Here is a 114,947-nt window from a genome sequence, read left to right on the forward strand (position 1 = left end):
TGAACGCCGGTCACCACTGTGGCCGGGGTTCAGCTCTTGCCGCGCACCATTCCCAGGAGACGGTTGAAGATTCCTTCCCCGTCTTCGCCGATACCATCGTGGTGGAAGTCCCCGGTGGTCCAGGCCTGCAGTCCGCGCACAGCGGCTGCGGTTTCCATGGATAGCTCGAAGTCCACATAGATGTCGTTGCGATACACCGCAGCCGCCACGGGTACCGTGTTCGCGGCCAGCCGGGCCACATCGTAGAGAGGTTTCCAGTCCTGTTTACCGGCCAAACGGGCAGCCACGTCCTGCAAGGGCACCAAGGCCGGATCCTGCTCGAAATACCAGGGGTAGACCATCTCGCCCGTCAGGAGCGGCTCCGCGGCCTCGGGCTGGAACTCCGGGAATTCCGCGAGCACGCGCCAAGCGGCCCAGTCCGTGGCTTGCTCTTGGCCGTAGATGGCCTCGTGCAGGACCGCGTACAGGGGATTCGATGCCCGGGATACGAGGCCATGGACTTGCTCCAGGAAGGCGTCAGAGAGCCGCTCGCCATCCGCGGAGGGTACAAAGGCGTCCTCCAGGAGGGTGTGGAGGGCATCCACGCGGGTGTTCCCGCCCAAGAACGATCCCACCATTTGGAAGCGCTCCGAGGTCAGGCGTTCTCCACTAGGCAGCCGCTCTTTCGTGGCGTCCAGGTGCCGCGCGATCCGGGTCACCACCTCGCGGTCCTCCGGATACCAGGCGAAGTACTGCGCGTTCCGTTCCGCGACCCGTTGGAAGGTGGCCCGGTAGACGCGCTCGGCCGGGCCGTCCAACGGCGCAAGCCCTCCTGTGATGAGTACTTCGCGAAGGCCTTCCGGAGCGAAGGAAAGGTATGTCAGTGCGCAGAAACCGCCGAAGCTCTGGCCAAGAACGGTCCACGGTCCCGAGCCCAAGGTTTTCCGGATGAGTTCCGCGTCGGCCACAATCGAGTCGGCCCGGAAGTGCGCCAGGTAGTCTGCCTGAGCCGCGGCATCGCCTCGGAGCGGCAGCGTGTTGCGGTCCGCTGGCGTGGACAAGCCCGTGCCGCGCTGATCGAGCATCAGGATGCGGAAGCTTCTTGCGGCAGCCTTCATCCAGCCGGACAAGGACGTGGTCCGCGTTCCGCGTCCGCCTGGTCCGCCTTGGAGGTAGAGCAACCACGGTAGCCGGGCCGCGTCTTCAGCCGAGTGCTCGGCGGAGACGAACTCCCGGGCGAAGACGGCGATCGTCTCGGCGGCGCCATCGCCGGGAGCTTCGCTCCCGGAAGGCCAGTGGTCGAGCGGCAACTTGAAGAAATGCTCGGTGGTCCGGACGCCGCGGAATTCGTGACGTGCCCGGATGGTGTGTGCCGCTTGCCTAGCCATGCGCTCAGTCACGGGTCAAGACCTTGTCATCGCTGCCAAAGGCGCCCAGGGCTTCTCCGGCAAGCCGGAAGGTGGACCAGCCGTCCATGGGCACAGCGCCCAGGCCGCGATAGAAGTTAATGGACGGTTCGTTCCAGTCCAGGACGCTCCATTCCACCCTTGCGTAACCGCGTTCGACGGCGGTGGCGGCCAGATGCTGCAGGAGCGCCTTGCCGTGGCCCTCGCCGCGCGCATCGGGCGTGACGTAAAGGTCCTCAAGGTAGATGCCGTGGACACCTTCCCACGTGGAGTAGTTCAGGAACCACAAGGCGAAGCCCCGGACGTCCCCGGCTGCGTTTTCCGCCATGTGCGCATACACCCGCGGATTCTCGCCGAACATTGCAGCGGTCAGCATTTCCGGTGTGTTTTTCACGGCGTCGGGCTCTTTTTCGTACACCGCAAGCTCGTGGATCATCTGCAGGATCGCGGGGACATCGGACACGGTGGCAGGGCGGACAACACTCATGTTTCGAGCTTACTAGGAGCCTAGAGGCGGTTGACCGCGGTCACCCTGACCACGGCGGTACCGGTCTCGTCCGAGGCTTCCAGGTCCACTTCGGCGGAAATGCCCCAATCATGGTTGCGTGCGGGGTCGTCGAAGATCTGCCGCACACGCCAGATGCCAGGTTCCTCGGTGATCATGAGGAGGCCCGGGCCGCGGGCGTCGGGGCCGGTCCCGATGTCGTCGTGTTCGTCGAAATAGTCGTCCAGGGCGTCTTCCCAGTGTTCCGCATCCCAGCCGCTGCCGGCGTCGAGCTCGCCCAAAGCGGCGGCATCCTCGTCCGCGAACAGCTCAACGCGCCGGAACATTTCGTTGCGGACCATGACCCGGAAGGCGCGGGTGTTGGACGTGAGCGACGGCGGTGGGGGAGGCGGGGCGTCGTGCGGCGTGGGGGCCGCGCCGGACGTGAGCTCCTCCCATTCGTCCAGCAGGCTGGAGTCGACTTGGCGGACAAGTTCGCCCAGCCACGCGATGAGGTCCTCGAGGTCTTCGCGGAGGGCATCCTGCGGGACTGTTTGGCGCAAGGCCTTGAAGCCGTCTGCCAAATACCGCAACACAATGCCCTCGGAGCGGGCCAGTCCATAGAACTGGACGAACTCACCGAAGTTCATGGCACGCTCGTACATATCGCGTACCACCGACTTGGGCGCGAGCTCAAAGTCGCCCACCCATGGAGCGGCCTTGCGGTAGACCTCGAAAGCTTCGCCCAGGATCTCCGCGAGGGGCTGAGGGTAGCTGACCTCTTCAAGCATCGCTATGCGCTGGTCATAATCGATGCCATCGGCCTTCATGGCGGCGACAGCCTCGCCGCGTGCCTTCTTTTGCTGCGCAGAGAGGATTTGGCGGGGTTTCTCAAGGGTTGCCTCGATCACGGACACAACGTCCAAAGCGTACGACGGCGAGTCCGGGTCCAGGAGCTCCAGCGCGGCAAGCGCAAAAGGCGAAAGCGGTTGGTTCAGTGCGAAGTTGGCTTGCAGGTGGACGGTCAATCGAACGGAACGCCCTTCCTTCTCCTGCTCGGCTTCGGGAATGCGTTCCACCACTCCTGCGGCCAACAGCTCGCGGTAGATACCCAGGGCCTTCTTCATGAGCTGCAGCTGGGCGGACCGTGCCTCGTGGTTTTCGGTGAGGAGGCGGCGCGTGGCGGCGAACGGGTCGCCAGGACGTTCCATCAAGTTGAGCAACATCGCATGCGTCACCGTGAAACTCGAGGTCAACGGGTCCGGGACCGATTCCACCAAACGCGTGAAGGTGGGTTGTCCCCAGGAGACGAATCCCTCGGGCGGCTTCTTTCGCACCACTTGCCGTAGCTTCTTCTGGTCGTCACCGAATTTCGCGGTGGCCTTGGCCATCGCCTTCGCGTTCTCCACCACGTGTTCGGGAGCCTGCACCACAACCGTTCCGGCTGTGTCATAGCCTGCGCGGCCCGCGCGGCCGGCAATCTGATGGAACTCGCGGGAGTTCAGCAAACGGGTGCGGACGCCGTCGTACTTGCTCAGGGCCGTCAAGAGGACGGTGCGGATGGGAACGTTGATTCCCACGCCGAGCGTGTCGGTACCGCAGATGACCTTCAGGAGCCCGGCCTGGGCCAATTGTTCCACGAGCCGCCGGTACTTGGGCAGCATGCCCGCGTGATGGACGCCGATGCCGTGGCGGACCAACCGGTTCAGGGTCTTGCCGAATCCGGCAGCAAACCTGAAGCCGGCAATCAGCTCGGCGATCTTGTCCTTCTCCTCGCGGGTGCACATGTTGACGCTCATGAGGTTTTGGGCGCGTTCGATCGCTTCGACCTGGCTGAAATGCACCACATAAACGGGAACCTGCTTGGTGCTCAGGAGTTCCTCGAGGGTTTCGTGGACGGGAGTTTCCTGGAAGTAATAGTGCAGGGGGATGGGGCGTTCAGCTGAACTGACGGTGGTGGTGGACCGCCCGGTGAGTTCGGTCAGGCCGGTTTCGAAGCGACTGACGTCCCCCAACGTCGCTGACATCAGGAGGAACTGGGCTTGCGGGAGCTCCAGGAGCGGCACCTGCCAGGCCCAACCCCGCTGGGGATCTGAGTAGAAGTGGAACTCGTCCATGATGACCGTGCCGAGTTCGGCTCCCTTGCCTTCGCGCAGGGCGATGTTGGCGAGGATTTCGGCGGTGCAGCAGATGATGGGCGCGTCCTGGTTGACCCCCGAGTCACCAGTGATCATGCCGACGTTCTCCGCTCCGAAGATCTCGCAGAGGGCGAAGAACTTCTCGGAGACCAAGGCCTTGATGGGGGCGGTGTAGTAGCTGCGCATTCCCCGGGACATGGCCTCGAAATGCGCCGCGATGGCTACCAGCGACTTTCCGGAGCCGGTGGGGGTTGCCAGGATGACATTGGAGCCGGATGCGAGTTCCATGATGGCTTCATCCTGCGCAGGGTACAGCTGCAGCCCGCGGCTCTCCGTCCACTCAACGAAGCGTGTGTAGATTTCGTCCGGGTCAACGCGTCCGTTGCCCGATCCGGCGTCGGAGGTTTCGGGAAGCTGCTCAAGAAGTTTCATTGCCTTCCAGCTTAGTGTGGAGAGGAGGAGACCACGGAGACGGACGATGGAGACAGCAGTGAAATGGGATCCAGCCAAGTACGTCGAGTTCGGCAATCACCGCGACCGCCCGTTTTTTGACCTGACCTCGAGAATCCTGGCGGAGGATCCACGGCGCTTGGTGGATCTGGGCTGCGGTCCGGGGAACCTGACGGCGACCCTCGCGGCGCGCTGGCCCGGTGCCGCCGTCGTCGGGCTGGACTCTTCTGCCGAGATGCTGGCGAAAGCCGAACTGCTCACTGCCGCCCGGCCGGGTCTTTCGTTCGAGCGCGCCGACATCGCAAGGTGGACACCGGAAGGGGACACCGACGTCGTGGTCAGCAACGCAGCCCTGCAATGGGTGCCCGGACACCGGGCCATGCTCGCCGCGTGGCTGGACGCGCTGAAGCCCGGTGCGTGGTTTGCCCTGCAGGTCCCGGGAAACTTCGGTGCCCCCTCCCATACACTCATGCGCGAGCTGGCCGGTTCGCCGGAATGGTCCGGAAGATTGTCCGGTGTGCTGCGTCACGACGACGCCGTCGGGGAACCAGCGGACTATCTCCGGATCATGCTCGACGCCGGATGCGACGCCGACGCCTGGGAAACCACCTACCAGCAACTCCTCGCGGGACCCGACCCCGTGCTGCACTGGGTGCGGGGGACGGGTCTCCGTCCTGTGCTTGCCGCCCTTCCCGAGGGCGAAGCGGCCGCTTTCGAAAACCAGTACGCAGCCATGCTGCGAGAGGCCTATCCGACGGACCGGCACGGCACCGTGTTTCCCTTCCGCAGGATTTTCGCCGTGGCCCAAAAACGTGGCTAAGAAAGAGCGATTCTTGGTTCCGGAAGTGCTGGAATTGCACCGAATACCAGTGTGATCTGAACTACAATGACAAGGCCATCGCGGGGCGGCATCGTGTGGAATCCGCCGCTCCGGAGACCAACGATTGGAGGCAAAGTGCTGGCATCCTTGCTGCTGCAGCGCCTAGCCCCCTACAAGACCCAAGTACTGGCCATAGTTTTGCTGCAACTGGTCCAGATCGGAGCCACCCTCCTCCTGCCCACCTTCAATGCCAAGATCGTCGACGACGGCCTTGTTGCCGGGAAAAGCGAAGTGATACTGCGACTGGGCGGTTGGATGCTGCTCCTCGCAGTTGTTCAGGTGCTTGCTGCAGTGCTAACCGGCTACCTTGGCGCCATCGTCGCCATGAAGCTTGGCAGAGGGCTCCGGCAGGACCTTTTCGACAAGATCCATTCCCTGCCGGACCAGGACGTGGCGGCCTTCGGGCCCGCCAGCCTCGTGGTCAGGACCACCAATGACGTCCTGCAGCTGCAGAACATTACGGTGATCGTGTTCAGCATGCTGGTGGCAGCGCCGGTCATGGGCATAGGCGGCGTCATTCTGGCAGTCGAACAGGACGTGGCATTGTCGTGGATCGTTTTTGCGATCATTCCAGTGCTGCTGATCATCATGCTCTTGATCGTCCGCAAGCTCGTGCCGCTGTACCGGGAGGGCCAGGGCTTGGTGGACCGGATCAACAGCGTGCTTCGCGAACAGATCCTGGGTACCGCAGTCATCAGGGCCTTTGTCCGCCAACCATTTGAAATGCGACGGTTCGAGGCCGCCAATGACGCCCTGACAAATAACAATCTCCGTTCTGCCCGGATTGTCGCGGCCATGCTTCCACTCGTCATGATCGTCGTCAACCTGTCCTCAGCCGGGGTGGTCTGGCTCGGCGGCCGCCGCATCATCGACGGCGACATGAAATTGGGTGCACTCACGGCATTCATCGCCTACATCATGCAAATTCTCCTCGCGATCATGATGGCCATGTATGTGCTGAGCATGGCTCCCCGTGCGTCCGTCAGCGCTGAACGAGTTACCGAAGTGCTCAATGCTGAATCCGAATTGGCCGTGCCGGGAAACCTATCTGGCGGGAGCGCGGGAGGTCCTGAGCGGACGGGGGGATTGAGCTTCAACAACGTCTCCTTCGCCTATCCGGGAGCTGAGGCGCCGGTGTTGGAAGACATCTCTTTCGAAGCGGCCCCGGGAACCACGACGGCGGTGATCGGCTCCACCGGAAGCGGCAAGTCAACTATCGTCAGCCTTGTGCCCAGGCTCCTTGAGGCGACAAGCGGAAGCATCTCGCTCGATGGCCAGGACATCGCCACGGTTCCCCTGGGTGCCTTGCGCAGCCGGCTCGCCGTCGTGCCCCAGGAGACATGGCTGTTCCGTGGAACCATCGCGGAAAACCTGCGACTTTCGCTGCCGTCAGCAACGGACTCCCAATTGTGGCAAGCCCTCGAGACGGCCCAGGCAGAAGATTTCGTGGCCGAACTTCCCGAAGGTCTGGAAACCACCTTGTCCCAGAGCGGTGCCGGTCTCTCCGGCGGCCAGCGGCAGCGCTTGTGCATTGCCCGCGCAATCCTGCGCCCCGCCTCGGTCTATTTGTTCGACGACAGTTTCTCAGCCCTGGACGCGGCGACCGAGGCAAGGCTCCGGGCCGCACTCGAACCCGAACTGCGGGAGGCAACCGTCATCATCGTCGCCCAGAGGGTCAATACGGTGGTGTCGGCAGACCAGATACTCCTCATCGACCAGGGCCGTCTGGTGGCAAAGGGAACCCACGAGGAACTCCTTGTGTCCTCGGAGACCTACCAGGAGATCGTGGCGTCCCAGCTCGAAACGGAAGAGGCCGCGTGAGCGGCGACAGCGCGCACCGCGCCCCCACTGAGAAGCCGGCGCGGTCGCTTCTCCGCCTCGCGGGCTTGCTGAAGCCCGCCCGGGGAGTCATGACCGCCGCGATCCTGTGCATCTGCGGTTTTGCCACGCTCAACGTCGCGGCCCCCAAGATACTGGGCGACGCCACCGACGTCATTGCAGCCACCGTCTTCGGCGCACCGTTCAACGCAGGGCGATTCATCATGCTGTTGCTCGTTGCCGCATCCATGTACGCAGTCGCCTCGCTGCTCAGCTGGGCCCAAGGCAGGCTCAACGCCCTCGCTGTCCAGCGGCTCGCGCACGACCTCCGGGAAGCGGTTGAAGCGAAATTGCATCGGCTTCCCGTGGCCTACTACGACGGCCGCTCCCGGGGAGATGTTCTCAGCCGTGCCACCAACGACCTCGACAACGTGGCACAAACCCTTAACCAGCTCCTTGCGCAACTCCTGACCTCAGCGTTGATGGTCATCGGATCCCTGGGGATGATGCTGCTGCTTTCACCCTTGCTGGCCCTCGTGTCCCTGTTGGCTGTGCCGGTATCGGCCCTCGCGTCAGTGGTGGTGACCCGGCGCTCGCAGAAGTACTTTGTCCGGCAGTGGGAAGCTACGGGGGACGTCAACTCCCTAGTGGAGGAGACGGCAACCGGCCACGAAACCATCAAGCTTTTCGGGGCGCAATCTGCGATGGCCGCCCGCTTCGCTGCCCACAACGACGGGCTCTATTCCGCGAGTTCCAAGGCACAGTTCGCATCCGGGCTGCTGATGCCGCTCATGGCTTTCGTCTCGAACGCCAGCTACGTGGGGGTTGCGATTGTGGGGGCGCTCCAGTTCCTTGCCGGCGCGATGAGTATCGGCGGGATCCAGGCGTTCATACAATTCAACCGGCTCTTTAGCCAGCCGTTGGGCCAGATCGGCGGCATGGCCCAGATCCTGCAATCGTGCGCGGTTTCCGCCAGCAGGGTCTTCGAATTGTTGGACGAGCCGGAACTGTCAACGGAAATCGGGACTGGCGTTCGCACCGAGGCCGGGTCGGTGACGGGGTCCGGCGGGCAGCCCGATGCGCAGTTCGATCTCGCTTCGGGAAGGGTTTCCTTTGAACACATTGCTTTCAGCTACCGCGCCGACGCGCCACTGATCGAGGACCTGTCATTCCGCGTGGAGCCGGGACAAACGGTGGCCATTGTGGGACACACCGGCGCGGGGAAGACCACGCTGATCAGCCTCCTCATGCGTTTCCATGAACTCGGCTCCGGGAAGATCACCATTGACGGCGCGGATATTGCGGACATGGGACGTGATGCCCTCCGTCGCAACTTCGGGGTGGTCCTTCAAGATCCTTGGATTTTCACGGGCACCATTCGGGAGAACATCGAATACGGACGTCCAGGTGCCAGCGACGCGGACATAGTGGCCGCTGCCGAGGCAAGCCACGTGGACCACTTTGTCCGCTCGCTGCCGAACGGCTACTCGACCATGCTGAGCAATGGAGGGGAACCGCTTAGCCAGGGGCAGAGGCAATTGCTGAGCATCGCCCGTGCGCGGCTCTCCGGCCGCCCCATCCTGATCCTGGACGAAGCCACAAGCTCGGTGGATACCCGCACGGAAGTCCTCATCCGCCAGGCGATGCACAGATTGCGGAGCAACAAGACGTCGTTCGTCATCGCTCACCGCTTGTCCACCATCCGCGACGCTGATCTAATTCTCGTCATGGACCACGGACGGATCGTTGAACACGGCACCCATCATTCGCTGCTGGAGCTTGGCGGGCACTATGCCCGGTTGCACGACGCCCAATTTGCCGTCGGAGGCGGCGAGTTGGCAGCGACGCCGGCACGGACCGTCAAGCACCGCGCCGTCCAAGGGGAGAGTGAAGCCTCGTGAGCGGCTCGATCGAGTTTCCCGGCTCGTGGCGACCAAACCAGTCGAGCACCGTGGCCTTGTATGAGCAGCTTCGGCTCCGCATTATCGAACTGGCTGACGCTGGCGCCCTCCCTGTCGGGACCAAACTTCCGGCGGTGCGCAGCCTGGCTGGCGAGCTGGATGTCGCGCCCCACACCGTCGCCCGCGCATATAAGGAACTTGAAGCGGCCGGAGTGGTGGCAACCCGCGGCCGGAACGGAACAGTGGTGTGCGCCCGGGACGACCGCTGGAGCGCCTTGGCTGCCGTTGCGGCGAACTACTCGGCCGCGGCCAAGGCGCAGGGCGCCAGTTTCGCCGAGGCAGTACAGCTTCTGGCGGCCGCCTATGACGCGGATTGATACCCGTCAGTAGCCTGCGGGGGCCTACATGGAAATTCGAAGAAGTTTTCGATTAGCATTAGTGGGTGCCTAAAGCCGTAGCTGAAGTCCCCGCCGTCGAATCCCTCGCAAGCGTTCCTGCGCCGCAGCCTGCCACGCCCGTGAGACATGACCTGTCCCGGCTCGTGGTCAAGGGAGCGCGTGAACACAACCTCCGCAACGTGGACCTGGACCTTCCCCGTGATGCCATGATCGTCTTCACCGGCTTGTCGGGTTCAGGCAAGTCGTCCTTGGCCTTCGACACCATCTTCGCGGAGGGCCAGCGCCGGTACGTGGAATCCTTGTCGGCCTACGCCCGCCAGTTCCTGGGCCAGGTGGACAAACCGGATGTTGACTTCATCGAGGGCCTTTCCCCGGCAGTCTCCATCGATCAGAAGTCCACCAGTAAGAACCCGCGTTCCACGGTGGGCACCATCACCGAGATCTACGACTACATGCGCCTTCTCTGGGCCCGTGTCGGCAGGCCGCATTGCCCGGTGTGCCATGAGCCCATCACAAGGCAGACTCCGCAGCAGATCGTCGACCAACTGCTGGAACTCGAGTCCGGCACACGCTTCCAGATCCTGGCTCCCGTGGTCCGCGGACGCAAGGGCGAATTCGTGGAGCTCTTCAAGGAGCTCACCGCCAAGGGCTACTCACGTGCCCGGGTGGACGGCGAACTCGTCCAACTGAGCGATCCGCCCAAGCTCGGCAAACAATTCAAGCACTCCATCGAAGTAGTCGTGGACCGGTTGGTGGTCAAGGAAGGAATCAGCCAACGGTTGACCGACTCGATCGAAACGGCGCTCGGCCTTGCGGAAGGCCGCGTGCTGGTCGAATTCGTCGATCTCGACGCCGAAGACCCGGCGCGGATCCGGGCGTTTTCCGAGAACCTTGCCTGCCCCAACGAGCACCCGTTGGCCATCGACGAGATCGAACCCCGTTCCTTCTCCTTCAACAACCCTTTCGGCGCATGTGCGGCCTGCAGCGGCATCGGCACCAAGCTGGAGGTCGATGAAGACCTCGTGGTCCCCAACCCCGAGCTTTCGTTGGGCCAGGGGGCCATAGCGCCATGGTCGTTGGGTACAGCCACCACGGAGTACTGGAACAGGCTCTTGGAGGGCCTCGCCTTGGAGCTCGATTTCTCCATGGACACCCCTTGGGAGAAGCTGCCGCAGGAAGTTCGGCAGACGGTGCTGCATGGGAAGGACCACAAGGTGGTCGTCCAGTACCGCAACCGGTTCGGCCGGGAGCGCAAGTACAGCACCGGCTTCGAAGGCGCCATCCAGTACGTTCACCGCAAGCACGGCGAAACGGACTCGGACTGGGCACGCGACCGCTACGAAGAGTACATGCGGCAGGTTCCTTGCCCCGCATGCAACGGTGCCCGGCTTAACCCGGCGTCGCTCTCCGTGCTGATCAACGGCAAGTCCATCGCCGAAGTATCGGCCCTTCCGATGCGCGATTGTGCCGACTTCCTCGGCAGCCTCACGCTCACCGACCGCGAGGCCCAGATCGCGCATCAGGTTCTCAAGGAGATCCAGGCACGCCTGACGTTCCTGCTCGACGTGGGGCTCGAATACCTGAATCTCGAACGGCCGTCCGGGACACTGTCCGGCGGTGAGGCCCAGCGCATCCGGCTCGCTACGCAAATCGGCTCTGGCCTGGTCGGAGTCCTCTATGTCCTGGACGAGCCGTCCATCGGGCTGCACCAGAAGGACAACCGGCGCCTCATCGAAACGCTGACGCGGTTGCGCGATCTCGGCAATACGCTGATTGTCGTCGAGCACGACGAAGACACCATCCAGGAAGCCGACTGGGTAGTGGACATCGGACCTGGCGCAGGCGAGCACGGCGGCCAGGTGGTGCACTCCGGTTCCTACAAGGAGCTCCTGGAAAACACGAACTCGCTGACGGGCGACTACCTGTCCGGGCGGCGCAAGATCGACATTCCGCCCAAGCGACGCAAGTACGACAAGAAGCGTGAGCTCAAGGTCATCGGCGCACGCGAAAACAACCTGAACAACGTTGACGCCACCTTCCCGCTGGGTCTTTTCACGGCCGTGACCGGCGTCAGCGGCTCAGGGAAGTCCACCCTGGTGAACGAGATTCTCTACAAGGTGCTTGCGAACAAGCTCAACGGCGCCAAGCAGGTTGCAGGCCGGCATCGCTCGGTAGCGGGCCTGGAGCACCTCGACAAAGTGGTCCACGTTGACCAGAGCCCCATCGGCCGGACACCGCGTTCCAACCCCGCCACCTACACCGGCGTCTTCGACAACATCCGGAAGCTCTTCGCGGAAACCACCGAAGCCAAAGTGCGCGGTTACCAGCCAGGCCGCTTCTCATTCAACGTGAAAGGCGGCCGCTGCGAGGCCTGCTCCGGTGACGGCACCCTGAAGATCGAGATGAACTTCCTGCCGGATGTCTACGTCCCGTGCGAAGTGTGTCACGGTGCCCGCTACAACCGGGAGACCCTCGAAGTTCACTACAAGGGCAAGACCATCGCGGACGTCCTCAACATGCCCATCGAGGAAGGCGCCGAGTTCTTTGCGGCGTTCACGCCCATCGCCCGGCACTTGAACACCCTCGTCGACGTCGGTCTCGGCTACGTCCGGCTTGGGCAGCCGGCTACCACGCTGTCCGGTGGCGAGGCGCAGCGCGTGAAGCTCGCCTCGGAGCTCCAGAAGCGGTCGAACGGACGCAGCGTCTACGTCTTGGACGAACCCACTACGGGTCTGCACTTCGAGGACATCCGTAAGTTGCTCATGGTGCTGCAGGGCTTGGTGGACAAGGGGAATACGGTCATCACCATTGAACACAACCTCGACGTCATCAAGTCCGCCGACTGGATTGTGGACCTTGGCCCCAACGGCGGGTCAGGCGGCGGGCGCATCGTCGCGACAGGCACACCTGAACAGGTAGCCAAGTCCACGGAAAGCCATACCGCTTCCTTCCTTGCGGAGATTCTGGGTTAGTGCGGCGCTCCCACCAGGGAATATTTCGGCGGCTGCCGGAGTATTCCCTGGCCGGCATGTGAGTTTCAGGCACGCCTCAACTCGTGAGAAACTAACCCGGTGACTCAAACAATGGTGCCCGTAATCTTTGATCTGGACGGCACCCTTGTCGATCCTGCAGGTGGCATAACCGGCGGCATCGCCGCGGCCCTGCGCGAAATTGGCCTCCGTGTTCCGGAACAGGCTGTGCTGGACTCCATGGTTGGACCCAAGCTCAGCGATTCCCTGGAGCACATTGCCGGGGTTCCCGCGGGGCGAGTCGATGAAGTCATTGGGCTTTACCGCAGCTACTACCGATCTGTAGGAATTGGTCAAAGCCAGCTCTATCCGGGCATCCGGGAGCTCCTTGAGTTCTTCGCGGAGTCGCGGCGTCAGGTCGCTGTGGCCACGCAGAAACCCCAAGGCCTGGCGCGCGTCGTATTGGAGCACCACGGCATAGCTGATTTCTTTGCGTCCATCTGCGGTGCCTCGGACGATGAATCAATGGCCGCGAACACGGCCCCCGGCAAAGTGGAAATCGTTGGTGCTGCGCTGGTGACGTTGCATTCGCAGCCCGCGGTGATGGTGGGGGATCGCCACCAGGATGTTGCCGGTGCCATGGCCAATGGACTTGACTGCATCGGTGTGAGCTGGGGATTTGCCCCCGACGGCGAGCTTCAGGAAGCAGGAGCCGTCGCCGTCGTGGACTCCGCTGCGCAGTTGCTGAAGAAGATCGAAGAACTTGACGCCGTCCGCGCGGCGGCCCTGAGCGAGGTGCAGAACGATGGAAGCCTTTGATGTCATCCGCTGGACCACCCGCGGACTGATTTCCAGCACCTGCCGTCCCACGGTCATTGGGCTGGAAAACGTGCCCAAGGAAGGGCCATTCATTGTGGCCCCGAACCATCTGTCTTTTCTGGACAGCGTGATTGTCCAAGCACTGATGCCCCGCCCGGTGGGTTTCTTTGCCAAAGCCGAGTACTTCACCACCAAGGGCTTCAAAGGCCGCGCCATGAAAGCGTTCTTCCAGGCAGTTGGATCCATTCCGGTGGAACGCGGAGAGCAGGCGGCCAGTGTGCAAGCGCTCAAGACCCTGCTGGACATCCTGGAGAACGGCAGGGGCATCGGTATCTATCCTGAGGGAACCCGCTCGCGTGACGGCCTGCTCTACCGTGGGCGGACGGGAGTCGGCTGGCTTGCTTTGACTACTGGCGCGCCCGTGGTGCCGGTGGGCCTGATTGGCACGGACAAATTGCAGCCTGTGGACCGCAACACCGTCCGTCCGCAGCACTTCACCATGAAGGTGGGCGAGCCGTTGTACTTCGAGAAAACAGGTCCGGACCATTCCCTGCCTGCCCGCCGCGAAGTGACGGACAAGATCATGGATGCCATAGCGGCATTGAGCGGCCAGGCACGTTCCACGAGTTACAACCAGAGCAAGACGGCGGAGTAGCTCCGCGAAGCCAGCCGGTGCGTACGGGGTAGCGTCTTTCCCTTACTAGACTGGATCTGTGGCAGATCCAGCGAGTTATCGCCCCCAGGCGGGAGAAATCCCCACCACCCCCGGCGTCTACCGGTTCCGGGATCCACACGGCCGCGTCATCTATGTGGGCAAGGCGAAAAACCTCCGGTCCCGGCTGAACTCCTACTTCGCCAACCCGGCAGGGTTGCTGCCGAAGACGTACGCGATGGTGCACGCCGCGAGCAGCGTTGAATGGACCATGGTGGGCAGCGAGCTTGAGTCCCTCCAGCTCGAATACACCTGGATCAAGGAATTCAAGCCGCGCTTCAACGTCGTGTTCCGCGATGACAAGACCTACCCGTACCTTGCCGTGAGCATGGGGGAGAAGCTCCCCAGGGTCCAGGTCATGCGCGGCGAGCGCCGTAAAGGCACGCGCTACTTCGGGCCGTACACGGCCGGTGCCATCCGTGAAACCATGGACACCTTGCTCCGGGTTTTTCCGGTGCGAAGCTGCAGCCCCGGTGTGCTTAAGCGCGCGCAGGCCAGTGGCCGGCCATGCTTGCTGGGTTACATCGACAAATGCTCGGCCCCGTGCGTCGGCCGTGTCACGCCCGAGGAGCACCGCGCCATTGCCGAAGACTTCTGCTCGTTCATGGGCGGCGAGGCGAAACGCTTCATTGCCCGCCTCGAAAAGGACATGGCAGCTGCCGTAGCCGAACTCGACTACGAGCGGGCGGCACGAATCCGCGACGACATCGCGGCGCTGCGTAAGGTGTTCGAGCGCAATGCCGTGGTCCTTTCCGAAGACACGGACGCGGATATCTTCGCCCTGCACGACGACGACCTCGAGGCTTCCGTGCAGGTCTTCCACGTCAGGGGCGGCCGGGTACGCGGCCAGCGGGGATGGGTGGTCGAAAAGGTCGAAGACGCCAGCACACCGGAGCTTATCGAGCACCTCTTGCAGCAGGTGTATGGAGAAGACAGCGACAACCAGGGCCGCATTCCTCGCGAAGTACTGGTCCCGGAGATTCCGTCCAACCATCATGAGTTGCTTGAATGGCTGGGCGGCCTCAGGGGCGCCAAAGTGGATATCCGCGTGCCGCAGCGCGGCGACAAAGCCGCCCTCATGTCCACTGTCCGCGAAAACGCGGAGCAGGCGCTGAAGCTCCACAAAGTCCGGAGGGCAGGCGACATCACCGTCCGCTCCCAGGCGCTCCAGGAGTTGCAAGAGGCGCTTGAGCTTCCCGTGCCTCTCCTTCGGATCGAATGCTACGACATTTCCCATGTGCAGGGCACCAACGTGGTCGCGTCCATGGTGGTTGTGGAAGATGGCCTCCCCAAGAAGGCCGATTACCGGAAATTCTCCATCACCGGTGCGGCTGCAACTGACGACACCGCGGCGATGCATGACGTCCTCACGCGACGCTTCCGGCACTACCTTCAGGACAAGTCCGCCCAGCTTCCCAAGAGCGGGGAAGTCCCCAACCCCGCGGAGCCGGCGCCGTCGGAAGACGCTGCAGGCACCGCGACGAAGGCGAGGTTCGCCTATCCGCCCAACCTCGTCGTCGTCGACGGCGGGCAGCCCCAAGTGAACGCCGCCGCGCGGGCCCTCGCGGAACTGGGGATCGACGACGTCTACGTTGTGGGCCTGGCCAAGCGGCTCGAAGAAGTCTGGTTGCCGGATAGCGACTTCCCGGTGATTCTGCCGCGCACCTCACAAGGGCTCTACCTGCTGCAGCGCATCCGCGACGAAGCCCACCGCTTCGCCATCACTTTCCACCGGCAGAAGCGCGGAAAAGCCATGACCGTGTCCGCGCTCGACGGCGTTCCCGGCCTCGGAGAAGCCAAACGGAAGGCGCTCGTGGCACACTTCGGTTCGCTCAAGAAGATCAAGGCTGCCACTGCAAGCGAGCTCACCGCCGCGAAGGGAATCGGCCCGGCATTGGCAGAAGCCGTGGTCAGCCACCTCGCGGGGGCCGGCGCCTCCGAAGAGTCCGCCCCGGCAGTGAACATGACCACCGGCGAAATCCTTGAATTTTAGCTAGGGTAATAAACGGACCGCTCCTCAAGGCGGTCCGGCTTTTGGACCATCTCAGAAACGGGGACACTTGATGTCAGAGTCAACAGCAGGATCCGACGCGGAGCAGGACGGCCTCATTCCCGTCAAGCCTGTCGAAGCGGAACTGCTGGTGGTGACTGGCATGTCCGGAGCAGGCCGCAGTACCGCCTCGGACGCCTTGGAGGACCACGGCTGGTACGTCGTCGAAAACCTCCCTCCGCAGATGTTGGGGACCCTCGCCGAAATCGTCTCGCACGCACCCCAGTCGATCCCCAAGCTGGCCGTCGTCGTGGACGTCCGCAGCAAAGGACTCTTCACCGATATCAGGACGGCCCTCGGCGCACTCAGCGCCAGCGGAATCACGTTCCGGGTTCTCTTCCTCGATGCCAGCGACAACGTACTGGTCCGGCGCTTTGAACAAGGCCGCCGCCCCCATCCGCTCCAGGGCGGAGGCCGGATCCTGGACGGTATCGCAGCAGAGCGCGACGTGCTGAAGGAACTTCGGGAATCGGCAGATGTGGTCCTGGACACGAGTACCTACAACGTGCACGGCCTGGCGACCGCCATCACCGAGCTCTTCAGCGACACGGGCCCCGTGGCGCTGCGTTTGAACGTCATGAGCTTCGGCTTCAAATATGGCCTGCCGGTGGACGCCAACTTCGTGGCCGATGCGCGCTTCATCCCCAACCCGCACTGGGTCCCGAAGTTGCGCCCGCACACTGGACTCGACGCCGATGTCAGCGAGTATGTGCTGGGGGCCGACGGCGTCAAGGACTTCGTTGACCGCTACGTCCTTGCCTTGGAGCCTGTCCTCGACGGCTACCGGACGGAAAACAAGCATTACGCCACCATTGCTGTCGGCTGCACAGGCGGCAAGCACCGTTCAGTCGCGGTCGCTGTCGAGCTCTCCAAACGGCTGGCCCAATACCCCCGGGTCACCGTGACCACGAGCCACCGTGATCTGGGTCGCGAATAATGGGGGTTCTGACCGGACCGCTGCCGCTTGTCCCGCCCAAGGGGACGCCAGGCAGCCAGCCTTCCAAGGGCCCATCTGTTGTTGCGCTAGGCGGCGGACACGGGCTCTCCGCGTCGCTCTCTGCGTTGAGGCTGTTGACCTCCGAGCTCACTGCGATCGTGACCGTTGCGGACGACGGCGGATCGTCCGGGCGGCTGCGGGAAGAGTACGGTGTCCTTCCGCCCGGCGATCTTCGGATGGCGCTGAGCGCCCTCTGCGATGATACGGATTGGGGGCGGACATGGCGGGACGTCATGCAGCACCGCTTCAAGACCCCGAGCGGTCGGCGGGGTTCCTTGGACAACCACGCCATGGGAAACCTGCTCATTGTTACCCTCTGGGAGCTGCTGGGCGACGCCGTGGCGGGACTGAAATGGGCGGGTGCCCTCCTGGGTGCTCGCGGTCAGGTCCTGCCGATGTCCACCCAGCCACTGAACATCGAGGGCGACGTCCGGGTGCCTTTGCCCGGAGGGGGGTACGAGTTCCAGACCGTCAAAGGCCAGGCCAAATGCGCCGTCGCCGGATCCCTCGAAAACGTCCGGCTTCGCCCGGAGGACGCGCGGGCATGCATCGAGGCGCTCACGGCCATCGAGCTCGCAGACTGGATTATTCTCGGCCCTGGCTCCTGGTACACGTCTGTCCTGCCCCACTTGCTGTTGCCCGAGATGCGCCAAGCCTTGTGTGACACCCCGGCTAAACGATGCCTCACCATGAACCTCGCCATGGACACCAAGGAAACTTCCGGGATGTCCGCCGCGGACCATCTGGACGCCCTGCGCCACTACGCGCCGGAGTTCAGCGTGGACGTAGTCCTCGCCGATCCCTCGTCCATATCGGACCACAAGGAATTCGAGCGCGCTGCCGGAATGATCGGTGCAGAGGTGGTCTTGGGTAAAGTGGGGGCGTCGAGCCGCCGTCCAGTCCACGACCCGCTGCGTCTGGCATCTGCGTATCACGATATCTTCGGGAACAGTTAGGAACATGCAATGGCACTGACCGCATCGGTCAAGGAAGAACTTTCCCGGCTGGACATCAAGAAGTCTTCCGTCCGCAAGGCCGAAGTCTCGGCCATGCTGCGTTTTGCCGGCGGATTGCACATCATTTCGGGCCGCATCGTGATCGAGGCAGAGGTTGACCTCGCCTCCACGGCGCGCCGGCTTCGCGCCGCGATCGCCGAAGTCTACGGGCACCAGAGCGAGATCATCGTCGTCTCCGGTAGCGGCCTCCGGCGCGGTAGCCGCTATGTGGTGCGTGTAGTGCGCGACGGCGAGGCCTTGGCTCGTCAGACGGGCCTCCTGGACGGCCGTGGACGGCCTGTCCGCGGGTTGCCGTCCGCCGTCGTCAATGGTTCGGCGTCCGACGCCGAAGCGGTCTGGCGCGGAGCTTTCCTGGCTCACGGTTCGCTTACCGAACCGGGCAGGTCCTCCTCGCTCGAAGTCACCTGCCCCGGACCGGAGTCCGCCCTTGCCCTGGTCGGAGCCGCCCGTCGCCTCGGAATCCAGGCCAAGGCGAGGGAAGTGCGCGGGGTGGATCGCGTGGTCATTCGCGACGGCGACACCATTGCCGCGTTGCTCACCCGGATGGGCGCCCATGACGCCCTCATGGTGTGGGAGGAACGCCGCATGCGGAAGGAAGTACGGGCGACGGCCAACCGCCTTGCGAACTTCGACGACGCCAACCTTCGCCGCTCGGCCCAGGCGGCCGTCGCCGCCGGCGCCCGGGTGGACAGGGCCCTGGAAATCCTGGGCGACGACGTTCCGGACCACCTCAAGTACGCCGGTGAGCTCCGGGTGGCGCACAAGCAGGCCAGCCTGGATGAACTGGGCCGGCTCGCTGATCCGCCGATGACCAAGGACGCGATCGCGGGGCGGATCCGCCGGCTGTTGGCCATGGCGGACAAACGCGCCGGAGACCTGGGCATCCCCGGTACCGAGGCAAATGTGACCCCCGAAATGATGGACGAATAAAGCGCCCGCCCTAGAATCGTCAGGGTGTAGATTTCCGGCCGGTTTGCCGATCGGATGAACAAAACGAGAGTTACCAACCGGACCCCGGTCCACTACATTGGAGGATTTCGTGACAGAGTACGTACTGCCCGAGCTCGGCTACGACTACGCAGCACTTGAGCCGCACATTTCGGCGAAGATCATGGAGCTGCACCACAGCAAGCACCACGCTGCATATGTAGCCGGCGCCAACAACGCCCTGGCCCAGTTGGCAGAGGCCCGCGACAAGGGCGATTTCGCCAACATCAACCGCCTTTCCAAGGACCTCGCGTTCCACACCGGCGGCCACATCAACCACTCCGTGTTCTGGAACAACATCTCCCCGGACGGCGGCGACAAGCCCGAGGGCGAGCTGGCGGCAGCGATTGACGACGCCTTCGGCTCCTTCGATGCGTTCCGTGCCCAGTTCTCGGCAGCTGCCCTTGGCCTCCAGGGATCCGGCTGGGGCTTCCTCGCCTACGAGCCCATCGGTGGCAACCTCCTCATCGAGCAGCTCTACGACCAGCAGGGCAACGTCGCAGTCGGCACCACGCCTCTGCTCATGCTGGACATGTGGGAGCACGCTTTCTACCTGGACTACGTCAACGTCAAGGCTGACTACGTCAAGGCTTTCTGGAACATCGTCAACTGGGCCGACGTCGCGAAGCGCTTCGAGGCAGCCCGCGCAAACGCCACCGGACTGATCGTTCTCTAGGGAACTCCGTCCCGAATCGGTGAGTGACGCGGAATACACGGGAATGTAACAAACTTCACATTCAGGTGAATTTCGCCCAAATACCGGATTGTCTGCCCCCGCAGTTGCGGGGGCAGACGTAGTTAAACGTAAGATGGGTCACGGAAGGCGGTTAGCCTTCAGCAACGTGGCTGGTCGCCCTCCGATCTGATAATCACTTCTGCCCAATGATGTGCGGGAATTGTTAGTTGGAATCAAGATCCGACTCACTAGGTGTGCTTGCAAGAGCACCAAGGAGACTGAAATAGTGACCACCCGTATTGGTATCAACGGCTTTGGCCGCATCGGCCGCAACTACTTCCGCGCAGCACTCGCCCAGGGTGCAGATCTCGAAATTGTTGCGGTCAACGACCTCACGAGTCCCGAGGCTCTTGCCCACCTGCTGAAGTACGACTCCGTCGGCGGCCGCCTGACCCAGTCCGTTGAAGTCAAGGAGGGCAACCTCATTGTCGACGGCAGCATCATCAAGGTCCTTGCAGAGCGCGATCCCGCGAACCTCCCGTGGGGTGAGCTGGGCGTGGACATCGTCATCGAGTCCACCGGCTTCTTCACCAAGGCTGCCGCCGCACAGAAGCACATCGATGCTGGTGCCAAGAAGGTCCTGATTTCCGCCCCGGCTTCGGACGAAGACATCACCATCGTCATGGGTGTCAACCACGAGCTCTACGACCCCGCAGCACACCACATCATCTCCAACGCATCCTGCACCACCAACTGCCTCGGCCCGCTGGCCAAGGTTGTCAACGACGCCTTCGGCATCGAGCGCGGCCTCATGACCACGGTTCACGCCTACACGGCAGACCAGAACCTGCAGGACGGCCCGCACAGCGACCTTCGCCGCGCCCGCGCCGCAGCCATCAACATGGTCCCCACGTCCACCGGTGCGGCCAAGGCGATCGGCCTCGTCCTTCCGGAACTCAAGGGCAAGCTCGACGGTTACGCCATCCGCGTTCCGGTTCCCACCGGTTCCGCCACTGACCTGACCGTCACGGTTTCCCGTGAAGTCACCGTCGAGGAAGTCAACGCGGCCCTTAAGGCAGCTTCGGAGACCGAGCAGTTCAAGGGCATCCTGAGCTACACGGCGGACCCGATCGTATCTTCGGACATCGTTGGCGACCCCGCTTCCTCGATCTTCGACTCCGGCCTGACCAAGGTCATCGGCAACCAGGTCAAGGTTGTTTCTTGGTATGACAACGAATGGGGCTACTCCAACCGCCTCGTTGACCTCACGGAGCTTGTCGCATCCAAGCTGGGCTAGGGTAGACACATGACATCTCACACCCTCAACGAACTGATCGCTGAAGGTGTCCGCGGGCGGTACATTCTCGTCAGAAGTGACCTGAATGTGCCGCTCGACGGCTCTACAGTGACCGACGACGGCCGCATTAAGGCCTCCCTCCCGGTCATCGAAAAGCTCTCGGACGCCGGTGCCCGCGTGCTCGTCACGGCCCACCTAGGACGCCCCAAGGGTGCTCCCGAGGCCAAGTATTCGCTCAAGCCCGCTGTAGCGCGGCTTTCGGAGCTCGCTCCATTCAAAGTCCGGCTCGCGGAAGACACCGTTGGTGAGTCCGCAAAGGAGTTGGCCCTGGCCCTCGAGGATGGAGACGTCCTGGTTCTCGAGAACGTCCGCTTCGACGCTCGCGAGACCAGCAAGGACGACGCCGAGCGCGGCGCCTTCGCCGATGAACTCGTAGCGCTGACCGGTGACAACGGCGCCTTCGTTGATGACGCCTTTGGTGCCGTTCACCGCAAGCACGCGAGCGTCTACGACGTCGCCACCCGGCTTCCTTCCTACCAAGGGGACCTCGTGCACACCGAGGTCGAGGTACTGCGCAAGCTCACCACCGATACACAGCGCCCGTACGTTGTTGTTCTCGGAGGCTCCAAGGTATCGGACAAGCTCGCCGTGATCGACAACCTCTTGGGTAAGGCGGACACCATCCTGGTTGGTGGCGGGATGCTCTTCACCTTCCTGGCAGCGTCCGGCCACAAGGTCGCGGGCAGCTTGCTTGAAGCTGACCAGATTCCGGTGGTCCAGGATTACCTCAAGCGCGCTTCCGACGCCGGTACCGCTTTCGTCGTACCCACCGACGTCGTGGTCGCGAGCCGCTTTGCCGCGGACGCCGAACACGAAGTGGTCGCCGCCGATGCGATCGAGGACAGCTCATTCGGTGCCGCAGGCATTGGCCTGGACATCGGGCCGGTATCTGCGGCGGCTTTCGCTGAGCAGATCAAGGCCGCCAAGACCGTGTTCTGGAACGGGCCTATGGGCGTCTTTGAATTCGAGGCCTTCTCGGACGGGACCCGCGCTATCGCGCAGGCTTTGACTGAGACGCCTGCATTCACGGTGGTCGGTGGTGGCGACTCCGCCGCAGCTGTCCGGACCCTCGGCTTTGAGGACTCCCAGTTCGGCCACATTTCAACCGGCGGCGGCGCAAGCCTGGAGTACCTTGAAGGCAAGGATCTTCCTGGCCTGAGCGTGCTGGACCGCTAAGGCTACACAGCCGGCGGGGCGCCCTTCTTAGAAGGCTAGCGCTCCGCCGGCTTCCCTATCTCAACGCATTTTTGGAGCACACGTGACAACTTCTGCCAACGGAAACTTCGTCCGCAAGCCTTTCATTGCCGGCAACTGGAAAATGAACATGGACCACGTCCAGGGCATCACCCTGTTGCAGAAGCTGGCATGGACCCTGTCCGACGCCAAGCACGATTACAGCCGGGTCGAGGTGGCGGTCTTCCCGCCGTTCACGGACCTCCGCGGTGTGCAGACCCTCGTCCAGGGCGACGAACTGGACGTTGTCTACGGCGGCCAGGACCTCTCACAGTTCGACTCCGGAGCCTACACCGGCGACATCTCCGGCCAATTCCTCAACAAGCTGGGTTGCGCATACGTTCTGGTGGGTCACAGCGAACGCCGCACCATCCACAACGAGGCTGACCAGGTCCTCAACGCGAAGGTCAAAGCGGCCTTCCGTCACGAGGTAACGCCGGTCCTGTGTGTCGGCGAGGGCCTTGAGATCCGCCAGGCCGGCACCCACGTCGAGCACACGCTTGCCCAGTTGCGTGCCGGCGTCGAAGGGCTCTCAGCGGAGCAAGCCGGCGATCTCGTTGTCGCCTACGAACCGGTCTGGGCCATTGGCACGGGCGAAGTGGCTGGTCCGGAAGACGCACAGGAAATGTGCGTCGCTATCCGTGCCGAGCTTGCTTCGTTGTTCGATGATTCGGTCGCTGCCAAGACCCGCCTCCTCTACGGTGGCTCGGTGAAGGCCAATAACGCAGCAGCTATCATGGCCGGCTCCGACGTAGACGGCCTCCTGGTGGGTGGAGCGAGCCTCGACCCCGCTGAGTTTGCTAACATTGTCAGGTTCGAGAGCCACCTTAGCGCGGCTTAGTCCGTTCAAGGCTCCGCTCCCGTTTTCCGTTCTTCTGAAAGGCCGTCGTGGACGTTCTTCAAGTCATTCTGCAGATCCTGCTGGGCATCACCAGTCTTCTGCTGACGCTGCTCATACTCCTGCACAAGGGACGGGGCGGCGGGTTGTCCGATATGTTTGGCGGTGGAATGAGCTCGGGATTGAGCTCTTCGGGTGTCGCAGAGCGAAACCTCAACCGTTTCACCATCGTCTTGGGCTGCACTTGGGGTGTCGTAATCATCGGCCTTGGCCTCATCATGCGCTTCACCTCCGGCGGAGATTCCTAGCTCTCCCGATTGAGTTCCGGGTGTAGCAAACTGCCCGGAAACCTGCCGTCGTCGGGTTCACCGCATTAGACTAGGCTGCATGGCCTGCACCGCCATGCAGCCGAACTCTCAAGGGGATCGACGATGGTTCATGGTTCTTCAGGATTCCGAGGCACACGGGCCGGTGTAACAGCCGGATCGGCCCCGAGAAACCAACCCGACTCCATAGTTGGCGAAAGCTTGCCGCGTATTCGTGTTCCCTATTGGTGCGCCAAGGGACATGAGACGCGGCTTGTTTTCGTTAAACTTCCGGAAGATCAAATTCCGGTCCGATGGGACTGCCCGAAGTGTGGCCTGGTTGCCGTCCGCGAACAAGGCGAGGCGACGATGGAGCGTGCGGACGAAGAAATCTTCAAGAGCCACCTGGACTACGTTAAAGAACGACGCTCCAGCCAGGAAGCGGAGATTGTCCTGGCTGGAGCGCTGAAACGGCTACGCGCCCGCAGGATCCTTCCGGATGAGCTGCTGGGGGACACGTGAGGCCGCATTTTCGTCGATGAGCCAAAGGGTCCTCGACCTGCCAAGCGGGCCTGAGGCGGGAACCTGGATCGGGTTGGCCCCGGCGAGGGCCAGGCCCACGGCCCCGGCCTTGTCTTCGCCTGCCACTACCATCCAGATCTCCTGGGCGGAATTGATGGCGGGCAGGGTCAGTGAAATCCTCGACGGCGGCGGCTTGGGGGAGTTCTCGACCCCCACCACTGTGCGGTCCTGGACACGGATACCCGCTTGCTCAGGGAAGAGCGAGGCAACGTGCGCATCCGGGCCCACGCCCAGCAGCAGGATGTCGAAACGCGGCAGCTCGCCAGCATGCTCCGGTCGGTTGTCCGAAGTATCTGCGGCGTGCTCTGCCTCCGCAGCGGCCTTGAGCCGGGCTGCATAGTCCGCTGCGGCGTCATCTGCGGTGGCGAACTCGTCCGAGGAACCCGGTTCGTGCACGCGGTCGGGATCCACCGGCAGGCTGGAGAGCAGTGCCTCACGGGCTTGTACTGTGTTGCGGTCTGTGCTGTCCTTGCCAACGAACCGCTCGTCACCCCACCAGAAGTTGACGCGGGACCAGTCGACTGCCGGCGCCGCGGGTGAGTCGGCAACTGCTTTCAGGGTGCCGATGCCCACGGTTCCGCCGGTGAGGACCACCGTGGCTTCGCCGTGTTTGTCCTGCACGTCCACCAGCTTGGTGATAAGCCTTGCTGCGATCGCGGCCATAAGGACGGCGGAGTTGGGATGGATGCTTACTCTAGGGTCAGCGCTCACTGGGACGGTCACTCCTTGCTATTGGTTCGGGGCAGTCCCATAGTAATCACTTCTCCGAAGACATCGTCCGGATCAAGGCGACGCAGTTCTTCGGCGAGGCAATCCCGCAAGCTGCGGCGTGGCAGTGAAATCCGCTGCGCGGGTTGGCCAGGCTGGGTCAGTTCCGCGATGGTGAGGCCGGGACGGACCAGCTGGACGTCGCCGGTGGCTCGGCTCAGCCGCACCCTGCGGATGCCCGTTCCCGCCGGATCCGCGACAATCTGGACCGGGGCGTCGAGGAACAATGTGAGCCAGGCGGCCAGCAAAAGCGTGCTCGGGGAGTCCGAAGCGCCCTCGACGGCGATTGCCGTGACGGGCGATTCGTCCACCTGGTCCAGGGCTGCCGCGAGCTGCAGGCGCCAATTGGTCAGGCGTGTCCAGGCGAGATCGGTGTCGCCTGCCCGGTACGTTTTCCGGACCCGGGCCAGGGCCGCGGCGGGGTCGGGCTCGTTGGCGGAATCTGTGATGCGGCGGTGCGCAATACGTCCGATGGAGGTCTCGCACGCGTTCTCGGGTGCTCCGTGCGGCCACCAGGCCACGATCGGCGCGTCGGGCAGGAGCAGTGCCGCGACGAGGGATTCGCTTTCCTTGGCGAGCTCACCGTAGCCCCGCAGCACGATCACCTCGGATGCTCCGGCGTCGCCGCCCACCCGGATCTGGGCGTCCAGTCGGTTTGGCGCTTCACTGCCTGCGTCGGCAAGCACGATGATGCGGCACGGGTGTTCGCGGCTGGCCTCGTTGGCTGCCTCGATTGCTTCTTCCTCGAGACCCGACTTGGTGACCACCACGAGGGTCAGGACGCGTCCGAGGGCGATCACACCTCCCTGCTCGCGCAGGGAGGTGATCTTCTTGGAGATCTTGGAGGTGGTGGTGTCGGGAAGATCTACGATCATGGCCTTCTCCAGGTTCGTCCGTCGCGGGCAAGCAGCTCGTCGGCCGAGGCCGGCCCCCAGCTGCCGGGAGCATAGGGTTCGGGTTGTTCGTCGAGTCCGGCCCAGTATTCTTCGAAGGGGTCCAGGATCTTCCAGGACTCCTCGACTTCCTGATGCCGGGGGAAGAGCGGCGGCTCGCCCAGCAGCACGTCCAGGATGAGGCGTTCGTAGGCCTCCGGGCTGGACTCGGTGAACGAATGCCCGTATCCGAAGTCCATGGTGACGTCGCGGACTTCCATCTGCGTGCCGGGAACCTTGGAGCCGAAGCGGATGGTGGCGCCTTCATCGGGCTGCACCCGGATGACCACGGCGTTTTGGCCGAAGTCGTCCTCACCGTGGCCGCGGAAGAGCAGGTTAGGTGCCCGTTTGAACACCACGGCGATTTCCGTGACGCGGCGGCCAAGCCGTTTGCCGGCGCGGAGGTAGAACGGCGCCCCGGCCCAGCGCCGGGTGTGGATGTCCAGGCGGATGGCCGCATAGGTTTCCGTCTTGGAATCGGCCGGGATCCCCTCTTCCTCAAGGTAGCCCTGCACCAGCTCACCGCCCTGCCAGCCGCCGGTAAACTGGCCGCGGGCCGAGTGGGTGGACAGGTCGTCGGGCAGCCTGACCGCTGCCAGGACCTTTTCCTTCTCGGCACGCAGGTCATCGGCGTTGAAAGAGATGGGCTCCTCCATGGCCGTCAGCGCGAGCAGCTGCAGGAGGTGGTTCTGGATGACATCGCGGGCTGCTCCGACGCCGTCGTAATATCCCGCGCGACCGCCGGTGCCAATGTCCTCGGCCATGGTGATCTGGACGTGGTCAACGTAGTTGGCGTTCCAGAGGGGCTCGAACAACTGGTTGGCGAAGCGAAGGGCCAGGATGTTCTGGACCGTCTCCTTGCCGAGGTAGTGGTCGATGCGGAAGACCGCGTCCTGCGGGAAGACGGACTCCACGATGTCGTTGAGCTTTCGAGCGGACTCCAGGTCGTGGCCAAAGGGCTTCTCAATGACCACACGGCGCCACTGGCCGTCGCCAGCCTGCGCCAGTCCGTGCTTGGAGAGCTGGCGGCAGACCTGCTCGAAGGCCTTGGGCGGAATAGACAGGTAGAAACCGTGATTGCCGCGCGTGCCGCGGGTCTCGTCCAGTTCATCGAGCGTGGCGCTGAGGCGCTTGAACGCCTGGTCGTCGTCGAACTCTCCCTGGACGAAGCGGATGCCCTCGGACAACTGGTTCCAGACGGCGTCGTCGAACGGGGTGCGGGAGTGCGCCTTGACGTTCTCCTTGACCTCGTCCGCGAAGTCCTCGTTGCTCCAGTCGCGGCGGCCGAAGCCGACGAGCGCGAAGCTCGGCGGCAAAAGCCCGCGGTTGGCGAGGTCGTAGACCGCCGGCATGAGTTTCTTACGGGCGAGGTCGCCGGTGACTCCGAAGAACACCAGCGACGAGGGCCCTGCGATGCGGTTCAGGCGCCGGTCCCGCGGATCCCGAAGGGGATTGCGGTGGCTTGCCTTTCCGGTGGACCGGTAACCGTTTTCAGTTTCTGGCATGTTTGGATTTGTGCCTTAGCTTTCGAGCGCGCTGGCCTGGCCGGCCAGTGCGGCGACGATTTCCTGGAGCTGGGCAACTCCGGCTCCACGATCCGTGAGGTGCAGCCGCAGGACCGGACGGCCGTGGTTCTCCAGAACCTGGGCATCACCGGCCGCCTGAGCTGCAATCAGCTGACCGAAGGTGAAAGGGCGTTCCGGGATGGCGATGTCGCCGGTCGCGGAAGCCGTAATCTGCAGGAACGAACCAATAGCCGGTCCGCCCTTGTGGAATTGTCCGGTGGAGTGGAGGAAGCGCGGCCCCCAGCCGAAAGTGACCGGCCGGCCACCGATGCCAGCCAGTTCGTCGCGAATACCTTCCAGCTGCGCGAATGCGATCCGGTCGAAGTATGCTTGGACGCTCAGGTAGCCATCGGTGCCAAGTTCGGCAAGGAGTGCCTTGACGGCCTCGGCGGCCGTTGCCGCGTCGCCGAGCCATGAACCCCCACGGACCTCGATCGCTCCGTCGACGAAGTTCGCCGGCGTGGGCTCAGGACGTGCGTCAAGGAGGCCACGGGCGGCAATCTTGGCCGCTTCGACGTCGGGCTGGTCAAACGGGTTGATGCCCAACAGGCGCCCTGCGACGGCGGTGGCAAACTCCCAGACGAACATCTGGGTGGCCAGGCCACCAGCGATGGCGGCTTCGTTTTCGCCGAGTTCGACGTCGGAGTCCGCGCCGACGAGGCGGATCACCAGGACGTCCTCAGCGCCGCCGCTGACCTCGGGTGCGGACGGACCCGCCACAACCGGCAAAACGCCGGTGCCGAGCTTCCCCGTGGACTCGGCGATGAGCTGTTCGGCCCAATCGGCGAAGCCGACAATGCCGGAACCGTCTTCGACGATGACGACCTTGTTGCGCAGCGGGGTGGTTCCGGCAAGCGCAACGCCAAGCCGGAGTCCGATGTTTTCAGGTGAGTCATCGTTGAGGATCTCCGCAGCTTCCTCGGCCTCATCCAGGAATGCCTGGATGTCGACTCCGGCAAGGCCGCTGGGGACCAACCCGAAAGCCGTCAGCGCCGAAAAGCGGCCGCCGACGTTCGGGTCGGCGTTGAAGACGGCACGGTAGCCGGCTTCACGGGAGGCCTTGTCCAGCGGGGAACCGGGATCGGTCACGATGATGATGCGGCTCTTGGCATCGATGCCGGCCTCGGTAAAGGACTGCTCGAATACCCGTCGCTGGGAGTCGGTCTCCACAGTGGAACCCGACTTGGAGGAGACCACGATGGCGGTCTCTGCGAGGCGGTCCGCCAGGGCAGCGCCGACCTGTTCGGGGTCTGTGCTGTCCAGCACGGTCAGCTCGACGCCAGCGGTGCCGGCAATGACCTCGGGGGCAAGCGATGAGCCGCCCATGCCACACAGGACAATGCGGGAGACGCCCTCGGCCCGGAGGGCATCCCGGAGTTCCAGGATTCCCTCGACCAGAGGCTGGGAAACGGTTGCCGCCTCCACCCATCCGAGACGGATGGCGGATTCGGACTCTGCGTCGGGACCCCACAAGGTGTGGTCCTTGGCGAAAATCCTGGTGGCAATCCGGTCTTCAACAAGTGCCGGGATGTGCAGTTCGATGGCCTGCTGCGCAGCACCGCTGGCGTCGTAGCTGAGAGTGCTCATGTGGGTTAGGAAGCCTTCCGTGCAGAGGCGAGGGCGCCTTCGACGTCGGCCAGAAGTTCCTTCCAGCTGGCGACGAACTTGTCCAGGCCTTCGGATTCTAGGATTGCGACGACGTCGTTGTAGGAGATGCCCAGGCCCTCCAGAGCGTCGAGGACGCTGTTTGCTTCCTCGTAGGTACCGGAGACGGTGTCACCCGTGACCACGCCGTGGTCGAACGTGGCGTCGAGGGTCTTCTCCGGCATGGTGTTGACCACGCCGGCGGCGACCAGCTCGGTCACGTACAGGGTGTCCGGGTATGCCGGGTCCTTGACGCCGGTGGAGGCCCACAGCGGACGCTGCGGGAGCGCGCCGGCCTCGGCCAGGACTGCCCAGCGTTCGGTGGAGAACAGCTCTTCGTAGACCTGGTAGGCGAGGCGGGCGTTCGCAACGCCTGCCTTGCCCTTGAGGGCCTTGGCTTCATCGGTGCCCAGGGCATTGAGGCGCTTGTCGATCTCGGAGTCCACGCGGGAAACGAAGAAGGACGCCACGGAGTGGATCTTGGAGAGGTCGTGGCCGTTTTCCTTGGCCAGCTCCAGGCCGGACTGGAAGGCGTTGATGACGGCGCGGTAGCGCTCCAGGGAGAAGATCAGGGTCACGTTTACGCTGATGCCCTCGGCCAGGGTCGCCGTGATGGCCGCGAGGCCTTCAAGGGTTGCCGGGATCTTGATGTGGACGTTGTCCTTGTTGACCTTCTTGTAGAGGTGCTTGGCCTCGGCGATGGTGCCTTCGGTGTCCCAGGCAAGGCGGGGGTCCACCTCGATGGAGACGCGGCCGTCCACGCCTTTGCTCGCAGCGGCAACCGGAGCGAAGAGGTCGCACGCGTCGGCGACGTCGCGGGTGGTGATTTCGAAGACGGTCTCTTCGACCGTGGCGCCCTTGGCGGCCTCCTCGGCAATCACTGCGTCGTAGTCGCTGCCGGAAGTGATGGCGGCGTGGAAGATCGACGGGTTGGTGGTCACACCAACCACATTCTTCTCGTCGATGAGCTTCTGCAGGCTGCCGCTGGACAGGCGTTCCCGGGAAAGGTCATCAAGCCAGATGGACACTCCGGCGTCGGAGAGCTGCTGGGTGGGAGTCGTAGTCATTTTCTTTTATCTCCTTGAAAATCTATTCGTTGCAGTCGAATTCGTCTCAGGCGCGTTTCAGCTACCGAGACCCGCGAGGGAGTCCTTGGCGGCGGCGGCGACTGCTTCTGCCGTGATGCCGAACTCCTTGAAGAGGCGCTTGTAGTCTGCCGAGGCGCCGAAGTGCTCGAGGCTGATGGAGCGTCCGGCGTCGCCGACGAATTCCTTCCAGCCCAGGGCCAGGCCGGCCTCGACTGAGACGCGGGCCTTGACGGCGGCCGGAAGTACGGACTCGCGGTACGCGGCGTCCTGCTTGTTGAACCACTCGACGCACGGCATGGAGACAACGCGGGTGGCGATGCCCTCGGCCTGGAGCGCTTGGCGGGCGTTCACGGCGAGCTGGACTTCGGAACCGGTGCCGATCAGGATGACCTCGGCCGGGACCGTTGCGCCGTCCTTCGAAGCCTCCGCCAAAACGTAGCCGCCCTTCGCGACTCCGGCGGTGGAGCCGAAGGTGTCACCCTCGGCAACGCCTTCGCCGCGTGCGTAAGTCGGGATGTTCTGGCGAGTCAGCACGATGCCTGCAGGGTTCTCGTGGTTCTCCAGCATGGTCTTCCATGCTGCGGCAACCTCGTTGGCATCACCCGGACGGACAACGTCCAGGCCCGGGATCGCACGCAGGGTGGACAGCTGCTCCACCGGCTGGTGGGTAGGGCCGTCCTCGCCCAGGCCGATCGAGTCGTGGGTCCACACATACAGTGACGGAACACCCATGAGGGCGCCGAGGCGGATGGCGGGGCGCTGGTAGTCACTGAAGATCAGGAACGTGCCGGAGAATGCCCGGGTCCGGCCGTGCAGCGAAATGCCGTTCACGATCGATGCGGCGGCGTGCTCGCGGATACCGAAGTGCAATACCCGGCCGTATGGGTTTCCCTTCCAGGCGCCGGTGGAGCGCGAGGCCGGAATGAACGACGGAGAACCTTCGATGGTGGTGTTGTTGGACTCGGCGAGGTCGGCGGAACCGCCCCACAGTTCCGGAAGGACCGGGCCGATCGCGTTCAGGACCTTGCCGGAAGCTGCGCGGGTGGAGACTTCCTTGCCTGCTTCGAACACCGGCAGCGCGGCGTCGAGCTCGACCGGAAGCTTTTTGGCCTCGATGCGCTCAAGGAGTGCCGCGTTCTCCGGGTTGGCGGCCTGCCATGCCTCGAAGGATGCCTGCCAGTCGCTGCGGGCGGCTGCGCCGCGTTCGACGACGGCCCGGGCGTGTGCCAGGACGTCCTCGTCAACCTGGAAGGAACGCTCGGGGTCGAAGCCCAGGACTTCCTTCAGGGCTGCGACTTCTTCGGCGCCGAGGGCGGAACCATGGATCTTGCCGGTGTTCTGCTTCTTGGGGGCCGGGTAGCCGATGATGGTGCGCAGCGAGATGATGGACGGCTTTGTGGTCTCGGCCTTGGCGGCGAGGAGGGCGCCGTAGAGCTCCTGGACGTCTTCGACGTATTCGCCGGTCTTGGTCCAGTCCACGCGCTGGGTGTGCCAGCCGTAGGCCTCATAGCGCTTGAGCACGTCTTCGGTGAACGCGACGTCGGTGTCGTCTTCGATGGAGATGTGGTTCTCGTCGTAGATCACTACGAGGTTGCCTAGTTCCTGGTGGCCGGCCAGGGAGGAAGCCTCAGAAGTCACGCCTTCCTGGAGGTCGCCGTCGGACGCAATGACCCAGATGGTGTGGTCGAACGGGCTCTCGCCGGCGGGGGCGTCGGCGTCGAACAGGCCGCGCATCCGGCGCTGCGAGTAGGCGAAGCCCACCGAGGACGCTAGTCCCTGGCCCAGCGGGCCGGTGGTGATCTCGACGCCGGCAGTGTGCTTGTATTCCGGGTGGCCGGGGGTTAGTGATCCCCAGGTGCGCAGGGCCTCGAGGTCCTTCAGTTCCAGGCCGTAGCCGGAAAGGAACAACTGGATGTACAGGGTCAGTGATGTGTGTCCGGGGGACAGGACGAAACGGTCACGGCCGATCCAGTCCGGGTGCTTCGGGTCGTGGCGCATCAGCTTCTGGAACAGCAGGTAGGCGGCCGGTGCAAGGCTCATGGCCGTGCCGGGGTGACCGTTGCCGACCTTCTCGACGGCGTCAGCTGCCAAAACGCGGACGGTGTCCACGGCGCGCTGGTCCAGGCTTGTCCAAGTCAGTTCTTGCTCTTCCAAATGTGGCACGTAAACCGAGCCCCTCTCTGTGCTGACGGCTGGTGACGGCACGTGGCAAGCCTCGGGCACAGGATGGCGCCCGCTGCGAAGTGTCTACCAGCCGTTCACCATTGAAACGTTGATCTATCATCCAGACATGCAAATCTGAGAATACGCTTTCTCGGAAACCTGCGTGAGCTGATCTGCAGACAGCTTAGCCCGGTTCCGGGCCCCAAATGGTGGGAATCTCAAAAAATGGACGCAAATTCCGTTTTATGAATCACCGCGACGTCAAAGTGCCGGTGAACTTTCGGAAACAAAGGAAAGTTCCGGGTGCCGTGGCGTCGGACAGGCCACGGTATGATATCTGGAGGCCACCAGCGGCGAGTGCGCCTTTCATCCAAAGCGGGGTCCAAAGCACGCATTGAATCCAAGCTTCGCCTTGCGCCCCGGTTTTTGAGGTGCCCGGATGGACTGGCGCCGCCGCTGCGAGAACACCAGAGCAAAGAACAGAGTGACTGCCAACGTGAGCACAACAGATACGTCCCTCAACGTTTCCCCGGCTGCGGGGAAACGTGGAATGTCCCGTAAGTTCAAGGCGTATCTGGCACTGACCAAACCCCGCGTGATCGAGTTGCTGCTGGTCAGCACCCTGCCCACCATGATCTTCGCCGAGCGCGGCTTCCCCTCCATCGGGTTGATTCTCGCCACGCTGGTGGGTGGCGCATTCGCGGCCGGCAGTGCCGGGGTCTTCAACTGTTACATCGACCGTGACATCGACAAGCTGATGCACCGCACGGAAAAGCGGCCCCTTGTAACGGGCGAAGTAACTCCCCGCGAAGCGCTTGTCTTCGCTTGGATCCTTGGAGCTGCCTCGATCGCCATCCTGTGGTTCGGGGCCAACCCGCTTTCGGCATGGCTTGGCCTCGGTGCGATTGTTTTCTATGTTGTCATCTACACGATGATCCTCAAGCGCCGGACGGCGCAGAACATCGTGTGGGGCGGAGCTGCAGGGTGCTTCCCGGTGCTTATCGCCTGGGCCGCGGTGACAAACACTGTTGAGTGGCCCGCCGTCGTGCTCTTCATGGTGATCTTCCTCTGGACACCGCCACACTACTGGCCGTTGTCCATGCGCTACGGCGAGGACTACCGGAACGCCAACGTTCCCATGCTGGGGGCCATCGCCGGCGCCAAGGTGGTGTCCGTCCAGGTGGTTCTCTACGCGTGGGCCATGGTTGCTTGCTCGCTGCTCTTGGTGCCGGTTGGCCGCGCAGGCTGGGTGTACACCATCGCCGCAGTCCTCGCGGGCGCCTGGTTCCTGTATGAATCCCATGCCCTTTACAACCGGGCTCAGGGTGGCGACGTCTCGAACAAGGGAGCCATGAAGGTCTTCCACGGCTCCATCAGCTACCTGACTCTGCTCTTCATTGCCCTCGCCGTGGACCCGTTCATCGGTTCCCCGATTATCGGCGGCTGACGCCCCGGCCCCCTGGCCCCCCGATCTCCGGTCGCCGTCGTCGACGGACGCTCGCTCACGTATAGGCGCCCGTTCCCAAACGCCCGCTCACCTTTGAGGGCAAAAGCCGAAACCCTCCTGCAGCTTTTGCGGGCAAACGGAAGACCCTCCTTCACATCAGATGCGAAGGAAGGTCTTCTTTTTGGCTAAGGTGCGAGGCGAGAAACTGCCCGGCGGTTAGAGCTTAGGGCTGAATCGCGCCACATCCGCCGCGTTCGTGGCGGCACTCATGAGCAGGGCGGCACCCAACATGTGCGCGCCAACCAGGAGGGCGGGGATGCCGTTGTAGTACTGGGCAAAGCCAATGACCGCCTGCAAGACCGTCACGGCGAGCAGCAGCAGCGCCGCAGTGCGGAACGGGCCGGTGATTCCCTTGCGCAGGACGAAGTAGACGGCGAAGACGGCTCCGGCCGTGATGAGGTACGCCGGCACTGCGTGGATGTGCGAGAAGAGATCCCAGTCGAGATCGTTCCGCGGCGCGTTGGCGTCCCCGGCGTGGGGTCCTGCGCCAGTCACCACGACGCCGAGGCACACCGCGACTGCCGAGAAGAACGCGACGGCGGTCATGACGGGGCTCATTGCGCCCGGGATGGGCGCCAACGGCCCCTTCATGAAGCGTCCGGTCCGGCCATAGGCGCGGTTGACGAGGAGCGTGGAGAAGACGACCAGGGCCATGGAAACCAAGAAGTGCAGTCCGACAACCCAGGGGTTCAGATTGGAGAGCACGGTGATGCCGCCGATGATGGCCTGTGCCGGAATGCTGGCAAGCAGGCCAACAGCCAGGAGGAAAAGGTCCCGACGCTCCTTGCGGAGGTTCCACAAATACACCAGCATCAGGATGGCGACGGCCGCCAAGGCGAACGTCAGCATGCGGTTGCCGAATTCGATGAAGCCGTGGATGCCCATCTCCGGCGTGTTCACAAGGGAACCGCTGGTGCAGCGTGGCCATGTCGGGCAGCCGAGCCCCGAGGATGTCAGCCGGACAGCGCCGCCGGTGACCACGAGGACAACCTGGCCGATCAGGGACAACATGGCCAGCCTACGGACGGTGCTGTTGACTTCAGTGGGCAGCTTGGCGGTCAACTGCTGGATGGACTTCGGGAGGCGGGAAGCCGTGCTCACAGTTTTCTCAATTCTCGGTACTCAATTCACGCTGACGGTTCGGTTCCACAACGGGACGCTCAGTTCCATTTGAACCAGCGGACGGCGGCCGCGCCAGGGACGATCGTCCATAGCAGCAGCACAAGAACGTAGGGCAGGGACACGCTGCCATGGAGGAAAGCGTCCCTGAGTGACTGCCCCAGGGCTCCCGAGGGCAGGAAGTGCACAATGTTCTGTGCCAAGTCCGGCAAACGCTCGGCAGGAACCACGATTCCGCCGAGGGCGCCCAGCAGAATCCAGAGCAGGTTCGTGATGGCGAGGGTTGCCTCCGGCCTCACGGTGCCGGCAACCAGAAGCCCTAGCGCGGTGAAGGCGGCAGCACCGAGAACCAAAAGCCCGAGGCCGGGAAGCCAACCTTCAGGACGCGGATGCCAGCCCAGCAATGCGGCCACCGCGCCGATCACCAGGACCTGGAGGACCAGGACGGCCAAGACGGCGATGATCTTGCCTGCAATAAGGCCGGTCCGGCCCAGGGGAGTGGTCGAGAGGAAGCGGAGCACTCCGTAGCGGCGGTCGAAGCCGGTGGCGATGCCTTGGCCCGTAAATGCTGTGGACATGGCACACAGTGCGAGAACGCCCGGGGTCGCGATGTCCACACGGCTCCCGCCCAGTCCATCGAGCAGCGGTGTGACAGTAAGCCCCACCAAGGCCAGCAAGGGCATGATCACCGCGAGGATGAGCTGTTCGCCGTTTCGGATCATGGTCAAGGTTTCGTAGCGGCCTTGCAGCAGGATCCTGCGCATCAAGGGTGCCGGTCCGGCGTGGGGTGTGTTGAGCATGGGGGTTGCGCTGGTCATCGGATGTCCTTTCCGGAAATGTCCAGGAAAACGTCTTCCAAGCTGCGTGCCTCCAAGCGGAGGGACGCTGGCATGATGCCCTTTTCCGCCCACCAGGCCGTGAGTTTCGCCAGGTGTTCCGGAGTCAGTGTTCCGGCGATCGCGTAGCTGCCCGCCCTGCTTTCCGTGATGGTCAGTTCGTCACCGATGGCCGCGGCAATGTCGAGACCGGCGGGAGCATCAAAGAAAAGTGTGCGTTCGGTTACCCCGTCCATGGCTTCGTGGCCGTGGCTTAGCAAGTCGGCGACGGTGCCCTCTGCGACGTTGTGACCGGCGTCGATGATGTAAACGTAGTCCGCAAGCCTCTGGGCGTCGTCCATGAGGTGCGTGGTGAGGATGATGCCCATGCCGGCATCCCGCAGTTCGGCGATGAGTTCAAAGACGATTTGGCGGGACTGCGGATCCAGTCCCGCGCTGGGCTCGTCGAGGAACAGGACTTCGGGATTACCGATCAGGGCAGCCGCAAGCGAGAGCCGTTGCTTTTGGCCACCGGACAAGCGCCGGACGCCGGTGCGGCTGAAGGTGTCGATGCCCAGGCGTTCTATGAGGCTGTCCAAGGGAAGAGGGTTCCGGTACATGCCCGCAATGTGCCGAAGCAAGGGGATGGGACGGGCCGACGGCGGGAGGCCGCCGTCCTGCAGCATCACGCCCACGCGCGAACGAAGGTTCGCTCCGGCGGTATCCGGGTCCTCGCCAAGCAGATCGATGCGGCCGCCAGTACGCTTTTGAAGGCCTTGCGCACATTCGAGGGTGGTAGTTTTGCCCGCGCCATTGGCGCCCAGCAACGCAGTGATCTGGCCGCGTTCTGCAAACATTGACAGTCCGCCGACCACCCGGAGCATCTTGCCGTCAAGGGAAGCCAGCGGGCCGACGTCCTTGATGAGTCCATCGATGGTGAGGACAGGGGATTCGGGGGATCGCACCAAAGTATTCTACGTGAAGTAGTAGGGGTGCAACGGGCAAGGTGCCGCAGGCCAGCCTTGCCTTACTGGATGCGCGGACTAAATTACGACATGATTGTGTTGTGTATTCCATGAGGAGTTCTGTTTCCGTGCCCGCAAGGCATAGCGCGGTCGTGCCTGTGCCCGGCGGCACAGCCGTTGGCGTGGCTGACGCGGAAGACCGCACCCGGGACCGTGTTCTCAACGCGGTGTTGGAGCACGGCCCTGTTAGCGCGGCTGAACTTGGCGACATGCTCGGCTTCACCCCTGCAGCTGTCCGCCGCCACCTGGATCACCTTCAGCGCGCCGGGGTCATCGAGGTAAAACGCGTCGCGAAGGCGGGTGCCGGCGCAGGCCGGCCGGCCCGTCGCTATGTCCTCAGCTCCCAAGGGCAGTCGAATCTCGGGGATGACTACCTGAACATTGCCAGTTCCGCGTTGCGGAGGCTCCGGGACCTCGCCGGCGAAGAAGCTGTGAGGGACTATGCAGCAGAGCGCTTCGCCGAGATGGAAGAGCGATACGCACCCGAAGTCGACCTGGCGGGTTCCGACATTGCGGCCCGCGCTGTGGCGCTGTCCAAGGCGCTGAGCAGGGACGGATACGTCGCGTCGGCTGCGTCGATTGAGACCAAGGCGCCTTTGCCCGCTTCCCTCTCGAGCGTCCAGCTGTGCCAGGGCCATTGCCCCATCCAGCAGCTCGCCGCGGAATTTCCCGTTTTTTGCGACACTGAGACCGAATTTTTTTCCCGTTTGGTCGGCGTCGATGTCCGCAGGCTCTCCACCCTCGCGCAGGGCGGACACGTCTGCACAACCCACATTCCTACCGGCAGGCCAGCCGCCAAGGAGGCCCTCGGGTTTCCCAAGCTGCGGGCCACGCCCCATGTCGAATCCAACAATCAGTAAGAAAGGCCGTGATGACGGGTCAATTAGCTGAAGGAACAGCAGAGAAAGCGCTAGCTGACGGTGCTGTGATCTCGGAGATTCTGGAGAAGAATCCCGAGCTGCACGGTATTGGCAACTACGAGTACGGATGGGCTGACAAGAACGACGTCGGCGCCAACGCACGCCGTGGTCTCAACGAAGAGGTAGTCCGCGACATTTCGGCCAAGAAGAGCGAGCCGCAATGGATGCTGGACCTCCGCCTGAAGGGTTTGAAGTACTTCGACCGCAAGCCCATGCCCACTTGGGGTGCGGACCTCTCGGGCATCGACTTCGACAACATCAAGTACTTCGTGCGCTCCACCGAGAAGCAGGCTGCCACGTGGGAAGACCTCCCCGAGGACATCCGCAACACCTACGAGAAGCTGGGTATCCCGGAAGCCGAGCGCAGCCGCCTCGTGTCCGGCGTGGCCGCACAGTACGAGTCCGAGGTTGTGTACCACCAGATCCGCGAGGACCTGGAAGCACAGGGCGTCATCTTCCTGGACACCGACACCGCGCTTCGCGAGCACCCGGAGATCTTCCAGGAGTACTTCGGCACCATCATTCCGGTGGGCGACAACAAGTTCGCGTCGCTGAACACGGCCGTGTGGTCCGGCGGTTCCTTCGTGTACGTCCCCAAGGGCGTCCACGTGGACATCCCGCTGCAGGCCTATTTCCGCATCAACACGGAAAACATGGGCCAGTTTGAGCGCACCCTGATCATTGCGGACGAGGACTCCTACGTCCACTACATCGAAGGCTGCACCGCTCCGATCTACACTTCGGACTCGCTGCATTCCGCCGTGGTGGAAATCATCGTGAAGAAGGGCGCCCGCGTCCGCTACACGACCATCCAGAACTGGTCCACCAACGTGTACAACCTGGTCACCAAGCGCGCCATCTGCGAAGAAGGCGCCACCATGGAATGGATCGATGGCAACATCGGCTCCAAGGTGACCATGAAGTACCCGGCTGTCTACCTGGTTGGCGAGCACGCCAAGGGTGAGACTCTGTCCATCGCCTTCGCGGGCGAAGGCCAGCACCAGGACACCGGTTCCAAGATGGTCCACATCGCGCCGAACACCAAGAGCTCCATCATTTCCAAGTCCGTGGCCCGCGGCGGCGGTCGTGCAGCATACCGCGGCTTGGTCCAGGTCCGCGAAGGTGCCAAGCACTCCGCCAACACCGTGCGTTGCGATGCCTTGTTGGTAGACACCATTTCCCGTTCCGACACCTATCCCTACATCGACATCCGCGAGGATGACGTGGTGATGGGTCACGAGGCCACCGTTTCCAGAGTCAGTGAGGAGCAGCTCTTCTATCTGATGTCACGCGGTATGCCCGAGGACGAGGCCATGGCCATGATCGTGCGCGGCTTCATTGAGCCGATTGCCCGTGAGTTGCCCATGGAATACGCCCTTGAACTCAACCGCCTGATTGAACTGCAGATGGAAGGATCCGTCGGTTAGCAATGACTGAAATCACTACTGAAAAGGCTCGCATCGGCGCGCCGTCGGCACACCCATTTATCAACGGCTTCACCGAGGAGGGCGAGAACCTCTCGCCGGTCAACACTGGAACCAACACCTCCACGACGTCGGAACGGGCGCCTTCGGCCGGTCCGCTTGCTGGAGCCTCGGCCAAGAGCCACTCCCACGGTGGCGGCGTCGGCGTTCCGGACAGTTCGCGCGCAGGTCGGCTTACCTCGTACAAGCTGGCTGACTTCAAGCCCCTCACCGGCCTGGAGGAAGACTGGCGCTTCACCCCCCTCAAGCGGCTTCGCGGCCTTCACAACGAGGTCCTGTCCGGTTCGGCACCGTCTGTGTCTGTTACGGCCCCGGACGGCGTCGTCGTCGAAACCGTGGGCCGGGAAGACCACCGCATCGGTTCGGCGGCCATTCCGGAGGACCGCGTGTCCGCCAACGCGTGGGAGAACTTCACCGAGGCCACCGTCATTACGGTGCCCGCCGAGCTCCGGCTCGACGGCGAAGTGTCAGTCCTGCTTACCGGCACCTCAACTGAAGCTTCCGCACAGCACATCCTGATCGTGGCGGAGCGATTCTCCAAGGCTGTGGTCGTCCTTGACCACCAAGGCAGCGCCGTCGTGTCCGAGAACGTTGAAATCCTCGTGGAGGACGGCGCGGAGCTCACGGTTATTTCGCTCCAGGAATGGAACGACGACGCCGTGCACGCCTCCTCGCAGCAGGCCAAGATCGGCCGCGACGCGAAATTCAAGCACATCGTGGTTAGCCTCGGCGGCGACGTTGTCCGAGTGACACCTTCGACCCGCTTCACCGCGCCGGGCGCCGACGTCGAGATGTTCGGCTTGTACTTCGCCGACGCCGGGCAGCACCTCGAACAGCGGCTTTTCGTTGACCACGCCGTGGCCAACTGCAAGTCCCGCGTGCTGTACAAGGGCGCCCTGCAGGGCCGCAACGCACACACCGTGTGGGTGGGCGACGTCCTGATCCGCAAGGAAGCAGAAGGCACCGACTCTTACGAGGCCAACCGCAACCTGGTCCTCACGGACGGTGCACGCGCGGACTCCGTGCCGAACCTCGAAATCGAAACCGGCCTGATCGAGGGTGCCGGCCATGCCAGCGCCACCGGCCGCTTCGATGACGAACACTTGTTCTACCTCATGGCACGCGGCATCCCGGAAGACGTCGCCCGCCGTTTGGTGGTCCGTGGCTTCCTCAATGAGATCATCCAGCAGATCAAGGTACCGGCACTCGAAGAGCGCCTGACCGAAGCTGTCGAGCGTGAGCTCGCCGCGAGCGACAACTAATACAAGCCAAGCAGGGAAAACAGATTATGAGCGATCAGCCACAAGGCGAACTGGTATGCAACGCCAATGAGATCCAGGTCAAGCAGGCGCTGCGCATCCTGATCGATGACTACCCCGTGGCCATCGTCAAGGACTCGATGGGCGAGATCCACGCCATCGGCGACACCTGCTCGCACGCGGATATTTCGCTCGCCGAGGGCGAAATCGAAGGTTGCGCTATCGAATGCTGGGGCCACGGCTCCCAGTTCGATCTCCGCACCGGGCAGCCCTTGCAGCTCCCTGCCTATGACCCCGTCCCCGTCTTCGCCGTCACCCTCGACGGTGACGATGTCTACGTGGACGTGACCAACGTTGTGAACGGCGCCTCAGTACAGAACTACTGAGCGCCAAGTGCCTAAAGACTTACGAAAGAAAGAAGAGCATGTCTACTCTTGAGATCAAGGACCTGCACGTCAGCATCGAGACGGAGCAGGGCACCAAGGAGATCCTGAAGGGCGTCAGCCTGACCATCAAAACCGGCGAGACCCACGCAATCATGGGCCCCAACGGTTCGGGCAAGTCCACCTTGGCGTCCACCATTGCCGGCCACCCGCGCTACAACGTCACAAGGGGCACCATCACGCTCGACGGCGAAGACGTCCTGGCCATGAGCGTTGACCAGCGCGCCCGTGCAGGCGTTTTCCTGGCCATGCAGTACCCCGTAGAGGTTCCGGGTGTCACCATGACCAACTTCCTGCGCACCGCCAAAACGGCAATCGATGGCGTAGCACCCGCCCTCCGCACCTGGACCAAGGACGTCAAGGCAGCCATGCAGCTGCTGCGCATCGACGCCGACTTCGCTCAGCGCAACGTCAACGAAGGCTTCTCCGGTGGCGAGAAGAAGCGCGTGGAGATCCTCCAGCTCGAACTCTTCAAGCCGAAGTTCGCCGTGCTTGACGAGACCGACTCCGGCCTGGATGTCGACGCGCTCAAGGTCGTCTCCGAGGGCGTCAACCGCGCCCACGCCACGGGAAACATGGGTACCTTGCTCATCACCCACTACACCCGCATCCTGCGCTACATCAAGCCGGACTTCGTCCACGTGTTTGTTGATGGCCAGGTTGTCGAAGAGGGCGGCCCGGAATTGGCCGACCGCCTCGAAGAAGAAGGCTACGACCGTTACGCCACGGGCGCCGGCGCAGCCACCATTGCTGCTGCCGCAGCGGCACAGGCCTAGTTAGGACTCCCGCCATGACCGAAATCAACGCGGCTCGCACCAGCCTCGAGGACGTCGAGGAGGCGCTCAAGGATGTCATTGACCCGGAACTCGGTGTCAACGTGGTGGACCTTGGGCTGCTCTACGGTCTGAAGTACTCGGAGGAGGACGGCGCGCTGCTCATCGACATGACGTTGACCACCGCAGCTTGTCCGCTGACGGATGTCCTTGAAGAGCAGGTTGGCCAATCGCTCGACGGCATCGTGGACGACTGGCGGCTCAACTGGGTATGGATGCCGCCATGGGGTCCCGAGCGGATCACCGACGACGGCAAAGACCAGATGCGGGCCCTCGGCTTCAACATCTAAGGTCCCCACCGCCTCCCTAGCCTCGCTTCGCTTCGGCCAGGGAACCTTCCCCGCTGCCTCCCAAAACTCGCACGCTCGTTTTGGGACCCTCGGCAGCGTGGGCACAGGCGGCGGAGGCCCCTGCTTACGACGAGTACGACGGCGGCCGGTCACCTTCCCTGGAAGGTGACCGGCCGCCGTCGTACTCTCGTCGAGTGCGCTTAAGGCTGGGCCACACCGAACTTGTGGCGTCACAGAAAGCCGCGGACCCGCGCCAGAGGCTAAAATTCAATGATGCCTTTTCTGGACAAACTTCAGCTCTGGGCCGATGAACGCCCTGACGACGCCGCCGTCGTCGTGGGCGGCAAACGGCTCAACTGGGCTGACCTTCGAGACGCCGCGACCCTGCGTCTGAAAGAGACTGCCGAGACGACGATACTCGCCGAGCCCAATTCCGTGGACTTCGTGGTGGCCTACGCGGCCGCCGTGGCGGGCGGGCGGTGCTGTGCCGTGCTCGACCCTCTCTGGCCGCAGACCATGATCGACGAGGTCGCCCAGAGGATTGGACAAGCCGGGCCCGCCCAAGCGTCGGCTACCGGCCGGGAGCCTGCCGACGGCGACGAGCTGGCAGACGGCCATCCCGACACCACGTTCCTGGTCGGCCTGACCTCTGGAACCACGTCCGTCCCCAAAGCCTTCACCCGTTCACGGCGCTCGTGGCAGGTCTCGTTTGAGGCCTCCATCGAATTTTTCGGACTGACTCCCGAGGACAAAACGCTGGCCCCCGGTCCGCTGGCCGCGAGCCTGAACCTCTATGCCCTGTCTGAGTGCCTCTATGCCGGGGCGGCCTTCCATACCTTGGAGACCTTCGACGTCGGCGATGCCCACGCTGCCATCAGTCACGACGGCGTTACCCGTCTGGTCTTGGCGCCCACCATGCTGCGCCTCTTGAGCGAGCGCGGACTGGCTGGAGGTGTGGACGCATCGGGGGTGGGGAGCATCATCTGCGCGGGTTCGAAGCTGGATGCCCGCACGTTGGAGGCGGCCAGGCGGTGGGCGCCGAATGCTGCAATCTTCGAGTATTACGGCGCTTCGGAGCTCAGTTTCGTTTCCGGAACGCGCCTTTCCGCAGGGGAGCTTCTCGACGCCGGGGGCACTGGCATCGGCGGACCGTTTCCCGGCGTCGAACTCAAGATCATGGACGACGACGGCGCGGAGCAGCCCGAAGGGGCCGACGGCAACATCTGTGTCCGCAGCGGCATGGTCAGCAACGGATACCTGTGGGGCGACGACGGGCAGGCGCTGCGCTGCTTTGACGGTTGGTACACGGTGGGTGACCAGGGCTACTTGGATGCCGGTGTCCTGCATATCCTGGGCCGCCGATCGGACATGATCATCACGTCTGGGAGGAACGTCTATCCCCACGAGGTGGAACTCGCGTTGGCGTGTGTCCCCGGAGTTTCGGCGGCTGTCGCTGCGGGAATGGTCGACGACATTCGCGGCCAGCGGGTCGTGGCAGGAATCCTCCCCGCCTACGGCTCGGTAACGGCGACTCAGGTGAGGACGGGGCTGGATGGTTTGCTCGCCCGGGATAAGCGGCCCCTGCAGTACTTCACCCTGTCCGAATTGCCTGTGACGGACCGCGGAAAAGTCAGCCGCCAGATCCTGCTGGACTGGATTAAGAACAACGATCCCCGGGCAAAACCCCTTGCTTAGCCGCGAGCCGGGCACGGGCCTGGATCCCTCCCGTCAGCCCGTGATCATTGCCGCCCTGCGGACGCCGGTCTGCCGTGCCAACGGACAACTGAAGTCGCTCCGGGCCGAGGATCTCCTGGCCCCGGTCCTGCGTTCATTGCTGACATCCACGGGTGTTTCCGCCTCGGACGTCATAGACGTCGTGATCGGCAATGCGGTGGGCGGCGGCGGCAACCTGGCCCGCTACGCCGCCCTGCAAGCGGGACTCCCGGTGGAGGTTCCCGGCCTGACCGTGGACAGGCAGTGTGGTTCCGGACTCGATGCCATTGCCCTGGCGTCGCGGCTGGTGGCCGCCGGCGGAAATGGAGTCTATTTGGCCGGGGGAGTGGAGAGCATCAGCACAGCACCGCTGCGAGCCAGGCGGAGTCCAGGCCCCGACGGAGAACCGGACTTCTACACGCGCGCCACTTTTGTGCCGCCCGAGTTCGGGGACCCGGATATGGGGGTGGCTGCCGAGAACGTGGCACGGGAGTGTGGCATCAGCCGCGTCCGTCAGGACGATTTCGCCTTGCGCAGCCATCAGCGCGCCGTCGCGGCCAGCGTAGCCGGCGCGTTCGTCCCGGAAATTGTTCCCTTGGAAGCAGGGGGTGCCGTGGTCCACGCCGACGACGGTCCCCGGGCATCGCTGAGGGCCGGACTCATGGCGCGCTTCCCGGCCGCGTTCGTGCCGGGAGGCACTGTTACGGCCGGAAACTCGTGCTTCGACGCTGACGCGGCCTCCGCCGTCGTGATCACTTCACTGGAGCGCGCCAGGCAACTTGGCGCCGACGACGGCCTGCTCGTGCTGGGGTGCGATACCGCAGGGGTGGACCCGGAACTGCTGGGTATCGGGGCTTCGGTAGCGGCCAAACGACTGCTGGCGGCGCTTGAGATTGCGCCGGAGAAACTCGACTTGGTGGAATTCAACGAGGCATTTGCCTCGCAGACCCTCGCCTGCCTTGACGCGCTGGGTGTGGACCCGGAGCGGGCGAACCTCGACGGCGGGGCCCTGGCGCTGGGGCACGGCTATGGTGCGTCGGGGGCGGTTTTGGTCACGCGACTTCTGGCGCAAGCCCGCAGGATTGCCGAAGAGCAGCCAGACCGGGAGAGCCTGGCGCTGGCGATGGTCAGCATCGCAGGTGGAATGGGTACGGCGGCGATGTTCCGGTACGCCTTTCTGCAGGGCGACTAGTCCTCCGGGTCACCCAGGCCACGTGCCGCCAGGGCATCGCCGGTCTGCCGCGCATAAGCCACGGTGGTGATGAACACCGGAAGGATCAGGGCGCGGGGATTGCGTTCCAGCCCCCGCGCGCGGGCCGAGTCACGGACATCGGAGAATGCGCCGGTGATGAACGGAAGGCTGCGCAGCATGATGGCTATGGTCAGCGCAAAGCGCTCCGGGTCTGCCCCGAAACGCTTGAACGGCTTGGACAGTGCCACTACTCCGTCCAGCAATGCCTGCACCGGAGTCGTGGCCGTGAGGACGGACGCCGCGACCACGCAAACGAGCACATTGAGGACGATCCGCGCGGCGACGGGGCCACCCAGCTGCCACCATTGGAAGGCGCCGATGACAAGAAGGATCGGCGCCACCAGCCACACGGAATGCACGAGCCGTTTGAACCCTGCGCCGCTCAGCAGGAAGAGCCCGCACATCACCGCCAGGACCACCGCTGAGACGAGCCAGTCGACAATCAGGAACGATGCCATGCCGCAGCCCGCTACCAGCAGGAACTTCAGCCACAAGGGCGTACGGTGGACGATCGATTCACCCCGCACATAGTTGGGGATCAGGATCCCGCGGCCCGTCACGTCGCCCGCACCTTGCCATGGAGGGATTCGGGTTCCGTCGGCGCGACCGTCCCGGCGCACAACGCACGGTAATGTTCGACGGCGCCGGCTGCTCCACCGTCGAACACTATCCGTCCGCCGTCCACCACCAGGGCGCGCTCCGCTTCCAGCGCGAGGTCGAGATCGTGGGTGGACATGATGATTTGCTGCTCGAGGCCCGCAAGCGTGCGCCGGAGCAGCTCCCGATTACGGAGGTCCAACAGCGTTGATGGCTCATCGAGAACCAGGACAGAGGGATTCACCGCGAGGACGGCGGCGAGGGCGAGCAACTGGCGTTCTCCACCGGAGAGTTCGTAGATGCTCTGATCGGCGAGTTTCAGGAGGCCGAACCGGTCCAGGACAGCTTCGGCCCGCGCCGCACGCTCCTTGGAGTTCTTGATGGAACGCCGCAATGACAGTTCAACATCTTCCCGGCCCGTCGGCATGACAAGCTGAGACAAAGGATCCGTGAAGACAAAACCCACTTGGCTGCGGACGTGGCGAACGTCTCCCATGCTGTCCGCGCCGTTGACGGTGACGGCCCCTTCGCTCGGAGCCACCAAACCGTTGAGCAAGCGCAGCAAAGTGGATTTTCCCGAGCCATTGGCGCCAATGACGGCGATCCTCTGCTCGGTAAGTTCCAACGAGACGTCCCGCAGCAAGGTCTTGGGCGTGGGGCTGCCATCGACGGCCACACGCACGGAGACTTCGCTCAGAACGATGGTGTTCATGTACTGATTGTTCCCGCTCTACTTGACGCGCCGGACCAGGATGTCCGGGAATGCCTTGTGGAGGGCGACGGCGATGATCGCAGCCAGGACGTTCTTGATGGTATCGCCGGGGTAGTAGGGCAGATCGGCCAGGAATGCCTTGGCGAAGTCGAACTTGCCATTGATCATGAAGCCAAGCACGCCGAGGCCGTGGATGAGGACGATGGTGCTGACCATGGCCGATGCGAAGAGGAGCACTGCACGGTACTTGACGGTCTTGCGAATCACTCGAGCCGCGAGCCAGCCGGCGGCAGCGGCAGCCAGCGGGAAGGCGATGATGTAACCGGCTGATGGTGTCGCCAAGATGCCAAGTCCGCTGCGGCCTCCGCTGAAGATCGGCAGTCCGGCGAAACCAAGCAGGGTATAAAGCCCGACGGCGGCAAAAGCCCGGCCGCTGCCGAGCACGAGGCCGGTCAGCAACACGGCAAGCGTCTGCAGGGTGATCGGGACACCCAGGGCGCCAACCGGGATGCCAGGAATCATGGTGGACGCGGCCACCAAGGCCGCGAATACCGCGATGAGGCCGATGTCAGTGGACGTCCAGCGGGTGCGTGGGGAGGTTCGTCGGGTAGCTGCTGCTTCGGTGCTGCTCATGGTGTGTCCTGTCTGGTGCCGGGGGCGGAATGAATCCACTGAAACCGACACTACAGAGCGGCCAGATGCCCCATTTTGTAGGGTGTCCACGAGCAGCGCTGCGAGGCCTTGGGGTCAAGGTACAAAGGACGGTGCTGTTTGCGGCCTGAGCCGCTTCTGGCTAAGCCTCGACGTCCTCTTCCGTTGGGGTGAAGCCCGCGCGGTCCACCTTGCGGTGGTAATGCATGCCGGCCAGTCCGCCCAGTACCGCAGCGACCAAGGTCACCGCTGCCACGACGACGGCGGCGATGATCCCGGTTGTGCTCAACTGTCCCTCATTCACGGGAATCCTCGGGAAGCTGTTCACGTTGGCGAGGATATTGAACCGCTGTCCGGCGACCAAGCCCAGCAGCGCGACGAGGACGGCAACAACAATTGCCCAAAGCCAGACCATGAACCCCTGCCTGACGCCGTTGAACCGGGCCATTCGTCCGGCGACGTAGCCGCCACAATAATAGGAAACGAACAGGATCACCAGGAGCGCGATGATCCCCGCGATCCCCACAGTCTGCGATGTCCCTAGATTCACCGCATCACTGACGTTTGCGTTGTTTGCAAGTCCAACAGCGATTCCCGCCGCTGCGAGGAGGGCCACTAGTAGCACGGCCATCCCCGTGGCGGTCAGCCAGCCGAAGAAGGCGGAGCCAATCTTGATTCCGCCGAAGCGTTCCTTTTCGCGGGCAATAACGGTCTCACGGGTGGCGGCACTTGGATCGGTAGCCGCGGGGACAACTGGATAGCTGCTCGTGTCGTCAACGTAGCCAGGGTTGTTTCCGGGTACATCGTCAACGCCGTCACGCCGTGGTTCGACGGCGTCCGGGATTCCATCCTGGCCGCGGTCGGCTCGGACGTGCTTGCCATCGGATCCTGTTGCACTGCTCATGGAGAGCTCCCTCGCAATTGTCCAATCGGACTCACCTTCGGAACCCCGCAATGCCGGCGCTCCCTACCGGGTCCTAACTTCACCTAACCACGCCTCAAAAATCGTAGCAAGGGTACTTACTAATTCAGGTTCATGCGTGGTCAGCCTTAGCGCTGGCGAGGGTTAGACCCGGCGGGCGGTAGAATCGTAAAGGCCGTTTGTTCGGCCCCTCCACTTCAGCCGCGCCTTGACCTCTGGTGCAGCGGGTGTTCCCCATTGAAAGGCATCCCCCGAATTGATTACCGTCCAGGAACTCGAACTGCGCGCCGGCGCCCGCCTGCTCATGGATCAGGTCAGCTTCCGCGTGGACAAGGGGGACAAGATCGGCCTGGTCGGCCGGAACGGTGCGGGCAAGACCACTCTCACCCGCGTCCTGGCCGGCGAGGGACTGCCTGCGGCAGGCAAGGTTGCCCGCAGTGGTGAGATTGGCTACTTGCCCCAGGATCCGCGGACCCCAGACATGGAACAGCTCGCACGCGACCGGATACTTTCCGCCCGCGGACTCGACGTGGTGGTGGGCAAGCTGAAACAGGCCCAAACGGACATGTCCAGCGAAGACGCCACCATCCAGCGCAAGGCCATGAACCGCTACGATCGCCTGGAAGCCGAGTTCCTCGCAGGAGGCGGATATGCCGCCGAGGCCGAAGCCGCGGCTATTTCCTCCAACCTGGCCCTTCCCGAGCGCCTCCTGAACCAGCCGCTCAAGACACTCTCCGGTGGCCAGCGTCGCCGCGTGGAGCTGGCCCGGATCCTCTACTCCGACGCCGAAACCCTCCTCCTGGACGAACCCACCAACCACCTCGATGCCGACTCCATCACGTGGCTCCGCGACTTCCTCAAGGGCCACCAAGGCGGGCTGATTGTGATCAGCCACGACGTGGAGCTCCTCGAGGCCACGGTGAACAAGGTCTACCACCTGGACGCCAACCGGGCCCAGATCGATTTCTACAACATGGGCTGGAAGCGCTACCTGCAACAGCGTGAAACTGACGAACGTGCCCGCAAGCGCGAGCGCGCCAATGCCGAGAAGAAGGCCCAGGTCCTCATGGACCAGGCCAACAAGATGCGCGCCAAAGCCACCAAGGCCGTGGCAGCGCAGAACATGGCAAAGCGTGCAGAGCGGCTGCTTGGCGGCCTGGAAGCAGTCCGTGAGCATGACCGCGTGGCAGCCCTGCGGTTCCCGGATCCAGCTCCCTGTGGCAAGACTCCGCTCACGGCTGAAGGCTTGAGCAAGTCCTACGGCTCCCTGGAAATCTTCACGGATGTGGACCTCGCAATCGACCGCGGTTCCAAGGTGGTCATCCTGGGCCTCAACGGCGCCGGCAAGACCACTCTCCTGCGCATGCTTGCTGGAGTCGACAAGCCGGACACCGGCGAAATCGTCCCGGGCCATGGCCTCAAGGTGGGCTACTACGCCCAGGAGCACGAAACCCTTGACCACGATCGCACTGTCCTGGAGAACATGCGTTCATCCGCCCCGGACATGAAGGACGCTGAGGTCCGTGGGATCCTCGGCTCGTTCCTGTTCTCGGGCGACGACGTCGACAAGCCGGCAGGCGTGCTTTCCGGTGGTGAGAAGACGCGACTGGCCCTGGCCACGATTGTGGCCTCGAGCGCCAACGTGCTGCTTCTGGATGAGCCCACCAACAACCTTGACCCCGCCAGCCGCGCGGAGATCCTGGGCGCTCTGCGAAACTATTCGGGCGCCGTCGTGCTCGTCAGCCACGATGAAGGCGCTGTGGAGGCGTTGAACCCGGAACGCGTGGTCTTGCTCCCGGACGGCGTCGAGGACCACTGGAACGAAGACTACCTGGACCTCATCACCCTCGCTTAGGATCACCCGCGCTTAGGGGACCGCCTCAGGGCATATCCCACGGCGCGGAAGCAAGGGGCCGGCCGAGTTCGATGTAGCTCTTCAGATTGGACAGCACGGCCGACCAACCTCGGCTCGCAATGGCTAGTTGCTCGTCGTCGGCGATGTTCCTGTGGTGGACGGTAAGCCTGGCAATGTCGTCATGCGACTCAATGGTGAACGTGACCACGTCCGGCTTGCCAACTTCGGGAGCCGTCGGATCTTCCCAGGTGTTCACGAGCCGCACCGGCGGCGTTGCCTCCAGGACCGTGCCTACGACGTCCGCGGTACCGGAACCATCCGTGCGTTGGTGCTCCCAGCGCGAACCTGCTTTCCAGTCCGAGACATTGGCGTGGCCCCAGTATTCAGCGGTCTGGGCGGCATCCGTCAACGCCGTCCAGATCCGGTCCGGGGTTCCTTCGATGTACGTGACGTACGTGTATTCAGCCATGCCAACCAGCCTAGCCGCAGGCGGCAGCGGATCAACCGTCCGTCGGATCAAGAGCCCAGCGGACCTGCAACTCAGCGGACCGGCAAGGGCTGCGCGGCCGTAATCCGTTGGAGCTCGCTGTAGCTGATGGAAAACATCGAGTTATGGTCGCCCGCGCCTGCCCAAAGGAGCGGATGCTCCTGGAGGGATATGTCGAGGATCGTGCGTATGGGCTGTGGGTGGCCGACGGGGGCCACGCCACCCACAGCCTGGCCGGTGTGCTCCAGGACGAAGTCCGGGCTTGCCCGGCGGATCCTTGCGGTACCCAAGGTTGCCGCCACCAAGGCTGTGTCCACCTTCGCGGCTCCGCTCGCGAGAATCAGCAGGGGCGCGCCGTCGAGCTCGAAGACCAAGCTGTTGGCGATCGCCGCTACATCGCAGCCCAGCAGGGCCGCGGCGGCAGCGGCTGTCGGGACGTCGTCGTCGAAAGTCCGCACCGTGTCCGGGGCACCGGCCGCGGTCAACGCGGACTTCACGTTCAGGACGGGGGAGGGGATCTCCTCAGTAGCCTTGGGCATCCAGGATCGCGTCTTCCTCTTCTTCGGCCGTTGGCCGCTTTGACTTCCGTGGCGCGGGGGCCTTGCGACGAGGCATCGCACTGATTTCTTCTTCCTCGTCTTCGGCATCAATCCGGGCATTCCGGGCCTGTTGCCTTGCCGCATAGCCAAAGCCGACGAACATCAGCACGCCGAAGGCAAACCACTGCAGGGAATAGGACAGGTGGGTGCCCTCGTCCGTGGCCGGCTTGGGGAACGGTGCGGGCATTTGCTGGACAGCAGGCGATTCCGTGGCCAACTGCCCATAGGCCCCGGTCAAGATGGGGTAGCCAAGCTCTGCGGCGTAGGAATGCAGATCGATGGATGCCAGTTGGCCGTCGACGGCGCCGCGGTCCAGCTTCGGTTCCGAGGCCTTCAAGCGCGCGACGACGGTAACCTCGCCGGCCGGCGGGGCCGGGATGCTGTCAGGGTGGCCGGGAGTCTTGTTTCCGATGGGCAGCCACCCGCGATCAACCACCACGGCCTCGCCGCTCGTCAAACGGAACGGGACCACCACCTCGTATCCGGGCTGGCCGTTGAGAGGCCGGTTGCGCACAACGCGTTGGCCCGCCACGTCATAGCTTCCGCGCAGCTCCACCTGCGTCCATTCCCGCTCCGGGTCCAAGGACAGGAACTCCGCCTTGGCGGCGGAGAACGGAAGGGGAGTGGCTGAATAGTTACTGACAACACGGTTGATTTCCGCCAACGTTTCGGCTCGGCGATCCATTTGCCAGCGACCCAGGAAAACACAGCCCGCAGCAAAGATCACGGCCAGAACGAAGTAGCCCAGCCACTTGCTGGAAAAAAGAAAGCGGTACATTCAGCGGGCCTCGCCTGGGTCTGTGGTCTTATCGAAGGGTATCGTCTCTTTCCACAGGCCGCGGGTCTGCAGGTAGTCCTCCAACCATTCCCGGTGCTCCTGGCAGGAAAGCCACACCTTGCGGCGATCAGGAGTGTGGATACGCGGGTTGTTCCACAAGAGCTGCCACGTGGCCTCTGCCCGGCAGGCCTTGCGAGAGCACACCGCTGCGGGTGACCCGCGATGACCAACCTGCTGCTCATTCTCCAGACCAGAGCCGCCCATTGTGAAGATGTTCATGAAGCCGCCTGTTCTTCCCCGGTATGCGGATATATGAGCTTGCCGCTGCCGACGATGCCTTCCGTTTCCGGGCGGGAATCTTCCTGGTGCGTGGCATCGTCGTCGATCAGTTCACCTTCCAACACCGTCACAGTCGCCGGGGGCGACTCCGGTTCTGCCTCAGATGACGCTTCCAGCTCGACCGCCGGCACGTAATCCAATAAAGCATCGCTGTGGATTTCGGCCTTGTCGCTGCCGTTGGCGATCACAACAGCAATCCAAGGCAGGAACACGGCCCCGGCAACGGCGATGATCTTGAACCAGCCATCAACCACGAAAATGAGGATGATGCACACCATACGAATACCCATGGCCACCGCGTACTTGATCATTCGGTCGCGCATGTCGTCCGAATGGGAAGAGGCGGCATCGGTAATGCTGTGCACCATGGGGTCACCCGAAACGGCGTCCGGGTCCCCGGGCGCCTGCTGCAGGGGACTGCTATCTCTTGTCACGGCTGATTCATCACGCTCCAACGGCTTCCCTTAATTCTCTCACCATGGAACCGGCCGCCCAAACCGCGCCGAGGGCAGCCACCCGCAGCAGAGGGCTCCCGGCGGCTAAGATCGATCCAGGATTCACCCTTTTTCAAGCGGCACTGTGCTGCCGCGGAACTCTGGAGAACAGCATGTCTGAAGCAGTATCAACCGCCCGCAGTGTCCTCATCACGGGCGGAAACCGCGGCATCGGCCTGGCAATCGCAGAGTCATTCCTGGCCAACGGCGACAAAGTTGCAGTGACCTACCGCAGCGAAACGCCCCTTCCCGAAGGCATCCTCGGCGTCAAAGCCGATGTGACGGACGAGGCTTCCCTTGACGCGGCATTCAAGGAAGTTGAGGCTGCCCACGGTCCCGTTGAGGTCTTGGTGGCCAACGCAGGGATCACCAAGGACACGCTTCTCTTGCGCATGAGCGAGGACGACTTCACCTCGGTCATCGACACCAACCTGACCGGGGCCTTCCGTGCCATCAAGCGGGCGTCCAAAGGCATGATCCGCCTTCGCAAGGGACGCATCGTGCTGATCTCCTCCGTCTCGGGTCTCTACGGCGCCCCGGGGCAGATCAATTACTCGGCCTCGAAGGCGGGCATGGTGGGGATCGCCCGTTCCCTGACCCGCGAACTTGGCAGCCGCGGCATCACGGCAAACGTAGTGGCCCCAGGCTTCATCAACACCGACATGACCGCCGAGCTTCCTGAAGATACCCAGAAGGCCTACTTGGCCAGTGTTCCAGCCGGCCGCTTCGCCGAAGCGTCCGAGGTCGCCAACGTAGTCCGTTGGCTTGCAAGCGACGAGGCCGCTTACATTTCCGGAGCAGTTATCCCGGTGGACGGCGGCTTGGGTATGGGCCACTAGGTCCTTCCTTGCGGCGGCAGGGTGTTGGCGAAAGCGCAAAACACCTCCACTGCTTCTTGTGGGGAATCCACAGACGGAATGGGGAAGTCCGCTGGCATGATTGACTCAGGACTAATAGAACTTGGATGTTTTAAACAAAGGAGCACGAATGGGACTGCTGGACAACAAGACGGCAATCGTCACCGGTTCTTCACGCGGCATCGGCGCTGAAGTAGCCAAGATCCTGGCCGGCGAGGGCGCTGCCGTCGTCGTCAACTACCGCCAGAAGGCCCCACGGGCCAACAAGGTTGTAGGCGAGATCCAAGCAGCCGGTGGCCGCGCTGTCGCCGTCGGCGCGGACCTGACCACCCAGGAAGGCGTCCAGGCACTGGCGAGCGCCGCCATGGAGGAATTCGGTTCGCTGAACGTCTTGGTGCTCAACGCTTCCGGCGGCATGGAATCCGGCATGGAAGAGGACTACGCCCTCAAGCTGAACCGTGACGCCCAGATCAACATGCTCAACGCAGCAGTTCCGCTGATGCCGGAAGGCTCCCGAGTGGTCTTCGTCACCAGCCACCAGGCGCATTTCGTCGAGACCGTTCCCACGATGCCCGAGTACGAGCCGGTCGCCCGCAGCAAGCGCGCCGGTGAAGACGCATTGCGCGAATTGCTCCCGAGCCTGGCCGACAAGGGCATCTCCCTCGTTGTGGTTTCCGGCGACATGATCGAGGGCACCGTAACGGCTACCTTGCTGGACCGCTCCAACCCGGGCGCCATTGAGGCCCGCCGTGCCGAGGCCGGCAAGCTGTATTCCGTGGAGGAATTCGCTGCCGAGGTGGCAAAGATGGTCACGGCCGACGTCGAGAGTGGCCACACCGAGTATGTCGGCGGCGCCGACTACTTCGGCAAGAGCGCCTGATAGATTTCAAACACGAAGAAGCGGCCGGGACATTGTCCCGGCCGCTTCTTCGATCGCTCGTGAATTCGGATCAGACGCCGGCGATATGCCGGACCGCGTCGAGGTAGGGCATGTTGATGGCGGCGTCGGCGACCGCCCGGACGGCGGGCTTGGCGTTGAACGCGACACCGATGCCCGCCGCGCCCAGCATGTCGAGGTCGTTCGCGCCGTCGCCCACGGCGATGGTGTGCTCCAGGTCGATCCCTTCGGCGGCCGCCCACTCGCGAAGGTACTTCTCCTTGGCCGCACGGTCGATCACGTCGCCGAGGACCTTGCCCGTCAGGAAGCCGTCAACGATCTCGAGTTCATTTGCGATCCAGTAGTCCAGCCCGAGTTCCTCCGCGATAGGTTGCAGGATCTGGTTGAAGCCGCCTGACACCACCGCCACCGCATGGCCCGCGGCTTTGAACGCAGCGACGAGTTCCGCTGCACCTTCGCTCAAGCGGACCTCGGCACGGACGGCGTCGACGACGGCGGCCGGCAGGCCTGCCAGCACTGCCACCCGGGCATGCAGGCTTTGCGCGAAGTCCAATTCGCCACGCATCGCGGCCTCAGTGACGGCGGCTACTTCCTCGCGCTTGCCGGCGTGTGCAGCAAGCAGTTCGATGACTTCCTGCTGGATCAGGGTGGAATCGACGTCCATGATCAGCATCTTGCGGGAGGCATCACGCAGGGCGTCGGCCACGATTGCGGTGTCCATGCCGGGAGCCGCGGCATCTGCCACCTGGCGCCGGATGCCGGACAAGTCAGCGGCAGTAGCTCCATCAACGGCCAGGCCAATGGTGTACACCCCAAAGCGATCGTCCCCCGAACGGGACTCAGACGTGAAGGAAGCCCCCGAGCCGGACAGTACCTCGCGCAGGCGTTCAAGCTCCGAGGGGGACAAATTCACGCCATAGCTGACTGCGGTCAAGTTCGAACTCATGGCTGCAATCTTATCCAGCGTGGAAGCACCGCCCGAATTCCTGTTTCATTCGATGCGACGCGCAAACGGTGTGACCGTAGTTTCGGTTATCTATCACCCCCATTTTTGTCCTAGTGTCTACTCCTATGAGTGATGTTCTGGAATTGGCTTCCGTCAGCGTTGTCCGAGGTACCAAGACCCTGCTGGACAAAGTTGACTGGCAGGTCAATGAAGGCGAACGCTGGGTCATCCTCGGTCCCAACGGCGCAGGCAAGACCACCCTGCTCCAGATCGCCGCCGCTCGGATGCATCCCACCAGTGGAAAAGCCGGGATCCTCGATGAGACGCTCGGCCGGGTTGACGTCTTCGACCTCCGTCCGCGCATCGGTCTTTCCTCCGCAGCTTTGGCCACCCAGATCCCGGAACACGAAAAGGTGCTCAACGTGGTGGTCACGGCTGCCTACGGCGTGACCGGCCGCTGGCGTGAAGGATACGAGCGCGACGACGAGCGCCGCGCCTTCGGCCTTCTCAATGAATGGGGGATGGGTCCGCTGCTGAACCGGTCCTTCTCCTCGCTCTCCGAAGGTGAGCGCAAGCGTGTGCAGATTGCCCGGGCCCTCATGACCGATCCTGAGCTACTCCTACTCGACGAGCCGGCCGCGGGCCTGGACCTTGGCGGCCGCGAAGAGCTGGTCCACAAACTCGGCGAACTCGCCCGCGACGAGGACGCTCCCGCCATGGTTCTGGTGACGCACCACCTGGAGGAAGTCCCGCCCGGATTTACGCATGCCATGCTTCTCCGCGATGGCGGCGTGGTGGCCGCGGGACCCATCGAGGAGGTCCTGACCGCAGAGCATCTCAGTAACACCTTTGGCCTGCCCCTGGACGTGACCGAGAACTCCGGTCGCTACACGGCCACCGCCCGCCGCTAGGCACGGGCACCGAGAAGCAGTGGAGATCCTTAGCGGTATCCTGATCTTTTTCGCGGGCTTGTGGGCCGGAACCATCAACAGCGTGGTCGGCTCGGGCACGCTTGTAACGTTCCCGGTCCTCATTGCCCTGGGCTACGCACCTGTCACGGCGACCATCAGCAGCGCCATGGGGCTTGTCGCGGGCAACGTGACAGGGGCGTGGGGCTATCGCCACGAACTCAGGGGCCGGGGCAGGCAGTTGCTCAGGCTCTTGCCGGCGTCGTTGCTTGGCGGCATCACGGGTGCCTGGCTGTTGCTCCACCTCCCGGAGAAGGTCTTCTACTACGCCGCTCCGATCTTGATCGTGGTCGCGCTGCTCATGGTGCTCTTCCAGCCCAAACTCCAACGGTGGGTCCAGGACCGGGCCGGCAACCCGGAGCACGCCATCTACGACAAGCGGCACACCGTGATCCTCGTTGTGCTGGTATTCCTCGCCGGGGTCTATGGTGGCTACTTCGTCGCTGCCCAGGGCATCTTGCTCGTCGGCATTCTGGGTGTTTTCATGACGGGCACCATCCAGAACGCCAACGCCATGAAGAACATCCTGGTGTTGGCCGTCAACGTGGTGGCCGCGTGCTCCTACCTCTTGTTCGCCTTCGGCCGGATCGAGTGGCCCGTCGTCGCGATCATCGCCGTCAGTTCGTTGATCGGGGGTCTTGTGGGCTCCAAAGTGGGGCGGCGCCTGAAACCTCTGGCCCTCCGCATTGTGATTTTCGCGCTCGGCATCGTGGCACTCGGCTTCATGATCGCCAACTTGCTGAAATAGGAACCCGGTGACCTTCCACTACCTCGAAACCGCCGACGATCCGCGCGTTGCTGACTACACGCAACTCACGGATGTGCATCTCCGCAAGCTCCGCGAGCCGGCGGAGGGCATCTACATTGCCGAGTCATCCCGAGTGCTTCGGCGTGCCCTCGCGGCCGGGCATCGGCCCCGCTCCTTCTTCCTGGCGGAGAAGTGGCTGAAGGACCTCGACGACGTATTCCAACAATTCCCCGAGGTCCCGGTCTACATCGGCAAGGCCTCCCTGCTTGAAGAAATCACGGGGTTCCATTTACACAGAGGTGCAATGGCAGCGATGCATCGCCCGGCCCCGGTGCCCCTTGAAGAACTCCTCGCGGGCGCGCACCGTGTGGCCGTCCTCGAAGACATCGTCGACCACACGAACGTGAGGTGTTCCAAAATATCGGATGTTGATCCTGAGAAACGAACGCGTTCGAGGATCGCAATCCTGGAAAATCTTACGGATCATACGAATGTAGGTGCGGTTTTTCGCAGCGCCGCAGCGATCGGCGTCGATGCCGTGCTGGTGACGCCGCAATGTGCCGATCCGTTGTACCGGCGTTCGATCAGGGTCAGCATGGGCACAGTTTTCCAGGTGCCGTGGACGCGGATCGAATCGTGGCCAGAGGGTATCGAGCAGTTGAAGGAAGCAGGCTACTTCGTGGCGGGCATGTCTCTGGGGGAGGGAGCCATCACTCTTGATGAGCTGGTGGCCCAGGATCATCAAAACCTGGTGCTGGTTTTCGGAACCGAAGGCGATGGGCTGGAGCCTGAGACCGATCGATTGCTCGACGCGCGCGTGACGATTCCGATGATGAACGGCGTGGATTCGCTGAATGTCGCTGCGTCGTCGGCTGTGGCGTTCTATGCGACTAGGTAACGAATGGAATGTCCGTCCTCCTCAGGGGCCTTCGTCAGCGTGACCTTGGCCGGGTCGGCTGCCAGTCACAGATCGGGGACTGGACTCATCTGACCGCGGTCTCTGGCGGAACCAGCTCAGCTCTGGCCTGACCAAACTTGAGAAAGAGGGTGAGTTATACACCTAGTCAGCAGCACGTTTAGGGCCGTCAGCTGGCGTTTGTTGCATCGTCTGACTCACCCCTAGTTGCAACGTTCGTCAGCTCATTGGTTATCTAGCCCCTGGCTCGATTCTCGGTATGAAACCAGTGACCCGCAGTCAGAGACTGTCAGCCACCTGGGCTCGCTACCCCAGTTCGGCTCATGTAAGTTGATTCGGCGAGTCGGTCGGTAGCCTCCTACCTTGCTCATGGCGGGGCAAAGCCTAGGCTTTGCTTATGGTTTCTTATGCGGAGCTTGGCGCCGAACCGTTGTCTCGAATTTGGCAGGAGCTGAGAGCACTTCGCTCCAGGAAAGTCGGATCGGCCGGAAGCGGCGACCGGCGAGCAACGTTCGACGCTGCGCTGGAGCAGTCTGAGCAGCTGTTTACGACCGCCTCAAGGGTGGGGACCGCTACCCAGCCGATTCTGCTCTTCTACGGTCTGTCGCAGATGCGACGAGCGATCGCAGCTGCTTCCCCGTTGTTGTCGAAAAAGGAGTACAGCCCCTGTGGGCACGGACTCAGTGACGGTGAACTGCAAGGGGCAGCATCCCAAGGCTTGGCCAGTCTCAAGATTTGCGGGGAGGCGAATGGGGCGTTTCCAACAGTCGCCAGGGCGTTGAACGCGTCTTCAGTTGAAGAGCCGGTTCCGCTCGGGGCCCTCTGGGCATTGCTGCCCTACTGGGAGAGATTTCCGTTGCCGGGAAGCGGTAACCTCAAACGCCTTGAATGGGTTCCCAATCCGTCCGGCTACGTCTCCACCCATTCCGATGAGCTGGAATACTTCAATCTTCAAGGCCTCCCAACCAGGCTGCAAATAGCTGTTCCTGATCCCAACCGGGTCGAGGGCGAGGTCATCGACCACGAAAGGAAACTTCTCGAGGATTTCCTCAGCGCCTATCCAACGCTGACGGGATGGCGGCTACAAGGGCATCATCAGAGGGTCCCGTACGTCAGAACTACCGATGGGTCTTCTCTGACACTTGCCTTGCTGTTCCCCGGAACGTGACCGAGGGCGCAAAGGGTCCGGATCGCGCGTCCGCTTATCACGCGGCGTACTACGCATACCCAAGACTTGATGGAGCCGATCTGCCCGCTCACCCGTTCATGCTCTGGTGGGCGGTGCTGTTCCCGCTGTCACGCTTGGCTCGGTACTACCCAGAGCCCACGCTGCACCAGTTGAATTCATCCCCCGGGAGGCCCTCCGAGCGGTCCCAGAACTTGGGCTACGAGTGATAAAGCGCCTGGATGATTCAATCAAGGGCTAGCCTCGAGTAGAAGAGAACACCGCCCGCGATAACGACCGGTTGTCGCGCCCCCTGCCCGTTAGCCGATGCTCTTGCGGGTCGACACCTCATTCGGGACGGCGCGCCAACCAGTTAGTTGGCGCCAAACCCAGCCAGTAATCAGGCGACAGGCAAGCCAACAACGAGGCTAGACGAGTCGCTTCGCTTCCAATTCTCCATCCGGACAAGCCACTCATCGAGGACAGAGCCAGTGATCCCCGGCTGATCAAGATGCGCGTTGTGGCCTGCTCGGTCGAGAACTGCAACCGTGGACCGCAGGTAGTGGTCTGAAAGCGCGATCTGGTCCTGAAACCCGACGACGTGGTCTTGTCGTCCGGTGATGATCACGGTCGGGCCTTGAAACTTGGACGATCGCTGCTCAGGTTCGATCCGGAGCGCATAGCTGCTCTTAATCCGTTCGAACACGGCCTGGTCAAAAATCCGCAATCCTGGCAACACGGAATCACGGAATAGAGACCAGTTTTCCCTTGATTGGACGACCGCCATTGCCTCATAGGCCGCTGCATCCTCGGGGTTCAAAGACAACAGTAGGTTCGGGTCCTTTTGCATGACGGTTCGAGTTGGCACAGTTCGCGCCCCTTGCTCTGCCACTGCCACCGGGCAAAGGAGTGCGAGGCCCAGTACCTGGTCACCGAACTCGGCAGCAATGTACCGGGCGATCATTCCACCAAATGAGTTTCCGAGGACCGCGAACCTTTCGTCGCCGAAGGTTTTCCGAGCGAATGTGACAACGGCTCCTGCCACGGCAGCAGCGCCATCAATCTCAGGCCCGGCTGCGGACATACCCATTCCCGGCAGATCAATGTAAACACGCCTCCACTGTCCCTGTACGGCAAATACGGGATCAAGGCCCAGCAACAGGTGATGATCCATGCAGAATCCATGGATCATCAAGATTGGGGTCCCTGCCCCATGCTCAATAGAATGCGTGACTGAACGCTAACAGCACACAGCGGCACCGAAAGCCCCCTGCCACAGTAAAAGAGTCCAGACTCCGCCCTCGTGGGGGTTCAAAGAGGCCTTTGTGCGAACTGCTGGCAGCAAGTACCGCGCGCCTTGACCGGTACTGCGGTCAAAGCGCGCGGCCCTGACGCAAAGCGCAGGCGTCCGGTGAAGGATCGTTCACCGTGCCGCTCGTCGACGGGTAGCGTTGGACTATGTCTTTGCTCGTCCGTCCTTCTCTTGCCCTGCATGCGGCGTGGCTAGAGGCGCACGAGGAATGGGGCGACGGCCGCCATGAGGATGGTTTCGGTTTGGGGGAGACCGACGATGTCCGATCGTCGGAAGGATTCCGTGTGTTCGTCGACCGGCTCTTCGACAAGGAATCGTCGCCTGGCGACGACGGTGGCACATTTCGGTGGATCGTCGAGGACCGCGAGGTCCTCGGGGGAATCGCTCTGCGTCACGAATCCGCACAGGGCGTGGACGTGCTGGGACATGTGGGCTATGGACTCCGGCCGTCCGCCAGAGGCCGCGGCCTCGCCGCTGCGGCGCTCCGGGAAATGCTGTGCCTGGCGAAGGCCCGCAGTATGAATCGAGTTGTGCTGGCCTGCTTTGTGGACAACATTGCCTCGGTGAAGACTGTCGAACGCTGTGGAGGCGTTTTGGACCGGATCGTCATGACAGACCGAGGGGAAGTCGGGCGCTACACGATCAGCCCCTGATAGGGTCCAGCGATCCTTCACCCGCCACAAGGATGCCGTACGTTCCGCGCTCTCAGCGACCAAGCACCGAATCTGCTATCTGCCGTGAGCCAAGTCAGGGCATGCAACTATCGAGCGATGGGAACTACGAAAGCGGTTGCTTGTTGTTAGTGCGGGTTCGGTGCCACAGGATTGCGCCGCCGGCAACTAGGACTACGGCCGAGCAGAACAGTGCTAGCTGAGCTCCTGGGTTGCTGGAGGGCGGCTGTTTGCCTCCGGCGGGGCCTAATAGGACTGAAGTCAGCATCGTAGCCGTCAACGAGCTGATGGCCATGATTGGAGCGGTGGTGGCCGTCATTCTGCCCATGTAGTTGGGTGGTGTTGCTCGTTGTAGGATCGGGCCTTGGCATATTGCAAAAACTGAGAAGAAGACACCGGAGAGGAACATAAGTACGGCAGCAAGCTGAAATGAAGTGGTGAGCGCGTACGCAACGTAGGAAAGACCCAAAGCAATAATCGAGCCAACATACGCTTTTGGGTCTTGACGCCGAAGCGCCGGCACTCTGCTCGAGAAGACTGCCACTAGCAGGCTTCCTGAGGGGAACATGGCAGCCACGATTCCGTATTGCGCCGGAGAGAGGCCAAGGGTTTGGAGGGCGAAGAGCGATAATGATGCGTTGTTGATGCCCAGCGACGTGCCGTACAGGACGGTTGCGTAAAGGACAAGGCGTAGTTCTCCTATTGCCCAGATCGTTTTGAACCCGTCCGCGAACTTGTTCCAATAGCTCAAGCGTCCGATGGTGGTCTCGCGGTCCGATTCCGCGCTGTTCAGAAATAACAGCAGTAGGGCCGACAGCGCAAAAGTGAGGGCATTGAGTGCCAGCGCAACCCAGGGGCCGGCCACGGAGAAGATTGCGGGTCCAGACGCGGTGGCGGCGATGGCCACGCCTGTCGTTGCAAAACTTGATCGTGCAGCGGCAGCAAGCCGCATTTCGGGGGCAACGATTCTCTGCATGACTGCGGCACGGGCCGGATTGAAGAACTGCGCTAACGCGCTCACAGATCCCGTCATTGCGATTAGCGGGAATATGAGTGCGTGACCGTCGGATTCCATGTGCTTAATGACTGAAGCCGAAGCTACGATTACCCCGACACGGGTCCAGTCGCTAAAGATCATCGTCCTCTTTTGAGACCAATGGTCCGCCAATACGCCGGCGAATGGTCCGATCAGGATGCGTGGCACGGCTGCGGCCGCAACAACGGCGCCTACCATGAGTGGTGTGGTGGGGTCGGCGCCCCCGATTTCGGTGATAATCCAAACGGTGAGAGTGCTGGCGAGCAGGAACTCGCCGAACGAAGAGAGTGCCTGCGCGGCCCAAAGGATCGTGAAATTGTCGCCGAGCGAAACGTGAACACTGAACCCTTTGAATTCGGCCTTGCGCGCCGAGATTGGAGCGACCATCACCAGTTCCTCGCGAGGAGATCAGTGGCTCTGGCGCGAGTGCTGGGAGATTTCGCAAACCTCTCGGCGATTCTTAAGGCGACGAGTGCTTCTGGGTTGCCTTTGGTCGCTTGGTCAAGTGCATCGATGTCGCGCCACCTTTCCCACGAGTCATCGAAGGGGATCACTTCCGGGTGTCGTTCGGTCCAGTAGTGAGCATATTTTGACCACCCTCGGTACAAATCATCCCAAGACGGATATTGAAGGGGCGCCGACAGATGCTGGATGCAGATGGGCTCGTTCAACGGTTGATATCTCGCCTCGATGCTGACTCGCCACCCAGAGCCTGAGTTACTGGCTCCGCCATGAGGGGTGAAAGTATTGAAAATGAGCACATCTCCAGGCTGCAATTCGGGAACATGGCGGTCGTGTAAGAATTCTTGCCGAATCCGCCAACCGGATGGGTTTCCGGAATCCAGCTCAAACGGCAGTACGTGCTTGATGGAAGGCCGTTGGTAGACGGGGAGGGAACCGGTATTTTCATCCACGGGAAAGAGCGGAGTCCACATGGTGAGTTGGTTCGCGCTGCCTTGTAGTTCGGGAAAGTCCTGGTGCACGTCCGGCGGGGAGTAGATGTCCGAAAACGAGGGTGGCAAAGCACGCATCCACTTGGTTGGATGGCTGAATACCGGGGACCCGCCGAACAGATGCTGAACAAATGCCAACGCGTCCTGTGACTGAAACAATTCTTCTAAGATCTCATCCCTGGATGTCCGGGGGAGCAGCGCGGCTTCGATAGGGTCGTCCCCGCTGGTCACGAAAGAAGGTTGCAGTTGGCTGGTGAGTTTTCCGGTGCATACATTTAGGGACTTCAACTCATCGACCACCTTCTCCTGGACCTCTAGGAGGAGTTCCACGGGAAGCAGACTCCGCGCAATTGTGTAGCCGCGCTGTTCGAGGTCTTCTTTGGCTCGGGTCATGAACTCAAGGTTGGCAAAGGTCACGGCTGATCTCCAGGGTGCGATGAAGGGTATGCGAGCTTGAGAAAGTATAAGAAGTCGCGGTCCGGTCCCAGGTTGAAAGCTGCTGCCGCCAGGGATTCTCTTATGGCGGGCGTCATACGGGCAGAGAGCCCGTTGTGGAGGCCGCGAAGGAGCAAGGCGTGGCCCACACGCCCAACATCCATTAGTGACTGCGCGTATATCGCATCCTGCTGATTGGCCTCGCCGTGCGCGTACTCCCAGTCAATCCCGATCAGAACTGAAATGCCGGGTCCCGAAGCCCACTGTTGACCCTGGATCATTTGGGCCACTGAGGTTTCGTGAAACTCGACAAATGTAGGCCTCATGGAGCGGGGAGAGTGGTCGAGTATCCAGTAACCGTCTTTCCAACCATCCACGGATTGAGTGATCATGCCCGCAAATAGGTATTGGTGATCAATCATGGCCTGATAGGCGGTCCGAACGATCTCAGTGAAAACTTTGAATGGGATCGACGCTCCGGAATTCTTGGTAAGACTAGACCGCGACAGGATCTTCTTGAGCTCAAACCCAGAAACAATCTTATCTTCGAGAAATCGGTGTTCATTAGGGCGGTGTGGTGCTTCACGTCGGTCGGATTCGACGGAACGGAGGAATGCATAGGGGCGCTGCCAGTTTTTGTCAGCCCAGAAATCTGGAACACGGTATTTACCTGAGGCAGTCCAAATTGACGCCGTCATTCCCACCCCTCCAAAATGCCCGAAATGAGCGTGGGCGCCTCCCCTGAACCCAGCCCTGCTGTGTCGTCGAGAATCGAAAAGCTGACATCTGATCTGGAGGTGTATCTCCAGTTGCAGTAGCTCGCGAGAGCCGCGATTTGGCCATCGGCGTGACCGGCATCGACGAGAATGGCTCTGAAGCTCCTTGGATCCCGATAGCGAAACATCGCCCTCCGCACGATCGAGCCGATGACTATCGTTACGACCCAGTCAGCGCCGGAGGCCGCAACATGCTCCTGATGCAGGGTTCGGATCGTGTTGTTCTGGAAGGCAACCAGGGAATGCCGACGGGCATTGAAGTAGTAAGCACCGCTTTTCAGGGAAGGGGACCGGTGAACATACACAAAACAATCGGACGGATGCCGGGACCCACCCGAGGGGACCGATTTCTTCAGTAGTTCGACCTGGTGGTAGCCACTGTCTGGGTCATGATATGCGGCTTGATGCCTGCGGGCACCAAATGTTCCGGACAGGATCAGGCTCAGTTGACACGTCAACGAATGCCTTAATTCGTCGATCCCTAAGTCCGAAGCATCCTCCAACGGTATTTCGAGGATCGATTCAGGTTCAAGAACGATGTCGGGGTATTCGTCGGTCTCGACGAACCCCGCCATGATCTTCGCGTCTGCAATGCGGGCATCCATGCCCTGTGACGTATCCAGGAACGGGTGATCGCGAGTTGCTTGATGGTACCCGGAGGCCGCCGATTGCTTCTCGTCGGACAGGAGAGTCGCGGCAGAAACTTCCTGACTGGCTTCGTTGGCGACCCTGTTCATCTCCTCGGGGGTCAGCGCCGCTTTGTTCTGTATGGACTCCAAAAAGCCCACCATCTCCGAGCTGATCAAGACCGCAGGCTTACCGGTGCTGGTCTCCAGCCAAAAGTCTCGATCATTGTTCGTGTATATGGCTACTGCGGGAGAAAGTCTCATCACATGGTCCCCAAGTTGATTATCGGCTGGTAGTTACCAACGCATGATCCAGTGAACTTAAAGCGGGAGGCAGTGACCGGTGCACGCCAAGGTCTCCGGTCACTGCCTGTCCTGCATTTTTGGACTACTTACCTACGCGGTTCACTTTCGGCTTCGAAGGCATCCGGCCTTTGGTGATGCAGATGAGATTGCACGAGCTTTCCTGAAGCAGGGCAGTTTTGACAGTCATGTAACTTCCTTTCAGAGGTGCCGGCTATCGGCATGAGCGGGCAGGAACAGAGATTGCAACCAGCGGTCTCCGGATACTTAACTGCCCCTCACCCCGGTAAGAATTCCACCGAAAACAATACCCGTCAATAGTTGTCATAGAAACACTATCCAGTCAATATGTTGTCAATTGGGACACGCCAGATCAAGGTGAAGTGCCATCAAAGGTATCAACACCAAAGTGGCGCCAACAAAGAAACCTCTTACTTATGAAGTACGCATTACACGGCGATCGTGACGGCGAAAGTGTGGAATTTTTATGGAAAGTACCCGGACGACAAGCCGTCCAGCGCTGTCTCCCTTCGGAGAGCCTTGGCACTCGCTTCGCTTGCACCAAGGGAAGAGGGAGTCCGCTCCGTGGCCGGCTGTTGGGTGCTGCCGGTCCGTCGCAGAGCTCCTGCCCGTCATCACCTGTTGCTGCGTCTTCGACGCTTTCTTGGCTGCTGTCCTGGCGGGATTGTACGTGGCCGCCCCAGCCGAGAGCAGAAAGCATGGCAACAATCCCGGCGAGTATGCGTTCTTGACCCCGACAGCAAGAGAGTCAACGTGCTGATGAAGGGAGCGAGCATCGAGAGTCTTGCTCCCATCCACAACCACTCTTCATCCTCCGGGGTGAAGCCTGCGGCCGTCGCTGCCGCTTCGGCCGTGGCGTTCTGGGAACTGCGGCTGCGAAGCTGACGCGCCGAGCGGGTGACGCCACCCACCACGGGGTCGGTTCGTCGCAAGGTGCGGTTTCCGCTATGATTGATTGTTGGCCCGACACTGGGTATCTGTTTTCAAGCGAAATCGTTCTGAACGGCAGATGGTGCGCGGACCGAATCCATTCATACCTGGCAGCTGGCAAAATCCAGCTGCGTGAACAAAAGGTCCCATTATGAAGTCTGATATCCACCCGAAGTACGAAGCTGTTGTATTCAACGACCTGGCTTCCGGCGTCAAGTTCCTGACCAAGTCCACCGTGTCTTCTTCCAAGACCATCGAGTGGGAAGACGGCAACACCTACCCGGTCATCGACGTCGAAATCTCCTCGGAGTCCCACCCGTTCTACACGGGCAAGCAGCGCATTATGGACTCTGCAGGCCGCGTCGAGCGCTTCAACGCTCGCTTCAAGGGCTTCGGCGGCAAGAAGTAATCAACTTCACCTCCAAGCTTTGGTGAAAGCCCGCATCCGCCGTATCTTCGGTGGCTGCGGGTTTTTGCGTTTTCCGGCAGGATGGAAACCATGACTTCCAGCATGGCTTTCGAGCAAGGCGAGCAACAACTCCACGGCGAATACAAGGTCCCCGGCGGAAAACTCGTGGTCGTTGACCTCGACGTCGTGGACGGGCAGTTCGCACACGTCTCGCTCAGCGGAGACTTCTTCCTGGAACCGGACGAGGCCCTGCTGGACATCAACCGGGCGCTCACGGGGCTCACGGAAAGTTCGACGCCGGCCGAGATTTCCGCTGCCGTCTCCGCCGCGCTGCCTGCCGACTCGGTCCTGTTCGGCTTTTCCGCCGATGCCGTGGCTGTTGCTGTCCGCCGGGCGCTTGCCAAGGCCAGCGCCTGGGCGGACCACCAGTGGGAGGTCATCCCGCCGTCGGTCCTTCCCACGCACCTCAACGTCGCCTTGGACGAGGTCCTCACCGAGCAGGTGGGAGCCGGGCTCCGCAACCCAACCTTGCGCTTCTGGGACTGGGAGGAGCCGTCAGTGGTGATCGGCAGCTTCCAGTCATTCCGCAACGAGGTCGATCCCGACGGCGTCGCACGCCACGGCATCACTGTGGTCCGCCGCATCAGCGGCGGGGGAGCCATGTTCATGGAGGCCGGAAATTGCATCACCTATTCGCTCTATGTGCCACAGAGCCTGGTGGATGGCATCAGCTTTGCCGAGTCGTACGCGTTCCTGGACGCGTGGGTCCTGGCTGCGCTGGAAAAACTGGGCATTACCGCCTTCTACGTCCCGCTCAATGACATCGCTACCGAGCAAGGCAAGATCGGCGGCGCCGCGCAAAAGCGCCTCGCCAACGGCGGGATGCTGCACCACGTCACCATGAGCTACGACATCGACGCAGACAAAATGGTGGAGGTCTTGCGCATCGGCAAGGAGAAACTCTCCGACAAGGGCACCCGGAGTGCCAAGAAGCGCGTGGATCCGTTGCGGCGGCAGACCGGCTTGGCAAGGACGGAAATCATCAAGGCCATGCAGGAGGTCTTCATCGAGCGCTACGGGGCCACGGAGTCCCGCATCACCGACGCCGAATTGGCAACGGCACGGGAGCGGGTGCAATCAAAGTTCGGTACCGAAGAATGGCTGCACCGTGTTCCCTAATAGCCTATGTTCCCTAGGACAGACCGGCGGACTGACTGGCACTTACTCGGCCCGGTACGCATTCACTGCCTGTTGCAGGACCGGACCGTAGAGCGGCCATGAATCGGCGGGAGCCGCCACGATGAGGACGCTGCTGCCCCGGCTACCGGCCACGAAGCAGGCAATCTCACGGTAACGGTTGTTGCCGACATGGGTCACGTAGCTGTCGTCCACGCAGGAACCCGTGCCACCGCGGAAAGCCATTCCGGTACGGTCAGCGATCTTGGTGGGCGCCGAGGAGTTCTCGTCAGCCAAGTGGTCGAGCCGGAAGGTGTTCCAGTTGTCCAGCGACTCGCTGCCCTGCTGCGGTGTGGCGTTGAGGTATATCCGCAGTTCGCCGGTGGAGGACATGACGGCTGCGGATACGCTGCCGGGATCGCTTTCCGCGGGACTGGCGTCGGGTGGGACTGAAAGGACCCCGGCGCCATCCGGAAGTTCCATGGTTTTCCACCCTGCCGGGGCCGGTGCCGCGTTGAACCACGCGAACGGCGCTTCTGCGGATTGGACAGTTAGCGGCGGCTTCTGGACGGCGGAGCTGCACGCTGCGATGGCCATGATCCCGCTAGCTGTGATCACAGATATCCTTGCGGACAGCGTTGCCCTGGAGCGAGCCGGGGCGCTACTTGTTTCCATCGCCGTCGTCCGGTCCGCCGTTGTCGTCACCGTCGTGGTCGCCGCCATTAGGGTGCCGCGGGGGTGGCGGAACCATGTGCGATGGCACCTGTACGGGCGGCGTAACGATCGCTGGCGGGACTGGAGCTGGTGGGACTACAGCAGGCGGGGCAGCCGGAGGCGCGATCGGCGTCGCTGTCGGGGAGGTCGACGGCGTGAGGGGAGTCCCGGTGGTGACGCTCGGCGAAGGCGCCGGAGTGCCGGTAGAAGGCGCAGTGCTCGTGGGTGGGGTAACCGGCGCCGGAGTGGCGGGCTGTCCGCCGAAGCAGGCTCCGAGCAATAGGCTGGTGCCCAGCGTTGCGGCGGCAAGCACGGGGCGAGGAATCTTCATGGTAACCGTCCTCAAGAAAGGCCCGAGGCGAGGTGCAGGGCTTGCATCTAAAGACGATGCCGGCGAGTTCCGGGTTCAACGCCGGCCCGGCCGGAGAAGGGTCGGCGTTGAACCTGGAACTCAGCCGGCGGCTTGAGCCGTCAGGGCGCGGAATAGATGGCTCCGCTGCTCTATGACAATACGCCGAAGGGCCCTCGGGGCTCCGGTGTGCGTCGCAAGCCAATCGTCCGTGCGCTGGAGCACCGGGTGATCCGCCGGGATCATGCCCGCGGCGAGGTCCTGGGCTGAGGGAAAAAGACCCCGCACAATCCGGCCTGCGATCTCGATGCTCCTGGACTCCCAGACGCTTTCCAAGCAATCGAAGTACGGTTCAGTGAACCCGTCCAGCAGTCCCGACGGGGAAACGGAGAAACCTGCGATCGTCGCGCTCAGAATCTCGTTCGAGAGCGTGGTGTTGTTCACGGCGGCATCCCATGCGGCTGCCTTGACCGCGGCGTTGGGACGGGCAGCGGCCGCCAGCGCATGGCCTTCGCGGCCGGATGCCGTGTGGTCCCTGGCAAGTTCGGCATCCAATTCCGGCAGCCCGGCCGAGCCATTCGCTGCAAGGGCCTGCCACAGGCTCCACCGCAGATCCGCGTCCACTGTCAAGCCGTCCACAATGACGCCCCCGGAGAGGACGCCGCGGAGGAACTCGACGTAGGCGCTATCACGGCGAGACAGCTCGGCCAGGGTCCTGGCCCAGGCAAGTTGCTGGTCCGAACCGGGCTCGCTTGTGCGCAACAGACGCCCGCTCGTCTCCAGCAGGCTCCCGCGGACGGCACTGCGCTGCGGAGCCGGGACGTAACGCTCGACGGCGGTCACGGCGTTGCCAAGAACGTTGAGGAGCACGCCGATTCCTGACTCGGCGGGGGCGAAGCGTTCGACGGCGGTGACGTACAGCGCCGCCGGCGTGACGGCGTCGCGCGCTGAATCCCACAGGGCTGTCCAGCACAATGCCCGGGCCATCGGATCGCTGAGGCGGTCCAAGGAGGAACGTACTGTTGCCTCGGACCCCGCATCCAGGCGGACCTTGGCATAGCTGAGGTCGTTGTCGTTGACGAGGAGAAGGGCCGGGCGCGGCTTGCCCGCAAGTGCCTCCACCGAGGTTTCGGCGCCTTGGGCATCGGTCTCGACGACCTCGGTTCGGAGCAACCGGCCGCCGTCGTCAAAGTTGTAGAGACCGATCCTGAGCCTATGCGGTCGGTGTTCTTGCTCGCCCGTGATAGGGTCCACGGAGTCCTGGCGCAGCGTCACTGACTCCATGACATGGCTGCCCCCTGAGATCTCAGCCGTCATGGTGGAAATCCCTGAAGTCTGCAACCACTGGTGGGCCCACGTGCCAAGGTCCCGGCCCGATGCTGTGCCCAATGCTTCGAGGAGGTCGGCCAATGAGGTGTTGCCGTACTCGTGATCCTTGAAGTAGCGTCGCGAGCCGCCAATGAAGGCCTCGAAGCCGACGTAAGCCACCAATTGCTTGAGGACGGACGCACCTTTTGCATAAGTGATCCCGTCGAAGTTCTGCTTCGCAGCTTCCAGGTCGGGAATGTCCGCGACGATGGGGTGGGTGGTGGGCAACTGGTCCTGCACGTATGCCCAGGATTTGCGCTTGTTCGCGAAATTCACCCAGGCGCTGTCCCAGTCCGTGGCCTTGTCCACGCCGAGGGTGCCCATGTAGTCGGCGAAGGATTCCTTGAGCCAGAGATCGTCCCACCAGGTCATGGTCACGAGGTCTCCGAACCACATGTGGGCCATCTCGTGCATGAGGGTGTTGGCGCGGGCCTGGTACTGGGCATCGGTGGCCCGCGAGGTGAAGACGTATTTCTCCGTGAAGGTGACGAGGCCGGGATTTTCCATGGCCCCAAGGTTGTACTCGGGCACGAACGCCTGATCGTACTTGCCCCACGGGTACGGGTAGTCGAAGAGGTCGTTGAAGAAGTCCAGGCCGTTCTTCGTCAACCGGAAAAGCTCCGCTGTATCGAAGGACTCTTGCATGGATGCGCGGCAATAAAGCGCCAGTGGAACCTCAAGGCTCGTCCCGTCGTCGAGCGTTTTGCTCCAGTGATCCGTGGCACGGAAGTAGGGACCGGCGAGGACGGTGGTGATGTAGGTGGAAATCCGCTTGGTGGTGGCGAAGTCCCAGCGGCTCGTGGCCGGATCGCTCGTCAGTTGCGTCCGCGCGAGCTCGGCGCCGTTGGAGGCCACCTGCCAAGCGGAAGGCGCCATAACGTGGAAGGTGAATTCGGCCTTGAGGTCCGGCTGTTCGAAATTCGCGAAGACGCGGCGGGCATCCGCCGGTTCGTATTGCGTGTAGAGGTAGCACTGTCCGTCGGCGGGATCGACGAAGCGGTGCATGCCCTCTCCGGAGCGGCTGTAAAGGGCGGTTCCGGTGACCGTGACTTGATTTTCAGCCTGGAGATTGTTGAGGCGGATCCTGTCGCCGTTCACTACCTCGTCGACGTCGAGCCCTTTCCCGTTGAGGAAGACGCTGTGCACGCCACCGTGGATGAAATCCAGGAACGTGGAGGAACCAGGCTCGGCGGAAAAGTTGATGACGCTGCGGCTCGTGTACCCCGGCACGTCAGGGTCGGCGGCTTCGCGGACGTCGAGCGAGACATCGTAGCTGTGCGTGCTGATCAGGGCTGAACGGGTGGCGGCCTCAGCGCGCGCTAGATTGTGATTCGACACTCAACTATCTAATCATGAGCATGACGGCGCCCAGGCCCAGCAGCGCGATGAGGAACCACGAGCCCAGGGCAACCAGCGCGGCACGCCCCCCGGTGAGCAACAGCGTGCGGACGCGGACCGCCGAACCTAGCCCGAACAAGGCCGAGGCGAGCAGTATGTCCTGGAGTCCGCCCGCAGCGTCCAGGACGCCCGGAGCGAGCCATCCAAGCGAGCGGGCGGCCACCATGGCGATGAATCCGACGACGAACAAGGGAACGATCGGCGGGAACTTGCCGCCGTCGTCATTCGCCTCATTGCCGTTGCGTGACTTCCGCCGCATCGACCACCGCTGCGTGAGGCCGGCCCCCGCAACAATGGGAGCCAGCAGGATCACTCGCGTGAGTTTGACGACGACGGCGATGGCCAGCGCCGCCGGACCCGCGGTCTGTGCCGTGGCAACTACTTGACCGACGTCGTGGACCGAAGCGCCGGTCCAGGCACCGAATTGTTCGGGACTCAGGCCCAAGGGGTGCATGAGCAGGGGAAGGACGCCGATGGCGAGCGTGCCGCACAGGGTCACCAAGGCAACGGGCAAGACGGTGTCCTGGTGTTTGATGCGGCGCACCGCGGCCATGGCTCCGATCGCCGAGGCGCCACAGATGGAGAATCCGGTTGCTATCAACAGGGCACCTTCGCACGGAAGCTTTACCAGGCGGGCCAGTCCGTACGTGCCGGCGAAACTTAGCAGCACGACGGCGGCAATCAGGACGAGCGCGAACCAGCCAAGGTCAAGGACATCAACAACGCTGACCTTCAAGCCCAACAGGACGATGCCCGCCCGCATGTGGTGCTTGCCGGCGAAGTCAAGGCCCGGGCGGGCGCGTCCGGCAGCCCATGCCGCCGTGCCCGGTATATTTGCAGCTAACAAACCCAGCGCTACAGCGGCTGTCATGGCAGGGATGGGGGGAAGCAGGGCATGGACAATGAAGGCAAGTCCAGTGGCCGCCACTGCCATGAAGATCCCGGCTCCCAATCGGGAGACGGGGGCCGGAAGACGCTTGGGGTGCATTCGTCAACCTTGATGCATGCAAGCGCTGAAATGCGAACCGGGATTAAAGCTGGTGTCGCAACATGCAGAACGCGAAATGCGTTCGTAATCGAAAAGGTGATTGTCTGAGTCCCATGTCAGAGCTATTCCGGGATTACTCCGAGGCCGCCGCCCGTTCCGGCGCCTACGACGAAATGTTCGCCCCAGGCACAGTTGCACGAAAATCCTATGGCCAGGTGGACGGCGCACTCCGCGAGCTTTCGCTTGCCGATGTGAGTGCGCGTGCCGAGTCGATGGCGCGGACCTTCTTGGACCGGGGCGTGACCTTCGACTATGCGGGGGAGGAGCGTCCTTTCCCGTTGGATATCGTGCCGAGGGTGATTCCGGCTGACGAGTGGGATGTTCTTGAGCGTGGGGTCAAACAGCGGGTGCGCGCGTTGGAAGCGTTCCTCGATGATGTGTACGGGCGGATGGCCGTGGTCGCAGACGGTGTGGTGCCGCGGGCGTTGGTGACAACGAGCGCGCATTTCCACCGTGCGGTGCATGGTTTCGAGCCGGCCGGCGGAGTGCGGGTGCACGTGTCCGGGATCGACGTGGTCCGTGATGCGGCGGGCACGTTTCGGGTGCTGGAGGACAACGTGCGGGTGCCGTCGGGGGTGTCCTATGTGCTGGAGAACCGGCGGGCTATGGCGAAGGGTTTGCCCGAGGCGTTCGGGCAGCAGCCCATCCGGCCGGTGGAGGAATACCCGCGCCGTCTGCTCTCGGCGTTGCGGAAGACGGCGCCGTCGGGGGTGGATGATCCCACCGTGGTGGTGTTGACGCCGGGGGTGTTCAACAGCGCCTACTTCGAGCACACGCTGCTGGCCGGGCTGATGGGTGTGGAGCTGGTGGAGGGCAGGGACCTGATCTGCCGCGGCAACCGGGTCTACATGCGCACCACGGCCGGTGAACAGCGCGTCGATGTGATTTACAAGCGGATTGATGATGAGTTCCTCGACCCGTTGCAGTTCCGTTCCGATTCCATGCTGGGGTGTCCGGGGCTGGTGAACGCCGCCCGGGCGGGCGGGGTGACCATCGCGAACGCGGTGGGCAACGGAGTGGCGGACGACAAGCTGGTCTATTCCTATGTGCCGGATCTGATCCGGTACTACCTGCATGAGGAGCCGGTGATCGCCAATGTGGAGACGTTCCGGCTGGAGGAGAAGGAAGCCCGTGAGCAGGTCCTGGACCGGCTCGAGGAATTGGTGGTCAAGCCGGTGGACGGCTCCGGAGGCAAGGGCCTGGTGATCGGTCCGGATGCTTCGCGGGAGGAGCTTGATGCCTTGCGGAAGCGGGTGTTGGCGGATCCGCGAGGCTGGATCGCGCAGCCGGTCCTGCAGCTCTCCACCGTGCCGACGCTCTCGGGGGACCGGTTCGGGCCCCGGCACGTCGATCTGCGTCCGTTCGCGGTCAACGACGGCGACGACGTCTGGGTGCTGCCCGGCGGCCTGACCCGGGTGGCATTGAAGGAAGGCTCGCTGATCGTGAACTCTTCCCAGGGCGGCGGGTCGAAGGACACCTGGGTGCTCTCGGACTCCCCGCAACTGCCCGCCGTGGAGCTGCCCCGCTCCTCCATCACGGTCCGTGAGCAGGTCTCGGTATGGCCCGTTGAAAGCAACTGGCGGGATCGCCAGTCGGACCAGCAGCAGTGACCGGCCTCGCCATGGTGCACGGACCGGATGACATTCATCGCCACAACGCAGGACCCGAAGGAGGCACAGCCCCATGCTGAGCCGTATTGCTGAATCCCTTTTCTGGATCGGCCGCTATGTGGAGCGCGCCGACGGAACGGCCAGAATCCTGGACGTCCATCTCGAACGCCTGAACCACCTTCCGCTCGAAGAGCAACGCAGCGTGGCAAGGGAACTCCTGGCCGTCATGGGAGCCCGTCCCCAGAGCGAGGACTTCGGCTTGCCCGAACTGCTCCACGCCCTCGCCTACGACAAGACGAGTGCCACCTCCATTGCAGGTTCGCTGGGGGCTGCGCGCGAGAACGCGCGCCGGGCTCGGGAGACCGTGTCCTCTTCATTGTGGGAGAGCCTCAACACCACGTACTACGGGCTGAACCAGCACCGTAAAGACGTCGTGGGTACGTACCGCTTCTGCAACTGGGTACTGGAACGCACCGCCATGGTCAGGGGCCTCGCGGACACCACTGTGAGCCACGATGAAAGCTGGCTCTTCCTCGTTCTGGGCCGCTCGCTCGAACGTGCCGACATGACCGCGCGGATGCTGTCCACCAGGGATGTCCTCTCCGCGGGAATGTCCTGGGTGAACATGCTGCGCTGCGCTGGTGCCTACGAGTCGTTCCTGCGGACCCGCCGTGCTGCTTTTGGAGACCAGCACGCTGCCGAGTTCCTCCTGCTGGACCGTTTGTTCCCACGCTCCATCGTTTTCGCCCTGCGCGACGCCGACGAGTGCCTGGCCAAGCTGGATCCCTCCGCCCAGCGGGTGGGCTTCATCAATGACGCCCGTCGGATCGTCGGCCAGGCCCGCACGTTCCTTGAGTTCCACCGCACGGACGATCTGATGTCCGAGTTGCCCGAGCACATGGACCGCGTTCAGAAGGCAGTAACCCAGGCCTCCGACGCAATTTCCCGTAAGTACTTCAATCAGGCGGATGAACTGGCCTGGGTGGGAGAAGTTTCATGACCCGGCTGAGCATCGTCCACAAGACGGCCTACAAATACAACCGCCGCGTGACACTGTCGTACAACGAGGCACGCATGACGCCCTTGACCGATCCGCAACAGGTGGTCCTTGAATCCTCACTGAAGATCACGCCGTCGCAGGCTGCCGTAAGTACCTACCGAGACTATTGGGGCACTCGCGTGACTGCGTTCGATATGCAGATGCCGCACGAGCGCCTCGAAGTCCTGGCCACCGCAACTGTGGAGGTCCACCGGGTGGAGCGAGTAGCCCTGGACGAAGAGATCGTAGGCTGGGATGTGATGGGCTCGGACGAGATTCGGGACCAGTTCAGCGACTGGTTGCCACAGTCGCAGCTCAGCGGACCCGGCGAGGAAGTCCTCGGCATCATTCCCGCCGTCGTCGCCGGCAAGAACCCGCACCAGACAGCCATGGCGATTTTCGAATGGATGCGCGGCGAGATGAGCTACGTGAAAGGCACCACCGGCGTCACCACGAACGCAGAAGAGGCCTGGAACCAACGTCAGGGAGTCTGCCAGGATCTGGCCCACCTGGCCATTGGTTCGCTCCGGAGTTGCGGCATTCCAGCGAGGTATGTGTCCGGCTACATCCATCCGCGGCCCACGGCCGAGATCGGGGAAACGGTGGCTGGCCAATCCCACGCGTGGCTGGAATGGTGGGACGGCGAATGGCGCAGTTGGGATCCCACCAACCACAAGCCTGCCGGGGACTATCACGTCACGGTGGCACGCGGAAGGGACTACCGGGATGTTCCTCCCTTGAAGGGCATCTTGTCCGGCGGCGGCGGATCGGGCCTGACCGTGACCGTTGAGATCACGCGACTGACGTAGGCGCGGGCCCGCGGCCCTCCACCTGGGTTACCAGGGGGAGGGCTTGTAGTCCTTCAGGAAGACGCCGTACTGGTCTTCGCCGTTTTCGCCCATGACGATGGGGTCGTAGACCCGCGCCGCTCCATCCACGAGATCGAGCGGTGCGTGGAAGCCTTCCTCCATGAGTCGGACTTTGGTGTAATGCGGACGTTCGTCCGTGATCCAACCGGTGTCGACGGCGGTCATCAGGATCCCGTCACTGTCCAGCATCTCTTGCGCGCTGGTCCGTGTCATCATGTTCAACGCAGCCTTTGCCATGTTGGTATGCGGGTGCCCGGGGCCCTTGTAGGCGCGGGAGAACTGCCCCTCCATGGCTGAGACGTTCACGATGTACTTTCGGCGTGCCGTGGACCGCTTCATGGCCTCGCGGAGCCGGCTGACCAGCAGGAATGGCGCGGTGACGTTGCAAAGCTGAACCTCGAGCATCTCCAGGGGATCGACTTCGTCCACCACTTGGGTCCAGCTGTTGATCGTCGCAAGGTCGGGGACCAATCCGCCGGCGTCGATCGCGGTGCCCGTAGCGATTCGCTCCAACGACGCGGAGCCCGTGGACAGGGCGAGCGAGGTAATCGCATCTCCTGCTAGTACCGGACGCTCGGTGACGCTATGGGTGATGGCCAAGGGATGTTTGTCGTGGGCGTGTCCGAACGTAACCAGCTCCGGACCGCCGTTGGCCGCCTGCAGGGCCTCCGGCAGTGGCTCGTCCTCGGCATCCACCAAGGGTTTGTACGCGTTCCCGGAACGGCGGACCGTCTGGGCGGCGTTGTTGATTATGATGTCGAGGGAACCGGCTTCATTGAGTGAGTCGGTGAGGGCCATGACCTGCGAAGGGTCGCGGAGATCGATGCCCACAATCCTGAGCCGGTGCAACCAGTCCGCGCTGTCCTCCATGGCTGCAAAGCGGCGTGCCGCATCCTTGGGAAAACGGGTGGTGATGGTGGTGTGTGCGCCGTCGCGGAGCAAGCGGAGGGCGATGTACATGCCGATCTTGGCGCGGCCGCCCGTGAGCAGGGCACGGCGTCCGCTCAAGTCGGTGCGGGCATCCCGCTTGCTGTGGCTGAAGGCCGCACACTCCGGACACAGCTGGTGGTAGAACGCGTCTACCTGCGTGTAGTGCTGTTTACAGATGTAACAGGGCCTCGAGCGGATGAGATGGCCAGCGATTTCGCCCGTGGCAGAGGTGGCTAGCTTGTTGCCGCGGGTCTCGTCGTCGATCCTGTCCGGGGCCGCAGTGGCAGTCAAGGCGAGGACCGCGCGGTCGGCTTCCGCGATCTCGTCCCGTTTGGTAACCCGGCGGTGGCGCTTGACGGCCTTGAACATCTTCCCCGTGGCACGACGGACAGCGACGTAGTCGGGGTGCTCCTCGTCATAGGCGTGGATAGTGTTCAGGACCTTGAGGGCGGCCTGGATCTCTTCAGGCGTCAAATCGGCGGGGCTCATTGGCTCAATTTTACAGGGTCGCGCACAGCAAAGCCTCCCCGGCGACAGAGGCTGAATACCTGTTGTCGCCGGAGAGGCCGTGGGCTGCTCTTGGTTCCTGGAGCCTGGGTCAGACTTCCACCGAGGAAGCCTGGATTTTGGCGACCTGTTCCGCCGAATCCCGCATGTCAGGGAACTTCTCGGTGGCGGCTTTGATCGCGTCAGGTACCGAGAGCCGGTATTCGGCAGCCAAGGAGAGCTCGGAAGCGTCAGGCTCCGGTACAACCTGACCCTTGGCGAGTACCGTGATTCCGGATTCGGTGACTTTAAAGCCGCGGGCACGGTCGAGGTCGGCATCCAGGCCAATGGCAGCCCCGGCAGGAACCTTCACGTTCTTGTCGATGATGGCTCGCTTGACCACGGCGCCCTCGCCGATGCGCACTTTGTCCATCAATACCGAGTCCTGGATCCTGCTGGCCGGTCCCACATAGACATCGTTGGAGAGGACGGATCCTTCTACGATTCCACCGGAGATCACGGAGCCACTGGCCACGATGGAGTCCAGCGCTGTGCCGACCGTGTCGTTGTCGCCCCGGACAAACTTGGCGGGCGGTGAAATGCTCTGCCGCGTGTAGATGGGCCATTCCGAGTTATACAGGTTGAACACGGGGACGGGTGAAATCAAGTCCATGTGCGCGTCATAGAACGAATCGATGGTGCCTACGTCGCGCCAGTAGGTGCGGTCGCGGTCTGTGGATCCCGGAATGTCGTTGAGCGTGAAGTCGTAGACGCCTGCTTCGCCCTGCCCGACGAAGTAGGGAATGATGTCTCCGCCCATGTCGTGCTTGGTGTCCAGGCGCTCCGCATCGATGCGAAGGGCCTCCACCAGTGCGTCTGCATCGAAGACGTAGTTGCCCATCGAAGCAAGGAACTGCGTGGGATCGGCGGCGAGGCCTTCCGTTTCAGCGGGCTTCTCCACGAACGCCGAAATCTTCTGGGGATCGTTTTTGTCGACCTCGATCACCCCGAACTGGTTGGCCATGCTCAGCGGCTGGCGGACGGCGGCGACCGTGGCCTTGGCCCCGCTGGCCACGTGCTGTTGGACCATCTGCTGGAAGTCCATGCGGTAGACGTGGTCCGCTCCGACAACCACCACAATGTCGGGGTTGGCGTCGTGAATCAGGTTCAGGGACTGGTAGATGGCATTCGCGCTGCCGAGGAACCAGCTCTTGCCCACGCGCTGCTGGGCGGGAACCGAGGCCACGTACTTGCCCAACTGGGTGGACATCCGCCAGGTCTCGGAAATGTGGCGGTCTAGACTGTGCGACTTGTACTGGGTCAACACCACGATCTGGAGGTACCCGGAATTGACCAGATTCGAGAGAGCGAAATCGATCAAACGATACCCCCCCGCGAACGGCACCGCAGGTTTGGCCCTGTCTGCCGTCAATGGCATAAGGCGGTTTCCTTCGCCGCCAGCCAACACAATTGACAATACTTTCTTCAACGCCATGGTGTTTGCTCTCCCTGTACGTCTTTGTAGCCCCCGAAAAAAGCCCGGGTTGCCGGACCCTTTCACACTAGAACACATACTCCCGAAGGACTACGTTAGGTAACGTGCGCGTAGACATTGTGACTAAAGAGTTTCCACCCGAAATCTATGGCGGGGCCGGCGTTCATGTTGCCGAGCTCAGCCGCGTCTTGGCGAAGCACGTGGATCTGCAGGTGCGTGCCTTCGGCGCGCCCCGTGAGGCGGACTTCCACGGTGCAACGGTGACGTCGTATTCCACACCGGCTGATCTGGGGGCGGCCAATGCCGCCGTCCAGACCCTCGGTGTGGATTTGCGCATCGTGCCGGACATCGCCGGAGCGGACCTGGTCCATTCCCATACCTGGTACGCCAACATGGCCGGCCACCTGGCGTCGCTGTTGCATGGGATACCCCATGTGCTCAGCGCCCACAGCCTGGAGCCGCTGCGGCCGTGGAAAGCGGAGCAGCTGGGCGGTGGCTACGCGTTGTCCTCATGGGTTGAAAAGACCGCCTATGAGGCCGCCGCGGCTATCATCGCCGTCTCGGACGGCATGCGGAAGGACATCCTGCGTAGCTATCCGAACGTAGATCCGGCCAAGGTCCGAGTCGTCCACAACGGCATCGACGTCGACATGTGGCAGCCGGACGAAGGCGAAGACGCAATTCGCGCCCTCGGCATCGACCCCGCCAAGCCCAGTGTGGTCTTCGTTGGGCGTAACACGCGCCAGAAGGGTGTTCCCTACCTCCTGAAGGCGGCCGCGAGCCTGCCGGAAGATGTGCAGCTTGTGCTTTGCCTGGGGGCGGCGGACACTGCGGAACTCGCAGCGGAAACGGCCCGGCTCATCGAGGACCTGCAGAGCAAACGCGAAGGTGTCCTGGTCATCGAACGCATGCTTCCGAGGCATGAGCTCATCCAGGTCCTCAGCCATGCCACGGCCTTCGCCTGCCCGTCGATCTACGAGCCCCTCGGCATCGTCAACCTCGAGGCCATGGCATGTGGCGCGGCCGTGGTGGCAAGCGCTACGGGCGGCATCCCCGAAGTGGTTCAGCACGGTGAAACGGGACTCCTCGTGGAACTGGAGCAGGTGACGGACGGTACCGGAACCCCGCTGGATCCAGAAAAGTTCGTCGCGGATTTCGCCGCGGCCCTCAACGAGGTTGTGTCCGATCCTGCGCGGGCCAAGGTTATGGGCGCCGCGGGCCGCGTCCGCGCGGAGCAGCACTTCTCTTGGGAATCGATTACCGAAACAACCCTTGAGGTCTACCGTTCGGTCCTCGCCCACTAAACCCCTAACCCACGAGCCCAACTAGTCCCCACCGCCACCCTCGCCTCGCAAGCTCGGCCAGGGAACCCTGGCGGCGTGGGCCCCCGCAGTATGTGTCGGTTTGGGCGCCCAAAACGACCTTAAGTGCGGGTCACTTGGGAAGGAACGACGACGGTGCCGCACGCCCGCTGAGGGGGTGCGGCACCGTCGACGTTAAGGGATTCGGCAACTGTTCACCGGACGGTCACGGCTGCATGCTAGCCGGACTTCCGCCCTTTCAATGCGAGCAAGGTCTTCTCCTCGGCTGGAGCGTTGCCGCCGGCTCGTTGTGCCCGGAAGTAGCTGCGGGCTTCGTCCTGGCGCTCTTTCTCGGCTCCGGACGCGATGGCCGCGCGCAGGTGCTCCGGGCCGTAGCCGAAGGAGGCAACCAGATCCAGGGCGTGGGGACGGATCTTGAGGAGGAGCCGGTTGATGTAGGCGCCCACCGTGCGCCCGCGCTGCATGGAGAGGCGGCCGTTCATGAGGTACCAAGACAAGTGTTTTTCGATGAGCGAGAGGCCAAAGAGATCGCGAAGCCATGTAAGCACCTGAAGTGTGCCGGGATCGCTGATCTTCCCGAGGGCTTCCGTGAACGCTTCCCATTGCAGGAGTTCGGCATGTGCCTGGGCGGCGTCGATCAGATCGTCCTGGTGTTGGTTGAACAGTGCCGCGGCCTGGTGCTGTGGAAGCTTGTTCGCACCCTTGAGTGCCGAACCCACCTCCGCCACCATCGACTGCACCCGGTCAGTCAGTAGTGTGCGCTGGCCTTCTTCGTCCCGCAGGGCCAGGGCTGCCTTCTGGACGGATCCCGTGTCGGCCACGAACTGCGCCACTTGCCGCAGCCCGGTGCGGTTGATCGCGACGTCCGCTGCCTGGGCCGCTACGAAGCGCGCCAATACGCCGAAGTCAACGTTGCGGAACTCCTTGGCGTAGTCGGCCAGCAGGCGCTTCGCGACAAGCTGGAGCAGCACGGTATTGTCGCCCTCGAAAGTGGCGTAGACATCCAGGTCTGCGCGGAGCGAGGCGAAACGGTTTTCGATGAGGAATCCGGCGCCGCCGCAGGCCTCACGGCATTCCTGCAGAGTGTCGAGAGCGTGCCAGGTGCTCAAGGGCTTGAGCGCCGCGGCGAGGGTCTCCAGGTCCTGGCGGTCTGCGTCGGTGTCGTGCCGGCCGGAGAAGACGTCGTCGAATTTTTCGAGCAGTTGCTCGTGCGCGAAACTCGCTGCAAAGGTGGTGGCCAGCCGGGTGAACAGGCGGCGCTGGTGCCGCTGGTAGTCCAGAAGGACCTCCTCGTCGGTAGGAGAGGATGCGTTGAATTGGCGCCGCTCGGTGGCATATCGGATGGCGGTGGTCAAAGCCACCTTGCTCGCGGCTACTGCGGCGCCGTCCAGGGAGACACGGCCCTGCACCAGCGTGCCGAGCATCGTGAAGAAACGCCGGCCGGGGCTGGCGATCGGGGAGGTGTATTCGCCGGCTGGGGAGACGTTGCCGTAGCGGTTGAGCAGGTTGGTGCGGGGGATGCGGACATCGCTGAAGTGAAGCCGGCCGTTGTCGATGCCGTTGAGGCCGCCTTTGACACCGTCGTCCTCGCCGCCGATTCCCGGAAGGAATGCTTTGGTGTCCGGGTCCCTGAGCGGAACGTAGAACGCGTGGACGCCATGGTTCACATTGCGGGTCACCAATTGGGCGAACACGACGGCGGCCAAGCCGTCCTCGGCTGCGTTGCCGATGTAGTCCTTCCACGCTGCACGGAACGGCGTGTTGATCACGAACTCCAGGGTGGCGTCATCGTACGTGGCCGTAGTGGCGATGCTGGCAACATCGGAACCATGGCCGGTTTCGGTCATGGCGAAGCAACCTGGGATCTCCAGGCTCATGATGCCGGGCAGCCAGCTGTTGTGGTGTTCCTCGGTACCGAGGTGCATGACGGCGGAACCAAACAGCCCCCACTGGACGCCGGCTTTGATCTGCAGTGAAGGATCGGCGGTGACGAGTTCCTCGAAGCCTGCGATGTTGCCACCGTGATCATCCGAACCGCCCAAGCTGGAGGGGAAGGCCCGGTGTACCGCCTTGTTGTCCACGAGGTACTTCAGCTGCCCGAACACCCGCTTGCGGTGCTCGGTATGCGTCAGGCCTTCGATCTTGTGTACCTCCGGGCGGCCTGCGAGGTCGCGCGCCGTATGCCGGATGTGGGCCCACTTGCCCAGCAGTAGTTCGCCGAGCGCCGCTACGTCCACTACGGGTGCTGCGGGCTGTGTGGTGGCAACGGTCCCGGCAGGCTCACGGGTGCTGGAGGGCGTGCGATCCACTACTTCAGTCATGTTGATTCCTTCTTTGGTTCCGAACAACTGATGTGTCATTGCTGGTTTTCTGCGGAGTTGGTCTTGAGCTCAGAGGCGATTCCCACGCACAGCCAATCGGTGATCCGGGAGGCCATGGTTTCCTGGTCGGGCTTCGCTGGAGAGGCTGGGCTACCTAGCCACATTTCGCCGGCATTGCGGACGAGCCCGATTGCCGCGGTGGGCCAGTATTCAATGAGTGCTTCCTTTTCCGCCCCAAGATGTTCCCGCATGGGCTTGGCGATCATGGCACTGATTGACTCGAAGAAGTGGCCGAGTGCTCCGGAAGCGGCGATGGCGTCCTGATCAGAGGGCTCTCCGTGCGTGAGTCGTGTGACGAATGCATAGACGTTTGGGCTCGACTCTGCCATTTGCAGGTAGGCCGAGACCATGGCGAACAAGCCCTCCCGTGGAGTCTGCGCGCTTTCCGCTGCTTCCTTCATCCGGCGTTGCATCTGTCCAAGCACCACTTCGCCCATGGCTTGCTGCAGGCCGGCTTTGTCCCCGAAGTACCGGTAGTACACGGACTTGGAGGTGTTCGCGGCGGCGGCTATGTCCTCCATGGACGCGTCGCTTCCCAGCGCGTGGACAGCCTTGCGAGCGGCTTTGATGAGTTCGCGGCGGCGTTCCTCGCGGTGGCGCTGCCAACGGGTGGCGCGGCCGTCAACGGCGGGGCTCCCTCCGCCTGCCAGGGCAGCGCTCCCGGCAGGAAGGTCGACAGAAAGTGCCGGACTGGGGATGTTCACGATACTCAGCGTATCAGGTACGCTGAGTATCAGTAACCCGAATGTGATCATAAGGAGAAGCGCATGCCTGAAGCAACAGAGTCCGCGAGCGCACCACAGGAAACCGCCACTGGCCGGGGCACGCTTCGCAAAGCCGTGGTGGTTGGCGGCAACCGGATCCCTTTTGCGCGGGCCGGCGGCGCCTACACCAAGTCCTCCAATCAGGACATGCTGACGGCCGCCTTGGACGGATTGATTGCCCGTTTCGGACTTCAGGAGGAGCGGATCGGTGAAGTTGCCGCAGGTGCTGTCCTGAAACACTCCCGCGATTTCAACCTGACACGCGAAGCGGTGCTCGGCTCAGCCCTGTCGCCGGAGACGCCGGCCTACGATCTCCAGCAGGCGTGTGCCACGGGCCTCGAGACAGTCCTCGGCCTGGCCAACAAGATCAAGCTCGGCCAGATCGACTCGGCCATCGCGGGCGGCGTCGACTCTGCGTCCGATGCCCCTATTGCCGTCAGCGAAGGACTTCGCGAAATCCTGCTCGACCTCAATCGGGCCAAATCGCTGCCCGAGCGGCTCAAAGTCCTGTCCCGGCTTCGTCCCAAGGATCTGGCCCCGGATGCCCCCAACACCGGAGAGCCGCGGACCGGCCTGTCCATGGGTGAGCACCAGGCGTTGACCACGGCCCAGTGGAAGATCAGCCGTGAGTCCCAAGACGAGCTCGCGTTCAACAGCCACCATAACCTCTCCGCGGCCTACGAGCGCGGCTTCTTTGATGACCTCGTGACTCCCTACCGCGGCCTGAGCCGCGATTCGAACCTTCGCCCGGATACGTCCATGGAGAAGCTGGCCACGCTCAAGCCCGTCTTCGGCAAGAGCCTCGGAGCGGAGGCCACTATGACGGCCGGCAACTCCACCCCGCTCACGGACGGCGCTTCCACCGTGCTCTTGGGCACCGAAGAATGGGCCGCCGCCCGCGGCCTGCCCAAACTGGCCGTCGTCGTCGATGGCGAAGCGGCCGCCGTCGATTTCGTCCACGGCAAGGACGGGCTCCTCATGGCGCCTGTCTTTGCGGTGCCACGGCTTCTCGCCCGCAACGGGTTGTCCTTCGAAGACATCGATTTCTTCGAAATCCACGAAGCCTTCGCGGGCACCGTTCTGAGTACGCTCGCTGCGTGGGAAGACGAAGAATTCGGACGCAACCGCCTGGGCTTGGACGGCGCCCTCGGCAAGATCGATCGCGCCAAGCTCAACGTCAACGGCTCGTCCCTCGCCGCCGGCCATCCCTTTGCTGCCACTGGTGGTCGGATCGTCGCGACGCTGGCGAAGATGCTCCATGAGAACGGCCCAGTGGACGGCCGTCCGGCCCGCGGACTCATCTCCATCTGCGCCGCCGGAGGACAGGGCGTCGTCGCGATCCTCGAGGCCTATTCCGCTCCGGAAGGGCGGTAGGCGGCATGACCGACAAATACACACAGTTTGTCAGCCAGGGCATCGGCAAGGACCTGGCCAGGAAACTTGGACTGCCCCAACCTGCCGTGCTTCGGAGGTACAAAGCGGGAGAACCCCTGGTTCCAGGGCCCGTACTTTTGCTGGGGAGCGGGAACGGGAACGCATCAGGCCCCGATGAACTGGCGGCAGCGCTCCTTGGCTGGGGGTTGGATGTGCGGAGAAATGCCCTGCCCAAGGAAAAGCTCGGAGCGATCATCCTGGTGCTCGACGACGTGGAGCACCCTGAAGACCTCGCCGGCCCCGTCCTCACGGCCGCGCAATCGCTCCGGGATTTGGTCCCCTCTGCAAGAGTCGTCACCATCTCCCGTACCTCCGCATCCGCGGCAAGCCCTGCTGCCGCTGCCGGACGCCAAGGGGTCGATGGGCTGCTGCGTTCGCTGGCCAAGGAGCTCAGGGCGGGCGCCACGGCCAACGGCATTCTCCTTGGTGGCAGCGCCAGCACAACGAGCCCCAGCACACTGGGTGCACTGCGCTTTTTCCTGTCGGGCCGGTCCGCGTTCGTGGATGGGCAGTTCCTGACAGTCACCACGAGTGCCGGCCAGCTACCCGCCGACGCCGACAAGCCCCTGGACGGCAAAGTCGCCGTCGTCACGGGGGCCGCCCGTGGAATTGGTGCGGCGATCGCACGCACCCTGTACCGCGACGGCGCCCGGCTAGTAGTGGTTGACATCCCCGCCGCCGGAGACCACCTCGCGGCCGTCGCCAACGAGGTCCACGGCACCGCCCTGCAGTTGGACATCACGGCGGAGAACGCCGGGAAACGGATCATAGACCACGCCATGGAACGCCATGGCGGCCTTGACATCGTCATCCACAACGCCGGCATCACCAGGGACAGGCTCCTGGCCAACATGGACGAAAGTCGCTGGAACTCGGTCATCGGCGTCAACATCGGCTCGCAGTTGCGAATCAACGAGGCGCTTCTGGAATCCGGGCGGTTCAGCAAAGCCCCCAGAATCGTCTCTGTGGCTTCCACGAGCGGCATCGCGGGGAATCGCGGGCAGACGAACTACGCGGCTTCCAAAGGCGGAGTGATCGGAATGGTTCGCGCCACGGCACCCCTGCTGGCAGAAAGCGGCGGTTCCATCAACGCAGTCGCCCCCGGCTTCATCGAAACAGACATGACTGCCCGAATCCCCTTCGCTACCCGGGAGGTGGCCCGACGGCTCAATTCCCTCCAGCAAGGCGGCCGGCCGGGCGACGTCGCAGAGGCCATCGCATTCCTGGCATCGGATGCGGCCGCCGGGATCTCGGGCGAAGTGCTGAGGGTATGCGGGCAGAACCTGGTGGGTGCGTGAGTACAGAACAGCCGCTCATCCTGGGGGACTTGCCGTCGCTCTCAAAGCTGTATGTGAATGCCGCGGCTACGGCAGCGCGGAGAAGGATGATGGGATTCCAGGCTTCCAATGCGCTGCCTCAAGGGAGTCATGAGGTCCGTGGGGTGCAGGCCGACGTCGGGAACCTCACCGCCTACCAGCATCTGGTTGGAGAGAGCGCCAGCGACGTTCTGCCTGCAGGTTTCATCCACGCCCTCGCTTTTCCGGTAGCCATGAGTGTTCTCAACCGCGACGACTTCCCGCTTCCGCTGCTCGGAATGATCCATCTGCGGAACCAAGTGGAGCAGTTGCGGGCGGTCCCATTCAGCGAACTGCTCGACATCCGGTCCTGGGCCGAGGACATGCGGGGCCATAGGGCTGGAACGCAGCTGGACGTCGTCGCCGAGGTCCGTTCAAACAGTGATGGGGCCTTGCTCTGGCGGGGTGCCTCGACGTACTTGGCCAAGGGAGTGTTCCTGCCGGGAGTCGACAAGGCGGCTGCAGCCGCCGCGCCGAGGGAGTTCACTACTCCTGCGCCGACGGCCGTCTGGCAGCTCGGCGTGGATACCGGCCGTCTCTACGCTGGGGTGTCCGGGGACTTCAATCCGATCCACCTCAGCGTCCTCTCCGCCAAGGCAGTGGGGCTTCGGCGAGCCATAGCGCATGGCATGTACCTTGCCTCCCGGGCCCTGGCGGACGTTGGCTCGGTGAAGTCGGAGGCGTTCCGATGGGAGGTGAATTTCGAGGCACCCGTGTTCCTCCCAGCGCGGGTGGCTTTGGAAATCAGCACGCTCGACACCGAATCGGGCGCTTGGGAGGCTTCGGACTATGTCGCCTGGAACCCCCGTAGCGGCAGGAGGCACTTCAGCGGGTCCGTGACCGCGCTTTAGGGTGCCGGCGTGAGGTTGGAAACAGGTCAGTAGCGCACCGCGTCGCGGCGTGCTAGCTTTTCAGTGATCGTGATCTATCGACGGAGGTGAGTCCCATGAACGCAGTATCCGTAATGGGTGCTCCCTCGCAGTCCACGATCGCGCGGCTGAGGTAGTCGCGACCGGGAGCGCCCCAGAGGCAATTCGCGAAAGGCGACTCCCATGAACACGACACCTTCTTCACCTCTGCACTCCATTTCGACCACGGCCTCTGACCAGCCGAGGTCCGGCCAGCGTCTGCCGCAGGTCGACGCCACAAGACGGGTACTCGCCGCGGGTGAGCGAGCGTTGGTCCTCGGCGGTGGCGGATCGGCAGGCAATGCCTGGCTGATCGGCGTCATCGCCGGCCTCTTCGATGCCGGGTTGGATGTGACCGACGCCGATCTGATCATCGGCACGTCGGCAGGATCGACGGCCGCGGCCCAGATTACCGGCGCGAGCCCGACCCAACTGCTTGCCGACATCCTTTCTGCTGCACCCCAGCCACGGACCGCTCCAGTGGGGTCAGACGCTGGACGCGTTCGCGTCGGGGCGGCGGCGAACGATATGGAGAGAACGAGCCGAATCATCGCCGCCGCTGAGGATGCGGCCGACATGCGCCGCAGAATGGGCGCGGCGGCCCTCGAAATGGACGAGGCGTCGCACGGCACTGTAGGAGCCGGTTCTGCGCAAACGCGGTGGCGCGATACTGTCGCTGCCCGTCTGCCTAGCCAGCACTGGCCGGAACAAAGGGTGCTCATCACGGCGGTCAATGCGCATACCGGTGAGCCGGTCGTGTTCGACCGGCACAGCGGGGTCGACTTGGTGGACGCCGTGGCCGCCAGCTGTGCCAGTGGCTTCGCCTACCGTATCGGCGCCAGCCGATATATCGACGGCGGCTACCGATCCAACGCCGAGAATGCCGATCTGGCAGCCGGATACGCACGGGTGTTGGTGCTGTCACCGTTCGGCGGCCGATCCCGGACTCCGGTGGACTGGGGCATGCATCTCGCGACACAGGTCGATGAACTACGAGCACGCGGCAGCAGAGTCGAAACGATCTTCCCGGACAGCAGCTCCGAGCACATGTTCGGCGCCAACGCCATGGATCTGTCGCTGCGTCCGCCCGCCGCTCGAGCCGGTGACGAGCAAGGCAGGACCCTTGCCAAGCAGCTCACCGAATTCTGGGGCTGATGCACACGAATCCAATCGACTCTGCAGGAATGTAATGAATGTGATGAATGCCGCATCAATTGCTGAAAAAGCAAATTCATATTAAATAAATAAGGCCCGGAATCTTTACGATTCCGGGCCTTATAATTGTGCGCGGAGGGGGACTTGAACCCCCACCCCCTTTCGAGGACTAGCACCTCAAGCTAGCGCGTCTGCCATTCCGCCACCCGCGCAGGTGGTGTTCGGAGCCTTCGTTCTGCACCTCTCGGCGCTTCTCTTTCCTCCGAAGCAGCGAGAAAAACTCTAACACGGTTTCTGGAAAATAAAAAAATCGGAGCTGGCCAAGGTGCCGGGACCGGCAATTAGTTCCTCTCAGTCCGCGTCAAAACACCGGAAAACACGCGGCCAAACGGGCGGCCGGTGGGTAGGCTGAGGGGAGCGCGCGGGAGCGTCCGCACCTTGACGCCTGCCCGCCGGAGTACACGAATCCCTGCCAGTGAGGAGAGTCCCATGACTGATATCCGACCCGAGGACGAAGTAGTCCGGATCTGCCAGGAACTTATCCGGATAGACACCTCGAACTTCGGTGACGATTCCGGTCCCGGGGAACGTGCTGCCGCCGAATACACCGCGGCGCTGATTAGCGAAGTGGGGTTAGAGGCTGAAATCTTTGAATCCGCTCCGGGGCGCGCCAACGTCGTGACGCGCATGGCGGGGGAGGACCCCTCAGCAGACGCCCTCGTGGTGCACGGCCACCTCGACGTCGTTCCTGCGCTCAAGGACCAGTGGTCTGTGGATCCTTTCAGCGGCGAACTCAAAGATGGACTCATTTGGGGTCGGGGTGCCGTGGACATGAAGGACATGGATGCCATGATTCTCTCCGTCATGCGTGACTTCGCCCGGACCGGACGCAAGCCCAAGCGGGACATCATCTTTGCCTTCTTCGCGGACGAGGAAGCGGGCGGCAACCACGGTGCGCGGTACGCCGTCGAGCACCGCCGCGAACTGTTCGACGGCGCGACGGAAGCGATCTCCGAAGTAGGCGGCTTCTCCGCGACGATCGGCGGCCAGCGCACCTACCTGCTTCAAACTGCGGAGAAGGGTCTTTCCTGGCTGAGGCTCATGGCCCACGGACGGGCGGGGCACGGTTCGCAAATCAACACGAACAACGCCATCACGCGTCTGGCGGGCGCAGTCACCCGAATCGGGGAATACCGGTGGCCCATCGAACTCACACCCACCACCCGCCAATTCCTGGATGGTGTCACCGAACTGACCGGCGTCGAATTCGACCCGGACAACCCCGAGATCCTGCTGAAGGAACTCGGCACCGTGGCGCGTTTCGTCGGAGCCACTCTGCAGAACACCTCGAATCCCACACTGCTGAGCTCGGGATATAAGCACAACGTCATCCCGGAATCCGCGGAAGCACTGGTGGATTGCCGCACTCTGCCCGGGCAGCAGGAGCTCGTGTTCGAAACCATCAAGCAACTTGCCGGAGACGGTGTGGACGTCAGCTACGTCAACAAGGACGTGTCCTTGGAGGTGCCGTTTGCCGGCAACCTGGTAGACGCCATGATCGACGCCCTGCACTCGGAAGACCCGGGCGCCAAGGTCTTGCCGTACACCCTGTCAGGCGGCACCGACAACAAATCGCTTAGCAAGATCGGCATCACCGGCTACGGGTTTGCGCCCCTGATGCTGCCGGAGGAACTTGACTTCACTGGAATGTTCCACGGAGTTGACGAACGCGTTCCCGCCGATTCGCTCAAGTTCGGGTCCAGGGTGCTCAACACCCTGCTGAGCAACTATTAAGGACAACGTGGTGACTCCCGAGGAGATCCTGCCGGACGAGCTGCTGGAGCGCATACGGAGCCGCGCCGCCGGCTATGACCGGGACAACTCGTTTTTCCACGAAGACTTGGGGGAGCTCGCTGCGGTGGGTTACCTGAAGATCTTCGTCCCGGAGTCCGACGGCGGACTCGGGCTCGGGCTCGAAGCGGCGGCGGCACTTCAGCGCCGTCTTGCAACGGCTGCCCCGGCCACCGCGTTGGCCATCAATATGCACCTCGTCTGGACCGGCGTCGCGCATGTCCTCGCCGCCCGCGGAGACGACTCCCTCGGCTTTGTCCTCACGGAAGCCGGTAACGGCGAGGTCTTTGCCTTCGGGATTTCCGAGGCGGGCAACGACTCCATGCTGTTTGACTCAGGGACCACGGCCGAACCGCAGGACGACGGCGGGTACAGCTTCACGGGACGGAAAATCTTCACGAGCCTGTCACCGGGCTGGACGCGCCTCGGAATCTTCGGCAAGGACGGTGGCGCGCGGGACGGGGATGGCGAGCTGGTTTTCGGCTTCATCCAACGTGATGCCCCGGGTCACGAGACCCTCGCCGACTGGGATACCTTGGGCATGCGCGCAAGCCAATCGAACACCACGCTCCTGCAGGGTGCGGTGGTTCCGCCCGAACGCATCTTCCGGAAACTGCCCGTCGGACCCAGCCAGGATCCCTTGATCTTCGCGATTTTCGCGTGCTTCGAAACGCTGCTCGCGGCGGTGTACACAGGCATCGGGGAACGGGCATTCACTTTGGCCGTTGAGGCCGTCAAGCGCAGGACCTCGGCGAAGTACGGCGGCCGGAGCTTTTCGCAAGATCCAGACATCCGCTGGAGGATTGCCGACGCCGCCATGGCCATGGATTCCATCCAGCCGCATCTAGCATCAGTTGCCCGTGACGTGGATGCACTGGTCGACCACGGCTCCCAGTGGTTTCCGAAGTTTGTCGGACTCAAGGTGCGGGCAACCGAGAACGCCCGGAACATGGTGGACGTGGCAATCCGGGTTTCCGGAGGCTCCAGCTACTTCCACGGCTCCGAACTTGAACGGCTGTATCGCGATGTGCTGGCGGGGATTTTCCATCCCTCCAATGATGAGTCAGCGCACACCACGGTCGCCAACGCGTGGCTCGGCCCCCTCGAAGGCTGAATCCCCTCGAAAGGTTGGTTAATCGGGGCCCCGAAACGAGGCCTCGCAGCTAGACGGTGCGCTGCACGTTGAGCACTCTACGGCGGAGCCAGAACCGGCGGCCGCCGCCGATATAGAGGATGCTCCGCTCCAGTTCCCACTTGCCATATTCGGAGTGCTCCACGAGCCGACGCCGCGCCTCGGGCAAGGAATCGTCAGGGCTGACAGTCAGTACGAGATACTCGTACTGCCTTGCGTAGTCCCGCTGACGCTCCACCGAACTGCTCAGAAATTGTTCTCTCATCCCTCTCCATTTTCGTCTTTTTCGGGCTAACGTGAAGTCATGAGCATCGATCCGCGTGTCGCGCTTCAGTCATTGACAGCCGCCTTAGAAGAGCACCTGATTGCCGCTTCCGCCCGCCGGGGCGAAGGAGATCCCACTGTGGAGGCAGCGTTTTTCGCCGTTGCAGATGCCTTTGAGGTATATGAGGACTCACTATACGAGGCCTACTCGGAAGTCACACCCCTTCAGGTGTTTGACGACGATGAAGAAGATGACGACGAGGACAACAATGAGCTCCTCGATGAAGACGAGCTGGAGATCCTTGATCAGTAATGCCGCAGTTTCAGCCGAGTCAGATCGCTGAAACGTCTTCCAGTGCCCGCGAAATTTCGGCGGGGAGAGGCGCTAGTTGCGCATCGAGCGACTCCTTGAGCTGGATCGCATTGCGCGCGCCCACAACCGCCGTAGATACGCCTGGGCGGGAAAGCAGCCAGCTAAGCGACACGTCCACCGCGGAGCGTCCCAATCCACGCCCTGCCATGGCGACTGCTTCGACGATTCGTGCGCCCCGCGCGTCGAGATACTTTTCGACGTAGCTACTCAAGCGACCCTCGGCCGCGCGTGAGTCGGAAGGGATCTGTCCCCTGTATTTGCCACTGAGCACGCCGCGCCCGAGCGGCCCCCACGCCATGAGGCCCAGGCCGGCATCCTCGACGGCCGGTACCAGTTCCTCCTCCGGCTTCCGGTGCAGGAGCGAGTATTCGGATTGGTTGGCCACGACGGTGAATCCGGCCACGGCGGACGCCTTCGCGGTCTGCCAGCCGCTGTAGTTGGAAATGCCGACGTACCGCGCGCGTCCCGACCGAAGCGCAAGGTCAAGCGCGGAAAGTGTTTCGTCCAGCGGAACATTGCCGTCCCAGGCCTGGGCGAACCAGATGTCGACGTAGTCGGTTCCCAAGCGGGCAAGGCTGGCGTCGAGCGCGGACAACATGGAGCCTCGGGAGGCATCCACAGTGCGGCGGACGTCCGACGTCGAGACTCCGGCTTTCGTGGAAAGGACAACCTCCGAACGCGCCACCACATCGCCCAGCATGGACCCCAGAAGGGCCTCGGCTTGTCCGCCTGAGTAGGAGGCCGCGGTGTCGATCATGGTGCCGCCTGCTGCAAGGAAGGTGTGGAGCAGTTCCCGTGCATCCTGTTCGTCCGTTTCCTCCGCCCAGGACATGGTGCCCAGGGAAAGGGTGGACACCCGAAACCCGCTATTGCCGACGTAACGCTGCTGCATAGCTGATAGCTTACGGGGAGTTCGGGTAGTTCATGACGTAGGGTCTATTCACGTGAACTGGATAGAAGCGGCCTTCCTCGGCCTCGTGCAAGGCCTTACAGAATTCCTTCCGATTTCTTCAAGCGCACACCTGCGTATTGTCGGCTCTTTCCTGCCCAATGCGGCGGATCCGGGTGCCGCGTTCACGGCCATCACACAGCTGGGCACCGAGACGGCCGTCATCCTCTTCTTTTGGCGGGACATCGTCAGGATCGTGCGGGCTTGGTTCGGATCGCTGCGCCGCAAAGTGGCAAAAGACGATCCCGACGCCAGAATGGGTTGGTTGGTCATCCTCGGCAGCCTGCCCATCATCGTGCTTGGCCTGCTCTTCCAGGACCAGATCGAATCCGTCCTCCGCAGCCTGTGGATCGTGGCCACCACGCTCATCGTCTTCGGTATGATCCTTGCGGTAGCCGACGCAGTTGGCCGGCAGGAACGGGAGTTGAGCCAACTGACGTACAAGCACGGCATCCTCTACGGGTTGGCCCAAGCCATGGCCCTCATCCCCGGCGTTTCCCGCTCGGGTGGCACCATTACCGCCGGCCTCCTGATGGGTTATACCCGTGAAGCCGCAGCACGTTATTCGTTTCTGCTGGCCATCCCCGCAGTGTTCGGCAGTGGCCTGTACCAGTCGTACAAGGTGGTGTCGAAGGAAGGAATCACCGGACCCTTCGGCCTGCCGGAGACAGCCCTCGCCACGGTCATTGCCTTCGTTGTGGGCTTCGTCATCATCGGATGGTTTCTCAAGTTCATTTCCACCCACAGCTACAGGGTCTTCGTCTGGTACCGCCTCCTTCTCGGCCTCGCCCTCTACATATTGCTCGGTTTCAATGTCATCAGCGCCTAGCACTAAGGTTGAGGCTGTGAAATCGTGGACCTCCCGCCCTGTGCCTGAACTGCCCGGCAGCATGCCCCAATTGCGGCTGTTTGATACCGCCCTCAAGGCCTTGGTGGACATCGAGCCACGCGCCGAGCAATCCATGTACGTCTGCGGCATCACGCCCTACGACGCCACCCACATGGGGCACGCCGCGAGCTACGTCGCCTTCGACCTCCTCAACCGGGCGTGGCGGGACGGCGGCCAACGGGTTGCCTACGTCCAGAACGTCACCGACGTCGACGATCCCCTCCTGGAGCGCGCCACAGCCACCGGCGTGGACTGGCGTGAGCTGGCCGCGAGCCAGATAGAACTTTTCCACACCGACATGGACGCCCTCAACGTCCTGGCTCCCAACCATTACATCGGTGCCGTCGAGGCCATCCCGATGATTGTCCCGGCGATTGAACAACTGATCGCGGACGAACTCGCCTACCGGGTGCACGGCACCGACGGTGAGCCTGACGGCGACGTTTATTACGACGTCGAGGCCGCGGGCAAACGCTCGGACAGTCCGGATGCCTGGACCTTAGGCGACATCTCAGGTCTCGGTGAAGTGGAAATGCTGGAACTCTTCGCGGAACGCGGCGGAGATCCCGGCCGTTCCGGCAAACGCAATGCCCTCGATCCTTTGCTGTGGCGCGTTGCCCGCAACGGCGAGCCGAGTTGGCCCGGTGCGAGCCTGGGCGACGGACGGCCCGGTTGGCACATTGAGTGCACTGTCATTGCCCAGAAGTACCTGCCCGCTCCCTTCACAGTGCAGGGCGGTGGCTCGGACCTGGTCTTCCCGCACCACGAAATGGGCGCCGGCCATGCATACTCGCTCAGCGGCGTACCTTTGGCGCACCACTATGCCCACGCCGGAATGGTGGGCCTGGATGGCGAAAAGATGAGCAAGTCCAAGGGCAACCTCGTGCTTGTGTCCAAGCTCCGCGCCGCGGGGGAGGAACCCGCGGCAATCCGCTTGGCGATCCTGGCCAACCATTACCGCTCGGATTGGTCCTGGACCGATGAAGGATTCGCGCAAGCCAAGGAGCGGCTCAAGACGTGGCGCGCCGCCCGCGACATCGCACCGGAGGGGACGGCCGCGGAACTGCTGACACGGATGCGTGCCGAGCTTGCCAACGATCTCAACGCTCCTGGCGCGATCGCCGCCGTCGATGCCTGGGCGGCGGCAGCCCTCAGCGAACAGTCCAACGCAAAGCCTTGCGCGCTGGACGCAGCGCTGGTGAGCGACGCCGTCAACGGATTGCTCGGCGTCGAACTCTAGGTTCCTGGAGCGAAAGTCGAACCGGGCACCGGCCGGATTAGCCGTGGCGGCAGAGCCGTCAGGGCTTATCCTTGCCCCGGCGCTTGAGGTAGCGCTCGAATTCGCGGGCGATGGATTCACCGCTTGCTTCGGGAAGGTCGGCAGTGTCCTTGGCTTCTTCGAGCTGCCGCACGTAGGCCGCGATCTCCGGATCCTCGGTGGCCAGCTCGTCCACGCCGCGCTCCCACGCCTCCGCTTCCTCGCTCAATGCATGCGTTTCCAAGGGTACCTGGAGAAGATCTTCGATCTTGTTCAAAATGGCCAGTTGTGCCTTGGGGGAGGGTGCCTGTGCGACGTAGTGCGGTACGGCCGCCCATAGCGATACGGTAGGCAGACCCGCCAGGAGGGCGAATTCGGCCAGGACACCGACAATGCCTACCGGTCCCTCATACTGTGAGGCTTCCAGGTTCAAGCGCTGCCTCAATCCACTGTCATCCGATGTGGTGCTGACGGGGATCGGGCGGCTGTGCGGGACGTCGGCCAAGAGAGCGCCAATCAGCACAACGTAGTCAACCTTGAGCGCTTCGGCATGGACCAGAAGCTCGGCTGTGTAGGCACGCCACCGATAGGAAGGCTCGGTGCCGAGCACGAACACAACGTCCACATTGCTGTCCGGGACGCTGGCCTTGTAGAGACGCGTGGAAGGCCATTTCACCTTGCGGGTTCCGGCCGCGGTGCGTCGTACGGTCGGTCTGGTGAACTGGAAGTCGTAGTAATCGTCGGCATCTACGGATGCCACTTTCTTTCCCTGCCACAACTTGTTCAAGTAGTGCAGGGAATCACTGGCCGCCTCGCCGGCGTCGTTCCAGCCTTCGAAAGCCGCCAGCATCACAGTGATGCGCTTGCCCTCGGGTACAGGCTGGAGAAGGCGCTCAGGCTCCGGTGAAGTGGCCTGTCCGTCAGGGGCTCCGTCCAAACTGTTCATCCACTCACCCTACGTCCAAGACCGCCACCCATGCATGGCCCTAAGGTGTCGGCGTGGCACACTTCGCGCCGGGCGTAGAGCGACAATTGCCCCCCTCGCTTCCACGTAGACTTGATGGCATGCATGCCTCAGCCACCCAGCCCCTCCTCAAAGCCGCGCTATGGGACATGGATGGCACCCTGGTGGACACCGAGCCGTACTGGATTGCTGCTGAGCGCACCCTCGTGGAGTCCTACGGAGGCGCCTGGAGCCATGAACAAGCCATGCAGCTCGTAGGACAATCGCTGATGCACTCGGCCGGCATTCTCCAAAGGTCTGGAGTGAACCTGGAAAAGCGGGAGATCGTTGACTCCTTGAGCGCCCAGGTCATCGCCCGTCTCCGCGTCGAGGTGCCGTGGCGGCCCGGAGCCAAGGAATTGCTTGACGAGCTGTATCAATCCGGCGTCCGTTGCGCCCTCGTGACGATGTCCGAAGGCCCGATGGCGCGGGAAGTCGTGGCCAACCTTCCCAAGCCCTACTTCGAGTTCCTCATCACCGGGGACACCGTCAGTCAAGGAAAGCCCCACCCGGAGGCCTATCTCGCCGCCGTCGAGCGCCTCCAGGACACTGACCCCGGGCTGACCGCGGATCACTGCGTCGCAATCGAGGATTCCGTCCCGGGAGTGGCGTCCGCGATCGCCTCCGGCGTGGTCACGGTCGGAATTCCGCACCAGATGCCACTGCCCGAGGATCCCCGCCGTGCAACCTGGGACACCCTTCAGGGACGGAAGGTCGCCGACCTTGAAGCACTTGTTGCCGCCCGGGCATCCGCCAACATACCGGCCCCGACTTTCCTTGGACAGGTAAACTAAGTGAGCACTCCCCGGAACGGCGGCCATAGCACCCGTAACCGCAGTAGGGACGGGATTCCACTCGGCCGCATCGCGGGAATCCCCGTGTACCTTGCCTACTCGTGGTTCATCATCGCCGCGTTCACGGTGATCGCAGTTGGCCCGGTCGTATTCGTGCAGCACCCCTCCCTGGGAAACGGAGCGTACTTCGTTGCCTTTGCCTATGCGGTGCTCCTTGCCCTTTCCGTGCTCGTCCATGAGCTCGCCCATGCCTTGAGCGCCAAGGCGTTCAACTGGCCCACGGAGAAGATCGTGCTGAATCTGTGGGGCGGGCACACACAGTTCGAGAGCTTCATTGCTTCTCCTGGCCGCTCGGTGGTTGTCGCCTTGGCAGGACCCGCCGCCAACTTTGTCCTCGCGGCGGCCACCTGGCCGCTCGTGGTGGCCCATGTCTTCGGCGGGGTCGCAGAGGAATTGGCGAACAGCTTCATGTGGGCCAATTTGCTGATCGGCATCTTCAATGTGCTCCCGGGCCTGCCCCTTGACGGCGGTCGCCTGGTGGAATCCGCAGTTTGGAAAGCGACGGGCAGCCAGGAAAAGGGGACAGTGGCGGCTGGCTGGGCCGGAAGGATCGTCGTCATCGTCCTGGTTGTTGGATTCTTCGCCTCGTCGTTGCTGAGCGGGAGCGCGCCTAATCTCACCTACATGCTCATCACTCTCCTTGTCTGCAGCTTCCTCTGGATGGGTGCCTCAGGCGCCATTCAGCAAGCCACGCTCCGCGGCCGCCTGCCCTTGGTGAGTGCCGCCGCGCTGGCCGAACCCGCCGTCGGGATTCCCAACTCGGCTACTGTCGCGGATGTCCTGCGCGTGGCACCTTACGGTACTCCCGCCGTCGTGATCTGCGGACCGGACGGACGGCCACAAGGACTGGTCGATCCGGCGGCGACTGCGGCCGTGCCTGCCTCGGAAATATCCACGACGCTGGTCACAGCAGTTTCAACCCCGCTCGCCGAGGGTGCGTACGTGCCCCGCACATCCAGCGGCCAGGAGCTGATCCAGTATTTGGCCCAGCTTAACGGCGGCGAATACGCCGTGGTGGACGACGTCGGCACCGTCACCGGCCTGCTGCGGCAGCAGGCGGTAGTGACAGCCATTACAGGTAAAGTAGCCCGCCGGAGCGGGCGCCCGTAGGACCTTTCCCGGTAGAGTTACCTGCCGGCCGCGAAATAACCCGGACAGCACTGCGCGCCGCCAGGCGGCAACAATTGACGGCCCAGCCGTACAGGAGCGAGGAAACACCCATGAGCAGCGAAACCGCCGCCGACTACACGGCCACCGCCGCCAACCCTGCCACCCAGCCGACCGGTGCGGCTCGGCGCCGCGGGCCGTTCCGGGTGGGGGAGCGGGTCCAGCTCACGGACGAACGCGGCCGGATGAACACCATCACATTGGAAGAAGGCGGCGCCTTCCACACGCACCGCGGCTTCCTCAACCATGACGAAATCATCGGCAAGGTTGACGGCTCAGTGGTGGCAAACAACGTAGGCCAGCAGTACCAGACCCTCCGGCCCTTGCTCTCCGATTTCGTGTTGTCCATGCCCCGGGGTGCCGCCGTGGTCTACCCGAAAGATGCCGGCCAGATCGTGACCATGGCGGATATCTTCCCGGGCGCGCGCGTGGTGGAAGCCGGTGTGGGTTCCGGTGCTCTTTCGATCTCCCTGCTTCGCGCAGTGGGCGACGCCGGTTACCTCCACTCTTTCGAGCGCCGCGAAGAATTCGCGGACATCGCCCGCGGCAACGTTGAAACCATTTTCGGCGGGCCGCACCCGGCCTGGAAGATCTCGTTGGGCGACTTCCAAGAGGAAGTTGTCCGCACCGAGGAACCCGGATCCGTTGACCGCGTGGTGCTCGACATGCTGGCTCCTTGGGAATGCCTGGATGCCGTAGCGACGGTCCTGGCTCCCGGCGGCGTATGGATCAACTATGTAGCCACCGTCACCCAGCTCTCCCGTACTGCCGAAGCCATCCGCGCCGACGGCCGGTTCACCGAACCGGACGCCTGGGAGTCCATGGTCCGGGGCTGGCACCTCGAAGGCCTCGCCGTCCGTCCCGACCACCGCATGGTTGCCCACACCGGTTTCCTGTTGGTGACGCGTCGCCTCGCGGACGGTGTCACAGGAATCTCCGTCAAGCGCCGTCCTTCCAAGACTGAGTTCAGCGAAGAGGACTTGAATGCCTGGACTCCGGGAGCCGTGGGGGAGCGGGCCGTTTCCGACAAAAAACTTCGCCGTGCGGCACGTGATGCGATTGCCGGGACCAACGTCAAGGACGACCCCTCAGCCTCGCACTAGGCAAACATCACAAACTAGTCCGCATTCCGGATGTCACAGGTTTCCCGACCGTTTTGAGGGCTAAGGTCTATTTATAGAAAGCGGGAAGGAGCTGATGCTTCGTGGATACGTCGAACAATGACTTCGGGCGGACAACACCTGAGGAGCCATCGAACAAGGCCGTGGCTGAGGGAAAAGCGGCACATGGCGGTGGGGCAATTCAACCGGTGGACGAATCCGGTGAGCTCACTGTTGCGGAACGCCAGATAAACATCCTTCGCGACAAGCTGCGCCACATCGACCGTCAACTGGCCGCTGCCACCCAGAACAACACCAAGCTCGTGACCATGCTGGAAACGGCCAAGGCCGAAATCCTCCGGCTCAAAGGAGCCCTCGAACAAGACGGCCAACCGCCTTACAGCTTCGGGACCGTCCTGCAAATCAACCCCAGGCGCCAGCCAACGGCGGGCAGCACGGGACAGGCTGCAACTGAGGAATCGGTCGACATCTTCAATGCCGGCCGCAAGATGCGCGTGGGCGTCAGCCCCCTCGTGAACCTCAACCAGCTGGCTGTTGGACAAGAAGTCCTCCTCAACGAGGCCCTGCTTGTGGTTGCCGGCCTGGGCTATGAGCGGGCGGGTGAACTCGTCACGCTCAAGGAAATGCTTGGCTCGGACCGTGCCCTCGTTGTGGGCCGCGCCGACGAGGAGCGGGTTGTCAGGCTTTCAGGTGCCCTGCAGAAAGTGCACCTGCGAGTCGGCGATGCCCTGTCACTCGATTCCCGCACCGGCTACGCCCTCGAGAAGGTTCCCAGGGCGGAAGTCGAGAACCTTGTCCTCGAGGAAGTCCCCGATATTACTTACGAGGATATCGGCGGCCTGGGACCGCAAATCGAGCAGATCCGGGACGCCGTCGAACTGCCGTTCCTGCACCCTGATCTGTACCGGGAACACGGACTCAAGGCCCCCAAGGGTATCCTGCTATACGGCCCGCCAGGTTGCGGCAAGACGCTGATCGCCAAGGCCGTGGCCAACTCGCTCGCCGCCCGCGCGTCCGAACGGGCCGGCAACGTGGATCTCAAGAGCTACTTCCTGAACATCAAGGGTCCCGAACTCCTAGACAAATACGTCGGCGAAACCGAACGCCACATCCGGCTGATCTTTGCCCGCGCGCGCGAAAAGGCCTCGGACGGCAGCCCCGTGGTGGTGTTCTTCGATGAAATGGACTCGCTGTTCCGCACCCGCGGCACGGGTGTCTCCTCCGACGTCGAGACAACCATTGTCCCTCAGCTCCTCAGCGAGATCGACGGCGTCGAGCGGCTGGATAACGTGATCGTCATTGGCGCCTCGAACCGCGAAGACATGATCGACCCTGCCATTCTTCGTCCCGGCCGGTTGGACGTGAAAGTCAAAATCCACCGACCCGACGCCGAGGCAGCTGCCGACATTTTCGCCAAGTACATCACCACGGACCTACCCTTCCATGCGACAGATCTGGCTGAACACGGTGGCGATGTGCAGGCCACGGTGGACGCCATGATCCAGCGCACCGTCGAGGCCATGTACTCCACCGAGAAATCCAATGAGTACCTCGAAGTCACCTATGCCAACGGCGACACCGAGATGCTCTACTTCAAGGATTTCAACTCGGGTGCAGTGGTCCAAAACGTGGTGGACCGGGCCAAGAAATACGCCATCAAGGATCTCCTGCTGACCCAACAGAAGGGCCTGCGGATCGACCACTTCCTGCGCGCCGTCGTCGACGAATTCCGCGAACACGAGGACATGCCCAACACCACCAATCCTGATGACTGGGCACGTATCTCAGGTAAGAAGGGCGAACGCATCACGTACATCCGCACTATCGTCCAGGGCAAGGCCGGCCAGGAGCCCGGGAAGTCGATCGAGACGACTCCCAACACCGGCCAGTACCTGTGACGGCCCGGCCGGAAGGCCTGCCCTCTGAGAAGCTTCCCGTGGGCGGGGCCATGCGGGTCATGGGTTCGGAGACTGAATACGGTATCCACGCGCCCTCTGCACCGGGGGCGAACGCCACGATGATGTCCGCGCGAATCATCCAGGCCTACGCGAACTTGACGCGGCAGCGGGCGGCCGGGGGCGCTGAAACGCGGTGGGACTATACGGACGAAGAACCCCTGCATGATGCACGTGGCTGGACGGTTGAGCGCAGTGCCGCAGATCCGAGCCAGCTGACCGACAGGCCTCCAGTGCTGGACGCCGAGGCCGTTGCGCTGGCGTACGGGCGGCAGGAACTCGAAGCCGATGGCAGCGACGAGTCTGGTTCGCTGCTGATGAATATGGTCCTCGGGAACGGGGCGCGCCTGTACGTTGACCATGCCCATCCGGAATACTCGAGTCCCGAAGTCACGAATCCCCGCGACATCGTTGCCTGGGACGCAGCCGGCGATCTCGTCGCCTTGGCCACCGTCCGTAAGGTCGCAGCCGATCCCGATCTGCCAGCCATCAACCTGTACAAGAACAACACTGACAACAAGTCGGTGTCCTACGGTTCCCACGAGAACTACCTCATGCCGCGCGCGGTGCCCTTCGGGGAGATCGTCCGTGGCCTGACGCCGTTCTTCGTCACGCGCCAGGTCATCTGCGGAGCCGGGCGACTCGGCAAAGGCCAGGACGGTTCGGCTGCCGGATTCCAGATCAGCCAGCGTGCGGACTTCTTCGAAGCCGAGGTAGGACTGGAAACCACCATCAGGCGGCCGATCATCAACACCCGGGATGAGCCGCACGCCACAGCGGACAAGTACCGGCGCTTGCACGTCATTATCGGCGACGCCAACTTGAGCCAAGTGTCCAACTACCTGAAGTTCGGCACCACGGCTTTGGTCCTGAGCCTCATCGAAGCCGGCCAAGCTCCGAAGATCGAAGTGCACGAGCCTGTGGCCGGGCTGCAAGCAATCAGCCACGACACCTCCCTGACTGCTACGGTCAGGCTTCTCGACGGTCGGCGAGTAACTGCGCTGGACATCCAATGGATCTATTACGAGGCTGCCGCCAAACTTGCCCAGGAAAGCGGTGTCTCCGATTCCTTCAGTGGAGACGGCCACACCCGGGATGTCCTGGACCGGTGGGAGTCGACGTTGGGGCTTCTGGGGAGCAACCCCGCTGGTGCCGCGTCTTCCGTCGAGTGGCTCGCCAAGATGTCCCTGTTGGAGGGCTACCGGAACCGTGACGGACTGGAATGGAACGACGCCCGCTTGGGGCTGATCGATCTGCAATGGGCCGACGTGAGGCCTGAGAAAGGCCTTTACTACCGCATGCTTTCGCGTGACCGGATGCAGAGGATCGTCGACGACGCCGCCATCAGCCGCGCTGTCGTCGAACCGCCGTCGGACACACGGGCCTATTTTCGCGGGAAGTGCGTTTCCAGCTTCGGCAAGGACGTGGTCGGCGCCAGTTGGGATTCGGTCATTTTCGACGTTCCCGGCATCGGCAAACTCCAGCGGGTGCCCACGCGGGAACCCCTCCGCGGCACGGAAGCACTCACCGGCCAGCTCTTTCAGAAGCATGCCACAGCGGGTGCGTTCCTCCGTGAATTGCTCGGACTGGACCCGGCCCCGCCAGCCTGAACCGGCAGCAGGTGAAAGGCCGTCAAACGGGCTCTTAAAACCGCAGCGTCGCGGCCCGCCCCGTGGCAGTATGGCATTACAGGAAGTCCCCGTTGCCGGGGATGGACAGAATGGAGAAGGAAATGGCAGCTCAGGAGCAGCAGCAACCCCAGTCCCGCGACGTTGAGACAGAGGCTGACGTCCCGGAGGCCCCGCCCGCAGCACCGGAGGCACAGGCCTCGGTCGCCACGCAGGGCGTGGACGATCTCCTCGACGAAATTGATGGCGTACTTGAATCGAACGCCGAAGAGTTCGTGCGGGCATTTGTGCAAAAGGGCGGCCAGTAAGCAGCCGCCAGCTAATCTAAGGCCCGGCCGGCGCGAGGCCGCCGGGCATCGGATGTCAGAGTCGAAGGAGCGCAGCAATGCAGGATCCAGCAGCCAGCCATCTGGCCACCCAAGCAACGTCTTCGTTCACAGAGCATCTGCAACGCTCCCGGCCTGAACTCCTTCCCTTTAATCAACTGCTGCCCGCGGGACAGATTCCGCCGGTTCCGCATGCCACGACAATCGTCGCCCTTAGCTATCCAGGTGGCGTCCTGATGGCGGGCGATCGGCGCGCCACCATGGGCAATGTCATCGCCAGCAGGCATATTGAGAAAGTCTTCCCGGCCGACGATTACTCCGTCCTGGGCATTGCCGGCACTGCGGGATTGGCCATCGACATCACGCGGCTGTTCCAAGTGGAATTGGAACACTACGAAAAGATCGAAGGCACGCTGTTGAGCCTGGACGGCAAGGCAAACCGGCTCGGGGCCATGATCAGGGGAAACCTGCCCATGGCTATGCAAGGTCTCGCAGTGATCCCGCTCTTCGCGGGCTTTGATCAGGCCTCCGGCGTTGGACGGCTTTTTTCCTACGATGTCACAGGCGGACGATACGAGGAATTGGAGCACCACTCTGTCGGCTCCGGTTCCGTGTTCGCCCGAGGTGCCCTGAAGAAGCTGTGGCGGCCGAGCCTCACCGAAGACGAGGCAGTCGCCGTCGCCGTCGAAGCCCTCTATGACGCGGCCGACGACGATTCCGCCACAGGCGGACCGGATCCTGTCCGCCAACTCTGGCCGGTGGTGTACACGGTCAACCGCGCCGGCGCCCGTCGGGTGTCCGAACGGGAGTTGGCGGCGATCGCCGGATCCATTATTGAATCGCGCGCAGCTGCCGGACGGGAGGCCTGATATGACCCAGCAGTTTTATGTTTCGCCCGAGCAGCTGATGAAGGACCGCGCGGACTTCGCGCGTAAGGGCATCGCCCGCGGCCGTTCCGTCGTCGTGATCAGTTGCGCGGACGGCATCGCCCTGGTGGCGGAAAATCCCTCGCCGTCCCTGCATAAGATCGGTGAGATCTACGACAAGATCGCCTTCGCCGCGGTAGGCAAGTACAACGAGTTTGAGAGCCTCCGGCAGGCCGGTGTCCGCTACGCTGACGTCCGCGGCTATTCGTACGATCGCGAGGACGTCACCGCCCGCGGACTGGCCAGCGTCTATGCGCAGAGCCTCGGCGCCGTCTTCACCGCGGAACAGAAGCCGTTCGAAGTGGAGCTTGCCGTGGCAGAGGTCGGGCACGCCCAGGCCGAGGATCATCTGTACCGGCTGACCTTTGACGGGTCCATTGCCGACGAGAACGGATTTGTGGTGATGGGCGGGCTCGCCGAGCAAGTAGCGGAGGTGGTGGCTGGCGGCTGGAAGGCCGATCTCAGCCTGGCCGACGCCCTGCGTCTGGCGGTCAAGGCACTTGCCACGGACAAGGACGTGGACGCCCTACCCGGGACCGCCGTCGAGGCGGCAGTGCTGGACCGGAGTCCGGAAAGCGGTCGCGGTTCCCGTCGGGCATTCCGGCGGCTCAGGGCAGAGGAAATCACGCAACTGCTGGCAGGGGAGGCCTGAGATGGACAAGAGAATATTCGGGATAGAAACCGAGTTCGGCATTTCGTATTCGAGCCCCGACTCAAGGCCTTTGGCCCCCGAGGAGGTCGCTAGGTACCTTTTTCGCAAGGTGGTGAGCTGGGGGCGCTCGTCCAACGTCTTCCTGACCAACGGCTCGCGCCTTTACCTTGACGTCGGCTCGCATCCGGAATACGCAACCGCCGAATGTGACGACCTCGCGCAGCTGATCGCCCACGACCGGGCGGGTGAACTCATTCTCGATGACCTCGTGGATGAAGCGCAGGCGCGCCTCGCGGCGGAGGGATTCAACGGCACGGTCTACTTGTTCAAGAACAACACCGATTCCGCCGGAAACTCCTACGGCAGCCATGAGAACTATTTGATTCCCCGGCGGGGTGAGTTCTCGCGGCTCGCCGAGATCCTCATTCCCTTCCTCGTCACACGGCAGCTGATCGCTGGTGCGGGCAAAGTCCTGAAGACGCCTCATGGTGCCACCTTCGCGTTCTCGCAACGGGCAGACCACATTTGGGAAGGCGTATCTTCGGCAACCACAAGGTCCCGCCCCATCATCAATACCCGCGATGAGCCGCACGCCGATGCCGAGTTCTTCCGTCGCCTGCACGTGATCGTCGGTGACTCGAACATGTCCGAGACCACCGCCTTGTTGAAGGTGGGAACAGTGGATCTGCTCCTGCGCATGATTGAGGCCGGCGTAATCATGCGGGACATGCGCATGGAGAACCCCATTCGCAGCATCCGCGAAATCTCCCACGATCTCAGCGGCAAGGCCTTGGTCCGCCTAGCCAACGGGCGGCAACTGACGGCCCTGGACATCCAGCGCGAATACCTAGCGAAGGTGAGCGCCTTCGTGTCGTCGAACGGAGCCCACAATCCCCACGTACCGCTCATCCTGGACCTGTGGGAGCGCACGCTGAATGCCATTGAAAGCGGCGACACCAGCGGGATCGACACCGAAGTGGACTGGGCTATCAAGAAGAAGCTGATGGACGGTTACATGCGTCGCCATGGAATCGGCCTGGATTCTCCTCGGATCGCGCAGCTGGATCTCACTTATCACGACATCTCGCGTAGGCGCGGGCTCTTCTTCCTCCTCCAGGCCCGTGGTGCTGCCAGGCGCTTGGTGGCGGAAACAGACATCAAGGACGCCGTGGACGCACCGCCACAGACCACCCGGGCAAAACTCCGCGGCGACTTTGTCCGGCGGGCCCAGGAGCTTGGCCGTGACTACACCGTGGACTGGGTCCATTTGAAGTTGAACGACCGCGCCCACCAGACGATTTTGTGCAAAGACCCCTTCCGTAGCGTCGACGAGCGGGTGGATGCCCTGCTGGACTCAATGAGCTGACTCCCAGCTTCACCGGTTACTCTGGAGGTTGGCCTTTAACGGGCCTCTACGTGCATGGCCGAGCTATGCCCTCCTTTTGCCCCGACGAAAGTTCAATTTGTGCGACGTCTACTAGCAATTCTTATCCCCAGCCTCTTGCTGATCACCGCCTGCGGCGGAAGTCCGGCACCAACAGCAACCCCGGAGCCCACCAGTCAGTCCGCCGGCGATGTCGCCAAGCTGGATTCCCTCAAGGTTTCCGACAATGGTGACAAGAAGGCACCCGGCCTGGAATTCAACAAGCCGCTGGACGTGACGCAGCCAACCATAAAACTGGTCACTGACGGCACCGGCGACAGAGTGAAGGCCGGTCAGATCGCAGAGATCGCCTACATTGCCGTCGACGGCAAAGATGGCAAGACCCTTGAAGACACATTCACCACGGGACCTATGCCGGTCGAACTGAACGACAAACTCAAGACTGGCAGCGCTGTCCTCTACAACGCGCTGGTCGGCGCGAAAGTGGGCTCCGACATCGCTTTTGCCGTCCCCGGAACCGCGGCTAGCGGAACAACAGCGGCAACTTCGTCGCAGCTGGTGGTCTTCAAGATCACTTCCGTCAAGGACGCCACCAAGGCCCTCGACAAGCCCGAGGGGGATACCGTGACGCCTCCCGCTGGCCTGCCCACGGTCAAGGTCGATGACAAGGGAATTCCGCAAATTTCCGTCGACGGCGTGACGGCTCCACAGAGTCTTGTTGCCCAGGACCTCATCAAGGGCAAGGGCGCCGTCGTCAAGGAAACGGACACCCTGACGGTCAACTACGTCGGCGTCAACCTGGTGGGCGGCAAGAAGTTCGACTCCAGCTACGATCGCGGACAGACTGCAAGTTTTGCCCTGAACGGCGTCATCAAAGGCTGGACGCAAGGCCTGGCCGGCAAGACAGTCGGTTCCCGGGTTCTTCTGGTTGTCCCCAAGGACCTCGCTTATGGCGACGCCGGTCAAGGTGACGCGAAGGGCGACCTCGTCTTCGTCGTGGACATCCTGGGCGCCAACTAATCTTCAGCTAAATTCACACCGCATTGCCCCTATCAAATTGAGGAGTACCCATGTCATTTGGTCAGCGTGATTTCGACCGCACTAAGCCCGAAATCGACTTCCCGGAGGGCGACGTTCCCACGGAACTGGTCATCAAGGACATCATCGTCGGTGACGGCGCTGAGGCTCAGGCCGGCGACACCGTCTCCACTCACTACGTTGGCGTTGCTTGGTCCACGGGCGAAGAATTCGACGCATCTTGGGGCCGCGGGGCCCCGCTGGACTTCCGGGTCGGCGTCGGCCAGGTCATCCAGGGCTGGGACCAGGGTCTGCTCGGCATGAAGGTCGGCGGCCGCCGTCGTCTGGAAATCCCCTCGGAGCTCGCCTATGGCTCCCGCGGCGCGGGCGGGGCCATCAAGCCCAACGAAGCGCTCATCTTCGTCGTGGACCTCGTGGCAGTTCGCTAGGTATCCACAGCTCAGGAAGGCGCGTCTGCAGCCGGAGGAATCCGGCCGCAGACGCGCCTTCCGCCTTTGCCGCAGGAATTTAGTAACGTTGCAATCGTGTCTGCATCACGTACCGAACGACTCCTGAACCTGCTGATCGCCCTTCTGAACACGAAATACGGGCTGTCCCGGGCCGTTCTCAGGGACAAGGTGTACCACGACGCCGGCGACAGCGACGTCGCGTTTGGCCGCATGTTCGAACGGGACAAGGCGGACTTGAAGCAGTTTGGTTTCGTGATCGAAACGCTCCTTGACCATGGCTTCGGCTCAGACGATCCGGCTTCCACGCGCTACCGCATCGGCAAGGAATCCAACCGACTGCCGGACGTGCGTCTGACCCCTGCGGAGGGAACAGTACTGCTTCTGGCCGCGCAGTTGTGGGAACGCGCAGCGCTGGGCTCGGCAGCAGCCAGCGCGCTGCGGAAGCTGCAGGCTTCCGGCGACCTCGCCGACGTCGAACTTCCGGCGGGCATCCAGCCGCGCATCAAGCCCGCGGGCCAGGCTTTTGACGACATCATCGCCGCCATGAACGGCCAGCACCCCGTTGTCTTCCAGTACCGTGCCGCCAGCACCGGAAAAGAAGAGCGCCGCCTCGTGGAGCCCTGGGGCTTGGGGAGCCGGTTCGGCCAGTGGTACCTGGTGGGCTTCGACCGGGATCGAGGAGCCAAACGTTTCTTTCGCCTGTCCCGGATGACGAGCGAGGTCCAGGCCGAGACACGGGACCACTGCGAGATTCCGGCGGGCTTTAATATCCGCGCCGAACTGGACAGCCTCAGTGAACTCCCCTTGCAGGAGGCCCAGCTCGACGTGGCGGAGGGCCGCTTGCTGGGACTCCGCAAGCGGGCGGTGAACATCACGGACACGGCTGGGAGCACTGGCCCCCGCAACGGCAGGGACCGCCTCTCCTTGCCGTTCCGGGACAGCGAGCTACTGGCTGAAGAATTGGCCTCCTACGGTCCGCACGTGAGCGTGGCCGGGCCGCCTGAGCTCCGTCTCGCCGTGATTCGGCGGCTTGAAGCCGCCGCCGCGTTCGCCTCGCGCCCCGCCGTCGAGATCCGCTTTCCCGAGGCAGGTCCCGCGCCGCGGGTGCGTAAGCGGACCTCGGAGAACCAACTCAACCGGATGCTGCAGTTGGTGCCTTTCCTCGTCCACAACCAGGGCTTGCCCATCCAGGAGGTGGCGGACCGCTTCGGAATCACCCGCAAGGAATTGCTCGAGGACTTGAAGATACTGATCTGCTCCGGCCGTCCTGAAGGCTATCCGGATGACTTGTTCGATATCGATTGGGAAAACGAGCACGTCTACATCCGGGAACACCTCGAACTCAACCGGCCCGTCCGCTTCAGCGTCGACGAAGCCTGCGCCCTGCTGACCGGCCTCGCCACCCTGGGCGGACTCCCCGCCCAGGCAGGCATGTCGGAAGACGAACAGAGCGGGGCCCTGGAGTCCGTGACCCTGAAGCTCACCGGCGCGGCGGGGGAGGCCGGCCGTTTGGCGGCGGCCATCGCCGGCCCGCCCGTCACCCCTGCCGACGCGGGAGCTTTCGACATCATCACCCGGGCGATCCAGGCGGGCAGCCAATTGCGTCTTCGCTACCTGTCACCGCAACGCGATTCAATCTCCGAACGGGACGTCGACCCCCTCCGGCTCTACTCGCTGGACAATACCTGGTATTTCGAGGCGTACTGTCACAGCAAAGCCGGGTTGCGGAATTTCCGCTTGGACCGCGTCGAGGAGATCGCACCGAACGGCAGGGTTGTTTCCGGGGCTGGCAGCGCCGAGGACGGCGTTCCGGTGAAGCTCTACACGCCCAACGACGACGACGTCGTGGTTGTCCTCCAGCTCACTCGACAAGGTGCCGGGCTGGCGGATGACTACTATGCGGATCGGACAGCAGTGCTTCCCGACGGCAGCCTGCTCGCCGAGATCCGATTCGGAAACGCGGACTGGTTGCCGATGTTCGTTGCCCAGCATGGTGGTGCGGCCCGGATCCTTCAGCCTGCCGGGCTGGCGGATGCGACGGCAGAGGGGCTTGACGCGGCCCTCGGGCAGTACAAGCAACCGGGCCCAATACAAACCGTGAAGGCTGGATAGACTACTCAAATGCCTTGGTGGTCCTGGATCCTTCTGTGGGTCGCTCTGATTGCAGTGTCCTTGCTTTGCTACGTCCTGTTGGGCATCAGGCTTTTCCGGACTTTCATGGCGACGGTGCATGAGCTGAGTGCGGCGGGGGAGCAGTTGGGGCGTCGCACGCACCTTCCCGAACACCCTGACGACGACGGCGGTGCCTCGCCGAAAGTGTTCGGCGAGGCCGTTTTTGCCTCACCGGATGGGATGCGTCATGATTACGTGACGGCCAAGGCCTCCCGCCAGGAAGTGCGTCGCCAAAAGCGCGTTAAGCGCAAAGCAGAGCGGGGCCAACCCCAGTCCCTGCACGACATCGAATTCAGTTAGACGTAGGATGTATTCCAACGAAAGGACTTCCCGTGGGACGACTATTTGATGGCCCTTGGCCAATTGTCATAATCATCATCGTGGCGCTGCTGCTGTTTGCGGCACCCAAGCTTCCGGCCATGGCCCGGAGCCTCGGTCAGTCGATGCGCATCATCAAATCCGAAGTCAAGGAAATGAAGAACGACGGGAAGCCGGCGGCCAAGGACGACACGGACCCCGTTGAAGGCAAAGTGGTCAACCACCCCGAAGCCACTACCAAGAGCGGCAACGACACTGACGTTCCGCCAGCAACCCGTAGCTAAGCAGTAGTGGCAACGAAGACGGGCCGCAAAGCCAACCCCGAAGGGCGGATGGCGCTCCTAGACCACCTGAAGGAGCTTAAGAACCGGCTGATCAAGTCTGCTATCGGCGTTTTCCTGGGCGCCGTGGCAGGATGGTTCCTCTATGAGCCTGTGGTCAACAGCTTGTCGGATCCGTTGGTCAAGATCGCCCAGGAGACCAAGCGGACCGCCGTCCTCAATTTCGCGAGCGTGGCGGATCCGTTCGACTTCAAGCTCCGTATTGCCATCCAGATCGGCCTGGTCATCTCCAGCCCGATCTGGATCTACCAGGTCTGGGCCTTCATCACCCCGGGCCTGACCAAGAAGGAGCGGCGTTACACCCTCGGGTACATGGCCGCGGCGGTGCCTTTGTTCCTGGTGGGCGTGTATGTCGCATGGTTGGTGATTCCGAACGTCGTGCGCGCCTTGCTGCAGTTCACGCCCCAAAACGGCGCCAACAACATCGACGCATCGCAATATCTGACCTTCGCCACGCACATGCTTCTGTTCCTCGGTATCGCCTTCCTGGTCCCAGTGGTGTTGGTGGGCGTCAATATGGCGGGCGTTTTGACCGGCAGGACCATCCTCAAGGCGTGGCGTATCACCGTCTTCCTTGTGTTCGTCCTGGCCGCCGTGGCAGCTCCCGGTGCCGACGCTCTGTCGATGTTCATGCTCGCTGGCCCCCTGCTGGCGCTGTTCTTCGCCGCAATCGGGCTATGCCTCCTGAACGACAAACGGCGCGCGCGCCATCAGGCGAAGGTCGCAGCTGAGACGGAAGCCACTGCCGACGTCGCCACACCTGCCTCTGATCTGGAGAATCTGTAGTCTTCAGGCCACTAGGCTTGAAGCATGTCCTCCAATTCAGGGGCCCTTTCGCCCTCAGAAGCTTTTCAAGCTGCAGCGCAAAGGAGTGCTGAGTCGAAAACCTATCTCGGCACTTTTGCCCAGTCGCTGGAATTCGAACTTGATGATTTCCAGCGTGACGCCTGCCGTTCGCTCCAGAAAGGCAAGGGAGTGCTGGTGGCGGCGCCCACAGGGGCCGGAAAGACAATCGTCGGAGAATTCGCGATCTACCTCGCCCTTGAACGCGGACTCAAAGCCTTTTACACGACGCCCATCAAGGCGCTGAGCAACCAGAAGTTCTCCGAGCTTTCGGCGAAGTATGGCGCGTCAAACGTGGGCCTGTTGACCGGCGACACCACCATCAATGGCGAGGCTCCCATCGTCGTCATGACCACCGAAGTCCTACGGAACATGTTGTACGCGGACTCCGACACCCTCGGCGACCTTGGCTTCGTGGTAATGGATGAGGTGCACTACCTTGCGGACCGCTTCCGCGGCGCAGTTTGGGAGGAAGTCATCATCCACCTGCCCAGCGAGGTACAGGTGGTTTCCCTGAGCGCCACAGTGTCCAATGCTGAAGAGTTCGGTGCGTGGCTGGATACCGTGCGCGGACACACCGATGTGATTGTCACCGAGCACCGTCCTGTCCCCTTGTGGCAGCACGTCATGGTGGGCCGTGAGATCGTCGATCTCTTCGCCGGGGACACGAGCTTTGATCAGATCGCTTCTGGGGCAACCGACGGCGAGGCACCCTTGCCGGTGGCAGTCCAGGAGTTGGACCGGAATCCCAGGCAGAAGGAATTCGAGGTCAATCCCGAGCTGTTGTCCATGGCCAGGGCAGAGAGCCAGATGAACTTCCGTGGCCGATTCGGTCACGGTGGACGCAGCCGCCGCAGACAGGACCACCAACGTGACAACAGCGCCGCGGAGCAGCGGAGCCCGGTGCGCAAAGCCAGCCGGCCGCAAATTATTGCGAGCCTGGACCGCCAGGGGCTCCTCCCGGCCATCACCTTCATTTTCTCCCGTGCTGGCTGCGACGGGGCCGTGGCGCAGTGTGCCGCCGCGGGGTTGTGGCTGACTACGGAGCGGGAACAGCAGATCATTGCGGCCCGGGTAGATGAGGCGAGCCGCGAAATTCCCGCGGACGACCTCGACGTGCTGGGGTTTTGGAGCTGGCGTGACGGCCTGCTCAGGGGGCTCGCTGCGCACCATGCCGGTTTGCTGCCGACTTTCAAGGAAGTCGTCGAAACCCTGTTCGCCGACGGCCTGGTGAAGGCCGTGTTCGCCACGGAGACCTTGGCGCTGGGCGTCAACATGCCGGCCCGCTGCGTCGTCCTGGAGAAGCTCGACAAGTTCAACGGCGAAGCCCACGTCAACATCACCGCGGGGGAGTACACCCAGCTGACCGGCCGTGCGGGAAGGCGCGGAATCGACGTCGAAGGTCACGCCGTGGTCCTTTGGCAGCCGGGAACCGATCCCGCGGCTGTGGCCGGCCTTGCTTCACGGCGCACCTATCCCCTTAATTCCAGTTTCCGACCCACCTACAACATGAGCATCAACCTGATCGCCCAGTTCGGACGTCCCCGGGCGCGGCAGATCCTCGAGTCATCGTTCGCCCAGTTCCAGGCCGATCGTTCCGTCGTGGGGCTGGCGCGGCAGGTTCGGAGCCGTGAAGAGTCACTCGCCGGCTATGCCGAGTCGATGAAGTGTCACCTTGGCGACTTCACCGAGTACGCGAAGCTGCGGCGGGACCTCAGCGATGCGGAGGAATATGCATCCCGGAGTACCTCAAGGGCCCGCAAATCCCTGACGGTGGAATCCCTCACTCGCCTCATGCCTGGAGACATCGTCAAGGTTCCCGGCGGACGCTCGCCCGGTTACGCCGTCGTGCTCGATGCCGATCCCAATGCGCGTGAACCGCGGCCCGCAGTCCTGACGGAAGACAACCAGTTGCACACGATCGGCGCCCACGAGGTCGAAGGTCCGGTCGCGCCCGTGTCCTGGATCCGCATCCCGAAGTCGTTCAACGCGAAACTGCCCAAATCCCGTCGTGACCTGGCATCGGCAATGCGGAACGCAGTGCGCGAGGGGCGGCCGCCTGCCCGGGGGACCAACAGGAACGAGGACTTTGGTCGCGCCCGTTACTTGCCGGACCAGGAAAAGAAAATCTCGGACCTGCGCCGGGCACTCCGCGCCCATCCTTGCCATGGCTGCAGCGAACGTGAAGACCACGCCCGCTGGGCCGAGCGTTGGTGGAAACTGCGCCATGAAACCGATGGGCTCGTCCGGCAGATCCAAGGCCGCACCAACACGATCGCGAAGACATTTGACCGTGTGTGCGATGTCCTCGCCGCTTACGGGTACCTGCAGACGTCCGACGCCGGCCATGTCACGATCAGCACGGACGGCCAGCGCCTGCGCCGCATCTACGGCGAAAAGGATCTGCTCATCTCCCAATCCATTCGCCAGGGCGCCATCAAGGATCTCGACGCCGCAGAACTGGCTGCGCTGGCCAGCACTTTGGTTTACCAAGCCAAGCGCGACGATCGCGGTCTCCGGCCCAAGATGCCGTCTATCTCCCTCGAATCCTCCGTGGACATCGTGGTGCGTGAATGGTCCACGCTGGAGGACGTCGAGGACAAGAACAGGCTCCCGCTGACGGCCGAGCCGGAACTCGGACTCGTTTGGCCCATTTTCAAGTGGGCCAAAGGCCGCCACCTTCAGGAAGTACTCAGTGGCACCGACCTCGCCGCAGGGGACTTCGTGCGTTGGGCGAAGCAGGTGATCGACCTGCTGGACCAGATGGCCAAGATTCCCGGGCTCGAACGGAGCCAGGCCAAGACATGCCGAGAAGCGATCGATCTGGTCCGCCGCGGTGTAGTGGCCTATTCCAACGTCTCCTGACCCACCATAGATTCCCAGCAAGGAGCATTTCCATGACCCATCCAGGCATGCCCGCTGAAACTACGCCCCGCAAGGTCACGATGTACCGGAACGGTTCCGTCTATACCGCCGCGGACCCCTTTGCAACGGCAATGCTGGTTGACGGAGACACAGTTGCCTGGGTTGGTTCAGAGCAAGCCGCGACGTCGATTGCCGATTCGTCGATGGAAGTCATTGATTTGCGGGGAGCTTTGCTGGCTCCCGGCTTTGTAGATTCCCACATGCATCTCACCGAGACCGGCATTGCGGCTGATGCCCTCCAACTTGCCGGGGTCCGCTCGGCCCGGGAACTGCTCGACGTCGTCGCCCGCGCCGCAAAGGCGCTTGGTGCCACTGGCACTGTGCTGGGCCATGGCTGGGACGAATCGATGTGGCAGGACAGGACACTGCCCGCGGCGGAGGAACTCGATCGCGCCGCCGGTGGACGCAAGGTGTATCTGGCGCGCGTGGACGCGCACTCGGCCCTTGCATCACCTTCCTTGGCCTCCGCTGCGGGCATCGCCGGCCTTGACGGCTACGACGGTTCCGCACACGTTCTGAGGGCCGCTCACACTGCCTCGCGCTTGGCCGCCAGGCAGTTCCCCGAAGCCGAGCGCCGCCGGTACCAGAAACTTACCCTTCGCGAGGCTGCGGCCAACGGCTATGTGGCGCTTGCAGAGATGGCGGCGCCACACCTCTGCAGTGTCGAGGACCTGCGGATGTCCGCCTCGTGGAACGAAAGCCGGGAGGGTGTCCCCGAGATCCTGCCCTATTGGGGCGAACTTGCTACATCGGCCGAGCACGCTGCTTCCATTCTGGAAGGTCTGGACGTACCCGTTCTTGGCTTGGCCGGTGATTTGAACATCGACGGTTCCATCGGGTCACGAACGGCGGCCCTCAACGCCGACTACGCTGACGCGCCTGGGCATCGCGGAAGCCTCTATCTCTCTGTGGATGAGGCTGCCCGTCATCTTGCCGCTTGTTCAGCGCTGGGAGTCCAAGCAGGTTTCCATGTCATTGGCGACGCCGGACTGAAGACCGCGCTGGATGCTTTGGACCTTGCCGCGGCAGAAGTGGGGGAGCAGCGGGTCCGTGCAGCCGCGCATCGCCTCGAACACGTGGAAATGGCAGATGCAGCGGATTTCGCCCGC

At 62.9% G+C, this 114,947-nt stretch carries 105 protein-coding genes and 1 tRNA gene (1 of these 106 only partly in view); 67 read left to right on the top strand and 39 right to left on the bottom strand.

Annotated elements, in window-relative coordinates; translation table 11 throughout:
* Positions 1–29: 29 nt before the first annotated feature.
* From AC3ANQ_RS10770 to AC3ANQ_RS10780, 3 genes are read right to left on the bottom strand one after another with little or no spacing between them, the layout of a single operon-like run.
* The gene (locus AC3ANQ_RS10770) at positions 30–1,367 is read right to left on the bottom strand and encodes an alpha/beta fold hydrolase (protein WP_488305304.1); all 1,338 of its coding nucleotides are present in this window, start codon (positions 1,365–1,367) and stop codon (positions 30–32) included.
* A gap of 4 nt (positions 1,368–1,371) precedes the next feature.
* Positions 1,372–1,872, bottom strand: a complete 501-nt coding sequence (locus AC3ANQ_RS10775) for a GNAT family N-acetyltransferase (protein ID WP_488305046.1) — start codon at positions 1,870–1,872, stop codon at positions 1,372–1,374.
* A gap of 20 nt (positions 1,873–1,892) precedes the next feature.
* Complete coding sequence (locus tag AC3ANQ_RS10780; RefSeq protein WP_488305047.1) at positions 1,893–4,439, bottom strand: DEAD/DEAH box helicase; 2,547 nt, start codon at positions 4,437–4,439, stop codon at positions 1,893–1,895.
* A gap of 58 nt (positions 4,440–4,497) precedes the next feature.
* On the opposite strand from AC3ANQ_RS10780, the gene AC3ANQ_RS10785 reads away from it, so the two are divergent.
* From AC3ANQ_RS10785 to AC3ANQ_RS10865, 17 genes are all read left to right on the top strand, one after another.
* Positions 4,498–5,277: a trans-aconitate 2-methyltransferase gene (locus tag AC3ANQ_RS10785; RefSeq protein WP_488305048.1), complete on the top strand. Its 780-nt coding sequence runs from the start codon at positions 4,498–4,500 to the stop codon at positions 5,275–5,277.
* A gap of 135 nt (positions 5,278–5,412) precedes the next feature.
* Positions 5,413–7,158 (top strand): ABC transporter ATP-binding protein, encoded by a 1,746-nt coding sequence (locus AC3ANQ_RS10790; protein ID WP_488305049.1) that lies wholly within the window; start codon positions 5,413–5,415, stop codon positions 7,156–7,158.
* An 89-nt stretch (positions 7,159–7,247) separates the two neighbouring features.
* Positions 7,248–9,056: an ABC transporter ATP-binding protein gene (locus tag AC3ANQ_RS10795; protein ID WP_488305305.1), complete on the top strand. Its 1,809-nt coding sequence runs from the start codon at positions 7,248–7,250 to the stop codon at positions 9,054–9,056.
* Positions 9,053–9,433: a GntR family transcriptional regulator gene (locus AC3ANQ_RS10800; RefSeq protein ID WP_488305050.1), complete on the top strand. Its 381-nt coding sequence runs from the start codon at positions 9,053–9,055 to the stop codon at positions 9,431–9,433. The genes AC3ANQ_RS10795 and AC3ANQ_RS10800 overlap by 4 nt, the downstream gene beginning before the upstream one ends.
* 65 nt (positions 9,434–9,498) lie before the next feature.
* On the top strand, positions 9,499–12,426 hold the full coding sequence (uvrA, locus tag AC3ANQ_RS10805) for an excinuclease ABC subunit UvrA (protein ID WP_488305051.1): 2,928 nt from the start codon (positions 9,499–9,501) through the stop codon (positions 12,424–12,426).
* 99 nt (positions 12,427–12,525) lie between these two features.
* A complete protein-coding gene (locus tag AC3ANQ_RS10810) occupies positions 12,526–13,242 on the top strand; it encodes an HAD hydrolase-like protein (RefSeq protein ID WP_488305052.1) in 717 nt (238 codons plus the stop codon).
* On the top strand, positions 13,229–13,897 hold the full coding sequence (locus tag AC3ANQ_RS10815; RefSeq protein ID WP_488305053.1) for a lysophospholipid acyltransferase family protein: 669 nt from the start codon (positions 13,229–13,231) through the stop codon (positions 13,895–13,897). Before AC3ANQ_RS10810 ends, AC3ANQ_RS10815 begins: the two co-directional genes overlap by 14 nt.
* A 58-nt stretch (positions 13,898–13,955) precedes the next feature.
* A complete protein-coding gene (gene uvrC, locus AC3ANQ_RS10820) occupies positions 13,956–15,947 on the top strand; it encodes an excinuclease ABC subunit UvrC (protein WP_488305054.1) in 1,992 nt (663 codons plus the stop codon).
* A 70-nt stretch (positions 15,948–16,017) separates the two neighbouring features.
* On the top strand, positions 16,018–16,941 hold the full coding sequence (gene rapZ / locus AC3ANQ_RS10825; protein WP_488305055.1) for an RNase adapter RapZ: 924 nt from the start codon (positions 16,018–16,020) through the stop codon (positions 16,939–16,941).
* Complete coding sequence (locus AC3ANQ_RS10830) at positions 16,941–17,957, top strand: gluconeogenesis factor YvcK family protein (protein ID WP_488305056.1); 1,017 nt, start codon at positions 16,941–16,943, stop codon at positions 17,955–17,957. Before rapZ ends, AC3ANQ_RS10830 begins: the two co-directional genes overlap by 1 nt.
* A 9-nt stretch (positions 17,958–17,966) precedes the next feature.
* Positions 17,967–18,947, top strand: coding sequence for a DNA-binding protein WhiA (whiA, locus tag AC3ANQ_RS10835; protein ID WP_265977562.1), 981 nt, complete (start codon positions 17,967–17,969; stop codon positions 18,945–18,947).
* A gap of 109 nt (positions 18,948–19,056) precedes the next feature.
* Positions 19,057–19,680: a superoxide dismutase gene (locus AC3ANQ_RS10840; RefSeq protein ID WP_059389282.1), complete on the top strand. Its 624-nt coding sequence runs from the start codon at positions 19,057–19,059 to the stop codon at positions 19,678–19,680.
* A 286-nt stretch (positions 19,681–19,966) separates the two neighbouring features.
* Positions 19,967–20,977: a type I glyceraldehyde-3-phosphate dehydrogenase gene (gap, locus tag AC3ANQ_RS10845; RefSeq protein ID WP_488305057.1), complete on the top strand. Its 1,011-nt coding sequence runs from the start codon at positions 19,967–19,969 to the stop codon at positions 20,975–20,977.
* A 9-nt stretch (positions 20,978–20,986) separates the two neighbouring features.
* Positions 20,987–22,213: a phosphoglycerate kinase gene (locus AC3ANQ_RS10850; protein WP_488305058.1), complete on the top strand. Its 1,227-nt coding sequence runs from the start codon at positions 20,987–20,989 to the stop codon at positions 22,211–22,213.
* Positions 22,214–22,295: 82 nt separating this feature from the next.
* Positions 22,296–23,111, top strand: coding sequence for a triose-phosphate isomerase (gene tpiA / locus AC3ANQ_RS10855; RefSeq protein WP_488305059.1), 816 nt, complete (start codon positions 22,296–22,298; stop codon positions 23,109–23,111).
* Between the two features lie 47 nt (positions 23,112–23,158).
* Entirely contained in the window at positions 23,159–23,416 is a 258-nt protein-coding gene (gene secG / locus AC3ANQ_RS10860) for a preprotein translocase subunit SecG (protein WP_074589634.1), read from the top strand.
* Positions 23,417–23,539: 123 nt separating this feature from the next.
* Positions 23,540–23,935 (top strand): RNA polymerase-binding protein RbpA, encoded by a 396-nt coding sequence (locus AC3ANQ_RS10865; RefSeq protein WP_488305060.1) that lies wholly within the window; start codon positions 23,540–23,542, stop codon positions 23,933–23,935.
* On the opposite strand, the gene pgl is transcribed toward AC3ANQ_RS10865, so the two are convergent.
* Genes pgl through tkt form a run of 6 tightly spaced genes read right to left on the bottom strand, consistent with a single transcriptional unit; the run spans position 23,888 to position 32,146 of the window.
* On the bottom strand, positions 23,888–24,706 hold the full coding sequence (gene pgl, locus AC3ANQ_RS10870; RefSeq protein WP_488305061.1) for a 6-phosphogluconolactonase: 819 nt from the start codon (positions 24,704–24,706) through the stop codon (positions 23,888–23,890). The genes AC3ANQ_RS10865 and pgl overlap by 48 nt on opposite strands.
* Positions 24,707–24,714: 8 nt before the next feature.
* Entirely contained in the window at positions 24,715–25,638 is a 924-nt protein-coding gene (locus tag AC3ANQ_RS10875; protein ID WP_488305062.1) for a glucose-6-phosphate dehydrogenase assembly protein OpcA, read from the bottom strand.
* Positions 25,635–27,200 carry a glucose-6-phosphate dehydrogenase gene (gene zwf, locus AC3ANQ_RS10880; RefSeq protein WP_268021510.1) on the bottom strand — a complete coding sequence of 522 codons (1,566 nt, stop codon included), beginning with the start codon at positions 27,198–27,200 and terminating at the stop codon, positions 25,635–25,637. Before zwf ends, AC3ANQ_RS10875 begins: the two co-directional genes overlap by 4 nt.
* A 15-nt stretch (positions 27,201–27,215) precedes the next feature.
* Positions 27,216–28,847 (bottom strand): glucose-6-phosphate isomerase, encoded by a 1,632-nt coding sequence (locus tag AC3ANQ_RS10885; RefSeq protein ID WP_488305063.1) that lies wholly within the window; start codon positions 28,845–28,847, stop codon positions 27,216–27,218.
* A gap of 5 nt (positions 28,848–28,852) precedes the next feature.
* Complete coding sequence (tal, locus tag AC3ANQ_RS10890; protein ID WP_488305064.1) at positions 28,853–29,971, bottom strand: transaldolase; 1,119 nt, start codon at positions 29,969–29,971, stop codon at positions 28,853–28,855.
* Positions 29,972–30,028: 57 nt separating this feature from the next.
* Entirely contained in the window at positions 30,029–32,146 is a 2,118-nt protein-coding gene (tkt, locus tag AC3ANQ_RS10895) for a transketolase (RefSeq protein ID WP_488305306.1), read from the bottom strand.
* A gap of 493 nt (positions 32,147–32,639) precedes the next feature.
* On the opposite strand from tkt, the gene AC3ANQ_RS10900 reads away from it, so the two are divergent.
* Positions 32,640–33,602 (top strand): heme o synthase, encoded by a 963-nt coding sequence (locus AC3ANQ_RS10900; RefSeq protein WP_488305065.1) that lies wholly within the window; start codon positions 32,640–32,642, stop codon positions 33,600–33,602.
* A gap of 216 nt (positions 33,603–33,818) precedes the next feature.
* Here AC3ANQ_RS10900 and AC3ANQ_RS10905 read toward each other — a convergent pair whose 3' ends face one another.
* The 3 genes from AC3ANQ_RS10905 to AC3ANQ_RS10915 are packed head-to-tail and all read right to left on the bottom strand — an operon-like array spanning position 33,819 to position 36,561.
* Positions 33,819–34,763: a COX15/CtaA family protein gene (locus tag AC3ANQ_RS10905; protein ID WP_488305066.1), complete on the bottom strand. Its 945-nt coding sequence runs from the start codon at positions 34,761–34,763 to the stop codon at positions 33,819–33,821.
* 59 nt (positions 34,764–34,822) lie between these two features.
* Positions 34,823–35,599: an ABC transporter permease gene (locus AC3ANQ_RS10910; RefSeq protein ID WP_488305067.1), complete on the bottom strand. Its 777-nt coding sequence runs from the start codon at positions 35,597–35,599 to the stop codon at positions 34,823–34,825.
* The gene (locus tag AC3ANQ_RS10915) at positions 35,596–36,561 is read right to left on the bottom strand and encodes an ABC transporter ATP-binding protein (protein ID WP_488305068.1); all 966 of its coding nucleotides are present in this window, start codon (positions 36,559–36,561) and stop codon (positions 35,596–35,598) included. Before AC3ANQ_RS10915 ends, AC3ANQ_RS10910 begins: the two co-directional genes overlap by 4 nt.
* A gap of 101 nt (positions 36,562–36,662) precedes the next feature.
* On the opposite strand from AC3ANQ_RS10915, the gene AC3ANQ_RS10920 reads away from it, so the two are divergent.
* The 8 genes from AC3ANQ_RS10920 (at position 36,663) to AC3ANQ_RS10955 (ending at position 44,755) form a co-directional block, all read left to right on the top strand.
* Positions 36,663–37,481: a helix-turn-helix transcriptional regulator gene (locus AC3ANQ_RS10920; protein WP_488305069.1), complete on the top strand. Its 819-nt coding sequence runs from the start codon at positions 36,663–36,665 to the stop codon at positions 37,479–37,481.
* Positions 37,482–37,492: 11 nt separating this feature from the next.
* Positions 37,493–38,968: a Fe-S cluster assembly protein SufB gene (sufB, locus tag AC3ANQ_RS10925; RefSeq protein ID WP_395796829.1), complete on the top strand. Its 1,476-nt coding sequence runs from the start codon at positions 37,493–37,495 to the stop codon at positions 38,966–38,968.
* Between the two features lie 2 nt (positions 38,969–38,970).
* Entirely contained in the window at positions 38,971–40,287 is a 1,317-nt protein-coding gene (sufD, locus tag AC3ANQ_RS10930; protein WP_488305070.1) for a Fe-S cluster assembly protein SufD, read from the top strand.
* A 26-nt stretch (positions 40,288–40,313) separates the two neighbouring features.
* Entirely contained in the window at positions 40,314–40,670 is a 357-nt protein-coding gene (locus tag AC3ANQ_RS10935; protein ID WP_059389267.1) for a non-heme iron oxygenase ferredoxin subunit, read from the top strand.
* A gap of 38 nt (positions 40,671–40,708) precedes the next feature.
* Positions 40,709–41,503, top strand: a complete 795-nt coding sequence (sufC, locus tag AC3ANQ_RS10940) for a Fe-S cluster assembly ATPase SufC (RefSeq protein WP_265977540.1) — start codon at positions 40,709–40,711, stop codon at positions 41,501–41,503.
* Between the two features lie 14 nt (positions 41,504–41,517).
* Complete coding sequence (locus AC3ANQ_RS10945; protein WP_059389266.1) at positions 41,518–41,850, top strand: metal-sulfur cluster assembly factor; 333 nt, start codon at positions 41,518–41,520, stop codon at positions 41,848–41,850.
* 273 nt (positions 41,851–42,123) lie between these two features.
* The gene (locus AC3ANQ_RS10950; RefSeq protein ID WP_488305071.1) at positions 42,124–43,545 is read left to right on the top strand and encodes a class I adenylate-forming enzyme family protein; all 1,422 of its coding nucleotides are present in this window, start codon (positions 42,124–42,126) and stop codon (positions 43,543–43,545) included.
* Entirely contained in the window at positions 43,538–44,755 is a 1,218-nt protein-coding gene (locus AC3ANQ_RS10955) for a thiolase family protein (RefSeq protein ID WP_488305072.1), read from the top strand. Before AC3ANQ_RS10950 ends, AC3ANQ_RS10955 begins: the two co-directional genes overlap by 8 nt.
* Here the strand turns inward: AC3ANQ_RS10955 and AC3ANQ_RS10960 are convergent.
* The 4 genes from AC3ANQ_RS10960 to AC3ANQ_RS10975 all read right to left on the bottom strand — a co-directional run bounded on the left by AC3ANQ_RS10960 (position 44,752) and on the right by AC3ANQ_RS10975 (position 47,679).
* Positions 44,752–45,375, bottom strand: coding sequence for an energy-coupling factor transporter transmembrane component T family protein (locus AC3ANQ_RS10960; protein WP_488305073.1), 624 nt, complete (start codon positions 45,373–45,375; stop codon positions 44,752–44,754). The two genes, AC3ANQ_RS10955 and AC3ANQ_RS10960, sit on opposite strands and share 4 nt — an antisense overlap.
* Positions 45,372–46,124, bottom strand: coding sequence for an energy-coupling factor ABC transporter ATP-binding protein (locus tag AC3ANQ_RS10965; RefSeq protein ID WP_488305074.1), 753 nt, complete (start codon positions 46,122–46,124; stop codon positions 45,372–45,374). The genes AC3ANQ_RS10960 and AC3ANQ_RS10965 overlap by 4 nt, the downstream gene beginning before the upstream one ends.
* A gap of 18 nt (positions 46,125–46,142) precedes the next feature.
* Positions 46,143–46,757 carry a biotin transporter BioY gene (locus AC3ANQ_RS10970; RefSeq protein WP_488305075.1) on the bottom strand — a complete coding sequence of 205 codons (615 nt, stop codon included), beginning with the start codon at positions 46,755–46,757 and terminating at the stop codon, positions 46,143–46,145.
* A 160-nt stretch (positions 46,758–46,917) separates the two neighbouring features.
* A complete protein-coding gene (locus tag AC3ANQ_RS10975) occupies positions 46,918–47,679 on the bottom strand; it encodes a hypothetical protein (protein ID WP_488305076.1) in 762 nt (253 codons plus the stop codon).
* A 274-nt stretch (positions 47,680–47,953) separates the two neighbouring features.
* On the opposite strand from AC3ANQ_RS10975, the gene AC3ANQ_RS10980 reads away from it, so the two are divergent.
* Positions 47,954–49,552, top strand: coding sequence for an ABC-F family ATP-binding cassette domain-containing protein (locus AC3ANQ_RS10980; RefSeq protein ID WP_268021522.1), 1,599 nt, complete (start codon positions 47,954–47,956; stop codon positions 49,550–49,552).
* 25 nt (positions 49,553–49,577) lie between these two features.
* On the opposite strand, the gene AC3ANQ_RS10985 is transcribed toward AC3ANQ_RS10980, so the two are convergent.
* The 5 genes from AC3ANQ_RS10985 to AC3ANQ_RS11005 form a co-directional block, all read right to left on the bottom strand.
* Positions 49,578–50,021: an SRPBCC domain-containing protein gene (locus tag AC3ANQ_RS10985; protein WP_488305077.1), complete on the bottom strand. Its 444-nt coding sequence runs from the start codon at positions 50,019–50,021 to the stop codon at positions 49,578–49,580.
* Between the two features lie 71 nt (positions 50,022–50,092).
* Positions 50,093–50,578, bottom strand: coding sequence for a YbaK/EbsC family protein (locus AC3ANQ_RS10990; RefSeq protein ID WP_488305078.1), 486 nt, complete (start codon positions 50,576–50,578; stop codon positions 50,093–50,095).
* A complete protein-coding gene (locus AC3ANQ_RS10995) occupies positions 50,562–51,416 on the bottom strand; it encodes an SURF1 family cytochrome oxidase biogenesis protein (RefSeq protein WP_488305079.1) in 855 nt (284 codons plus the stop codon). Before AC3ANQ_RS10995 ends, AC3ANQ_RS10990 begins: the two co-directional genes overlap by 17 nt.
* Positions 51,417–51,695 (bottom strand): hypothetical protein, encoded by a 279-nt coding sequence (locus tag AC3ANQ_RS11000; protein WP_488305080.1) that lies wholly within the window; start codon positions 51,693–51,695, stop codon positions 51,417–51,419.
* A complete protein-coding gene (locus AC3ANQ_RS11005) occupies positions 51,692–52,210 on the bottom strand; it encodes a DUF3099 domain-containing protein (RefSeq protein ID WP_488305081.1) in 519 nt (172 codons plus the stop codon). Before AC3ANQ_RS11005 ends, AC3ANQ_RS11000 begins: the two co-directional genes overlap by 4 nt.
* A 152-nt stretch (positions 52,211–52,362) precedes the next feature.
* Here AC3ANQ_RS11005 and AC3ANQ_RS11010 point away from each other — a divergent pair, with 152 nt between their 5' ends.
* Complete coding sequence (locus tag AC3ANQ_RS11010) at positions 52,363–53,088, top strand: beta-ketoacyl-ACP reductase (protein ID WP_488305082.1); 726 nt, start codon at positions 52,363–52,365, stop codon at positions 53,086–53,088.
* A gap of 148 nt (positions 53,089–53,236) precedes the next feature.
* Positions 53,237–53,986: an SDR family oxidoreductase gene (locus AC3ANQ_RS11015; protein WP_488305083.1), complete on the top strand. Its 750-nt coding sequence runs from the start codon at positions 53,237–53,239 to the stop codon at positions 53,984–53,986.
* Between the two features lie 70 nt (positions 53,987–54,056).
* Here the strand turns inward: AC3ANQ_RS11015 and serB are convergent, their stop codons facing one another.
* A complete protein-coding gene (gene serB / locus AC3ANQ_RS11020) occupies positions 54,057–54,950 on the bottom strand; it encodes a phosphoserine phosphatase SerB (RefSeq protein WP_488305084.1) in 894 nt (297 codons plus the stop codon).
* A gap of 125 nt (positions 54,951–55,075) precedes the next feature.
* Between serB and AC3ANQ_RS11025 the strand changes: the two genes are divergently transcribed.
* From AC3ANQ_RS11025 to AC3ANQ_RS11040, 4 genes are all read left to right on the top strand, one after another.
* Entirely contained in the window at positions 55,076–55,861 is a 786-nt protein-coding gene (locus tag AC3ANQ_RS11025; RefSeq protein WP_265977520.1) for an ABC transporter ATP-binding protein, read from the top strand.
* A 19-nt stretch (positions 55,862–55,880) separates the two neighbouring features.
* Complete coding sequence (locus tag AC3ANQ_RS11030) at positions 55,881–56,666, top strand: sulfite exporter TauE/SafE family protein (protein WP_488305085.1); 786 nt, start codon at positions 55,881–55,883, stop codon at positions 56,664–56,666.
* Between the two features lie 7 nt (positions 56,667–56,673).
* Positions 56,674–57,564, top strand: coding sequence for a TrmH family RNA methyltransferase (locus AC3ANQ_RS11035; RefSeq protein ID WP_488305086.1), 891 nt, complete (start codon positions 56,674–56,676; stop codon positions 57,562–57,564).
* 415 nt (positions 57,565–57,979) lie between these two features.
* The gene (locus AC3ANQ_RS11040) at positions 57,980–58,750 is read left to right on the top strand and encodes a YaaC family protein (protein ID WP_488305087.1); all 771 of its coding nucleotides are present in this window, start codon (positions 57,980–57,982) and stop codon (positions 58,748–58,750) included.
* A gap of 397 nt (positions 58,751–59,147) precedes the next feature.
* Here the strand turns inward: AC3ANQ_RS11040 and AC3ANQ_RS11045 are convergent, their stop codons facing one another.
* Positions 59,148–59,939, bottom strand: coding sequence for an alpha/beta fold hydrolase (locus AC3ANQ_RS11045; protein ID WP_488305088.1), 792 nt, complete (start codon positions 59,937–59,939; stop codon positions 59,148–59,150).
* 266 nt (positions 59,940–60,205) lie between these two features.
* Here AC3ANQ_RS11045 and AC3ANQ_RS11050 point away from each other — a divergent pair, with 266 nt between their 5' ends.
* Positions 60,206–60,712, top strand: a complete 507-nt coding sequence (locus AC3ANQ_RS11050) for a GNAT family N-acetyltransferase (RefSeq protein WP_488305089.1) — start codon at positions 60,206–60,208, stop codon at positions 60,710–60,712.
* Positions 60,713–60,836: 124 nt separating this feature from the next.
* On the opposite strand, the gene AC3ANQ_RS11055 is transcribed toward AC3ANQ_RS11050, so the two are convergent.
* Genes AC3ANQ_RS11055 through AC3ANQ_RS11070 form a run of 4 tightly spaced genes read right to left on the bottom strand, consistent with a single transcriptional unit; the run spans position 60,837 to position 64,736 of the window.
* The gene (locus AC3ANQ_RS11055; RefSeq protein ID WP_488305090.1) at positions 60,837–62,153 is read right to left on the bottom strand and encodes an MFS transporter; all 1,317 of its coding nucleotides are present in this window, start codon (positions 62,151–62,153) and stop codon (positions 60,837–60,839) included.
* Positions 62,153–63,136, bottom strand: coding sequence for a phytanoyl-CoA dioxygenase family protein (locus AC3ANQ_RS11060; RefSeq protein ID WP_488305091.1), 984 nt, complete (start codon positions 63,134–63,136; stop codon positions 62,153–62,155). The genes AC3ANQ_RS11055 and AC3ANQ_RS11060 overlap by 1 nt, the downstream gene beginning before the upstream one ends.
* Positions 63,133–63,852: a hypothetical protein gene (locus AC3ANQ_RS11065; protein ID WP_488305092.1), complete on the bottom strand. Its 720-nt coding sequence runs from the start codon at positions 63,850–63,852 to the stop codon at positions 63,133–63,135. The genes AC3ANQ_RS11060 and AC3ANQ_RS11065 overlap by 4 nt, the downstream gene beginning before the upstream one ends.
* On the bottom strand, positions 63,849–64,736 hold the full coding sequence (locus AC3ANQ_RS11070) for a nitroreductase family protein (RefSeq protein ID WP_488305093.1): 888 nt from the start codon (positions 64,734–64,736) through the stop codon (positions 63,849–63,851). The genes AC3ANQ_RS11065 and AC3ANQ_RS11070 overlap by 4 nt, the downstream gene beginning before the upstream one ends.
* Positions 64,737–65,633: 897 nt before the next feature.
* Here AC3ANQ_RS11070 and AC3ANQ_RS11075 point away from each other — a divergent pair.
* The 3 genes from AC3ANQ_RS11075 (at position 65,634) to lplAB (ending at position 67,398) form a co-directional block, all read left to right on the top strand.
* The gene (locus tag AC3ANQ_RS11075; protein WP_488305094.1) at positions 65,634–65,765 is read left to right on the top strand and encodes a hypothetical protein; all 132 of its coding nucleotides are present in this window, start codon (positions 65,634–65,636) and stop codon (positions 65,763–65,765) included.
* A 196-nt stretch (positions 65,766–65,961) separates the two neighbouring features.
* Positions 65,962–66,219 (top strand): type B 50S ribosomal protein L31, encoded by a 258-nt coding sequence (locus AC3ANQ_RS11080; RefSeq protein ID WP_009358283.1) that lies wholly within the window; start codon positions 65,962–65,964, stop codon positions 66,217–66,219.
* A gap of 81 nt (positions 66,220–66,300) precedes the next feature.
* Complete coding sequence (gene lplAB, locus AC3ANQ_RS11085; protein WP_488305095.1) at positions 66,301–67,398, top strand: lipoate-protein ligase LplAB; 1,098 nt, start codon at positions 66,301–66,303, stop codon at positions 67,396–67,398.
* Positions 67,399–67,440: 42 nt separating this feature from the next.
* Here lplAB and AC3ANQ_RS11090 read toward each other — a convergent pair whose 3' ends face one another.
* The 4 genes from AC3ANQ_RS11090 to AC3ANQ_RS11105 form a co-directional block, all read right to left on the bottom strand.
* The gene (locus AC3ANQ_RS11090; RefSeq protein WP_488305096.1) at positions 67,441–68,013 is read right to left on the bottom strand and encodes a hypothetical protein; all 573 of its coding nucleotides are present in this window, start codon (positions 68,011–68,013) and stop codon (positions 67,441–67,443) included.
* Between the two features lie 43 nt (positions 68,014–68,056).
* On the bottom strand, positions 68,057–68,440 hold the full coding sequence (locus AC3ANQ_RS11095) for a hypothetical protein (protein ID WP_488305097.1): 384 nt from the start codon (positions 68,438–68,440) through the stop codon (positions 68,057–68,059).
* Positions 68,441–68,560: 120 nt separating this feature from the next.
* The gene (gene pepN, locus AC3ANQ_RS11100; RefSeq protein ID WP_488305098.1) at positions 68,561–71,164 is read right to left on the bottom strand and encodes an aminopeptidase N; all 2,604 of its coding nucleotides are present in this window, start codon (positions 71,162–71,164) and stop codon (positions 68,561–68,563) included.
* Positions 71,165–71,168: 4 nt separating this feature from the next.
* Complete coding sequence (locus tag AC3ANQ_RS11105) at positions 71,169–72,212, bottom strand: YeiH family protein (RefSeq protein WP_488305099.1); 1,044 nt, start codon at positions 72,210–72,212, stop codon at positions 71,169–71,171.
* Between the two features lie 113 nt (positions 72,213–72,325).
* Between AC3ANQ_RS11105 and AC3ANQ_RS11110 the strand changes: the two genes are divergently transcribed.
* The 3 genes from AC3ANQ_RS11110 to AC3ANQ_RS11120 all read left to right on the top strand — a co-directional run bounded on the left by AC3ANQ_RS11110 (position 72,326) and on the right by AC3ANQ_RS11120 (position 75,730).
* Complete coding sequence (locus tag AC3ANQ_RS11110; protein WP_265977424.1) at positions 72,326–73,882, top strand: circularly permuted type 2 ATP-grasp protein; 1,557 nt, start codon at positions 72,326–72,328, stop codon at positions 73,880–73,882.
* A 73-nt stretch (positions 73,883–73,955) separates the two neighbouring features.
* Positions 73,956–74,882, top strand: a complete 927-nt coding sequence (locus AC3ANQ_RS11115) for an alpha-E domain-containing protein (protein ID WP_265977423.1) — start codon at positions 73,956–73,958, stop codon at positions 74,880–74,882.
* Positions 74,879–75,730 carry a transglutaminase family protein gene (locus AC3ANQ_RS11120; RefSeq protein ID WP_488305100.1) on the top strand — a complete coding sequence of 284 codons (852 nt, stop codon included), beginning with the start codon at positions 74,879–74,881 and terminating at the stop codon, positions 75,728–75,730. The genes AC3ANQ_RS11115 and AC3ANQ_RS11120 overlap by 4 nt, the downstream gene beginning before the upstream one ends.
* A gap of 27 nt (positions 75,731–75,757) precedes the next feature.
* On the opposite strand, the gene AC3ANQ_RS11125 is transcribed toward AC3ANQ_RS11120, so the two are convergent.
* Together AC3ANQ_RS11125 and glgC are read right to left on the bottom strand one after the other, a co-directional pair.
* Complete coding sequence (locus AC3ANQ_RS11125; protein WP_488305101.1) at positions 75,758–77,209, bottom strand: SDR family oxidoreductase; 1,452 nt, start codon at positions 77,207–77,209, stop codon at positions 75,758–75,760.
* 109 nt (positions 77,210–77,318) lie between these two features.
* Positions 77,319–78,701 carry a glucose-1-phosphate adenylyltransferase gene (gene glgC, locus AC3ANQ_RS11130; RefSeq protein ID WP_488305102.1) on the bottom strand — a complete coding sequence of 461 codons (1,383 nt, stop codon included), beginning with the start codon at positions 78,699–78,701 and terminating at the stop codon, positions 77,319–77,321.
* Between the two features lie 104 nt (positions 78,702–78,805).
* Here glgC and glgA point away from each other — a divergent pair, with 104 nt between their 5' ends.
* Positions 78,806–80,005 carry a glycogen synthase gene (gene glgA, locus AC3ANQ_RS11135; RefSeq protein ID WP_488305103.1) on the top strand — a complete coding sequence of 400 codons (1,200 nt, stop codon included), beginning with the start codon at positions 78,806–78,808 and terminating at the stop codon, positions 80,003–80,005.
* 236 nt (positions 80,006–80,241) lie between these two features.
* Here glgA and AC3ANQ_RS11140 read toward each other — a convergent pair whose 3' ends face one another.
* The gene (locus AC3ANQ_RS11140; protein ID WP_488305104.1) at positions 80,242–82,344 is read right to left on the bottom strand and encodes an acyl-CoA dehydrogenase family protein; all 2,103 of its coding nucleotides are present in this window, start codon (positions 82,342–82,344) and stop codon (positions 80,242–80,244) included.
* Positions 82,345–82,379: 35 nt separating this feature from the next.
* Positions 82,380–83,108 (bottom strand): TetR family transcriptional regulator, encoded by a 729-nt coding sequence (locus AC3ANQ_RS11145; RefSeq protein ID WP_488305105.1) that lies wholly within the window; start codon positions 83,106–83,108, stop codon positions 82,380–82,382.
* A gap of 63 nt (positions 83,109–83,171) precedes the next feature.
* Between AC3ANQ_RS11145 and AC3ANQ_RS11150 the strand changes: the two genes are divergently transcribed.
* The 4 genes from AC3ANQ_RS11150 to AC3ANQ_RS11165 all read left to right on the top strand — a co-directional run bounded on the left by AC3ANQ_RS11150 (position 83,172) and on the right by AC3ANQ_RS11165 (position 88,020).
* A complete protein-coding gene (locus AC3ANQ_RS11150) occupies positions 83,172–84,542 on the top strand; it encodes an acetyl-CoA C-acetyltransferase (RefSeq protein WP_488305106.1) in 1,371 nt (456 codons plus the stop codon).
* Between the two features lie 5 nt (positions 84,543–84,547).
* Positions 84,548–85,900, top strand: coding sequence for a 3-oxoacyl-ACP reductase (locus tag AC3ANQ_RS11155; protein ID WP_488305107.1), 1,353 nt, complete (start codon positions 84,548–84,550; stop codon positions 85,898–85,900).
* Positions 85,897–86,808 carry a MaoC family dehydratase gene (locus tag AC3ANQ_RS11160; RefSeq protein ID WP_488305108.1) on the top strand — a complete coding sequence of 304 codons (912 nt, stop codon included), beginning with the start codon at positions 85,897–85,899 and terminating at the stop codon, positions 86,806–86,808. The genes AC3ANQ_RS11155 and AC3ANQ_RS11160 overlap by 4 nt, the downstream gene beginning before the upstream one ends.
* Before the next feature lie 201 nt (positions 86,809–87,009).
* Complete coding sequence (locus AC3ANQ_RS11165; protein ID WP_488305109.1) at positions 87,010–88,020, top strand: patatin-like phospholipase family protein; 1,011 nt, start codon at positions 87,010–87,012, stop codon at positions 88,018–88,020.
* Between the two features lie 129 nt (positions 88,021–88,149).
* Here AC3ANQ_RS11165 and AC3ANQ_RS11170 read toward each other — a convergent pair.
* Positions 88,150–88,232, bottom strand: a tRNA-Leu gene (locus AC3ANQ_RS11170).
* A gap of 277 nt (positions 88,233–88,509) precedes the next feature.
* Here AC3ANQ_RS11170 and AC3ANQ_RS11175 point away from each other — a divergent pair.
* Positions 88,510–89,814 carry a M20/M25/M40 family metallo-hydrolase gene (locus AC3ANQ_RS11175; RefSeq protein WP_488305110.1) on the top strand — a complete coding sequence of 435 codons (1,305 nt, stop codon included), beginning with the start codon at positions 88,510–88,512 and terminating at the stop codon, positions 89,812–89,814.
* Between the two features lie 10 nt (positions 89,815–89,824).
* Complete coding sequence (locus AC3ANQ_RS11180) at positions 89,825–90,985, top strand: acyl-CoA dehydrogenase family protein (protein WP_488305111.1); 1,161 nt, start codon at positions 89,825–89,827, stop codon at positions 90,983–90,985.
* A 49-nt stretch (positions 90,986–91,034) separates the two neighbouring features.
* On the opposite strand, the gene AC3ANQ_RS11185 is transcribed toward AC3ANQ_RS11180, so the two are convergent.
* Positions 91,035–91,268 (bottom strand): DUF5703 family protein, encoded by a 234-nt coding sequence (locus AC3ANQ_RS11185; protein ID WP_059389241.1) that lies wholly within the window; start codon positions 91,266–91,268, stop codon positions 91,035–91,037.
* 39 nt (positions 91,269–91,307) lie between these two features.
* On the opposite strand from AC3ANQ_RS11185, the gene AC3ANQ_RS11190 reads away from it, so the two are divergent.
* Complete coding sequence (locus AC3ANQ_RS11190) at positions 91,308–91,580, top strand: hypothetical protein (RefSeq protein ID WP_059389240.1); 273 nt, start codon at positions 91,308–91,310, stop codon at positions 91,578–91,580.
* Between the two features lie 19 nt (positions 91,581–91,599).
* Here AC3ANQ_RS11190 and AC3ANQ_RS11195 read toward each other — a convergent pair whose 3' ends face one another.
* Positions 91,600–92,532, bottom strand: coding sequence for an aldo/keto reductase (locus tag AC3ANQ_RS11195; RefSeq protein ID WP_488305112.1), 933 nt, complete (start codon positions 92,530–92,532; stop codon positions 91,600–91,602).
* Positions 92,533–92,584: 52 nt separating this feature from the next.
* Here AC3ANQ_RS11195 and AC3ANQ_RS11200 point away from each other — a divergent pair, with 52 nt between their 5' ends.
* On the top strand, positions 92,585–93,418 hold the full coding sequence (locus tag AC3ANQ_RS11200; RefSeq protein ID WP_488305113.1) for an undecaprenyl-diphosphate phosphatase: 834 nt from the start codon (positions 92,585–92,587) through the stop codon (positions 93,416–93,418).
* 16 nt (positions 93,419–93,434) lie between these two features.
* On the top strand, positions 93,435–94,718 hold the full coding sequence (gene mshC / locus AC3ANQ_RS11205) for a cysteine--1-D-myo-inosityl 2-amino-2-deoxy-alpha-D-glucopyranoside ligase (RefSeq protein ID WP_488305114.1): 1,284 nt from the start codon (positions 93,435–93,437) through the stop codon (positions 94,716–94,718).
* Between the two features lie 58 nt (positions 94,719–94,776).
* Here mshC and AC3ANQ_RS11210 read toward each other — a convergent pair whose 3' ends face one another.
* Positions 94,777–95,682: a PAC2 family protein gene (locus tag AC3ANQ_RS11210; RefSeq protein ID WP_488305115.1), complete on the bottom strand. Its 906-nt coding sequence runs from the start codon at positions 95,680–95,682 to the stop codon at positions 94,777–94,779.
* Positions 95,683–95,801: 119 nt separating this feature from the next.
* On the opposite strand from AC3ANQ_RS11210, the gene AC3ANQ_RS11215 reads away from it, so the two are divergent.
* The 17 genes from AC3ANQ_RS11215 to AC3ANQ_RS11295 all read left to right on the top strand — a co-directional run.
* Complete coding sequence (locus AC3ANQ_RS11215; protein WP_488305116.1) at positions 95,802–96,533, top strand: HAD family hydrolase; 732 nt, start codon at positions 95,802–95,804, stop codon at positions 96,531–96,533.
* Positions 96,534–97,703 (top strand): site-2 protease family protein, encoded by a 1,170-nt coding sequence (locus tag AC3ANQ_RS11220; protein WP_488305117.1) that lies wholly within the window; start codon positions 96,534–96,536, stop codon positions 97,701–97,703.
* Positions 97,704–97,813: 110 nt separating this feature from the next.
* Positions 97,814–98,863, top strand: a complete 1,050-nt coding sequence (locus AC3ANQ_RS11225) for a tRNA (adenine-N1)-methyltransferase (RefSeq protein ID WP_488305118.1) — start codon at positions 97,814–97,816, stop codon at positions 98,861–98,863.
* Between the two features lie 101 nt (positions 98,864–98,964).
* A complete protein-coding gene (arc, locus tag AC3ANQ_RS11230) occupies positions 98,965–100,779 on the top strand; it encodes a proteasome ATPase (protein ID WP_488305119.1) in 1,815 nt (604 codons plus the stop codon).
* A gap of 50 nt (positions 100,780–100,829) precedes the next feature.
* Complete coding sequence (dop, locus tag AC3ANQ_RS11235) at positions 100,830–102,446, top strand: depupylase/deamidase Dop (protein WP_488305307.1); 1,617 nt, start codon at positions 100,830–100,832, stop codon at positions 102,444–102,446.
* Positions 102,447–102,568: 122 nt separating this feature from the next.
* Positions 102,569–102,772, top strand: a complete 204-nt coding sequence (locus AC3ANQ_RS11240; RefSeq protein ID WP_184735227.1) for a ubiquitin-like protein Pup — start codon at positions 102,569–102,571, stop codon at positions 102,770–102,772.
* Positions 102,773–102,849: 77 nt separating this feature from the next.
* On the top strand, positions 102,850–103,659 hold the full coding sequence (gene prcB, locus AC3ANQ_RS11245; RefSeq protein WP_488305120.1) for a proteasome subunit beta: 810 nt from the start codon (positions 102,850–102,852) through the stop codon (positions 103,657–103,659).
* A 1-nt stretch (position 103,660) separates the two neighbouring features.
* Positions 103,661–104,368 carry a proteasome subunit alpha gene (prcA, locus tag AC3ANQ_RS11250; protein ID WP_488305121.1) on the top strand — a complete coding sequence of 236 codons (708 nt, stop codon included), beginning with the start codon at positions 103,661–103,663 and terminating at the stop codon, positions 104,366–104,368.
* A 1-nt stretch (position 104,369) separates the two neighbouring features.
* Positions 104,370–105,734 carry a Pup--protein ligase gene (gene pafA, locus AC3ANQ_RS11255; RefSeq protein ID WP_488305122.1) on the top strand — a complete coding sequence of 455 codons (1,365 nt, stop codon included), beginning with the start codon at positions 104,370–104,372 and terminating at the stop codon, positions 105,732–105,734.
* 99 nt (positions 105,735–105,833) lie between these two features.
* Positions 105,834–106,772 (top strand): FKBP-type peptidyl-prolyl cis-trans isomerase, encoded by a 939-nt coding sequence (locus AC3ANQ_RS11260; RefSeq protein ID WP_488305123.1) that lies wholly within the window; start codon positions 105,834–105,836, stop codon positions 106,770–106,772.
* A gap of 50 nt (positions 106,773–106,822) precedes the next feature.
* Entirely contained in the window at positions 106,823–107,218 is a 396-nt protein-coding gene (locus AC3ANQ_RS11265) for an FKBP-type peptidyl-prolyl cis-trans isomerase (RefSeq protein ID WP_488305124.1), read from the top strand.
* 96 nt (positions 107,219–107,314) lie between these two features.
* Positions 107,315–109,351: a helix-turn-helix transcriptional regulator gene (locus tag AC3ANQ_RS11270; RefSeq protein WP_488305125.1), complete on the top strand. Its 2,037-nt coding sequence runs from the start codon at positions 107,315–107,317 to the stop codon at positions 109,349–109,351.
* 9 nt (positions 109,352–109,360) lie between these two features.
* A complete protein-coding gene (locus tag AC3ANQ_RS11275; protein WP_488305126.1) occupies positions 109,361–109,711 on the top strand; it encodes a hypothetical protein in 351 nt (116 codons plus the stop codon).
* 32 nt (positions 109,712–109,743) lie between these two features.
* Positions 109,744–110,013, top strand: coding sequence for a Sec-independent protein translocase subunit TatA (gene tatA / locus AC3ANQ_RS11280; RefSeq protein WP_265977393.1), 270 nt, complete (start codon positions 109,744–109,746; stop codon positions 110,011–110,013).
* Between the two features lie 48 nt (positions 110,014–110,061).
* Positions 110,062–110,856 carry a twin-arginine translocase subunit TatC gene (tatC, locus tag AC3ANQ_RS11285; protein WP_488305308.1) on the top strand — a complete coding sequence of 265 codons (795 nt, stop codon included), beginning with the start codon at positions 110,062–110,064 and terminating at the stop codon, positions 110,854–110,856.
* A 24-nt stretch (positions 110,857–110,880) separates the two neighbouring features.
* Positions 110,881–113,778, top strand: coding sequence for a DEAD/DEAH box helicase (locus AC3ANQ_RS11290; protein ID WP_488305127.1), 2,898 nt, complete (start codon positions 110,881–110,883; stop codon positions 113,776–113,778).
* 32 nt (positions 113,779–113,810) lie between these two features.
* On the top strand, positions 113,811–114,947 hold the 5' portion of the coding sequence (locus AC3ANQ_RS11295; RefSeq protein ID WP_488305128.1) for an amidohydrolase. It continues 528 nt past the right edge of the window; only the first 1,137 of its 1,665 coding nucleotides appear in the window; the start codon lies at positions 113,811–113,813; its stop codon lies off the right edge, out of view.

This window comes from Arthrobacter sp. DMZ02-1R (assembly GCF_057747935.1).

Excerpts from the sequence above, each read along its gene's own strand:
- AC3ANQ_RS11165 (WP_488305109.1), top strand. The coding sequence starts at position 87,010 with ATGAACACGACACCTTCTTCACCTCTGCACTCCATTTCGACCACGGCC.
- AC3ANQ_RS11015 (WP_488305083.1), top strand. The coding sequence starts at position 53,237 with ATGGGACTGCTGGACAACAAGACGGCAATCGTCACCGGTTCTTCACGC.
- AC3ANQ_RS11125 (WP_488305101.1), bottom strand. The coding sequence starts at position 77,209 with ATGAGCCCCGCCGATTTGACGCCTGAAGAGATCCAGGCCGCCCTCAAG.
- AC3ANQ_RS11240 (WP_184735227.1), top strand. The coding sequence starts at position 102,569 with ATGGCAGCTCAGGAGCAGCAGCAACCCCAGTCCCGCGACGTTGAGACA.
- sufC (WP_265977540.1), top strand. The coding sequence starts at position 40,709 with ATGTCTACTCTTGAGATCAAGGACCTGCACGTCAGCATCGAGACGGAG.
- AC3ANQ_RS11120 (WP_488305100.1), top strand. The coding sequence starts at position 74,879 with ATGACCCGGCTGAGCATCGTCCACAAGACGGCCTACAAATACAACCGC.
- AC3ANQ_RS11045 (WP_488305088.1), bottom strand. The coding sequence starts at position 59,939 with ATGATCCATGGATTCTGCATGGATCATCACCTGTTGCTGGGCCTTGAT.
- AC3ANQ_RS10795 (WP_488305305.1), top strand. The coding sequence starts at position 7,248 with ATGACCGCCGCGATCCTGTGCATCTGCGGTTTTGCCACGCTCAACGTC.
- AC3ANQ_RS11215 (WP_488305116.1), top strand. The coding sequence starts at position 95,802 with ATGCATGCCTCAGCCACCCAGCCCCTCCTCAAAGCCGCGCTATGGGAC.
- AC3ANQ_RS11050 (WP_488305089.1), top strand. The coding sequence starts at position 60,206 with ATGTCTTTGCTCGTCCGTCCTTCTCTTGCCCTGCATGCGGCGTGGCTA.
- lplAB (WP_488305095.1), top strand. The coding sequence starts at position 66,301 with ATGGAAACCATGACTTCCAGCATGGCTTTCGAGCAAGGCGAGCAACAA.
- tatC (WP_488305308.1), top strand. The coding sequence starts at position 110,062 with ATGGCGCTCCTAGACCACCTGAAGGAGCTTAAGAACCGGCTGATCAAG.
- AC3ANQ_RS10850 (WP_488305058.1), top strand. The coding sequence starts at position 20,987 with ATGACATCTCACACCCTCAACGAACTGATCGCTGAAGGTGTCCGCGGG.
- sufD (WP_488305070.1), top strand. The coding sequence starts at position 38,971 with ATGACTGAAATCACTACTGAAAAGGCTCGCATCGGCGCGCCGTCGGCA.
- AC3ANQ_RS11055 (WP_488305090.1), bottom strand. The coding sequence starts at position 62,153 with ATGGTCGCTCCAATCTCGGCGCGCAAGGCCGAATTCAAAGGGTTCAGT.
- AC3ANQ_RS11065 (WP_488305092.1), bottom strand. The coding sequence starts at position 63,852 with ATGACGGCGTCAATTTGGACTGCCTCAGGTAAATACCGTGTTCCAGAT.
- rapZ (WP_488305055.1), top strand. The coding sequence starts at position 16,018 with ATGTCAGAGTCAACAGCAGGATCCGACGCGGAGCAGGACGGCCTCATT.
- AC3ANQ_RS11185 (WP_059389241.1), bottom strand. The coding sequence starts at position 91,268 with ATGAGAGAACAATTTCTGAGCAGTTCGGTGGAGCGTCAGCGGGACTAC.
- glgC (WP_488305102.1), bottom strand. The coding sequence starts at position 78,701 with ATGGCGTTGAAGAAAGTATTGTCAATTGTGTTGGCTGGCGGCGAAGGA.
- prcA (WP_488305121.1), top strand. The coding sequence starts at position 103,661 with ATGACCCAGCAGTTTTATGTTTCGCCCGAGCAGCTGATGAAGGACCGC.
- dop (WP_488305307.1), top strand. The coding sequence starts at position 100,830 with ATGCGGGTCATGGGTTCGGAGACTGAATACGGTATCCACGCGCCCTCT.
- pafA (WP_488305122.1), top strand. The coding sequence starts at position 104,370 with ATGGACAAGAGAATATTCGGGATAGAAACCGAGTTCGGCATTTCGTAT.
- AC3ANQ_RS10970 (WP_488305075.1), bottom strand. The coding sequence starts at position 46,757 with ATGAGCAGCACCGAAGCAGCAGCTACCCGACGAACCTCCCCACGCACC.
- AC3ANQ_RS11155 (WP_488305107.1), top strand. The coding sequence starts at position 84,548 with ATGACCGACAAATACACACAGTTTGTCAGCCAGGGCATCGGCAAGGAC.
- AC3ANQ_RS10815 (WP_488305053.1), top strand. The coding sequence starts at position 13,229 with ATGGAAGCCTTTGATGTCATCCGCTGGACCACCCGCGGACTGATTTCC.
- AC3ANQ_RS10990 (WP_488305078.1), bottom strand. The coding sequence starts at position 50,578 with ATGCCCAAGGCTACTGAGGAGATCCCCTCCCCCGTCCTGAACGTGAAG.
- AC3ANQ_RS11150 (WP_488305106.1), top strand. The coding sequence starts at position 83,172 with ATGCCTGAAGCAACAGAGTCCGCGAGCGCACCACAGGAAACCGCCACT.
- AC3ANQ_RS11265 (WP_488305124.1), top strand. The coding sequence starts at position 106,823 with ATGTCATTTGGTCAGCGTGATTTCGACCGCACTAAGCCCGAAATCGAC.
- AC3ANQ_RS10875 (WP_488305062.1), bottom strand. The coding sequence starts at position 25,638 with ATGATCGTAGATCTTCCCGACACCACCACCTCCAAGATCTCCAAGAAG.
- AC3ANQ_RS11080 (WP_009358283.1), top strand. The coding sequence starts at position 65,962 with ATGAAGTCTGATATCCACCCGAAGTACGAAGCTGTTGTATTCAACGAC.
- AC3ANQ_RS11175 (WP_488305110.1), top strand. The coding sequence starts at position 88,510 with ATGACTGATATCCGACCCGAGGACGAAGTAGTCCGGATCTGCCAGGAA.
- prcB (WP_488305120.1), top strand. The coding sequence starts at position 102,850 with ATGCAGGATCCAGCAGCCAGCCATCTGGCCACCCAAGCAACGTCTTCG.
- AC3ANQ_RS11115 (WP_265977423.1), top strand. The coding sequence starts at position 73,956 with ATGCTGAGCCGTATTGCTGAATCCCTTTTCTGGATCGGCCGCTATGTG.
- AC3ANQ_RS11105 (WP_488305099.1), bottom strand. The coding sequence starts at position 72,212 with ATGCACCCCAAGCGTCTTCCGGCCCCCGTCTCCCGATTGGGAGCCGGG.
- tal (WP_488305064.1), bottom strand. The coding sequence starts at position 29,971 with ATGACTACGACTCCCACCCAGCAGCTCTCCGACGCCGGAGTGTCCATC.
- AC3ANQ_RS11010 (WP_488305082.1), top strand. The coding sequence starts at position 52,363 with ATGTCTGAAGCAGTATCAACCGCCCGCAGTGTCCTCATCACGGGCGGA.
- sufB (WP_395796829.1), top strand. The coding sequence starts at position 37,493 with ATGACGGGTCAATTAGCTGAAGGAACAGCAGAGAAAGCGCTAGCTGAC.
- AC3ANQ_RS10830 (WP_488305056.1), top strand. The coding sequence starts at position 16,941 with ATGGGGGTTCTGACCGGACCGCTGCCGCTTGTCCCGCCCAAGGGGACG.
- AC3ANQ_RS11110 (WP_265977424.1), top strand. The coding sequence starts at position 72,326 with ATGTCAGAGCTATTCCGGGATTACTCCGAGGCCGCCGCCCGTTCCGGC.
- AC3ANQ_RS11225 (WP_488305118.1), top strand. The coding sequence starts at position 97,814 with ATGAGCAGCGAAACCGCCGCCGACTACACGGCCACCGCCGCCAACCCT.
- AC3ANQ_RS10965 (WP_488305074.1), bottom strand. The coding sequence starts at position 46,124 with ATGAACACCATCGTTCTGAGCGAAGTCTCCGTGCGTGTGGCCGTCGAT.
- AC3ANQ_RS10910 (WP_488305067.1), bottom strand. The coding sequence starts at position 35,599 with ATGACCAGCGCAACCCCCATGCTCAACACACCCCACGCCGGACCGGCA.
- zwf (WP_268021510.1), bottom strand. The coding sequence starts at position 27,200 with ATGCCAGAAACTGAAAACGGTTACCGGTCCACCGGAAAGGCAAGCCAC.
- AC3ANQ_RS10950 (WP_488305071.1), top strand. The coding sequence starts at position 42,124 with ATGCCTTTTCTGGACAAACTTCAGCTCTGGGCCGATGAACGCCCTGAC.
- AC3ANQ_RS10770 (WP_488305304.1), bottom strand. The coding sequence starts at position 1,367 with ATGGCTAGGCAAGCGGCACACACCATCCGGGCACGTCACGAATTCCGC.
- AC3ANQ_RS11025 (WP_265977520.1), top strand. The coding sequence starts at position 55,076 with ATGAGTGATGTTCTGGAATTGGCTTCCGTCAGCGTTGTCCGAGGTACC.
- AC3ANQ_RS11210 (WP_488305115.1), bottom strand. The coding sequence starts at position 95,682 with ATGAACAGTTTGGACGGAGCCCCTGACGGACAGGCCACTTCACCGGAG.
- whiA (WP_265977562.1), top strand. The coding sequence starts at position 17,967 with ATGGCACTGACCGCATCGGTCAAGGAAGAACTTTCCCGGCTGGACATC.
- AC3ANQ_RS10865 (WP_488305060.1), top strand. The coding sequence starts at position 23,540 with ATGGTTCATGGTTCTTCAGGATTCCGAGGCACACGGGCCGGTGTAACA.
- AC3ANQ_RS10885 (WP_488305063.1), bottom strand. The coding sequence starts at position 28,847 with ATGAGCACTCTCAGCTACGACGCCAGCGGTGCTGCGCAGCAGGCCATC.
- AC3ANQ_RS10935 (WP_059389267.1), top strand. The coding sequence starts at position 40,314 with ATGAGCGATCAGCCACAAGGCGAACTGGTATGCAACGCCAATGAGATC.
- AC3ANQ_RS10775 (WP_488305046.1), bottom strand. The coding sequence starts at position 1,872 with ATGAGTGTTGTCCGCCCTGCCACCGTGTCCGATGTCCCCGCGATCCTG.
- AC3ANQ_RS11190 (WP_059389240.1), top strand. The coding sequence starts at position 91,308 with ATGAGCATCGATCCGCGTGTCGCGCTTCAGTCATTGACAGCCGCCTTA.
- serB (WP_488305084.1), bottom strand. The coding sequence starts at position 54,950 with ATGAGTTCGAACTTGACCGCAGTCAGCTATGGCGTGAATTTGTCCCCC.
- AC3ANQ_RS11000 (WP_488305080.1), bottom strand. The coding sequence starts at position 51,695 with ATGAACATCTTCACAATGGGCGGCTCTGGTCTGGAGAATGAGCAGCAG.
- AC3ANQ_RS10780 (WP_488305047.1), bottom strand. The coding sequence starts at position 4,439 with ATGAAACTTCTTGAGCAGCTTCCCGAAACCTCCGACGCCGGATCGGGC.
- AC3ANQ_RS10995 (WP_488305079.1), bottom strand. The coding sequence starts at position 51,416 with ATGTACCGCTTTCTTTTTTCCAGCAAGTGGCTGGGCTACTTCGTTCTG.
- AC3ANQ_RS11040 (WP_488305087.1), top strand. The coding sequence starts at position 57,980 with ATGGTTTCTTATGCGGAGCTTGGCGCCGAACCGTTGTCTCGAATTTGG.
- AC3ANQ_RS10975 (WP_488305076.1), bottom strand. The coding sequence starts at position 47,679 with ATGAGCAGTGCAACAGGATCCGATGGCAAGCACGTCCGAGCCGACCGC.
- AC3ANQ_RS11275 (WP_488305126.1), top strand. The coding sequence starts at position 109,361 with ATGCCTTGGTGGTCCTGGATCCTTCTGTGGGTCGCTCTGATTGCAGTG.
- AC3ANQ_RS10985 (WP_488305077.1), bottom strand. The coding sequence starts at position 50,021 with ATGGCTGAATACACGTACGTCACGTACATCGAAGGAACCCCGGACCGG.
- AC3ANQ_RS11290 (WP_488305127.1), top strand. The coding sequence starts at position 110,881 with ATGTCCTCCAATTCAGGGGCCCTTTCGCCCTCAGAAGCTTTTCAAGCT.
- AC3ANQ_RS11195 (WP_488305112.1), bottom strand. The coding sequence starts at position 92,532 with ATGCAGCAGCGTTACGTCGGCAATAGCGGGTTTCGGGTGTCCACCCTT.
- AC3ANQ_RS11140 (WP_488305104.1), bottom strand. The coding sequence starts at position 82,344 with ATGACTGAAGTAGTGGATCGCACGCCCTCCAGCACCCGTGAGCCTGCC.
- AC3ANQ_RS10945 (WP_059389266.1), top strand. The coding sequence starts at position 41,518 with ATGACCGAAATCAACGCGGCTCGCACCAGCCTCGAGGACGTCGAGGAG.
- AC3ANQ_RS11095 (WP_488305097.1), bottom strand. The coding sequence starts at position 68,440 with ATGAAGATTCCTCGCCCCGTGCTTGCCGCCGCAACGCTGGGCACCAGC.